Below are 111,004 nucleotides of genomic sequence, written 5' to 3'. Positions count from 1 at the left end.
GGAAGCCCTAGGCCAGGCGTTGCAGCCGGGCCTGCCCGTCCTCACCGCTGACCAGCACCGGCATCACCACCTCCGCGACAAAGACTCCCGGGCGCCGTCGATGGTGTCGAGCTGGAGCTGCTCCTTGGCCCAGAAGTCCCGAAGCTGGGCGCCCCCAGCCCAGCGAGCTGCGAGCGGTTTCACAGGCGACCACCTGTGAAACAGCGAACCCGCGCCGCAGCGACCGCGAACCTCACAGCTCGGCTGACACTCGGCGCGCGGGGTCCATCAGCCGCTCCCGACGAACCACCCGCCGATGAAGAGCTTCCTGGGCGCACCGATCCGACCCGCGATCATGTCTTCGGCAACCTGTACCTGACCGAGAAGACCGGTGGCGCCGATTTCACAGAGGACGACGACGCACGGTGACCGTGCTCGCCGCTGCCGCCGGGGTGGTGATCGACAACGCCCGGCTGTACGCCGACACCGAGCAGCGCCGGCGCTGGCACGAGGTGACCGCCGAGATCACCCAGTTGATGCCCGGCGAGTTCGATCCCGAGCAGGCGCTCCAGCTGATCGCCCAGCGATCCCGCGAACTCGCCGAAGCGCGGGTCGCGGCAGTGCTGCTCGCCGAGGGCACCGACCTGGTCATGCGCGCCGTCGACGGACCACCGGAGTTCAACCGCTTCCTCGGCCGCCAGGTCCCGGCGGACTTTCCCATCCTCGGCCGCGCGACCGCCAGGGACGAGCAGGTCGTCATCGAGGACCTGGCTCAGTTCCTGAAGGACGCCGGCGGGACGGCAGACTTCCCTGAGGCGGCGAATCTCGGCCGTACGATGATGGCGCCGCTGCCGTCCGGCAGCACCGGCACCGGCGGCCTGCTGATCGTGGCCTCGGAACAAGGAGCGAACACCCGGATCTCCGAGGGCGCCGATCTGGTCCGGATGTTCGCCGGCCAGGCCACCCTGGCGCTGGAACGCGCCCAGGCGCAGCACGACCCCGACATGCTCGCAGTGCTCGAGAACCGCGACCGGATCGCCCGGGACCTACACGACGTGGTGATCCAGCGCCTGTTCGCCACCGGTCTGCAGCTCCAGGGCATGCACCGACTGACCCGCCCGGAGCATCAGCAGCGCGGTCGACGACATGGACACCACCATCCACGACCTCCGCGCCGCGATCCTCGAACTCCAACAACCCCCCGACGCCAGCTCACTGTGCGGTGACATACAGGCCCTAGTCGCCGAATACGCCGAACCACTCGGCTGCCGCCCCCAACTGATCTGCACCGGCCCGATCGACACCGTCGTACCGGCGACCGTCCGACCACAGATCCTGGCCACCATCCGGGAGTCGCTGTCCAACATCGTCCGCCACGCCCAGGCGACCCAGACAAAAGTCGAGGTCACGGTCGGTTCCGGGCAGGTCATCGCCCGCATCTGGGACGACGGCATCGGCATCGGTTCCAGCACACGCAGCAGCGGTCTGCGCAACCTGACCGAACGGGCCCAAGCTCTCGGCGGAACGGTACGGCTCACCGACAACGAGCCCCACGGCACCGTGGTCGAGCTCACCGCACCGACCGACTGACCAACCGCCGAACGGCCTCGCGAATCGGGACTCCTGCCCGCAGCGCCACCCGCCTCCAAGTGGCCACACTGAAGTAGGAGCACCAGTGGGAGGAGCGCCCAAGTGTCCAATCTGCAACTGCCGACGGAGCACCTCGACATCCTGCTCGCGGCGGCCATCGCCGCGCCGAGCATGCACAACACACAGCCCTGGCGGTTCGAGTACAGGGTCATGTCGTTGATGTCTTCCTGGACGGTTTACGCACCTTGCCCGCCGAGGATCTCACCGGCCGGGCGATGCGGATTGCGGCCGGGGCCGCCACCTTCAACCTCCGGTGCGCGGCCGAGTCCCTCGGTTACGGCACCTGGTTCGGCCTCGCGCCGTACCCCGAAGAGCCCGACCTGCTGGCGCGCATCGTCGTTGAGCCCACCGGCGCCCGGAACGAGGAACTGCGCGCCCTCGCGGTCCAGATCCCGCACCGCCACACCGATCGTCAGCCGTCCGACGACGGACCGTTGGCCGAGGATGTCCGGGTCGCCCTGATGCATGCGGCGTACGCCGAAGGTGCCGAGCTGACCCGGCTCGGCGAGCCCGAGATCCACACCGTGCTCGAGATGGTGCTCGACACCGACCTCCGCGAGATCAGGGACTGGCATCGCCGTGCCGAACGCGCCCACTGGGTCGGCGGAGAACGCACCACCGAAGGCATCCCCAGCTCAGCCCTCGGACCACGCTCGACCAGCTACCCGGCGACAGTCCGCGACCTGGCCGCCCAGCCGCTGGATCGGATGCGCCAGGAGACGACTTTCGAGGCCCACCCGGATGTCGCCGTACTGTCCACCGTTTACGACGAGCCCGCAGACCAGGTCACCGCCGGAGTCGCACTCGAACGCGTCCTGCTCACCGCGACCCGCATGGGTGTCAGCGCGTCGTTCCTCAACCAGCCGCTCGAGTTCGAGGACCTGCGCCGCAAGGTCCAGCACCTCACCCAGCGGCCTGGACACGCCCACATGATCATCCGCTTCGGCCGCAGCCGGCCCGGGCCGCACACGGCCCGCCTGCCGGTCGCCGACTTCCTTCCCACCAAGGAGCAGTCATGACCACCACCTTGCAGCAGGAGATCGAGCGTTGGGAGGCCGATCTCGCTCACCTGGCGGAGAACAGCGCCTCGGACGACTGGATCCTCGAGGACGCGCGATGACGAGCCTCACCTTCCTCGGCGCCGCCGGTACGGTGACCGGAAGCAAGTTCCTGATCGAGCGGGACCGACAACGGATCCTGGTCGACTGCGGCCTGTTCCAGGGCGACGCCCGGTGGCGCCGGCGCAACTGGGATCCCTTCCCGGTCGATCCGGCATCGGTCTCCGCCGTCGTGCTCACCCACGCCCACCTCGACCACTGCGGCTACCTGCCCGGGCTGGTCCGGCAGGGCTTCACCGGTCCGGTGATCTGCACCCCTGGTACGGCGGAGGTCGCGTCGATCGTGCTCCGTGACGCGGCGCATCTCCAGGTGGAGGATGCACAGCACGCCCGGGCTGAGGGGTACTCGAGACACGATCCGCCGCTGCCGTTGTTCGACACCGCCGACGCCGAGCGAGCCATCCGGCTCTTCGCGCCGTCCGCCGGCCGGGTCGAAGTGCCCGGCGGCGCCACGGTCGATCTCCACCGAGCCGGCCACATCCTCGGCTCCGCGTTCGCCGTCCTCGAATTCGACAGCAGCCGCCTGCTCGTCAGCGGCGATCTCGGCCGCCAGGAGCATCCACTGCTCCTCCCACCCGAGCTTCCGCCGGCTGTCGACACCATCCTGGTCGAGGCAACGTACGGCGATCGCCGCCACCAGCCGCTCGACCACGCGCGGCTTGCCCGGCTGATCCGTGCGACGACCGCCCGCGGCGGTGTCGTCCTGATGCCCGCCTTCGCCATCGACCGGACGGCGGTACTGCTGCACGAACTCACTGGACTGGCCCGCGACGGCCTCATCCCGCGGCTCCCCGTCTACGTGAACAGCCCATGTTGGCAGCGTTGAACGTCTACCGCGCAGCCGTCTCCGCCAAGTCACCCGAGCTGCGGCCCGAGATCGTCGGCGGCCCGGATCCGTTCGATCCCGGCGACCTGCGCCTGATCCATTCGGTGGAGGAGTCCATCCGGATCAGCGATCCCGGACGACCGTCCATCGTCATCTCGGCGTCCGGCATGGCGACCGGCGGCCGAGTACTGCATCACTTGGCCAGACTGCTGCCGGGTGCGCGGAACACCGTCGTACTCCCGGGCTTCCAGGTGCCGGGAACCCGTGGCCGGGCTCTGCTCGAGGGCGCTCGCTCGGTCAAGATCCACGGCCGGTACATTCCGGTCCGCGCCAAGGTCGTCGGACTGTCCGAGTTCTCCGCCCATGCCGACGCCGACGAGCTGATCAGCTGGCTCTCCTCCATGCCTCGGACTCCTGAGGTCGTCCATATCGTTCACGGTGAGGACCACGCCCGCGCCGAGCTCGCCCGGAGGATCCAGGACGAGCTCGGCTGGACCGCGGTGATGCCGAGCCACCTCGAGCGCATCAAGCTCTGATCAGGCCTGATCGCCGCGCGTACCAGTCGGGCTCGGGCGTCGCCGGCGTGAGGCGCATCCGGACATCGACCGCGAATGCGCCGGACGGCGACGCCGTCAGGGGGTTGATGTCGAGTTCGGCCAGCTCAGGAACCATCTCCGCAAGCCAGGCGACGCGATGGATGACCTCTAGCACGGCGTCCTGGTCAGCGGCCTGCGCGCCGCGATAGCCGGCCAGCAACGGTGCGCAGCGCAGCGAGCGCACCATCTCGGCCGCGTCCAGGTCCGTGAGTGGCAGTCCTCGCCATTGACGGTCGGCCAGCAGGTCGGTGAGGATCCCGCCGCTGCCGGCCATCAGCAGCGGGCCGAACAGCCTGTCCCGCACGACCCCGATCACCAGCTCGGTTCCACTCGGCGCCATCGCCTGGACCACGACCTGCGGATCTCCGGCTGCTGCGGCGATCTCGTCGTACGCCGTGGCCAGTTGGACCGCGTTGGCCAGTCCCACGCGGACGCCGCCGATCTCGGTCTTGTGCAGTACGCCCGGAGCAGCCGTCTTCAGCGCGACCGGATAGCCGGCCGTCTCAGCCGCCCGGATCGCCTCCGAGCGACTCGACGCGGCAACGACCGGGATTGTCGGAACTCCGGCGCACTGCAGGAGCTGGCCGGCCTCCTGCGGATCCAGCCAACCGCCGTCCAGGGTGTGCGCCAGGGATCGCCGGACCATAACTCGGGCACCGGCGGCATCGACCCGAGATAGCTCCGGTACGGCGCCCTGCGGCCTCGACCGCCATTCGGCGTACTGAACGGCGTGGGCCAAGGCACGCACGGCGCTCTCCGGGAACGGGAACACGGGCAAGCGGCGGCCATCCGCCAGCACGACTTCCGGCGCGGCGTGGGTCGCACCGACACAGTTCACCACGATCGGCACATCGGCTTGGACTGCGGAGGTGGCGACCGCATGGTAGATGTCGTCCACCCGGCCGGCGCGAGTCGCGGCGTAGCAGACCAGGACGGTGTCGACCTCGGCGCTGTCGACGACGACCTTCAACGCCTGTGCCAGGCACCTCGGTGACGCGGCTGCGCCGAGGTCGACGGGATTCCCGCTTCCAACTGCACCGAGCGGTTCGAGCTCACGCTGCACGGCCTGGCTCAGCTCCGGCAACTCCAGCCCGAGCCGTCCGGCCGCATCCGCCGCGAGTACCCCGGCGCCACCCGCGTTGCCAATGACGGCGACGCGGCGGCCACGCGGCAGCGGCTCGGCCGCGAGCACCCGGGCCGTCTCCACGAGTTCCTCGACGGTGTCCATCCGCAGTACTCCGGACTGCGCGAACAGCGCGTCGACAGCAGTCTCCGGCGTCGCCACTGCGGCAGTGTGCGACACGCCTGCGCGCCGGCCGCCCGCCGAGCGACCCCCCTTCACGACCAGGATCGGCTTCGTCCGGCCGACCAGGCGGGCGAGTCCGCCGAACTTGCGGGGGTTGCCGAAGGACTCCAAGTAGAGCCCGATCACCATGGTCCGCGGGTCGCCCCACCAGTGCAGCAGCAGATCGTTGCCGCTGACATCGACTTTGTTGCCGAGGGAGACGAATTCGGAGATGCCTAGTCCGCTCCGGCCGGCTTGATCGAGGACGGCGATACCGACCGCACCCGACTGGGCCGCGATCGCCAACGATCCGGGTGTCGGTGCCACTTCGGCGAAAGTCGCGTTGAGACTGACCTCGGGCGCCGTGTTGATCAGGCCGAGACAGTTCGGCCCGATCAGCCGGATGCTGTGCCGACGCGCGATCTCGAGGATCTCCTGCTGGACCTCGCGCCCGGCGGCCCCGAGCTCCGAGAAGCCAGACGTCAGGACGACCGCGCCCGCGACACCCCGCTCGCCACACTCCGTCAACACCCCTCGCACCTGCTCGACCGGAACGGCGATCACCGCGAGATCGATCTCGTGGGGGACAGCCGAGATCGACGGATACGCCGGAAGCTCCGCGATCCGGTCCGCGTGCGGATTGACCGCGAAGACCGCGCCGGTGAAGTTGCCATTCACGATGTTCAGGAGCACCTCATGGCCGACACCGCCGGGCTTGCGACCGGCCCCAACGACCGCGACCGCCCGCGGAGCGAACACGCGGTGCAGCGAGCGGCTCTCGGCTGCACGCTCGCGGTCGGCCATCCGCTCCAGCGTCGACGGCCGGTATGCCGTGTCCAGCACCAGCTCGACGACACCACTCTCGAGCCTGCGGACCTGTTCGAAGCCGGAGTTGGCGAAGACACGCAGCATCCCGGCGTTCTCGGCGAGTGTGTCGGCGCGCAGCCGCTGGACGCCCTTCTCGCGTGCCATCGCCGCGAGCTGCTCCAGCAGCAGCGTCCCGATCCCACGGCCGTGGACCGAATCCTCGAGCAGGAAGGCCATCTCGGCTTCGCCGGCGCGCAGCGGTTCGTAACTCGCTACGCCCACCAGCTGATCGCCCTACTCGGCCACCAGCACGACGTGCCCGTCGTGCGCGGTCGCCAGATGGTGCGTGTGCTCGTCGGCCAGCCTCCTGCTCATCCCGAAGAAGCGAAGGTAGATCGACCGGTCGGACACCCGTTGGTTCATCGCGTCCAACGCCTGCTCGTCCTCCTCCCGGAGCGGACGGATCCGCACGACCGACCCATCCGAGGCGAGGACATCCCAGCCCGCGCCGGGCCGTCCCTCTGCCTGCTCGATCGCCGTCATGACGTATCCTCTCGACACCCCACCAGCCCATCGCAACCGGCCGTACGGCAGACAGAGCCGTTGGCACCGCACCCTGGGGACCTTCGCCTCTGCGAGCGAGACGGTCCACCCGGCATCGTGACCGTGACAACACCCGCCCGGAGGAGATCGGCATGGCGGAGAAGAGAGTGGTCATAGGTATCGACGGCGCGCCCGACTGCGAGAACGCGATCCGCTGGGGAGCCGCCGAGGCGGCCGCGCGGGGTGTCGGGCTGCATCTGGTCCACGCCTTCGTCTGGGCCGAGTTCAAGGTGCCGCTCGGGGCGAGCGACGTCGCACCGGGACTGTGGGCGTATGCCGACGGGATCGTCGCTGATGCTCTCGAGCTGGCGCGGAAGTTCGAGCCCGGCCTGCCAGTGACAGCGAGCCGGGCCGATGGTTTTCCCGCCGCTGTCCTGCTCGCGGAGTCCCGGTGCGCCGAGCTGATCGTGCTCGGCAGCCGGGTTTCCGGCCGGCTCGTCGGTCTCCTCGTCAGCTCCACCGGCATGGAGCTCGCCACCCATGCTCACTGCCCGGTAGTCGTCGTACGACCCGGCGTGGACCTGGCCGTCGGCAGCCGGGTGGTGATCGGGTACGACGGCTCGCCGGCCGCGGACGCTGCGATCGACTTCGGGCTCGGGTACGCGCGACGGCACGGGCTCGTCGCCCGGATCGTTACGGTCCTGGCTGAGGACGAGGACGACGACCACGACCTCACGGCCGCGCTCCGGGCCCACCAGGACGCGCGAGCCGCTGAGTTCATCGAGGTGACCGGTCACCCTGCCGAGCTGCTGCTCGAGTGGTCTGCCGACGCCCAGCTCCTGGTCGTCGGGTCGCGTGGCCGGGGCGGCTTCTCCGGGCTCCTCCTCGGCTCGGTGAGCCAGACGGTGCTGCACCAGGCGCCCTGCCCGGTCGCCGTCATTCCACGCTCGGCGGTCGAAGTCCCTGATGCCCACTGACCAAGGTCGTTCGGCGCTGCCCGCGATCGGGTTATGACTGGTGTGCTGGAACTGACCAGAAGGGGTCACGATGTCCAGGAAGTTACTGGTTGCCTATGCCAGCAAGATGGGCGCGACCGCCGACATCGCTGGACCGATCGGCGACGAGCTCCGTACGCACGGGCACGACGTCGCCGAGTCAAGACCGTCGAGCCGTAGGACGCTGTCGTGCTAGGCAGTGCGATCTACGGCCGCCTCGCGGCTGGCGACCTGTCCGTCGTCGGAGCCCTGCACCGTCACGAGGACTGACTGCCGGCCTGGCGGCGTTCAGTACGTCGTAATCACGATACCGAGACGGCGACGCTCCCGGAGCAGGCTCAGTCGAGCAGTACGTCGGCGATCGGGCGGCGCGGCGTCAGCGGGACGGGCGGACCGTAGCCGACGCGGATGATGGCCTGCGGGCGCCGCCACGGGCCGAGTGGATCGTTGACGAGCCACCGCAGCGCGTCGTGCTCGATCGCCTGGTTCAGCAGGGAGGTCGACAATCCCCGGGCGGTCGCCTCGAGGAGAACTCGCTCCAGCGCCTGCCCGGCCCGAAGCCAGTGGGGCCGACTGTCGTGACGGGTCGAGAGCACGGCCAATTGCGGCTTCGGCTCGAAGCTCGCGAGCTCCCGGTTCTCGTCCGTGGGAGTGGCGGCCAGGTCCCGGACCGGCGACGTACCCCGGGGGCCCCGCGGCCCCAGCGCACTGCGCGGAACGCCGTCACCGACCCGGACGCCCCCGACCCAGCGACGCCGCTCGGCGGTCCGGTCCGGGTCCTCGTCGTCGAGAGCGCCCGCATCGTCGCTTGCCAGCTGCAACCATTCGCGCCGAGTCGCCGCGGTCGGCCACTCGAGCTCGGCCCCTTCCAGCCGGGCGGTCAGCACCAGCAACTCACGGACGTCCACCGGGACCCGGCGGCCGGAATACGGCTGCCGGTTGGTCCTGCGCAGGGCCAGGTACGGCGCCAGCAGCCGCAACTGTTCGGCCTCCGGGCCAGGCGTCAGCAACTCGACCTCGGCGACGAGCCCAGGACGAGCACGATCGAGCACGTACCTGATGTCGGTGCCGTGGCCGTGCCGGGCGGCGGCGACCCGGAGGTTGAACGCCGCGGCGCCGAGAGACAGGTACAGCATCCGCCGATCGGGATCCTCGGCCGGCAGCTCGCGCGCCGGGTCGCGGTGCACCTCGACCACCCGGTCGCGGAAGCGGAACTTCCAGGGCTGGGTGTTGTGGACCGAGGGCGCCGCGACGGCCGCCCGGAGCAGTTCGTCGCGAACGCCGGCCGGCAGGAATGTCGTCATCGCGTTCCTCGGCTCTGGAGTCGGTGCATCATCGGCGGGCCTGGTTCATCCGCCCCTCCCGGCCGCTGTGCCGAGGCGCCGGTTCGGACGCCCGCCGAAGTACGGCGAGGGACACGGTCGTGGTCTGCTGGATCCGGACAGTCAGCTCAGGGTCTGCGCCGGGCCGGCAGCCCGTATCCCTCACGAGTCCATTCGATCGCCCGCGTGGCAGGGCTCCCAGGGCCGAAAGGCCCCGGCCGGACAGGGTGTCCGACCGACACGAAGGCCGTTCGCCCCAGCACGGTGCTGTCATCCGGCACTCCTCGGCTCCGCGGCGACGGGGTTCCCTGGAAACACACCGCCCATCGAGGGAAAGGTGACGGTCATGTCCGCAGACGCTCGCCCGACGATCGTGGTCGGGATCGACGGATCACGCGACGGCCTCCTCGCCCTGGACTGGGCCGTCGACCTGGCCATGCGGCGAAGCTGGGGAATCCGCGCCGTACATGTCGCCGACGACGACCAACCGGCCCATCCCCTCGGTGCCACTCCGGACATCGACGACGGCGCCGAGGTCCTCGAGGATGCCGCCGACGAACTTGCCGAACTCGGCTTCACCGACGCGACCCTCGAGGTCCGGAACGGTCATCCCGCCGAGGTGCTGCTGGACGTCGCCCGGTCCGCCGCCCTGCTGGTGATCGGCCGGCGTGGGCGTGGTGGATTCGCCGAGCTGAGTCTCGGTTCGATCTCACAGGTCTGTACGGCGCTCTCCCGGACATCCCTGGTCGTCGTACCGGACAACTGGACGCACGACGAGGGCGACCTCGGCGTGGTCGTCGTCGGAGTCGACGGTTCGCAGGCGTGTCAGGCCGCGCTGGGGTTCGCGTTCGAGGTCGCGGCCGAACGGCGGGCGGAGCTGACTATCGTCCACGTGCCACGAGTGCCCGAGGACTCCCCGCCCCCAAGTGTCTGGGTCGACCCCGACAATGCTCCCTGGCGGCAGGACGCCCGCGCACTGGTCACTCACGCGCTCGCCGGTTGGCCGGACAAGTACGCCGACGTGGTGTTCCGCACCCACTACCAGCCGGGTCACCCCGTCCAGGTGCTGGCACAGTACTCCAAAGCCGTCGACCTGGTCGTCGTCGGCGGTGTCGGCCGCTCGGAATTCACCCCGCTGCGGCTCGGATCGGTGTCCCGCGGCCTGCTCCACCACACTCACTGTCCGGTGGCGATCATCCACACCGAGGCGACAATCGGACCCGGCCGGCCGGCCTGACGACCACACCCGCGGTGACCGCGGAGACCGGCGGACTTCACCGACGGCGCCGTCACCGTGACCGGCCCCGCCGACCCGCACGAACGCAAGCTCGCCGAGGTGCTGACCGGCACTGTCCGCGGTGTCGTCGCCGTCCGCATCCGCTGACCGCACCGGACGGACGGGGAGCCGCCCGACCGGCGTGACCGTGACGCGGGTCCGCGGTCGGGACCTTCGACTCTGGGCCGGTCGGCGCCGCCTCGCGAGAGTCGGATCATGAGACCGCTGCATGCATCCCCCGGGACGCCGCTGCGAGTGTCCGCGCGGCCGGGGAATCGCCGTACCCCGGTGATGATCGAGGCACTTGCCTATCTGGGCGGTGCGGTGGTGCTGGTCGGCGCGCAGTACTGGCCGGACCTCGGCACCGGCACGCGGCTGCTCGTCGTGGCAGCGACCACGGTGGTTCTGCTTGCCGCCGGCTTCGAGGTTCCGGCACGGGCCGGCACCGTCACCCGGCGCCTGCGGGCGATTCTGTGGTTGCTCTCGACGGCCGCAGCCTCGACCTTCTGGGCCCTGCTGGCGGCCGGCGCCAATCTCGTGGTCAGCGGTCTCGACGAGATCGCAGTCCCCACCGAACAGGTGACCGTGCGATGACCGACCTTCTTCAACTGCCGCTGAGCCACGGCCTGACCGACGTGGAGGCCGCCAGGAAACTCGTCGAGCACGGCCCCAACACCACCCCGTCTCCCAAGCCTCCGTCGGCGCTCTTCCGGGTCGCGGCACAACTGCGGGACCCGATGATCCTGCTGTTGCTGGCCGCTGCCGTCCTCACCGCGACGCTGCACGACCTCACCGACCTCGCGGTGATCCTGATCGTCATCGTGCTCAACACCACGGTCGGCGTGCTCCAGGAACTCCGGGCCGAACACGCACTGGCCGCACTGGACCGTTTGGCCGCACCGCACGCGACAGTACTGCGTTCCGGCCGGGCGACGGTCATCGGCGCAGCGGATGTCGTTCCCGGCGACCTGGTTCTGCTCGAAGCCGGCGACATCGTCCCGGCGGACCTCGAACTGACCGCAGCGGTCCGCCTGCAGACCGACGAGTCCGCGCTCACCGGTGAATCCCTGCCAGTCGAGAAAGACCCGGGCCACCAGGTGTTCGCCGGCACCGTGGTGACGCGCGGCCGCGCGTCCGGCGTGGCGTCACGGACCGGCGTGGACAGCGCCCTGGGCAAGATCGCCGGCCTGCTCTCCAACCAGCGACCCCGCCCCACCCCGCTGCAACTCCGCCTCAGATCACTCAGCCGCATCCTCAGCCTGGCCGCACTGCTGCTGTCCGGTGTCGTCGCGGTGGCCGGCCTGCTCCGCGGGCTCCCGGTCGCCGACATGATCGTGACCGCGGTGAGCCTGACCGTGGCCGCCGTACCCGAGTCCCTGCCCGCGGTCGTCACCCTCGCGCTCGCCATCGGCGCTCACCGGATGGCCCGGCGCTCGGCCGTCGTACGCCGGCTGCCGGCCGTCGAGACCCTCGGCTCTGTCACTGTCGTCGCGGCGGACAAGACCGGCACCCTGACCGAAGGCGTGATGCTGGCCGAGCGCCTGTGGACCGAGCACGGCGAGTTCATTGCCAGCGGCAACGGTTACGACCCGGCCGGCGGCCTGGACCCACTCGGTGACGCCGAACCACCCACGCGGCTGCTCCGGGACACCGTGCTGTGCAACGACGCGGAGCTGCGGCCGCCCGGCCCGGACCAGCCGGTCTGGCTGCCGCTGGGTGACCCTACCGAGGCGGCCCTGCTCACGCTGGCCCGTCGCGGCGGGACCGATCCCGAACCGCTGCGGGCGGCCCACCCGAGGATCGCCGAACTGCCCTTCGACAGCATCCGCAAGCGGATGACCACCTTCCACCGGATCCCCGGCGACGACGGCACCCTGGTCGTGGGCAAGGGTGCGCCCGAGGTGATCCTCGATCCGGCGGTCACGTCGTCCGGCGACATCGCAACGGCCCGGGCGATCGCGGCCGAGCTCGCGGCCGACGGGTACCGGGTACTGGCGGTTGCCGATCGAGTCCTGCCACCGGGTGCGCGCCGTACCGAGGACGGTCTGCAGCTCGTCGGCCTGGTGGCCCTCACCGATCCGGTCCGGCACAACGCCGCCGAGGTGACAACCGCCCTCGGTCGAGCCGGCGTCGACCTGGTCCTGATCACCGGCGACGCACCCGGCACAGCACGTGCGGTGGCCGAACGCGTCGGCCTGCACACGGATCGCGTCCTCACCGGAGCCGACATCGACGACGGCGCCGACCCGTCCGAGGGCCGGGTTTTCGCCCGGATCCGGCCCGAGCAGAAGCTCGACATCGTGCGCGCCTGGCAGCAGGCCGGACACGTGGTCGCGATGACCGGTGACGGCGTCAACGACGCCCCGGCGTTGCGGCGCGCCGACATCGGCGTCGCGATGGGCAAGGACGGTACCGAGGTGGCCCGGCAGGCCGCCGATCTGATCCTCACCGACGACGACCTCGGCACGGTGGTGGCCGCGATCGAGGAGGGCCGCCGGATCTACACAAACGTGCGGACGTTCCTGCGCTACGCACTCAGCGGCGGCCTGGCCGAAATCCTCGTGATGCTGATCGGCCCCCTGCTCGGACTCGCCACGCCACTGCTGCCCGCACAGATCCTCTGGATCAACATGCTCACCCACGGCCTGCCCGGCGTCGCGATCGGCGCCGAACCCGCCGACCCGCAAGCGATGCAGCGCCGGCCGCGATCCCCGGACGAGCAGGTCCTCGGTGCGGGCCTTTGGCAACGAATCGCCTGGACCGGCACACTCATCGCCGCCGTCACCCTCGCCGCGGCACTCTGGGCCCGCTCCATCGGAGCTCCTTGGCAGACGATGACGTACGTCGTACTCGGCCTGGCCCAACTCGGCGTCGCCATCGCCCTGCGCCGACCACGTCCCCGTGGTGAACGCCGGCTCCGCTTCCTCGACGTCGCTGTCGCGGGAGCCCTGGTGTCACAGGTCGGCCCACTGTTCATTCCACCCCTGCGCGAGCTGCTCGGCCTGCATGCGCTGTCGGCTGCCGAACTCGTCGTGGCCGCCGCCTTCGCGATCCTCCCTGGCCTGGTCGTCGCCGCCCGGCGCGTCTGGAAGGCACGGAAGGAGCAGCCATGATCGAGACAGCGGCCGCGGACATCCGCCGCCCGGATCCGGCGGCCTGGCGGGCGATGGAACACCGCGAACCCTTCACCGCGGTCACCACCCTGGTAACGCGTTGACGGAAGGAGTACGGCGATGAGCGATTGGCAGGCGGATGTCCTGCGACGCTATGCGGATCGATTCGGTCGTGACCTCGGCGCAATCCGATCCCGGTTGCTGACCGGTGACAAGACGCCGCCCACGCAGATCGCGACGGACAACGGCCTGCCGGCTGCCGCGGGCAGCGGGCCGGCCGCCTTCGTTGCCGACTTCACCGCGCCCCATGGGGCGCGGCATGTCCGCGTCTGCGGTGCCGCCGCCTGTACGGGCTCCGGCCGGGCCGTGCTGCCGGTCCGCATCACCGGCGAACTCGTCCCCGGGCAGGTGTTCTCCGGGTTCCACTTCCCCACCGCGGGCGTCAACGAACTCACCTCACCCCTCGGTGACGAGGTGACCGGATGCCCCGAGTACAAGGTGACCGCCGTACGGCTGAGAGCTCTCCCCCGTCCGACCACCAACTGAGAGCGAAAGGAGACACGACATGGCGGCCACGCAGAAGGATGTTCCCATCCAGCTGACGCTTCGGGGTCCCGTACCACCCGGCCCGGTCCGGACCAAGCACCGCCGAGCCGGTGGCCCAGTCGTCACGCGTAAGACCTACGCCCTCGAGCCGAACCCTCCTGAGCGATCGGCAGGTCCGATCGACTTTCGCCCTTTGGCCGACGGCGAACTGGTTGCTCGACGCGGCCGCCCTGTGGGTGTTGCTGGCCGCCTACGGACATGCGATGAACCCGGTCGCTCTGCTGCTCGCCTACTGCATCGCCTGCCTGCTGGCGATCCTGCCGTTCACGCCGGGCGGCCTCGGCGTCGTTGAGGGGGTCCTGATCCCCAGCCTGCTCGAATTCGGCGTCCCGGCCAGTGTCGCCGTACTGGGAGTCGTGTCCTGGCGACTGCTGCAGTTCTGGGCACCGATCCCGATCGCCGGAATCTGCTACCTGTCCCTGCCGACACCGGGTTGGCGCAACCGCCTCCCATCCCGGATCTCCCGCCCTCGGTAACTGCCGCGCGAGTCTGGCCGTCCCGAGTTTTCCGGGACCTTCGCCCCTGCAGACCACCACGGAACCGGCGCACCGTGAAGATGACACCGAGGAGGCGGCGATGACACGCAGACCGGTGACACCGGAGATCGGCTCGGCCACCTCCGGCCGCGCCGTACAGTCCGCCCTGGCATCGAATCTGGCGGACTACGCCGACTCCCGACGGAACTTCTCCTGGGCCGCCGCGCAACAACTCCTCAGCGGTCTGCCGGACGGCGACGGGCTGAACATCGCCTACGAGGCCGTCGATCGGCACATCGCGACCGGCCGGGGCGGCCACGTCGCGATCCGGTCGATCGGACGGTCCGGTACTCGCGAACTGACCTACCGGGAACTGAGCCTGCTCAGCAACCGCTTCGCGAACCTGTTGCGGTCACTGGGCGTTGGCCCGCGGGCCCGCGTGTTCACACTGCTCGGCCGGCAACCCGAGCTCTACGTCACCGCGCTGGGCTGCTGGAAGAACACCAGCGTGCTGTCACCGCTGTTCGCCGCGTTCGGCCCGCAGCCGATCCTCAATCGCCTGCTGCTCGGTGACGGCGAGGTGCTGGTGACCACGACCTCTCTGTACCGGCGCAAGATCGCGCCGCAACGTGACCAACTCCCTGGGCTGCGTCACATCCTGTTGATCGACGCACCGGACGAACCACAGGCGGGCACCATCGACCTCCGGAGCGCGCTGGCCGATCAGCCAGACGACTGGACGATCCCGCCCACCAGCCCCGAAGCAATGGCGCTGCTGCACTTCACCAGCGGAACGACCGGCACGCCCAAGGGCGCGATCCACGTCCACGAGGCCGTAGTCGCCCACCACATCACGTCCGCGTTCGCCCTGGACCTGCGGTCCGACGACGTGTTCTGGTGTACGGCGGACCCGGGCTGGGTGACCGGGACGTCGTACGGGATCATCGCGCCGCTCACCCATGGCGTCACCCTGCTGGCCGATGACGGTGACTTCGACGCCGCCCGCTGGTACCAGGTGCTGGCGGACAACCGCGTGACCGTTTGGTACACGGCACCCACGGCGCTGCGGATGCTGATGCGGGCGGGAGCCGATATGGCCGCGCGCTACGATCTGTCGGCTCTGCGGCACATCGCCAGTGTCGGCGAGCCGCTCAATCCCGAGGTCGTGCTGTGGGCGCAGGAGGCGTACGGGCTGCCGGTCCATGACAACTGGTGGCAGACCGAGACCGGCGCGATCATGATCAGCAACTACCCGTCGATGCCGATCCGGCCGGGTTCGATGGGGCGCCCGATGCCGGGCATCGAGGCCGGGGTCCTGCGCTGCGGCGAGGACGGCCGCGCCGCGGTGACCGACGGTCAGGTCGACGTCCTCGGTACCGACCAGGTCGGCGAACTGGCGCTACGGCCCGGCTGGCCGTCGATGTTCCGCGGCTACCTGCACGACGAGGCCCGGTACCACGCCGCGTTCGCCGGCGGGTGGTACCTGACCGGTGACCTCGCCCGGATCGATGCCGACGGCTACTTCTGGTTCGTCGGGCGGGCCGACGACGTGATCAAGTCGTCCGGCCATCTGGTCGGCCCGTTCGAGGTCGAGAGCGCGATGCTCGAGCACCCAGCGGTCACCGAAGCCGGCGTGATCGGCGTCCCCGACCCGGTCGCGGGCGAGATCGTGAAGGCGTTCGTCACGCTGCGGCCCGGCTACCAGCCCGACGAGGCCTTGCGCGGTGAGCTGATCGCCTTCGGCCGCCGCCGGCTCGGTGCCGTCGCCCCCCGCGAGGTCGCCTTCGATCAGAACCTGCCGCACACGAGTAGCGGCAAAGTCATGCGTCGCTTGCTCAAGGCCCGTGAGCTGGGCCTGCCGGAAGGCGACCTGTCCACCCTGGAGCGGCCACGATGAAGTCGTCCAAGACCAGCGCCGAAACCCCCTCGGCCAAGCACCACACCGATCTGCTGCGCCAGATGCTCCGGATCCGGCGGTTCGAAGACGTGTGCGCCGAGCTCTACAGCACCACGAGAATCCGCGGCTTCTTGCATCTGTACGTCGGCGAGGAAGCCGTCGCGGTCGGGTGTGTCACCTGCCTGACGCCGACCGACTCGCTCGTCACCACCTACCGCGAACACGGCCACGCACTGGCCCGCGGTATCCCGATGGAGTCGGTGCTGGCGGAGATGTTCGGCCGCACCACCGGCTGCAGCCACGGGCGCGGCGGCTCGATGCACCTGTTCGACAGCAAGCGGCGATTCTACGGCGGCAACGCGATCGTCGGCGGCGGTCTGCCGCTCGCGACCGGGGTCGCACTCGCCGCTCGGTTCCGGGGCGAGGCGACTGTGACCGCGTGCTTCTTCGGCGATGGCGCCGTCGCCGAAGGCGAGTTCCACGAGTGCATGAACCTCGCGGCGCTGTGGAAGCTCCCGGTCCTGTTCTGCTGCGAGAACAACCTCTACGCCATGGGTACGGCGCTCGCCCGGGCCCAGGCCCAGACCGACCTGGCGCTGCGCGCGTCGTCGTACGGGATGCCGTCCTGGGCGGTCGACGGGATGGACGTGCTCGCGGTCGAGGAAGCGACCCAGCGGGCGATCGAGACGATCCGGGGACACGGTGGCCCGTGCTTCCTGGAGTTGCGCACCTACCGCTTCCGGGCGCACTCGATGTACGACTCCGATCGCTACCGGGACAAGGCCGAGATCGCCGGCTGGAAGGAACGCGACCCGATCGAGCTGCTGACCCGGCGGATGCTGGCCGACGGCGAGCTGACCAAGGACGCTCTGAAGGCCTTGCACCGCGAGGTCGACGACGGGATCCAGCGCGCGGTGGCCGGCGCCGAAGCCGGGCCACTGGAGCCGGTCGAGGACCTGACCCGATTCGTCTACGCGGAGCAATCATGACCACCACCAGCCCCGCCGTCACGACCACGACGTACCGCGACGCGCTCCGGGACGCGATCCGCGACGCATTGCGGCGCGACGAGCGGGTGTTCCTGATGGGCGAGGACGTCGGCGCCTACGGCGGCTGCTTCGGCGTCAGCCTGGGCCTGCTCGAAGAGTTCGGTCCGGACCGGATCCGGGACACACCGCTGTCGGAGTCTGCCTTCGTCGGTGCCGGGATCGGCGCGGCCGTCGCCGGGATGCGCCCGATCGTCGAGATCATGACGGTCAACTTCAGCCTGCTCGCCCTCGACCAGATCCTGAACAACGCCGCAACCCTGCGGCACATGTCCGGCGGGCAACTCGGCGTTCCGCTGGTGATCCGGATGACCACCGGAGCCGGCCGGCAACTGGCTGCCCAGCACTCGCACAGCCTCGAAGGCTGGTTTGCGCACATCCCGGGATTGCGCGTGATCGCCCCGGCGACACTCGAGGACGCCCGTGGCATGCTCTGGACCGCGCTGCTCGACCCCGACCCCGTGCTGCTCTTCGAGCACGGCGCGCTCTACAACATGTCCGGTGAGCTGTCGGTGAGCGCAGGCCCGGTCGACATCGACCGCGCCGTCATCCGCAGGCCCGGCACGGACGCGACGCTGGTGACGTACGGCGGAAGCCTCGGCAAGAGCTTGGACGCGGCCGAACAACTCGCGGCGGAAGGCATCTCGACCGAGGTGATCGACCTGCGTACGCTGCGACCGCTCGACGACGCGACCTTCATCGGATCGGTCCGGCGGACCCATCGCGCCGTGGTCGTGGACGAAGGCTGGCGCAGCGGCAGTCTGTCGGCCGAGGTGAGCGCGCGGATCACCGAGCAGGCGTTCGAGGATCTCGATGCCCCGGTCGAGCGGGTCTGCAGCGCCGAGGTGCCGATGCCCTACGCCAAACACCTGGAGGAGGCCGCGCTGCCACAACCGGCCGGCATCGTCGCGGCGGTGCGGAAGGTGGTGGGTGGCCGTGGCTGAGTTCCGGATGCCCTCGCTGGGTGCGGACCTGGACGAAGGCACCGTGATCGAATGGCTGGTGAAGCCGGGCGACACGGTCCACAAGGGTGATCCGGTCGCGGTCGTGGACACCGCGAAGGCCGCCATCGAGGTGGAGACCTTCGCCGGCGGCACGATCGAGGAGATCCTGGTCCCGGTCGGTGAGCGCGTCGAGGTCGGTACGCCGCTGGCCACCATCAACGGTGGTGAGCCGTCCTCGTTCCGCCCGACGGAACCAGAACCGATCGAGGCACAACGCGAATCGGTCCGAGAGCCCGAGCCAACGCCTGACCGAGCTGCACCCGAACCACCCACGCCGCCACGGCCCGAACCCGCCGCGCCACGGCCGCCGCTCGTCCAGGCGGACGGCGAGCGGGTCAAGGCCTCGCCGTACGCGCGCAAGCTGGCCCGTGCTCTCGGGCTGGATCTCAAGGCCGTGCCCGCCACCGGTCAGCATGGCCTGATCACGTCCGGCGACGTCCGCCGCTTCGCCGACCGGCTTGGCACCGAACTTGAACCAGCCGTAGCACCGCACACCGTCGTACCGCCCGTCACCACGGCACCCGCGGCGCCACGGCACGTCGTACAGCAGGCCGGCCAGCGGGAGGCGATCGCGCGGCTGATGACGCGATCGAAGCAGGAGATCCCGCACTACTACCTGACCGCCACGGTCGACCTCGGCGCCGCACTCGACTGGCTGACCGAGCAGAACCGGTCGCTGCCGGTCGCCGACCGGCTGGTCCCGGCCGCTCTGTTGCTTAAGGCAACAGCATTGTCGGCACAGCGGCATCCGGAGCTGAACGGCTATTGGACCGGCGGCGCGTTCCAGCCGGCCGCTCAGGTGCATCTCGGTGTCGCCATCTCCTTGCGCGGCGGCGGCCTGGTGGCACCGGCCATCCATGACGCCGCCACCCTGCCGGTCCGGGAACTCATGACGCGGCTGCGCGATCTGGTCTCCCGGGCCCGCTCCGGGCGGCTTCGCCGTACCGAACTGACGGACGCGACGATCACCGTCACCAACCTCGGTGACCAGGGCGTGGAGAGCGTGTACGGGGTGATCTATCCGCCGCAGGTCGCGCTGGTCGGCACCGGCCGGGTGGTGCAGCGTCCGTGGGCCGTGGACGGCCTGCTCGGCGTCCGGCCGTGCGTGACACTCACGCTGGCCGCCGATCACCGTGCGACCGACGGCTTCACCGGCGGCCGTTTCCTCGCCACCATCGACCGCCTGCTGCAGACACCGGAGGAGCTATGACACTGACCCTGCAGGACGCCCGCACGCTGGTCGGCAATTCGCTGTTGCGCATCGTTCCCGATGCCGACCTGGACACACTGCCCGACGACGCGCCGTTCCGCGACGAGCTCGAGCTGGACTCGCTGGACTTCCTCAGCTTCGTCGAGCTGCTCACCACCGGCTCCGGCCGGCGGATCGACGAGGACGACTATCCCCGGCTGCGGACCATGGCCGACTGTGTGACCTTCCTCAGCAGCTGACCCAGTCAGGCCCTCGGAGTGGTGACTTTCGGCCCTGCTTCGCGCCGGGCGCCGGAGCTGGAATAGAAGTGGGCGAGGGAAGCCATGCGAAAGGGTACGGAGAAGCGGCCTACAGCCGTGCACCGTACATCTCGGCCCGCTGCCGGAGCGGCGGTGGGCTTCCCTCGCTCCACAGCGCGGAGACTCGGGAGGCGGAGCGATGACGAACACAGGCCCTGACAGCCCTCCGGGCGGTGAGCCGGAACCGCTGCGCCGGGCAACCCGGCGGATGCGGATCGCCATCGCGGTCGCGGCGGTCACCAGCATCGCGTTGATTTCCGTCCTGACCGTCGTGCTTCTGCGTGACTCGGGATCGGAGCCGGGCAGCGCTCCGCGACCATCGGCGAGCGCGACACCGACGCCATCGGTCAATACGCCACCGACGCCGTCCGCCACCACACCGACGACACCCTCGACGCCCAGTCCGACCACTACGGTCCGCCCGTTCGCCTACCAGGCACTCTGGCCGTTCAGTTCGGCGTCCGACGCGGCCGCGTGGCAACAGAACTACCGCAGCGGCGGACAGCAACCCTGGCACCTCGATCCGGAGCAAACGGCATTGTCGTTCACGACCGGGTACCTCGGCTTCACCGAGGTCAACCGGGTCGTATCTCGTTCGGTCAGCCGTGACGAAGCGCGGATCGGCGTCGGCTACCAGGCCGAAGGCCGACTCGGCCACGCCGCGACACTGCACCTGGCCCGGATCGGTCAGGGACCGGACGCGCCGTGGGAGGTCGTCGGCAGCATCGACACCACCCTCACTCTGGACCGCCCTCGGTACGGCGCGACGGTCACCTCACCAATGACGGTGGGTGGGCGGATCACCGGTGTGGACGAATCCATCCGCGTCGACGTGCGGCAACTGTCTTCTGAGCAGCCGATCGGCACGTTCTGCTGCCTCCCCGCCGGAGGTGAACGGCAACCGTGGTCGGCCCGCGTCGGCTTCACCGGCGCGACCGGTTCCGCCTTGACTGTGGTCGCCTCGACCGGCGGCCACCTGCAAGGCGTCGAAAGCTTCGCGATCACCGGAGTACGTCCGGCACCGGCCAACTGACAGCCCCGGCCGACTGACCGCAGGTTTGCAGCCCGGGTTCTCGACGGGCAGATTCGCTATAGTTGCTTCAGGCAACGTTGACCTCTTGTGAGGATCTACCTAACGTGCGTATCTCGATCCGGTCGTCGTCCACAACCCGGCTCGGCTGTGGACAACCTCTTGTTTACCCCTGAAAGTGGTCGTCACCGCGATCCGCGGCCAGGACAACGCCAAGCTGCCGGGCTCGTAGTACTGCCTGGGCCGCCCTGGCTCAGCGAGACTCCGCGCATGTGCCTCGATGTTGGAACGCTCGTAGCGTGCGCCCAGCGCCCGAGCCAGCCCCACTGCCGATCTGGGCAACCAGCCCGACAACACCCGCAACTGCCGCAACTCCGCCGCCGCGACCAGCCGTTCCGCCGCCGGCAAGGATGTGCCCGGCGCCGAGGCCTTCGCGTACGCCGTACCAGCGAGCAGACCGAGCGCATCCGGCAGGCTGGGCGCGAGCGCGATCCGCCGGGCCGCACCGGCCCCGAGACGCCGGCGCGCCATCGCCTTCGCGCGTACCGTAGCGGCCACCCAGCCTCCACCCATCACACCGCTCCGGCTCGGCCGGTGCCGTCACGAACCCGGTCCAGGATCAGGGCGACCAGCTCGTCCATCCGCTGCCGGCCGCGCTGGGTCAGCAGTTCGGCCTCGGCTCACGCGGCGGTCCGGGTGCGCTCGGCCACGGCCTCCCCACCGACCGTGATCCTGGCCGCCGCCTCCGCGCGCTCGGCCGGTCCGCGGGCGGCAGCGGAGGCAACCAGGCCGGCCGCCTCGCGTTGCGCCGTACCGATCAGCTCGGCGGCCTCGTCCTCGGCACGCGTCCGGATCTCGCGGCACTCTGCGATCACACCGTCCAGGGCGTCGAAGACCGCGACCAGTTCGACGGGCACACCGCAGTGGCGGTCCTCGGGGACGCCGACCGGACCGGCACCTCCCGGAGCCCCGACCGGACGGAAGCGACGCAACCGGTCCAGCATCAGGCTCATCGCACTCCCTGTTCGGTTGTCACGGGTCCGGGGCATCTCACGCCGGGACTATCAGCATCCTGGCCGCGCGGCGCCGGCCCTCCCAAGGGCCCAAGGTCCCGACCACGCCGGACAAGGGACCTCCGGCCGGGCGAAGGCCTTTCGGTCCCAGCCCGCGGGAACTTGGCCCCTGCCGCCGCGCCCGGGGCAGGTGTCAGCTGAGGGTAGGCGCACCGCCGAACGGCCGGCAGCCACGCAGCGGGAGGAGCACGACCATGAAAGCGGCACCTGGCGACTGGTTGATGATCGAAGGCACCCATCTCGACGAGCCGAAACGTCACGGTCTGATCCTGGAGGTCCACGGCCCCGAAGGCTCGCCGCCGTACCTCGTCCGCTGGGACGACACAGAGACCGAGACGCTGGTCATCCCGAGCACGGGCGCCCACATCTTGACCGCCGAACAGATGAGGCAGGCCCACGGCTCCTGAACGGCGGACCAGCACGTGGAGAAACAGCGAGGTTCTCGAGTGGAGGCACCGCAGGTGAGCGCGAACGAGCAGCTGGACAGCGGTGGAGATCTGTCCCGGCGGGTGCGCAGACGCCGCAGCGTCCTGGGGCTGACCCGCGAGGAGGTGGCCGCTCGGGCCCGAATGGACTCCGGATATCTGGCCCGGGTCGAGCATGCGCCCGCCGCCCTGACCACGGGTACGCTGATCCGCCTCGCCGACGCCCTCGACACCACCGTCGACGACCTTCTCGGCGCGATCCCCGAACACCCCCCGGGTCACGGTCAGGCCACCCTGCACCCCGTCCTGGGGGAGCTGAGCGAGCCGGAATGCCTGCGGCTGATCGAGCCCGGTGGCATCGGCCGGGTCGCCTTCGAGTTGGCCGGCCGACTGACCGTCGTAGCGGTGAACTTCGTCGTGCACAACGGCGCCATCGTGTTCCGGACCGCAGCGACGACAGCGATCGGCCAGTACGGCCAGGGACCGGTCGCCTTCGAGGTGGACCGCTTCAACGAGGGCATGCGCCAAGGCTGGAGCGTCCTGATCTCCGGCACCGCGCGGCACGCCGACTCCGAGCGGACCGCGCTGCTCAGTACGACGGTCGACCCCTGGGCCGGTGGTGAGCGCGAGGTCTACGTCGTGATCACCCCGACCTGCATCACCGGTCGCCAGGTCCGTGCCGGGCACAATGCGAGGACGGGAGGAAGTCGCCCATGATCACCACGGTCGTCGCCGGGTACGACGGGTCTCCAGCCAGCGAGACCGCGGTTTGGTGGGCCGCCGCCGAGGCCGACCGCCGGTCGGCGAGCCTGCGCCTGACCTACGCCCTGCCGTTGCCGTTCTTCAGCAGCCCACTGGGGATCCCCTCGGTTCCGCCACCCACCGACATGTTGCGGGTCACGGCCGAACACCTGCTGGCCGAAGCCGCCCAGCAGATCCGGGAGACCTTCCCGCGCCTGCTGGTCGACACCGTCGTCACCTTTGGCGGCGCCGCACCAGCTCTGTTGCAGGAGGCAACCACTGCCGAGCTGCTCGTCGTCGGCTCACGCGGCCTCGGCGAGTTCCGGGACCTGGCGATGGGATCGGTGTCGGCCCACGTGGCGACGCACGCGCCGTGTCCGGTCGTCGTCGTACCGCCGCACTGGCAGTCCGGCCAGGCCGGCGGGATCGTCGTCGGAGTCGACGGCTCCAAGTGCTCACTCCAAGCGATCGAGTTCGCCTTCGAGCAGGCCGAGTCCAGGCAGACAACGCTCACGGCGGTGATGGCCTGGCATGACCCGATCAGCACCGGACCGAACGACCCGCTACCTCTCGTCTACGACCGCGACACCCTCGAACAGGAGAGCGCGGCACTGCTGGCCGAGTCGATGGCCGGCCACCGGGACAAATACCTGGACGTCCCCGTGGACGAGAAACTCGTCCACGGCACCGCCCACCACGCGCTGCTCGCCGCCGGTCGGTCCGCCGAACTGCTCGTCGTCGGATCCCGAGGCCGCGGCGCGTTCCGCGGTCTGCTGCTCGGCTCGACCAGCCGGGCGCTCGCGCACAACCCGCCCTGCCCTGTCGCGGTTGTGCGCTGACTCGGGAGGAACGATGACCGCGATAACCCACTCCCCCCGACCGACACCGAGGTGGTCTGGCGAGCGATCCACTGGGGATTCACAGATCTGTTCGGAGGCGGGGTCCTCGTCCACGCAGCCTGGCGCTGTGGAGCCCGGACTCGTACCGCCCGGTCGCCGGGCGCCGGCGTTCGCCGTACCGGCGACGATCCACGCGTTCCGCAGCAGGCGCTGACCGAGCGAGAGTCCCGGCTGGTTCGGGACTGTCGGCTCTGCTGACCGCACGCCGGTTGCGGTGTGCTCGAAGTGACCGAAGAAGGGAGCAGAACAATGCGCACAGCTCTGATCGAGGCCCGGGTCCTGGCTGAACAACCCACCGTGGTCCAGCGCGGGACGATGACCGCCACGCACATGGCCGCGTGGTTCCCCAAGGCGTACGGCGAAGTCGCCGAGTTCCTGCGGCTCCGTGGCATCGCTCCGACCGGCTACCCCTTCGCGCGGTACCACCTGAAGCCCGGCGGCCACTTCGACGTCGAGGCGGGCTTTCCGGTGGCCGAACCGGTGAGCCCCGACGGGATCACGCAGCCATCGAGCCTCCCCGGCGGCCCGGCAGCCGTGACCGTACACGTCGGCCCGTACGACCGGCTCGGCTCCACCTACGAGGCGCTGACCGAGTGGCTCAGGTTGCGCGGCGCCACACCCGCTGGTGACCCCTGGGAGATCTATGAGGACCCGCCGGAAGGCGACGCCGCCACCTGGCGCACCGAGGTCGTCCAGCCGTATCACCCGGCACTGGACCTCTCGTAGTACAGCGGTCATCGGTCGTAGGAGGGCCTCCGTGAACACCACCCAGGCACTGACCGGCGACGAGGTGGGCATCCTGCTTGCCGCCGCGGTCGACGCTCCGTCGATGGACAACACACAGCCCTGGCGATTCGAGGTCGCCGGGCCGGTGATCGACGTCAAGCTCGACGAAGACCTGGTCCTGCCCGCCGCCGACCCGGCCAGCCGCGCAGTCCGGATCGGTCTGGGCGCAGCGGCGTTCAACCTCCGGGTTGCCGCCGCCATGCTCGGGCACGAATCGACGTTCGCCGTCACGCCCGACCGAGCCGAACCGGATGTGGTCGCCCGGATCTTCCTGACCGATCGCAGCAGCCCCATAACCGAGCTGTCCTGCCTGTACGGCGAGATCTCGCGCCGGCACACCTATCGCGGCCCGATGCTCGACCACGCCATCCCGCCGATGGTGATCAGCGCGCTGACCGGTGCCGCCGAGGTCGAGGGCGCCGAACTGCATTGGCTGGACGACGATGCCACCCGGAAGCTCGGACAGCTCCTGCACCAGGCCGACGACCTCGACCTGCACGACGAGGACCGCCTGCGGGAGCGCAGCCGGTGGGTCGGCTGCGAGCGGCCGCACGACGGCGTACCGGACACGGCGCTCGGGCCGATGCCGACCGGACCGGCCATGATCCGCGATCTGGCAGCCGGGTTCGGCCCACCAGACCGGGATTCCGCGGTCTTCGGACCGCAGCCTCGGATCGCCGTGCTCAGCACGGAGATCGAGGATGAACGTGCCTGGGTTCGCGCCGGTCTGGCGCTGCAGCGTGTGTTGCTGACAGCAACTTCCTCGGTACTGGCCGCCTCCTTCCTCAACCAGGCCCTGGAGCACCCGGGCCTGCGGGCACAGGTCCGGGACCTGATCGGCAGACGGAGCTGGCCGCAGATGATCCTCCGGATCGGATATCCGGCCCAGGCCGAGGCACGCACCGGCCGCCGGCCGTGGCGGGACTCCGTCGACCGGATCGGCGTCGAGCCATGAACGATTGTAAGCAGAAGCAGAAACCGCGCGGCAAAGACCGTGCGCCGGCGCGTGCGTGATCAGCGGTCCAGTTGGTGCTCGCGCAGGCGGGCGCGGGCTTCGTCGAAATCCTCGCGGGTGATCTCCCCCGCGGCGAAGCGACGTTCGAGAATGTCCAGCGGCGACGGCAGGCTGGTGGGCCTCGGACGCGACTGGTGGATCAGCCGGACCCCAGCCCAGAATGCTCCGCCGGCAACAAGCGCCCACAGTGTCACCACGAGGAGGATCCAGCCCACCCCGTCACCTGTCGAATGCATCATCGCTACTCCTCAGCGCCTCAGGTCGCCGTCGTGGATCCAGTGAGCAGCCGGCCGAGCTCGTCGCCCCAACGACGGGCACGCTCGATCTCGACCTCGCGGATCGGACAAGTCGACTCGTCCACGAAAAAGCTCGCCGACGTCCGCAGCCGGAAGCCCATCCCCCGCAGCCGCTTCGCGGCCGACCGTGCGGCCGAACCCGGCAACCGGCGAACCTTGGCGATGCGTGTGTCGAAGGTCGCCGCCTCGAGGGGCGTCCGGCGTCCGGCACTGGACTTCGTGTCGGTCGCCAGCGCTTTGAGCCATTCGCGGATCCCGACCTCGATCGGCATCACCACATCGTGCTGCTTTCGCGCCTCCTGCCGGCTGGACAGCCGGCTCATCGAGAACGCGTGGGTCGGGCCGCCGACGACCAGCAACCGCACGTCGGCGGGGATGACAGTCGGGGCTCGGTGGGCCGGCACGATCTCGGTCGGGACACTCTGCCGCAGCCCGTCGCGGATCGCCCGCGCGAGCCGCTCGGTGTTTCCGAACATCGACTCGTACACGACGAGCGCACGAACAGTCTCGGACATGATCAAACCCTCCGATCAGCATCAGTACCTCGGGACGATCAATTCGCCGCGCCGGGCGTCACGCGGCTTCTGCACCTTCTGCTGCACCGCCGCGGTCAAGTGATGCGGCACGATCGCGACCGGGCACGCCATCGCGGCCGCCGAACGACGCGCCACCGGATCGATCGGCAATGGACCAACATGCGAACCGACGACGACCAACCCGACCTCGCCACTTTCGTGCACCAGCGCGGCGGCCGCCTCGCGGCTGCTCAGGAACCGCGTCACCTGCACGTCCGGGAACCGGCTCGTCCACGGAGCGAGCGTCTCCGACAGCAGATGATCCGCCCGGCTGATCCACGAGTGGTCCGGATCCTCGTCGTTCCAGGCGTGCTCCGCGGGCAAACCCGCGTGCACGACCACCAGCTCGGCCTCCCGGCCGGCCGCCGTGCCGAAGGCGAACTCCAGTGCCTCCGACGACAGCGCCGTACCATCGATGCCGACGGCAATCTTGCGGTCGACCAGCGACGGCTTCCACGACGCGGGGACGACGACCACCGGGCAACCGGCGCGACTCGCCAGGGTCAGATCGGTCTGCGTGTTCACCAGCCGCTGCGGATCACGACTGCGCGACCGGCCGACCACCAGCATCCGCGCCTTCCGGGCCGCGTGCGCGAGGACCCGCATCCGCGAGCCCTCACCGGCGACCGCGGCCAGCTCGATCGGATACCCGTCCCGATACCGCACATGCGCCACAGCCGCCCGCAATGCGTCATCCGCGAGCTCCGTCGGCGCCTTCGGCGAATAGCCGGGCATCATCGGCGAGAACGAACCGTGCACCGAGTACGGCGCCACGAGTACCAGCTCGGCCCCACACCGGAGAGCCTCGGCGGACGCGTAGTCGACAACCCGCAGATTCTCCGCACGTCCATCAACCTCGACCACAACCGGCCCGGTCCGCGTCCAGGTACTCATCTGTCCCACCTCTCTGTTACTTCTACTTCGAGCCTGCTGCGACCTCCGCGGCTTCGGCAGGGCCACGCAGGTCCCCTGCACTCGCCGGATGGACCCGGGTGCGGAGGACCTTCGACCAACTGGCCCACCTCGTCACCGCTCGCGCGGCGGCGGTACGACGGCCAGCGGGCAGGTCGCGTGATGAAGAACGCCCCGGGCGACGGATCCGAGCAGGAACGACGTCATCCTGGTGTGGTGGTGAGTCCTGATCACCAGGAACTGCGCGTCGGCCTGCTCGGCAGCAGTGACGATGCCGTCGACCGGATGCCCACGCCGCACGTCGATCTGGATGGTCAGTCCCGGGTTCTTCGCCCGGCACTCGGCGGCGACGTTCTCGAAATGCCGCTCGGCGTTCTCGGCCCATTCGGTGGCCACGTTCGCGGAGTTCATCGCGTCCCAGCTGTACATGGCCGGCAGGTCCCACCCATGGACCAGGTGGATGGGCAGGTTGCGTTCAGCGGCCTCGATGCCGGCAAACTCGATCACCGCGGCGTTGTCGTTGGCATCGTCGAGGGCCACCAGGACGGGCCCGGCGTGGTCCGCCGGTCTCCAATGCTCGGGCACGATCACCACCGGCACGGTCGTCTGGCTCGCGACAGCCTCCGAGGTGGAGCCGATGAGCAATCGCTTGAACGTCGCCATCCCGCGACGGCCGACGACCAGAATCCGGCTCTCGGCAGCCACATCGACCAGTCTGCCTGGGCCGGTGGCCCGACCACGAGGTCAGCCTCGTGGTCGAGCGTGCCCGAGCTTTCGTCCAGGTACTTCTGAACCTCGTTGACCAGTTGCATCGACGCGTCGTCGACAGCGTTCCGCTTCCAGCCGGGCGTAGGCCGGACCTTGTCCTCCAGGACATGCACCACGTGGAGGGGCTCGTGCCGGAGCAGCGACTCCTGCAGGGCGCGCTCCAGGGCACCGATGTCACCCCAGGAGCCGTCGACTCCCACGTGGATGACCGGCTTGACAGTCATGGTGCTCACTGCAGCCAGGGGTACTTACGGACGAAGTCGAGACTGCTCCACCACTTGCCGAGGCCCCACACGTTGCCGGCTGCGACCAGCGCGAGGACGACCAAGGTGATGGCGCCGAGGATGTGTTCGTCGATCACCGGGTTGGTCTCCGGCGGCAGATTCGCCGACCACATCAGCAGGTACAGCAGCGCGCCGCTGACGGCCGCGATCCGCATCCCGATCCCCGACATCAGCGCCAGACCGATGCCGGCCAGGCCAATCATGAACAGCGGAGTGACCCACCAGTCACCAACCAGCGACTGGTAGAAGTCGGCCATCGGGCCGCTGGTGCCCTTGCCCAGGAACCCGGCGGTCGGGTCGCCACCGTCGATCCAGCCCTTGCCGGACGGGGTGGCGTAGCCGAGACCGAACAACTTGTCGACGAAGGCCCACAAGAACGTGAACCCGAACGCGATCCGCAGTACGGCGAGCGCACGCCCGGCGGCAGTAGTGATGATCTGGTGCCGATCGCCATCGGGCTCCATCGCGGGAGCCGGGAACTGGTGCCGGCGCGGTGTCGTGGTCATGGCTTCTTCCTTCCAATCGATTCCGACACCTTGATCCTGCGATCTCCGGCGTCCGCCGGTCAGAGCCCTTCTCACCTCACCACCACGAGCCGAACGGCCTGTCAGCTCGGGACTGTTGCCGCTGGGTGCCGCCCGGCCCCGGGCGGACGCTGAGAACGGAGGAAGGTCCCAGGCCGAGGAGGTGCCGATGCTGACCGACCAGCTGTCGACCGAGGCACTCGGCGTCCTGCTCCACGCAGCAGGCGCAGTGTCCGGCGTCGTGGACACCCCGCCTTGCCGGTTCGAGGTGAACGGGCACCTGATCGACGTCTACATCGACGGTGCACATCTCCTGCCGGCGAACGATCCGACCGCCCGAACACGGCGGATCGCGACCGGCGGAGCGATCTTCAACCTGCGCTGCGCCGCAGCCTCGCTGAGCTTCGACAGCTGGGTCAGCATCTGCCCGTACCCGTACGATCCCGACCTCGCCGCACGGATCGTCGTCGAACCCACGGGCCTGCCCGATCAGGAGCTACGGCGGTTGTACGGCGCGATCCTGTCGCGTCACCTGCCCAGGCCTCCTGGCTTTCCCGACCGGACGGTCCGGACCGCCCTGACCCGGGCAGCCGAGATCGAGACCGCGAAGCTGACCTGGCTTCCCCGCTCGCTCGCTGACCTGGCCACGCTGTCCACCGATCGCGACGAGCCCGCCGACCAGGTTGTGCTGGGCATCGCCCGCCAACGCGTCCTACTCACGTCACTCGCGCACGACGTGCAGGCGATGTGCCTCCACCAGACTTTGATGCGCTTCGGCCGCGAGCCTGGCGAGGCGGCGAGGACGGATGACAGATGAACGCCGTACTGACCCAGGCCGTCTACGAGACGCATCCGGCCATCGCCGTACTCAGCACGCCGGAAGAGGACACCGCCGCCTGGATGCGAGCGGGCCCGGCGCTGCAGCGGGTCCTGCCGGTGGCCACGTCGTACGACCTGGCCGCGTCGTTCCTCAACCGGGTGCTCGAGCGCACCGCTCCGCGTTACCGGGTCCGCGACCTGATCGGTGGCCACTCCTGGCCGCAGATGGTGATCCGGATCGGCTACCCCGCGCAGTCGGCCGGCCGCACGTCCCGCCGGGACTGGCGCCATTCCTTCGATCAGTGCTTCTGAGCACACAGGAGGCTCATCATGTCGACGCAACCCAGTCCGATCGTGGTCGGATACGACGGCTCACCAGGCAGCCAGAACGCACTGCACTGGGCCACCGCCGAAGCCGTCCGGCAGCTGGCTCCGCTCCGCATCGTCGAAGCGTTCGAGCTCATCACCTTGATGCGCCCCTCACCAGGACACGTCGTATCGCTCGAAGACTTGCGGACCACCCGGCAGAAAATGCTCGACGCGGTTGCCGAGAGCGTCCGCTTGCACCACCCCGGACTGCAGGTCGAAACGAGCCTGGTGGGCGGAGCTGCCGTTGCGGCAGTGCTCGAAGAGGCCGAGCACGCCCGGCTCGTCGTCCTCGGATCACGTGGTCTCGGTGGGTGGAGCGGGCTCATAGTCGGATCCGTCGCCGTCCAGGTGACCACCAACACGCACTGCCCGGTGGTCGTGATCCCGAACGACCCACGGCCGCACGCTCATGAAGGTCCTACGGTCGTCGTCGGTGTCGATGGATCCAAAGCGTCGGCGAAGGCGATCGACTTCGCGTTCGACCAGGCCGAGGAGCTGCATGCCCGGGTCGTCGCGATCCACGCTTGGAGCTCGCCGTTCCTCACCTACGCCGATGGCGCGTCGATGCTCCAGTTCGACGAGCACAAGATCCAGGAAGAGGCGCGGCTGCTCGTCGCCGAGTCCGTCGCCGGCGCGGCCGCGGACCACCCCGACGTGCAGTGGACGACAGAGCTGGTCAGCGGTTCCGCGGCCCAGACTCTTGTCCGCCGCTCGGAGTCCGCCGATCTGATGGTCGTCGGCTCCCGCGGCCGCGGCGGCTTCACCGGCCTCCTCCTCGGCTCGGTCAGCCAAAGCGTCCTGCACCACGCGCAGTGCCCCGTCGCCATCGTGCGCTGATCTGCTGTAGGAGCAACCGTGCTGCACACAAGGGCACTCACCGAACAACCAACCGCTATCCGGCCTACCACCTAGGTGCCCGATCAGCTGGCCGACTGGGTCCCGTCGGCATGCGCGGTGGTCGCCGAGCACCTGCGACACCGCGGCATTGCTCGCGACGGATCACCGCGGTCTCAGCGGGGATGACGAGCCCGAGAAATGTCGAGGCCTCGAGCGCGGGCAAGAGCACAACTGCCGCGATCACCAGCCGCGGCGGCAGTACGGCGAGCCAGTCGAAGATCGCGCTCATGGCCGCCTCACCCCCGCTGGGTGTGCCATACGGCGCCTGCGGGCCAGGCGCCAGCTCATCCGCACCCCAGACGAGGACGGGGAAGGCGAGCAGCGCGAGCAGTTCGTGCCGCTGAAGGCGAGATCACCCGCGTCCAGGAGGTTGCCTGAGACATCGGTCAGGTCGGCCGAGCGGATCACCGGCACCGCCTCGCCGGTCAGCGTCGAGTTGTCGATCTCGACCGTACCCGCCACCAGTCGGACGTCGGCCGAGATCCGATTGCCCTCGGCAATGACAACAACATCGCCGGGCATCGGGGTGCGCTCCGCTACGCTCGTGGCGACCCCGTCGCGGACAACCGTCGTCTGCTTCGGTAGGTAGGCGGCCAGCGCCTCGATCGCGCGCTCGGCCTGGCGTTCCTGCACGAACGCCAGGCCGGCGTTGAGCAGGATCACAACCACGATCGCCACCGCGAGGAGGCCGGTACCACCGACGGCCGCGAGAACGCCGGCGAGCCACAGCAACAGAGCCAACGGGTGGGTGAGCTGCCGGACCAGCTCACCCATCCAGCCATTCCCCCGTCGCCGGGTCAGTTCGTTCGGCCCGTACACCTCCAACCGGCGCCGTGCCTCCTGATCCGTCAGGCCATTCGGCGTTGTTCGCAGATCGCGAAACAGCCGATCGGTGGGCTCCTGGGGATCGCTCGTCCTCAGATCCTTGGCACGGACTTCGGTCGCTGTCACCGGGCTGTTTCCTAGTAGAACGGCCCGGCCGTGCCGGCTGCGGGCGCGGTGTCGTCGAATGCCCAGGTCAGCTCGTTGCGCACGCCGGCGACACCGGCGACACCGGCGACGAGCTCATCATCGCTCCCCGTGCCGGCGGACGATCGCGACGGGCGAGTCCGCGTGGTGCAGGAGGCTCTGACTGACCGAGCCCAGCAGCAGGCCGGCGACACCGCCTCGACCGCGGGAACCGACGACGACCAGGGACGCGCTCTCCGACAGGATCACCAGCCGGGCACTTGGTCGGCCTTCGATCACCGACGCGCGCACCCGCACGGCCGGATACTTCTCCCGGTATGCCTGGAGGCTGTCGGCCAGCCAGCCCTTGAGCAGCTCGTGGGTGCTCTCGATCGAGGCGACGTGCTGCTCATGAGGATGCCAGCAGTGCACGACCGTCAGCGGCAGACCGGTCCGGTCGGCCTCGTCGAAGGCGAACCGCACAGCCTCGTCCGACTCCGCCGAACCGTCGGTGCCCACGATCACCGGTCCAGTCCGACGCTCACCGCGGACCACGACCACCGGGCACGGGGCCTTCGCCGCGACCGATGTCGCCACCGAGCCCAGCATGGCCGCCGACACCCTGGTCCGGGACCGGGTACCCAGGACGACCATCTCGGCCCCCGCCGCCTCGATGAGGATCGCGTTGGCCGGATCCGACTGCGCCAGCCACCCGGACCCGCCGTCGTACCCGAGCCGCTCCCGCGCGTACCGCACCGCGGCGTCGAGCTCGGCCTCGAACCTGTCGAGCGGCATCGGCGGGGGAACGTAACCCTCGACACCCAGCCCCGGCCAGCGACCGAGCTCGTCCAGGTAAGCCCGGACGACCCGGACAGCCGAACCCCGCCCCTCCGCCGCCTCGACCGCCCAGCGCAAGGCAAGCCGGCTCTCCGGCGTCGCGTCGATACCGACCAGGATGTACTTCTTCATCGTTCTGGTTCCCTTCACTGACTCGGGTGCTGGACGAGGATCTCCTTCAGCCCGTCGACGAAGCCCAGCGATTCGTCGTAGCCGCGCTGCCAGATGTTCCGGCCGAAGATCAGCCCCAGGCCGCCGGCATCCATCGCGTGCTCGGCCTTGCGGTACATCGCGTCATCGCCGGCCCTCGATCCGCCGGACACGAGCACGAGCGTGCGGTTCGCGGACCGCACTACACCGTCGATCGCCTGCTGCGGGGTGAAGATCTCCTCGTACGGCGGTTTCACATTGTCCCGTTTGTCCGGGTGCGGGAAGTTCACCTTCACCACGTCGGCACCGAGCTCACTGGCGACCCGGGCCGCGTAGTCGACCGCGTAGAACGAGTCCTTGCCGCCCTTCGCCTCGATCGCCGCGCCGCGCGGGTAGGCCCACACGATCAATGGCATCCCGAACCGCTCGGCATCGGCCCGGATCTGCCGGTACTGCGCGAAATCCGTCTCCTGCGCGGGCGATCCGACGTACAGGGTGTAGCCGACCGCGTCGGCACCGAGCCGCACCGCGTCCTCGACACTCGCGTGCACCGGGGACAGCGCGGCCGCGTCCGTCGGGATGTCGGTCTTGCCGTTCAGCTTCAGGATCAGCGGGATCTCACCGGCGTAGTCCCAGAAGAACTTCTCCGCCAGCCCGATCTGGAGCGCGATCCCGTTGAACTCGCCGGCGATCGCCAGCTTCACGATGTACGCCGGGTCCGACGCCTGCGGGTTCGCGAAGAAGTCTCGCGGCCCGTGCTCGAATCCTTGGTCGTACGGCAGGAACAACGCTGTTCCGTTCCGCAACCCGTGATCGAACAGGATCCGCCGCAGCCGCGTCTTCTTGCCGGCATTCAACCCGAGCTCACCCAACGGTGGTCGAGTCTGCATGATGGTCACCTCCCGATCGAGCCTCCCCGGGCCTTCTGGCCCCCGGCTCACTTCCAATCTCGCGCGGTCCGCACCGCCACGGCAGAGCCGTCGGACCCGATCCGCCAGGACCTACGACGACCTCAATCGGCCGCGCGTTCTTGTCAGCTCGGGTAGCCCACCGACACCAACGTCTCGTCCCCATGCACCGACCGCGATACGACCAGAATCCGCAGCGGCGCCGGAGCCGGCCATGACGACGATGTCGTCGGCATGCAACTCCAGAACAAGGTCGGCGAGCAGGCCGGCAGCGACCAGAACGATCACACCACCGAGATCTGCGAGTGCCTCGATCACCAGCGAGGTACGTTCGCGCGTCTCTGCGGCAGCATGAGCCGGGGCCGAGCCCGCAGGAGTTTCCGGTGTCTCGGCCAGACCGAGGTCCGCACGCATCCGCGCGGCCTGTGAGGGCCTGATCAGCCCCTCTCACATACCCAGCGGTCGATCAGCACCGGTAGCTCCGTTCGGTGCTCAGCCGAAGATCGCGTCATACCTCACTCTCGATCCGTACGCGCAAGCCGGACAGGGCCGACGTCACCTCCGCGCGGACCCGACGGCGGAGCGTCGACAGCCTCACCCCGTAGCAGGGGCACAACGCCCCCAATTAGGGGTCCAACGGACCTGCACCACAGCGCTCACGGCGTGCCAGGCTGCGGATATGGCCGGTGCGGAGAAGCGCTCCGTGCCGAGACATGGGGGAACGATGCTCATCTCAGCTCCGACCGCGATGCCGACCAGATCGATCGCGCCACTCAGCGTCGTGATAATGGGCAGCTTGCCGACAGACGTCACGGAGGCCGTGAACGAGCATCTCGTTCCGATCCTCGGCTCATGGGCCGTACACAGCCGGGTGCGGCTGACCCGGCTGAGCCGGCCGGGGCTTACCCGGCCGATTGTCGCGCAACTCGACGTACGACTGACTCGGCATCGAGTCCGGGCCCAGGTCGCCGCTACCACGACATCCGAGGTCGTCAGCGCGTTGGCGACACGCACCATCGAACAACTGACCTGATCCCAAGGGCACTGGCACAGCGCTTGCAGGACCGCGTCACCACCTCGCCGCCACCGTCGCCACCGGAGTTGCTCCCGCCGTCCGCTCGCCGGCTGGCGCGTCAGAAGACCGCCCAGTTGACGGCGATGAAGGTAGCTGAAGCCATCTCCACACTCGAGGCGATGGACCAGCGGTTCCACTTGTTCCAGGAGAGATACAGCCGCCAGGACAGCGTCGTGATCCGTACCGGGCCGGGCGTTACCAGATCCTTCAGCCGACACCGAACCCGATCGGTATCGACGTCGCGTCCCCGCCCATTGCCCTGGCTGCGGCCGATCGGCTGACCGTCGCAGAGGCGACAACGCGGCTGGACCTCACCGGCGCACCGTTCGAGATCTTCGCCGACAAGGACACTGGCCGCGCTTGCTCGCTCTACGCGAGGTACGACGGCCACTACGGACTTCTCACCTGCTCTCCGGTCAGAGGTGGTCACGGATCATGGTGATGGCTCCGCTAGGGCATTCGGTGGCGTAGAGGCTGCAGCCCTTGCAGAAGTCCAGGTCGATCTCGTAGCCCTTGCCGGGGCGCCCCGGTCGCGGACGCGCCGATCGCGACGGACATCGCGGCGAACTCCGACTCCACGTTAACGAATTCGCACGGAGACAGTTCACCGGAGGCGACCAGCACGCTGAGCGCCTCGACGATGTGTGTCTGCGGGGAGATCGGATACGCACAGATCACCTCCGGCCAGCAGCGGGCGACCGCCTCCGCGACACCGCGGACCTTCAATCTGCGTGAGCATGCGACGCCTCCTCGAGTTGCCGCCGGGCCAGGTCGTACGCGTCGCGTACGGCCGCGATGTTGCCAGCGGCAACTGGACCGGAGAACCGCGCCCCGATCGCCGCGGTGACCGATTCGAGCCGGAACTGCCCGCTGAGCGCGGCGAAAGCGCCCAGCAACACGGCGCCCGGCAATGGACGGCCCAGGTGCGTCAACGCCAACTCGGTCGCTGGGATCGTCATCACCCGCTCCGGACGGAGCCGCTGAACATACGAGTCCAGGCCGAGCTCGGCCAGTGATCGGGAGGTGTTGACGAGCAGGTAGCCGTCAGTCCGCAGTCGGTCCGCCGCGGATTCGCCAGCAGAGCCGAGGGTCCCGACCAGGAGAGGTGTAGGTGATGCTGGCGTGGTCGAGGTGTCCGTGGAATGCCCGCGCCGGACCGAACCTGATGCTGTACATCGACTCGCCCGCGAACCCTCGGGTGGCGTCAGTTCCCCAGCCAGTGCGGCCGAAGACGTAGCCGGCCGAGTAGATCCCGACGCGCCACGGCGGCGCCGTACCCTTCGTCCCCAGGGAGCCGGCGTACTCCATCGGCGTACCCGGCACGGGTACGTCGCCTGGAGCTCGGAGTCACCGAGTTGGTGCAGTTTGCCGAGCGAGTTCGTCGCCAGGGTCAGCCACTTGGCCAGCAACGCTCGCCGGGTCGCGATCGTCGTACCGGGATCGACACCGCAGTTCTACACGGTCATGGCCCGGCCCCAGAGCGAGCAGTTGAACGCCGCGAACCCGGCTGTTCGTTCGTCGACCCCTGCGCATCGATCGACGTGGTGATGCCTTGGCCCAACCGCTTCTGAGCGTGAAACCACCTGTACCAACTGGCGTTCTTGTACGGATTCGCGGCCCAGTTGATGTTGCCGCCGCCATTCCCGACCTGGTACGGCGCATACGGCCCCCATGTAAAGAAGACGTCACGGTACAGATTCGCCAACGGATCCTGGGCGTCGAGGCCGCTGAACCCGAGACACGCGTAGAGGCCAGGCGCCGAGACAAGCGCCTGGCTCGGCCTGATGTCCGTCGCCGCAGGCGCGGTCGCCGGCACGACCATGCCCGCACCGGGTACGAATTGCGCCTCGTCCGGCCCGGCCGGCGCTGGCACGATCGTGATGCCTGGTGTCGCCGCGGGCGTTCGATTCACTCCGGTCGCCGCTCCCGCCCCAGCACCAGAACGGCGATTCCCACGGCCAACGCAGCCGTCCTCCTGAATTTCATCAGCCTGTCCGCTCCCCCACACCGCCGTCGGACGCCGGCGGTGATTTCGATGGTCGGGTGGACCGCGATCGCTCCCCAGAGACGAAGGTCCCGATCCCGGTGGGACCTGTCCGGGCAGGCTCTCAGCTGTGAAGGCGGGTGTGTTCGTGGGTCAGCTGTTCGATGTCCGACGCAGCCGCGTGCAGCAACTCGTGCGCCAGCGCGGACAGCGCCCGCGCCGCTGCGAGCTCGTCGCCGATCTCGGCGATGTCGGAGTCCTTCGGGTTCCGGCGCGCAGTGCCCCGGCCGACCAGGTGCGTCTCGTCGTTCGTGTGCAGCCGGGCCTCCGCGTGGGTGGTCCGCTCGTCCTCGTGCTCGTCGATGAAGATCTCGACGCTCCACTGCCTGCTCGCGATCATCGTCTCGCCCTTCCACTCGGAAATCCGGCGTCGCGGCCATCGTCGGCTTCGGGGCGGCTGCGGACCAGGGCCGTTCGATCCCCTCGACGCGGGAACTTCTGCCCTGCCGCGCGCTCGCGCGCCGGCGTGTGCTGGAACTGAGAGAAGGGAGCCGGCCATGAGTGACCTCGACAAGAGCCGTACGCAGCACGACGCACAGCGCACTGTGGCCAGCCGGCGGCGCACCGGGTCGTCCCGCTCCGAGCAGGCCATCCTGCGCCACCTTGGCGTCGAGCTCTACAAGGAGAGCCACAGGAGGAACAACACATCCGGCCAACCGGATGCAGAAGACGCGACCGACGCATCCCCTGATCGGTGACCTTCGACCATGCTCCGGGACGAGGGCCGACAGTGCACTGGAGGTAGGCGAGAGAAAGCCAGGCGAGGGTACGCAGCGACGGACCCCTCCCCGCGAATTGTATTCGACCGTGCCGCCCGGCCTGGTGGCGGCAGGCTTCTCTCGCCGCTGACCGTTCGGCCCACCAGCGGTCGTCGCCGTTCAGCCTGTTCGCCTGTTGAATCGGGCAGCGCGATCCACCAGGGCGGCTGGCGCCCCGAAGAGGTCCGCTTCCTCCGCGACCACCAGCGGCCCCTGCGTAACCGTCAGGTCTGGCTCTTCCACAGCGGCCCGATCGGCCCCAGCAAGGACGAGGATCAACCCGTCCCGCCCGACGTCGCCCGCCTGGCCGCCCAGCTCGAGGCCGCACCCGTGAAGACCTTCGCCGGCGAGCTCCAGCCCGACGCGATCCCCGAACGCGTCGCCCGCCGAGGCGACCTCGACCAGCTGACCGGCGACTCCAGAGACTGGCCCGCGATCCGCTCCTGGTCCGGCGAAATCGCCATTGCCCTCAAGACGGCGTGATTCAGACAGGACGATCCGCACCCACTCAAGTGCCTCGGCGGTCCGGTCATGCTGGTCACATCATCCGATATGGCGCGCCGCCGGCCGACCGCCGTACCGGGCTGAGAGTCTTCGGACTGGTCGACCTGGACCGGTGGCCCTGCTCACGCAACGCCCAGGCGCAAATTCGAAGCAGAGCGGCCCTGTCGGGCCGGCTGGCTCGAGGAGGGACATGATCTCGTCGTGGATCGTCCTGGCCGTACTCGCCCCGCTGCTGTTGCCCTGCACCAGGATTGTCACGCACTAGCCCTGTTTGCGGTCGACGAGCACGTCGAGGTCGAGGCGACCTAGAGGATCTACCAGCAGGTGGTCGCCGCCTACCGCGAACCCGACCAGAAGAAGGGACACAAGCTAATGCCGCAACTGATCGAGTCGGTCAGCCACGGCGCCCCCGGCCGCGCTGGCCGAAGTGATTACTCTCGGCCGCGCGCTGAACAAGCGCGCCGCCGACGTCCTGGCCTACTTCGACCGGCCCGGCACGTCCACCGGCCAACCGAAGCCATCAACGGACGACTCGAACACCTCCGCGGCTCCGCCCTCGGCTTCCGCAACCTCACCAACTACATCGCCAGATCACTGCTGGAACCGGCGGATACAGACGACGGCTACACCCTCGATTGCGATGAGCCACTTATTCCCGGTTTGTCGTATTCGGTGGCGCAGTGAGCGCGGCGTCTGATCTCCAATGGAGTGCCGCCGGCGCCACGACGGTGAATCTGTGTCACAGATCGACGATCAGAGACGGCGTGATCAGCTGATGAGCGTGCGATCACCGACTGGGTGGCCATCGAGCTGGGCGTGGGCTGACGGGCCTGAGCTGAGGGTCGTAGCCGTCCTCGTGCAGCGGGTCGCTCGCCATCTCCCAGCCGAAGGCATAGCCCTGCACGTGTTCCTGGTCCGTGGCTTTCGGGCTGTACTCGTTTTCCACCCACCAGTCCCTGACGGCGTCGTCCTTGCCGTGCCGAAACCGTGCGGTGCGGATCGACGAGCGGGCCCTCGGTGGGCGGTAGGTCAGTCACGGTGGCTCCTGGTTCTCCTCTCGCTGTCAGATGACCGCAGCTCCAGGGTGCGTCCGCGCCATTCGGGTCAACCAGAGCCGAAGGTCCTTGCGGACTTCCATGTATAGGCGCTATTGGCGCCGCAAGTCGGGAGGCGGCGGGTGCCCGAGCCGTCGGTCGTTCTGGGGTGGTCGCCGTCGCTGTCAGAACCCCCAGGCGATCAGGTGCCAGGACGCGAGCTGGGCCGCGAGGGTGGTCAAGGCGAACGCGAGGGCCGCGTCGCGCGGTCGGATCCGCGCGGTCCACCAGTGCCGGAGGGCGCCGGCTGCCAGGAGCACGGCAAGGCCCACGGCCAGGAGCGTCACCGCCAGCGGGAGGTGGAACGCGAGGCGCACCGGCAGCGGGACCTCCTGCCAACCGAGGAACCCCACATCCACCAGCCCGGGCATCGCCCGGATCACGGCCACGGTCACGAGCGCGGCAAGAGCTCCGGCGGCGGCGACCGTGGTGGTGAGGCGGCGCCAGGTACGGCCGCCGGGCGGCGGCGCACCGACCGTCGACGACCGGCCAGCTCCGCGGCGACGGCGTAACGTCTCGACGCGCCCCGGCCACGAGCCACCCGGCCGCCACGACCACCACGACGGCGAGCAGCGCCCACTGCCAAGCGAGCGGACCATCCGTGACCGGATTGAGGTCCACTCCGCGCCACCGCTGCGACGGTCCGCACAGATCGAGGGTTTCTCCATTGCCCGCCAGGAACAGGCCAGGCTGGAACTCAGTCAACCGATACCGCACCAGGGTTCCGTCCTCGGCGGCGTCGAAGTACGGCACGCCGGACTCGACGTAGAACCGCGACGGCGGGTAGTCAGGGTTCATCGCGCCCATCTGCCCGGTGCGATACAGCTCGTGGTACCCGGCCCAGCGGGCGGACTGCTCGCTGGACGTCGGCATCGCGACGGCCGCGATCCGGGCGGCCAGGTCCGGCGGTGGGAGGTAGTGGCTGTCGGGCTCCACGACATCGGACTGGGTCGGCAAGCCGAGCATGCGGTCGTGGTACCGGCCGCCCGGCTCGGTGACAAATCACGGAGGATTCCGAGGGCCAGGGACATCTGCAGATCGTGGTTGTCCGAGTTGGTGAGCACGGCGATACCGAGCTGCAGCTGCGGGAGCCACCACAGGTCGGACAGGAAGCCATCCCCGCCGCCGTTGTGGTTGAACAGGTCGGGGTCCCGGCCAGCCAGCCAGTGCATGCGCGCGACACCGAGCGCATAGCCCGCTGGCGCGCCTGCGTGCGGTGCCGGGACGGTGCGCATCTCCTGCATCAACGCCGCATCAAGCACGGTGCGACCGTCGACGGTGCCGTCGCCCAGCTGGAACTCGAGGAACTTGGCGAGGTCAGTAGCAGTCGCCCACAGCCCGCCGGCCGCCATCATCGGGCAGTCCACGCGCGGCCGCACCAGGTCGCCGGTGTGACCCACGGCCCGGCCTGCCGTGGCGTGCACCCGGGCCCGGTCGAAGGTGCTGTGGTCCATGCCCAACGGCGCCAGCAGCGAGTCGCGCATCACGACCGGGAAGGGCTTGTTCGAGACCTGCTCGAGGATGTAGCCGGCCAGATCGATCCCCAGGTTCGAGTAGGCGTAGCCGGTGCCGACAGGGAACCGAAGCCAGGTGTCGGAGATGCTCCGCACGTGCGCGTCGAAGTCGCCCGGCCCTGGCTCGTAGCTGTTGCCGAGCGGCGCTTCGTGGGTGAAGCCCGCGGTGTGACTGAGCAGCATCCGCAGGGTGATCTTCCGCTCCGGGTGCGACTCGAACGCGCTGTGCACCGTGAAGTCCGGGAGGTAGGTCGTGATCGGCACGTCCAGGTCGAGGAGTCCGGACTGCACGGCCCGCATCACGGCCGTGGCGGTGCAGGCCTTCGACATCGACTGGACACTGAAGATGGTGTCGACGGTGACCGGCGTACCCCCGTCGCTGTCCAGGGAGCCGAACCCCTGCTGCCACACCACCCCGTCGCCGTCGACCAACGCCAGGGCAAGTCCGGGAATCTGTTTCTGGGCCATCAGCTCGGGGATCCTGGTCTGATAGCTCGCGATCACCGCGGCGACGCCGTCGCTCTGGGCGGTCGGCGCCGCGACCGTGGGCGTGCCGCCAGATACCGTCGTCAGGAGCACCACGACCACGGCAGCAACCGCTGCACGAACCGCTCTGCGCGTGGCCATGGCCACCTCCGGACCAGCTGAGGCCGCCCACGGAGGGGCGGAGATCCCACACCGAGGGGCGCCCGCTGACCACCACGCTCGCACCCCGATCGGCGCATCACCAGAGCCCTTTGGCCTCGCCCCGACATGCCAACGGGCCACCCTTCCGGGCACCCTGTGATGAGGCTCGCGGAAACGAAGCACTCCGGTCCATCCTCCTGATCCGGCCCGCGGCGGACGTTCTGGCATGTCTACCCACTCGGCGCGGAACGAGAGAGTCGTGAGGGTTTTCGTCGCCGCGCATCGTGTTGATGGACCCTCCAGGCCGGGCACTTCGCCTCTGTCTAGGGCGAGGGCGCCAACCGACGATGGAATGAGACGGACCAGAAGGGAGGCACCGTCATGCAGTGGGATTTGGGACTTCAGGGACTAGCTGTGCTCGGTGCCATGTCGCTCGGCTTTGGTGTAATCGCCGGGTTGGTCGTAGGCAAGGGTGTGGCATACCGGCTGTTGGCGACCGCGATCACGACCGTCGCCTGCTTCGGCGTCGGGTTGGTCACCAGCGAGGTGCTGTTCGGCTGGGCTACCGAGGAGGAATTGCAGCCGAACATCGACGGGTTGTCACGCGACGAGGTGCTCCTATCCGGCGTGCTCACCACCGGCGTGGTCGTGCTAGTGATGCGGTATCTCGCGCACCGGGCGGGCGACCAGAAATCGCCCCGCGACTGGCATCTGATCGGCCGGCATGGACGCCCGACCGGCCACGCGTGAGTCAGGGGGCTGGGATGCCACGGTCGGTCATCGCAACGTCTGCGCCACCGGGCACGGCGCCGATCCGCAAGCTGATCGTGCGTGTCACGATCGGCTCCTTTTCCCTCGCTGCCCTCCTGGGCATCATCGCGCTGCTGCGCGGCGGGGAGTTCGGCCAGACCCAGTTCCGCGTGCTGCTGACCACGCTGCTCGTCGGAGTAGTCAGCATCGCCGTGCTGTGCTACCTCGCCACCGCCGGCCGGCCGTCTCAACCGGTGGGGGTGGCAGGCGGGGTCATCGTGCTGGTCCCCCTGGTCACCGCTCTCCTGATGATCTGGGGCGACGTGGAGCACGGCCCGTCCGAGGGAATCCGCAAGACCTTCGGGATAGGCACTGCCGTCGCGGCCACACTCGCCCAGGCCAGCCTCCTGCTGACCCTCGGCGAGCGGGCACGACCAGGGGTGCGCCGCATCCTCGACGGCACGCTCGCCCTCGCCGCTGTCCTCGCCGCCATGACCAGCGCACTCATTGCGGGGTTCACCCCGGCCGAGGGCGGCTACTACCACCGGATCCTCGGGGTCGTGGCCATCCTCGACGTGCTGGGCACCGTGGTCGTGGCGGCCCTCATGAAGTTCGGCAGTGGGGATCTCGAGCGCGCCCGCGCCGACGTCCGCCTCCCCAAAGACCTGGCCGAGAGCGTGGCTGAGCTCGCCACGAAGTCGGGTCAGAGCAGCGACGAGGTCGTCGCCGCCGCAGTCCGGCTCTACCTCCGGGATGCTCGATAGGTCGCCTCAAAGGTGGTCCCGGCGGGAACAGTACGCCAAGGGAACGCACTGGACTCGGCTGATCCGGGCAGTTGGAGCGACGTGCGTCAGCGCACCCGCGCCTCGGACTGTCGCGGTGATCAAGCCGGCTTCCGTCATGTCGATCGTTCCAGCAGAGATGCGTAGCGACTGAGAGGTGCAGCAGTGTGGATCCCGACAGCGCCTGCTGCGCTCCGCGACGCTTCACCACCGTGCCCGCCGAGGTCATGGACACCGTGACCGCCGACAAGACCCACCGCGGACACGCGAGCATCGAACAAGTCAACGCCGACCTGAAGCACTCAGCCCTCGCGCACCTGCCGTCCGGGGTATTCACCGCGAACGCCGCCTGGCTCGTGCTTGCGGTGATCGCGTTCAACCTCACCCGCGCCGCCGCCACCCTCACCGCCCGGCGAACTAGCCAAGGCCACCACCGGCACGATCCGACGCAAACTCATCAACAACGCCACCCGGCTTGCATCGTCTGCCCGCCGGATCACCTCCACCTCCCCGCCGGCTGGCCCTGGCAACGCCAGTGGACCGCACTGTTCGACAGCGTCTGCGGGCCACCCGCCACCACGTCCTGACCACCACGCCGAACCCCGGCCCAACCCAACAACCACCAGTGGAACACCCCCGCAGCGAGGCGGAACCACTCACCACGCCCCGCACAGCCCAGCACCAGGCCGATCCAGAATCAACGATTCAGCTCAAGCCGATCGGTGGATCGAGGTTAAGTAGTTCCCAGCGTTCGTCACTCATGGACTCGAAGATCGCAGCGTCGTCGTACTCGACCGGCAGCAGTTCTGGATCGAGATCATCAGGGCCCGACCCTAGGGGCTCTGACAGACTCACGAGCGTCAGTAGCCAGTCTCTGGCAGCGGCCATCAGCTCGCGATCTTCCGTCCACATGCCCATCTCGACGCTTGAGCGAGAGCTTTGGTGAAGTTGGCGGATCCGATCCACAGCTTCTCAGGGACGAAGAACAGCTGATCGACCACATCTCCCGAGGGATGCTCATCGGTCCAGCCCATACGCCCCAGCAGCATGATCTTCGCGTGCACGATCGGGACCAGCCGGTTGCCGACTCTGCGGAAGCCGATCTCACGCACTCCACCAATGTCGACCTTGTCGACCCAAGAGGATGAACCTGGCCCGACAACCAGGGGCCGTCCGTTATGGCGTGGGGCCAGTTCAGCCAGCTCGGAATAGGCAGCCTGCGCCAGTCCACTCTCTTCCGCCAGCTTGGTGAGCATCTCCAGGCCGGGCCTTGTGTACTTGCCTTGCGGTTGCTTGGTGACCACCACACAAACGTTCGCCATGCGGCCGAGCACATCAAGGAGCTCCGGGTCATCCATCCACATGGCGCACCCAAGTACGCCGGGGCGCCAAGCCGGGCCTTTCGCCCGGAATCCGCCCGTGCCGGTACGTGATCGCCGGTACCCGATAGCCTCTAGGCCATTCGGCAGATGGCCAGGGTTGACTGTGTCCCCGGCGGACGTCGCGTCGGGGACACAGTGGCGGCAACCTGCTGGTCGCGCTGCTGCTCGGAACGTCCCCAGGCTCCCGCGTGCCGCACACACCGAATTGTGCCCCATCCTCCCAAAGGGCACTCGGGGTCGAGCCAGTCCCCCATCGATGCCCTCTGGATCAGGTGCGTTGGACGTAGGGCCTTGCGATGCCACCGGTTGCCGATGACAGCTGTTGCGTGGTTGTCAGGGCCGGTTCGGCCGCTGTCGAACTGGCCTACGCGCTTGCACGCGCCGACGTTCGGGTGACTTACTCGAGGCCCGGGGCAACTTTCCGGCGACCGTCCCGTCGCGATTCCACGGCGCGTGCGGTGCTCGACAATCTGGATCAACTCGGTCCGGCCGGCGAACCGCCGGCCGACGGCCTCCACGCGAGGGCCCTCCGCCTTCGAGACTCGGCAGCCCCACGCATCACCTTTCCACAAGTTTGCGCCGATGGTCGCGTCCGAAGCGGCAGTTCGGACGGAAGACAGGTCAAGAAGGCCCGATCCCCTAGGAGGGTTTCCATGTCTGTCCGTCGAGTCACAGTCCTGGCCGCGGCCGGCCTGTTGGCTGCCGGCCTGCCCGCGGCTGTCGCAGCCTCTGCGCAGGCCAAGCCGACTGCCACTGCGACCGTGTCGGTGTTGCATGCGGTGCCCGGTCCGACCGTCGACGTCTACGCCAATGGCAAGGCGCTACTGACCAACTTCAAGCCCGGGACGCTCACCGACCCGGTCAAGCTGCCTGAGGGTACGTACGACCTGAAGGTGACCGCGGCCGGCGCCGGAGCGAACGGCGCTGCGGTCATTCAAGCGAACGACGTCAAGGTCCCGGGTGGCGCCAACATCACGGTCGTCGCGCACCTGAGTGCCGCGGGCAAGCCGGTGCTGACGCCGTATGTCAACGACGTCTCGAAGCTCAGCGCCGGCCAGGCCCGGCTCACTGTTCGGCATGACGCCGCGGCTCCCGCGGTCGACCTCCGCGCCGGCGGCAAGCCCGTCTTCAAGTCCCTGACCAACCCCAACGAGGCGAAGGCCGATCTGCCGGCCGGCACTGTGTCGGCCGACGTTGTACTCGCAGGAACGTCGACGGTCGCGATCGGCCCGGCGGACGTGAACCTGAAGGAGGGCACGAATACGATCGTGTACGCGTGGGGCAGCGCGTCCGGCAAGACCCTCAAGCTGGCCGTGCAGACGATATCCGGCCTCCACGGCAACCCGTCCGGCATCCCGGGCGGAACCGGCGGTCAGGCTGCCGCGCAAAGCGGAGCGGACACCCCGCTGTGGCTGATCGGCGTCCTCGGGGTGACGGCGCTCGGCGTGGTGGGCTTCGGAACGGCAGCCGTCCGGAGGCGTGCCCGGTCGTGATCCGGATCCGCGGTGCGGCCGTCCCCGTGATGGCCGCACTCACCGTCCAGGTCCTGCTCTACGGCTGCGGGCAGGACACCACCTCAGACGAGCGGACGGAGGCCGCGGGACGAACGGTGGCGACCCCCACTACGGCCCCGTCCAGCCGTCCGTCCGCTCCCAACACCTCCCAACCCGGCACGGAGATCCACACCCGGGCGGCTGATCTACCCACCGCGACGCACGGTCCACAGCCGAACAGACTGCAGATCGACGCCGCGGACCTCGACATCCCCGTGCTCGCCGTGGGTGTCGCCACCGACGGCCAGATGGCGTTGCCGCCCAACCCGGCAACGATCGGCTGGTACCAGTTCGGGCCCGGTCCCAACGACGACCAGGGCTCCGTCGTACTCGGTGGTCACGTAGACAGCAAGGAGTTCGGCGCCGGGCCGCTGGTGCGGTTGCGAAAAGTGCGTGCCGGCGATCAGGTGACCCTGCGCTCTACCGACGGCTCGGTCGCGAAGTACCGGGTGCGAACAGTCGAAGACATCCCCAAGTCGGGCCTTGTCCTCGGAGAGGTGTTCGACCGCGACGGCGCCCGGCAACTGCGGATCGTCACCTGTGGCGGGCCGTATGACCACAACGGCGGCGGCTACCGTGACAACCTCGTCGTCACTGCGCTACCGGCGTGATGACCGGATGGCGCTCGACCGGGGGTGAGTGCAACCACCATGGGACCTCCGACTCTTCGATGGAAGGCGGTGACGAACGGTAGCGTGATGTCGTTGCGCAGAAGGCCTGAGCCTCCACAGCCCGCTCGCACTATGGACGGCCGTGGCGATGAATTCGCTAGAGTGCGGGCCGTGCCCAGTGTCGAGGCCGGCTTACCGTCGCCGGCCGATATCGCGAAAGGCTTCGCGGAAGGCCGCGAGGAGAGCCTCGCGGATGCCTTCCGGCACTGGTCCGGCCTCGTCTTCACCCTTGCCTTGAGGTCGCTGGGAGATCGGGCTGACGCCGAGGACGTGACTCAGCAAGTGTTCGTCTCCGCCTGGCGGGGGCGAGCAACCTTCGACCCCGCCACCGGTGAGCTCGGCGCTTGGCTGACCGGGATCACCCGGCACCGGATCGTCGATCGACTCGCGGCCCGTAGCCGCGATCACCGCAACGCCGAAGCGGCCGCCGGGCTCGCACAGCCCGCCACGGCGCCCGAACAGGTCGACGACGACGTCGTCGACCGGGTCCTGCTCGCTGATGAACTCGCCAAACTCGACGACCCTCGGCGAACCATTCTCCGGCTCGCCTTCTACGAAGACCGGACGTATCCGCAGATCGCGGAACAGCTGGCCCTGCCGCTGGGCACGGTGAAGAGCCACGTACGGCGCGGTCTGCTGCAACTGCGGGATCGACTCGGGGAGGTGAACGGTGACGATGCATCTCGATGACGAACTGCTGGCCCAGTGGGCGCTCGACGACGCCGCCCCCGACGCGGCCGCGTCCGATCACCTCCAGCGCTGCCAGCAGTGCCGCGACAGCCTGGCCGAACTGCGGGCGATCGCCGGGGCGAGAGGACAGTTGCCTCGCCTGGAGCTCCCACCACCTGACGTGTGGCAACGCGTTGGCGACGAGCTCGGTCTCGGAACCCGCCAGACGAGCACCGAGCAACCTTCGGCGCCAGCGGACCACGATTCGCGGCCGCCGCGCGAGACCGTCACACCAGTGCAGCCGAAGGGGCGCTTCCCTGGCCTCGCCCTGGCCGCAAGCATCGCGGCAGTCCTCGGCATAGGCGCCGGCGTGATCGGCACCCAGTTGGTCACCTCGAACGACGACACTCCCCCGCCACCGGCCGCGGTCGTCCAGCTCGAGCCGCTCGCCGGCAAGTCCGGCGACGGCACCGCCGACCTGATCCGGGCCGCCGCCGGCAGCCAGCTGAAGGTCACCGCCGATGGCCTGACCGCCAACCAGGGATTCTACGAAGTTTGGCTGATCAACGTGGACGGCAAGCGCATGGTCTCCCTCGGCGTCCTCGACCCGAAGGCAGGCGGAACGTTCCAGATCCCCGCCGATGTCACCGCGCAGGGCTACCGGATCATCGACATCTCCCTCGAACCCGACGACGGCAACCCCGAACACTCCCACGACAGCATCATCCGCGGAACTCTGCCGAGCTGAGCGTCGGTACGGCGGGTCAGCGGTCCTCCGAGGCCAACTGCTCCCGGTAGGAGCGGAACGATTCAATCGTGGCCGCCAGGTAGCGCTTCACGATTTCGAGTTCCTCCGGCGTGAAGCTCGAGGTGGCCGCGTCGTGGTGCAGACCCAGCGGCCTGAAGAAGCGGCCGGCGAGTTCGAGGCCGGATTGGTCGTAGTGGACGATGACCCGCCGCCGATCCGCGGTGTCTCGCTCCCGGCGCACGTGGCCGTCACGCTCGAGCCTGTCGATCAGGGTGGTCACGGCTCCGGTAGTGAGTCCGAGCTCGGCGGCGAGCCGGCCGGCCGTCATCGGCTGATCGTCACCGGCCACCAGGATTCTGATCAGTGCCTCGACATCGGTGCCGTTCACTCCCTGCCGTTGAGCAAAGACATGCCCGATCCGTTGGCCCTCCGCGACCAGGAGCTGGACCAGACGGACGAGTTCGCCCCGGTCTCGTGTCGGCCGCTCAGGCTTGCGCTCGCTCACTCCACCTCCTAATGTCTTGATTATCAAGATACTTGTTCATCGAAACTTACGGCTGCTGCTGAGGAGTCACTGTGCCAGGTTCAGGCTGGTTCCTTCGGACCCGGCTCGTCGCCTTCATCTTCGTCCTCATCGGGTTGGCCCTCGCGGCGGCCGCACTGCTGGCTCCGGCCGCGAAGCAGGCTGAGCCTCGGTCGTCCACCGGCCTGTCGACGTCCGCGGAGTCGGCGCAGGTCGAAGCGCTCCGCAAGCAGTTCCCCGGCGCGGACCAGCCGTCCGCGCTGATCGTCTTCAGCCGATCCGGCGAGACGGCCTTGAGCCCCGCGGATCAAGCCGCCGCCCGGGACGCAGCCGCGGCGGTCGGCGTCAACGCTCCGGTGCAGTTCTCCGAGAACGGCACAGTGGGGCTGGCGATCTTGACACTGCCCGCCGGCGACGATGAACAAACCGCGCGTACGGTTGACACGCTGCGCGAGGACCTCAAAGACCTACCCGCTGGACTCCAGGCATCCGTGACCGGCCCGGCCGCGTTCACCACCGACCTGACCCGCGTATTCGACGGCGCGGACACCCGGCTCATCGTGGTCACGGCGTGCGTGGTCGCCGTACTGCTGCTGCTCACCTACCGCAGCCCAGGCTTGGTGTTGATCCCGCTGGTCGTGGTGGGACTGACCGAACAGGTCACCACGAGCGTGTCCGAGCAGGTCTTGTCGCGCCTCGGTATCCCGGGAGGCGGCGCCGTGTCGGGCATCGTCAGCGTGCTGGTGTTCGGCGCAGCCACCGACTACGCGCTCCTCCTCATCGCGCGCTATCGCGAGACACTGCGCTCCGAGACCGAGCCCCTGATGGCCATGCGGATCGCCGTACGACGCGTGGCCGAGCCGATACTGGCCAGCGGCGGAACGGTCGTCGGCGCGCTGTCCCTCTTGCTGCTGGCCAGCACCGAGACGCTGCGCGGCATCGGCATCGGCTGCATCATCGGGATCATGCTCGCCGTCGTGTCGGGACTCGTCATCCTTCCCGCAGCCGTGGTCCTGTTCGGGCGCCGCATCTTCTGGCCGTTCGTACCACGAGTAGGCGACGCCCCTACCGAGGGCAAGATCTGGGGCCGCCTCGGCGCCCTGGTCGCTCGCCGGCCGGCGATCGTGCTGACGATCGCTACCCTACTGCTGGCCGGCCTGGCAGTTGGAACCTTCGGAGTCCGAACAGGGCTGGCTCAGAATGAGCAGTTCCGGGTGGAACCCGAAGCCGTCCGCGGCGCGAAGATCCTCGCCGAAGCCTTTCCGGCCGGCGCCACGGAACCCGTGCTAGTGATCGGCCCTGCACAGGACTCGGCCGCGATCGCCAAGATCATCAAGGGCGTCGACGGAGTCGCCGAGGTCAGGCCCGGCCACGGCGATGGCCAGCTGGCCGAGTACGACGTCATCCTGTCCGCAGAGCCTGGTAGCGAGGCCTCGTTCACCGTTGTCCGGGAGCTGCGGCAGAGCCTCGATCAGGTCGGCGAGCAGGTGCTCGTCGGAGGCGGCCCCGCCGAAAGCCTCGACGTCCAGGAAGCAGACCAGCGTGACCGCCTGCTGATCATGCCGCTCATCCTTCTCCTCGTCGGCGCCGTACTCGTCGCCGTCCTCCGCTCCCTGCTGGCGCCCGCGCTGCTGCTGCTGACCGTGATCGCGTCCTTCTTCGCCAGTTTCGGGGCGAGCTGGCTCGTGTTCGACCACGTGCTCGGATTCCCGGCACTCGACGGCTCGGTGATCCTGCTGGCATTCCTGTTCCTGGTGGCGCTCGGAGTCGACTACAACATCTTCCTCAGCACCCGTGCCCTGGAGGAGGCGCGCACTGCGGGAACAAGGAAGGGCATGGCCACGGCCTTGCGGGTCACCGGCGGCGTGATCACCAGCGCCGGCCTGCTCCTCGCGGCTGTCTTCGCGGTCCTGGGTGTGCTTCCGCTGATCACCCTCACCCAGGTCGGGATCATCGTGTGTGTCGGAGTGCTCCTCGACACCTTACTGATCCGTACCGTCATCGTGCCCGCCCTGGCGTTCCTGCTCGGCGAACGGTTCTGGTGGCCGGCAGCACCAGGACGCAGATCAGCCGAATCCGAGCGCATTGCCGTGCATCCGGTAGCGGCCGCGCACCGGAAGTAGAGAGTGACAGCGGCCGCGAACGGTGCGACCGATCCCCGCTCGAGAGGATGGTTCCGATGCGCACGATCTCAGGACGACTGACCCATCGGCTGACCGCGGCAGCGGTCGCTCTGGGAATGCTGGTCACCAGCGCGGTCGCGACGACAACCCAGGCGAGCGCCCACTCGCACTTGGGAAGCCGCAGCCTGTCCAGCGTCCTCGCCGCCGACGGCGACACATTCGATCGCAACTGGAACGACTACGACGTACTGACGCAGGCCGTCGGAGCGGTTCTCGCGGCCAAACCGAACAGCCCGGTGAAGGTTCTTGCTGACGGCAACGTCCCGTTGACCGCCTTCCTGCCGAGTGACCGGGCCCTCCGGATCCTGGCCAAGGATCTGACCGGCAAGTGGTACCGCTCGGAGAGCGCGCTCTTCAGCGGCCTCGCCAGTCTCCTCGGCGTGGACACGATCGAGGCAGTCCTGCTGTACCACGTCATCCCGGGCGTCACCCTCGACAGCCGGACCGCACTGAGGTCCGATGGCGCGAAGCTCACCACTGCCCTGCCGGCCGGAACGATCACGGTGGACGTCTTGAGCAAGCGGTGCCGCTTGATCCGCCTGATCGATGCCGACCGCAACGATGCGAACCCTCTGCTCAACCGGCGGGCACTCGACATCAACAAGGGCAACAAGCAGATCGCCCACGGCATCTGGCTCGTTCTGCGGCCGCTGGACATCTGACCCCGCCCCGGCCCCGCAAACGGGGACGCAGTTGCCTGGACCGAGTCCCCCCAATCCGGGCAACTGCGTTGCGGGCACCAATGCCAGCCGCACCGACCATATGTGGCTCGCCGGTGGTGACCTACCTGACCGGACTGGTATTGCCGCGCCTCATCGAGCGGCCTGATCACGTGCGTCGATCACCTTGAGCAGAGAGTTCAGGGACGTGACCGCAACTGCCAGCTAGTTCGGCCGTGCACATGATGATCGATGCGCCCGGGTTCGACTGCAGCAGCAAGCGTTAGCGTGGGGCGGGAGTCTCCGCACGGCCCGATCTTGCGGACAGCTGACCGGATGCCCCGCGACCGCGTTTCGGACGGCGCGCTGGCGCCGTGGCGCAAGTGAGTCTGGCGGCGCGCCAGTGGCGCGAGCAGATCCTGGAATAGGTAGACAACCGTGAGCACCCTGCTATGTGTCAACGACGGGTGAAAACGAACCCCTTTGCGCCCGATTGAAAGTGGACCCCTTGCTGGTTGTCATGGTCAGTCCTCGGTCGGGGTGGGGATTCGGCCGAGGTCGTGGTTCTTGAGTCGGTAGGAGTCGCCTTTGAGGGCGATCACGTCGGCGTGGTGGACGAGGCGGTCGATCATGCCGAGGCGTACCGCAAGTTCCACGCCGGCGAAGAGGACGTCTGGATGCCCTTGGGTCAGCTCGGGGAACGCACCGAGGTCTTGGCAGAGCAGTGGGCGGACCTGGCGAGCGCCTTCAGCGGGTAACCTCACGACCGCGTCCGCGCGGATCGCCGCAGATGCGTGCGTCTTCTTGGTATCTGCGGCGACTGCCGGCAGCTTCACAGCGCCAGTCTCATGACTGGCCGGGTGGCGTAGGTTCGTCCGATCTCGGTGAATCCCGCAACCAAGAACATCGCCATGGTCCCGGTGAAAAGGGCAGCTCCTCCTACGCGCGCGGCCTTCAAGGCGGCCACGTCGACCGGATGACCTTCGACAGCGGTCGCCCCGTGCACGCGGGCGAACTCGACAGCGGCCTGGAGCAGCGCCGATCCCACACCTGCACGCCTGTAGTGACTGTCGACGGCGAAGCAAGTCACCCACCAAACTTCGGGATCGTCTGTGAGCACTTTTGCCAACGCGCGGTTAGCAGCCACTCGGGGAAAGTCAGAACGTGGCCCGACCCTGGTCCATCCGACAGGTTGATCCTCGACATAGGCCACAAGCCCCGCCGGTACGGCGGCACGGGCGACTTCCTGCCGCAGCGCATCGCGGTTGTCACGCTGCGGTCGCGACGGGGCTGATTCCTCGGCGGCCGAGTGGAAGAAGAGGCGACACCAGCACCAGGAAGGATCCTCACCACGCCGGCCGAACACGCTGACCAGGTCGCTCCACCGATCCGCGGTCACCGGACGGACCTGCACCGACATGGACCCACCCTACGGATGAGGTCAGATGATGAGGAAGATCGTTGCGATCGATGCCTGCGTATGCCCGCACTGTTATGTGCTCGATGGGCCCGGAGCATACTGGCCGTAGGCGGTGCTCGCGTGCCGAAGGCCGGCAGCCTGGCACCTTGTGAGGCATGCGATGGCGACTGGTTTGGTTGGGCGACCGAGGTCACAACAGCTCGCGCTGGCAATCGACACTCTCCGCCGGGTACAGCGCTCACAGTTGAAGTCGTCTAAGGGCAAGTCGGTCATCGACGAGGTCTACGTCGATCCTCTGCCGAACGACGGCGCGCTTCGCAAGGTGCTGCTGCCGAACCCGACCCTGATCTTGGGACGGCGAGGCACCGGGAAGTCGACCCTCATCGAACGGGCGCAGTCGGTCCTCTCCCAAGACCGGCGAAGCCTCAGCGCGTACGTCGATGTGCGCGGCCTTTACCTGCAGACCGAAGTCACGCAGGAGCAGCTGGCAGCGGTCGCCGCGAGCAACCCAGGAGTGCCAGAGAGGGTCCTCGCCCGGGTGGAGCGCGACCGGTCCTTCATCGTCCATCTGCTGCGCAGCCTGCTCGACGATCTGCGACCGGACTTCCGCCGTCGAGCCTTGTTCCGCGGCCTGGAGGCGATGCTGGCCAAGGCCGAGGCGGAGGGCCGAGAGATCGACGTCAACGCGGCGACTGCGGTGGAGAAGAGCTGGACGAAGGGCGAGCGCCGCAAGCTGGGAGGGGGAGTCGGCGGGAAGGTCAACCCGCTGAGCCTGACCGTCGAAGGAGAGCTCAGTCGCGACCGCGAGTGGCAGGAACGGTATACGGACCTGGTGATCAAGGGCTTGGACCACCAGAAATACGTCCGAGAGCTCGGTGAGCTGCTGCGCGCGTCCAAGGTGGATCACCTGTATGTGTTCCTCGATGACTTCTCCGAGGTACCAGCAGGCGCGATGCGCACGCTTGTCGACACCGTGATCGCGCCGTTGAACAACTCGTCCGACTCTCCGATTCGGTTCAAGATCGCGGCGTACCCCTATCAGATCTATCTCGGTGCCATCGACCCCACCAAGATCGACGTGGTCGAGCTCGACATCGACCGCTTGTACTCCGGCCCACGGGGGGTCGCCTCGGTTGAGGCCGGCGGAGCCAACTTCATCTCGCGCCTCGTCTCGCAACGCCTGGCCGTCTACAGCCCGCGGGGCTCGATCGACACGTACTTCGACGGCGCGAAGAGTCGCACGTTCTGGCGTTCGCTGTTCCTGGCCTCTTCGGGGAACCCGCGAATACTCGGCGGCCTGCTCGACCAGGCTTACGAGCGGGACACCCTCCAGGGCCGCCGGATCAACGTCCTGACGATCGAGCAGGCCTCAGCCGACTACTTCAGACAACGCATCTGGGAGGGACTGGAACGACGAGCCCACTACCTCCAGGTCGCGCACGATGAACGCCGGACCATCGATCAGATCCTGGACCTCGTTGAGCGGCTCATCAGCGCCTCCAGGAACCTGTCCACCCCCGACGCCTCGGACCGCACCGGCCAACCACGGCCGGCGAGCCACTTCTGCATCGACGAGGCCAAGACAGGCGACCTGGCTTCGCTGGAGCTGAACTTCCTGGTCTCCAGGATCGCCTCGACCACCCGCCCTCGGGATGGCCGCCGCCAGGCGGTCTACGCCTACAACTTCGGGCTGTGCCGCGACCGGCAGATCGTCTACTCCAGTCAGAGCGACCACGACCAGCCGTACTACCTGAGTCCGCCATTCGACTTCACGCATCTCCTCAGCGACGGCGACGGGAAGGCGGCGTCGGTCTACCGCTGCCCGGAGTGCAACGCGGAGTTTCCGGTCTCGGAGAAGGCGCTGCTGGAGGCGTACGAGTACCTGTGCAGGCAGTGCAAGGAGGGAACGTGTCAACTGCAGAGCAAGAGCAGGCTGACTCGACGGCGTACTCGTCGCGACCCGAAGGTCCAGTTCTCCGAATTGGATCTCTCGGTGCTCGAGGAGCTCCGGTTCTCCCATCGCCCGCTGCGGCCCAAGGAGATCGGCGACGCCCTCGGCGTGAGCTACCAGCTCATCACGCGCCGCTCCGCTCAGCTGTGCGCCCGTGGTTATGTCGACTATGCCAGCGGCCGGCCCGTCACCATCAGTGAGAAGGGACGGAATGACCTCTTCGGCAAAGCCGGTTGAGTGACCCGTTGGCCTGCCACCGCACGCAACGAAAGAGCCAACTCCTGCGGCACCAAGATGGTCGCCCTGCGAGCGTAGCGCTAATGACCTGCGGCACGCTTCGCTCTTCCCCCGTCCTCCTAATGAGTGGGTAACAAGTCCCGGGCGGCTGTTGACGTCTTCCCGTCCCTTGGCCGCTCAGGCCTCCTATCAGGCCGACGCTACTAAAGCCCGGGACCTGTTCGCAGCACTAAACCGGTTCGGCGCGTCGGTCTTGTTGGCGGGCCGCCGGCCGGGAGTGTCGGTCGTGGTTCGAGCCCGCCCGCACGGTCGCTACCTCGTTCACCGGGAGCCTTCGAGCTCTGATGCACAGACCGGGGCCGTGGGGGTTCTACATCGGCTATAGCGGAAACGCCGCCGCGGCACGAGACCTGGTCCAACTGATCGTCAATGCCCACGTGGCAGATGACGCCTACGGCCCCGAACACCCCGACGCCCTGACCGCCCGCGCCAACCTCGCCGTCTGGACCGGGAAGGCCGGGACCGCCGCCGCTGCCCGCGACTAGTAGATCGTCGCAGCTAATTGTTTGGGTATAGGTGGCGGAGTTTGGTGCGTGCGTCGTGGGTGGTGAATTGCCAGTCGACCTGACGCTGGGTGGTGTTGGTGGCTTGCTGCCAGGCGGCGAGTTCGGTGTTCAGGAGGGTGAGGTCGGCGAGCCGGCGGTCCAGGCATTGGCGGGTGAGCGCGGACAGTTCGATCTCGGCGATGTTGAGCCAGGAGCCGTGTTTCGGGGTGTGGTGGATCTCGAGGCGCTGCGCCAACGCGAACGCCTTGGCCGGATCGAACGCCTCATAGAGCGATCCGATGGTGTGGGTGTTGAGGTTGTCCATCACCAGCACCACCTTCTCGGCGTCGGGGTAGTCGAGGGTGAGTAGCCGTTCGGTCTGGTGGGCCCAGTCGGTCCTGGTCCGCTGTGGCTGGGCGTCGACGCGCCGCCAGCCGGCCAGCGGCTCGACCCAGCAGAAGATCGAGCAGGTGCCGCGGCGGACGTACTCGCTGTCTTCCTTCAGGTCCTGTCCCGGTGCGGCGGGGATCGGGTCGCGGGCGTGACCCAGCAGCTGGTAGGGCTTCTCGTCCATGCACACCACCGGACGCGCCGGGTCGAAGCGGCGGGCGTAGACCGCGAGAACGTCTTCCATCGCGGCAGCGAACGGCGCGTTCGCCGTGGGTGGGATGGTCCAGCACTTCTTCAGATGAGGACGCAGCCTCGTTTTTTTAACACCCGCCCGATCGTGGAGTGATCCAGGTCCGGAATGTCCTCGACCAGCGCGACATGCCTTTCCAGCAACCGCAGCGACCACCGGGCATAGCCCTGCGGTGGCTGCGAGCACGCCAGCGCGATCAGCCTCGCCTCGACCTCGCCGGTCACCGGCGAGGGCACCGGCGGATGCTCACGCTGCTTGCGCGAGATCGTGGCGTCCACATCCCCGCCGGTCTCGGCGAACCGCTTGGCGACCAGCCGCAGCATCTCGGCCGAGACACCGACCCGGGCCGCGAGCACCTCCTGGGTATCGACCTCGCCCACCGAGGTATCCAGCGCGAGCAGCACCCGCGCCCGCCTGATCACCGCGGCCGGATGCACACCCGTCGTGGTCACCCGAACCAGCCAGTCACGATCCGCCTCGGTCAACACCACCGGACGCTTCATCAGCGAAGGCACGACAACAGTCCTGTCTGGCAGAGGGGAAGGAAGATCTGCCGGACCCAAACCTCCCAACCAGACCCCCCAGGACTAAGCAGCGACACGCTACTAGTTTGCCCTGAGGACACCTTTGGCAGCCCGCGGCCAGGTACGTGGGAGTCTGACCTCCTACTTTCGTCGCCAAGGCCTCTCCTTCTTTGAGCCTCCGGGTTTCCTGAGGCTCAGAAGCGGGTGTCTAGGGGCTGCCCGCGCACCTTCAGCGCAGGGTGCACTCGTGTGCCGGCCGGGGACTCGGCTGACGGGGCGGCGACAGCGTCGGTCGCCTTCGGCCAGGTCCACGCGTAGTAGGCGACACCTGCCAGCAGAGCGGCCTCGGCCACGCTGCCGAGGATGTAGTAGTTCCACTCGCCGATGGCGCCGCCTGCGATCGTGATGGCGTAGAGGACCGCCAGGACGATGTTCGCGATCCGCGTGACCCTCACTGGCAGAGTGAGGCTGAGGAACACCATCAGGCTGGGAATCAGGATGTAGATGGTCATGCCCAGCAAGAAACCTTGTCCGATGGTGAAGGCGAACATCTTGCCGGACTCGATGTCGGCACGCACGTCGCGTCGGAACAGACTGAACAAGTCCACGTACACAAAGACAAACAACGTGGATGCCCACAGTGCGGCGATCTTGATCCGTGGGTTGATCCAGTAGTCCTGGTAGTCGGTCGTGGCGGACATGATGACCTCCTAGCTGCTCGGGTCCGCGTCACCCGATGCCGGACACGGGCTATCCGCTTCCAGCTCAAGCCTTCTCTGTCGTTCCACGATCAGACAGAGGCGTAAGTCCCACCGTGGAACTGCCGTTCTTCCCCGGTCGGATGTCCAACGAGGAGAGGCCTGACTGCCAACTTTGCTGTCTCCGGGGCAAGACGGGATAACCAGTGGCCCGGCGGCCGGGCGGCACCGGTGGTTGACGTCCGCTCAATCAGCCGCAACCCGGGCGCTCTCTCGATCCGGCCGAGCGTGGTCGCGGACCCCGAAGACGACCAGGTATCCGACCATCCAGAGTTCACCGATGGTCGCAGGGACGGTCAGCAACCCGGCCACGAGATCGGCATTCGGGAACGCGTAGCTGACGAAGGTGTTGAGCACGTAGCCCACACCGCCCGCCATCAGGACCTGGCCCAACAACTTCGGCAGCCACCGCGAGCGCACCACGAGCCAGCCCATCGGGATCAGCCACAGACCGAAGAACAGGCCCGCTACTCCCCAGAGATGACCGCTGATGACGTACAGCAGCTGAACGGTGGCAGCCGCACCGCCGGACACGGCCAACGACCGGTCATCAGCGACGTCCAGGGCCGTGGCGAGCATCGCCGCGCTGCCCAGGATCGCCACCGCGTTGACCATCCCGAACACCGCGACCAACCCTGCGGCGAACATGTCGACGCTGCGGAACAGGCGGTAGAACCACACGGCCGCAAGGGCCTGGGTCAGCACGATGCCCAGCTCGAGCAAGATGCCAAGACGCGCCATCGACGTGTGTTCGACCAGGTTGGACAACGTGCCGCGGGGGTCATCGGCGACGTAGAGCCTGCCGCGGACAAGCATGAACCCGAGAACGCCGGTGACGGCCAGTCCGAGGTACAGCAGCCCGGTCGTGCGGGCGGTTCGGGTCAAGCCGGCGCCGATCACCTCGGGGGCCGATCCGGGCCCGGTGTGCGTCTCGGTCATCGGAAACTCCTCTCACGGGACACGGAGCAGGGTCAGAACTTGCCCAGTGCGATCTCCGAGAGCAGCAGGGCAACGGGAAGCAGGCCGAGAGCGGTGGCCAGCACGACCATCCATGACCGCTCGTGGTGACGGACGATCGCGACCAGGCCGGAGACGAAAGCCGCGACCGCGCACACCCAGATGCCCAGGCCCCACACGAGCTGGGCTCCGCTGTCGGTGTAGCTGTCGGCTGGTTCGACAATGCCGAACGCGAAGGAGAGCACGAGCAGGACGATGCCAGCGACGGAGAATCCTGCGAACATCATCGCCCGCCGGCCGACGCGGGATTCCGGCCACCCCCGCAGGTCGTGACGGATGCTCAGATGCTTGGTCATATTTCGAGTCTCGTCCTGGGGTGGCCCGGCCCCTAGGGTCCAAAGCCCTCCGGGGTCAAGTCCCTACACCCGAGCGGTCCTGGGCCACTTGGACGACAAGGCTTCCAGGCCGGCAACGCGCCCCCATCAGCCAAGTGCCTCGGTGTCCGTTCGCTCTGAGCTTGAGCCACCAGATCGCCTCAACCAGCTCATCAATCTCGACCCATCGATCCACAGGCCGCATACTCCCGGCTGGCCGGGGTCAGTCCTCCAGCTCGTTTGCGGCTGGTGACAGGGTTCTTACCGACACCCCCACTAGCCGGCCAGCGCGGCAACGCCTGCGAGGTACTGCAGAGGCAACTCACCGCGTGTTCGGATCTCGATCGGATCGGCGTGTGGAACCAGACGCAGCCAGGAGACGAGCCGGTGCAGACCGGCCAACTCCGAATCGCGGCGGACGCTCTGGCATGTCTACTCACTCGGCGCGGAACCAGACAGCCGTGAGGGTTTTCGTCGCCGTCCATCGTGTTGATGGAACCTCCTGGCCGGGCACTTCGCCTCTGTCTAGGGCGACGGCGCCGACCGACGATGGAATGAGACGGACCCGCGGACGAGGTGACCTGACCGGTCTGCTCTTGGGCTCTGTCAGCCAAGCCGTCCTGCACCACACCGCCCGCCCCGTCGCGATCATCCCGCACGACCGACGGCACCGCGCGACCGACGAGTCCCGATAGGAACGCTCACGGCGACGCGAAACGAAAGGATGCACGCATGAACAGATCAGCCGCCAACATCCTCTGCCACGGCCGCCGTTGCGGAACCGGCGCCATGATCTCCCAGACCGACGTCGTCGTCCAGGGCATCCGGAGCCTGATCGTCGAAGGCAAACTCCGGCCGGGCGACCGGCTGCCGGTGGAGAAGGACCTCGCCGGAGCCCTCGTGTCCAGGAACCCTTTGCGGGAAGGGGTTCGCGCCCTGTCGGTGATGGGGGTCCTGGAAACCAGGCAAGGTGCCGGAACATATGTCACCGCACTCGACTCTCGTTGCTGCTGGTACCGATGGGGTTCGTCGTGGATCTGCACGACCGCGGTGGCGCGCACCATCTGCACGCCTTACGACGGATGCTCGAGACCGAGACGGCTGCGCTGGCCGCCAAGTCGATCGGTCCGGACGACCTGACCGCGGCGGACCAGCTGCTGGGGCGGATCGAGGCCGAACTCGCAAGAGATGAGCCTGACCACGACGCGATCATCGACGACGACATCGCCTTCCTCCAGATCGTCGCCAGGGCCTCCGGCAACCCCGTGCTCGCGGCTTTGATCGAGGCACTCGGCGGCCGGACCATCCGCGACCGGCTATGGCGCTCGATCCGCCAGCACGGTGCCGACGAGGCCACTCACGCCGAGCACCGCTCTATCCTCGCCGCCCTCGCCGACCACGACCCGACCGTGCGCGAACCCGGATGGTCGCTCACCTCTTCGCCGTCGAGGACTACCTCCAGCAACGACCACCCGTTGGAACCCATCCCGGATCTCTGAGGACTGCCCGGAGCCGGTGACAGGGCCGAAGGTCCTTTCGGGCTCTCCGGTCGCCCCGATGCGGCAGGTCCCGTCGGCTCTGCCGTCGGACCGGCTCGGCGAGAAAGCTGTGAAGCAACTAGATATCACTTCCGGCTCGGGGAGGTCACCATGGCGGATCAGTTACGTGCACTCGTCGTCTACGAGTCGATGTTCGGCAACACCGAACAGGTCGCCCGGGCGATCGGGGCGGGGCTGCGCGAAACCATGGCCGTGGTCCTGTGCGCGGTTGACGACGCGCCCGCTCACGTGCCCGCCGACGTCGACCTGCTGGTTGTCGGTGGGCCGACGCACGCGTTCGGAATGAGTCGACCGACGACCCGCAGCGACGCAGCCGGCCACGGCCGGCTCATCATGTCGCCGGAGGCCGGGATCAGGGAATGGCTCGATCAGCTACCCGACGTGCAAGGCCTGTGCGCGGCCGCCACCTTCGACACCCGAATGACCAAGGTGCGCTGGATGCCGGGATCGGCCGCGCACGGCGCCGCCAAACTGCTCCACGAACGCGGCTACCCGCTGCTGCTGAAGCCCACGAGCTTCTGCGTCGTCGACACCTTCGGCCCGCTGATGGACGACCAACTCCTGCGAGCACACGAGTGGGGCAGCGACCTCGCCAAGGAACTGCTCGCCGGCACACGTCCGGGCATGACCCAGGCGTCCGGCCAACTCGATGCCCGTGACAACGGCTTGCCGACCGCGTCGAGTGCGCGCCCATCCTGATTGCGCGGCGCCTGGGTGGCTTCGCCGTCCGGGCCACAGTGCGCCGCCACGCGACTGGCGTGGCTCGCACCGGCTTCTTCAGCGCATGCCATCCAGCCTGGGACTTTCGCCTCATGACAGTCGCGTCGGCGGACGTAGGCTGGAAACGGTCGTACGGGAGGCATGGGTATGGACGACTTAGCCGAACGCCCCTGGGCAAAGAGCTATGCGCCGGGCGTGCCCCTCGATATCGAGGTCCCCGGTCAATCCTTGCCGGATCTTCTCGAGGAATCCGTCCGCCGCTTCGGCCCGCTGGTGGCGCTCGACTTCTTCGGCGCCACCACCACCTATTCGCAGCTGGGCGCGAAGGTCGCGAAGGCCGCGGAGGCACTGCGGCGGCTTGGCGTTCGCTCCGGGGACCGTGTCGCACTCATCCTGCCCAACTGCCCTCAGCACGTGGTGGCCTTCTACGCGGTACTGCGGCTCGGCGCCGTGGTAGTCGAACACAATCCCCTCTACACACGTGAGGAGTTGTCCTTCCAACTCGCCGACCACCGCCCCCGCGTCATCGTCGCCTGGGACAAGGTGGCCACCCTGGCGCAGGAGATCGGCAGCGGCCTCGGGGTGGCATCGGTGCTGTCGGTAAACCTGCCGTCGGAGCTTCCGGCCGCCAAACGGCTGGCCCTTCGCTTCCCTGTCGCGAAGGCGAAGAAGACCCGGGAGGCGATGACGGCGGCTGCGCCCGGGGTGCCGGCTTGGGAGCGCCTCGTGAGGCGCAGCCCGCCGCTCGCGATCGACCACCCTCGCCCGCTCCCCACTGATACCGCCCTGCTGCAGTACACAGGCGGCACCACCGGCAGGCCGAAGGCGGCGATACTCACCCATCGCAACCTGCGCGCCAATGCCGCGCAGGGCCGAGCCTGGATGCCGGGGCTGATGGACGGAGAAGAGGTCATCTACGCGGTTCTGCCGCTCTTCCATGCCTACGGCCTGACGCTGTGCCTCAGCTTCGCGATCAGCATCGGTGCGACGCTGGTGCTGCTGCCGCGTTTCGATCTGGAAATGGTGCTGGACGCCATCCGCCGACGTCCACCGACCTTCCTGCCCGCCGTACCGCCCATCTACGAGCGAGTCGCAAAGGCCGCCCAGGAGCGAGGGATCAACTTGCGGAAGGTGCGCTACGCCATCTCGGGAGCCATGCCGCTGCCGCCCAGCACAGCGGAACTCTGGGAGTCGGTCACCGGCGGAATCCTCGCGGAGGGTTACGGGATGACCGAGACCTCTCCGGTCGCGCTCGGCAACCCGGTCGGGCCGGCACGGCGGGTCGGGGCGATCGGGGTCCCCTTCCCGTCCACCGAGGTGCTGGTCGTGGACCAGGAGGACGACACCCGGGTGCTGCCGCACGGTGAGGCAGGTGAGCTGCTGCTACGCGGTCCACAGGTCTTCAGCGGCTACTGGGAGCGGCCCGAGGAGACCGCGCAGGTCGTCCTGCCCGGCGGATGGATCCGCACGGGCGACGTCGTCGTGATGGACGACGACGGGTTCTTCACGATTGTGGACCGCATCAAGGAACTCATCATCACCGGCGGCTTCAACGTCTACTCCTCGGAGGTGGAGGACGCGCTCCGGGAGACACCGGGAATCGCAGACGTCGCAGTCGTAGGGCTGCCGTCACTCGACAGTGGCGAAGAAGTAGTCGCGGCAGTCATGCTCGAGCCCGACGGCACCTGCGACCAGGAGGCCATTCGTGCCGCCTGCAAGGAGCGGATCGCGGCCTACAAGGTCCCACGGAGGGTGTTCGTGGTCGACGACCTCCCGCGTTCCTTCATCGGCAAGGTGCTCCGCCGCGAGGTTCGTACCCAGCTACAGGCCATGCTCGACTCAGACCGCAACTGACAGCTGCCGCGGAGACGCCATCGGCACGTGACCCACCTGTCATTTTACACGGAATTTTCTGTAGTAAAATCGAAGCAGATCAGACTGGGAGGCTGAGGACCATGTGCGAGCACTGCGGATGCCGGGAGGTGGAGCCCCTCGCCGAGCTGATGGATGAGCATTTCGTCCTGCTCGACGTGGCCGGGCAGGTTCGGCGGGGGCTCAAAGCCGGTGATGCACCAGCCGCGGTTGAGGCGCTGGCGTGGCTGGAGCAGCTTCTCGGGCAGCATGTCGCGCGTGAGGAGCGTGGGGTCTTCGCAGCGATGAAGGAGCAGGGCGACTTCGCGTACGCGGTCGACGAGCTCGAGCAGGAGCACGTGAGTTTCGATCAACGGTTGTCCAGCCTGGCTCCGGCTGCGGCGGGTTTCGCCGACGAGGTGCTCGCCCTGCTCGCCGAGCTTCGGGAGCACATCGACAAGGAGAATCTGGGGATCTTCCCGGTCGCGGTGGTGTCCCTGGACGGCACCGGGTGGGAGACGGTCAGCCGCGCGCACGCGGAGCAGCCGAGTTTCCTGACGACCTCCGCCACCTGAGTCACCGCTCGGCCGACGCGCATCGCTGGTCCAGTGGAGGTTCCGTGGCAGACTCCGACGGTTGGCTGACGGATTCGGTGCACGCGTCCGCCGAGCGGTCGAGGGGCTCACACCAGGCGACTTCGCGCTGGTGATGGCCTCTGGGATCAACTCGGTCGGGCTGCGCCTGGAGGGTTTCCAGCTTCTGTCGCGGGTGTTGCTGGGCGTGTGTGGAGCCGCGTTCACCGGGTTGCTGCTGCTCACCGGATGGCGGTTCGCCGCGTTTCGCGCCGCGGTGGTCGAGGATTTCCTGGACCCGCGCCGGGCGTTCGGCTTCTTCACCTTCGTCGCGGGTACAAATGTGCTCGCGGTTCGGCTCGGTATGGCGCGGTTCGACGCCGCGACGGCGGTTCTGCTGGCCCTCGCCGGGCTCGCCTGGCTCGTGCTGGGGTACGTCGTACCCTGGACCGCCGTACTCGGCCGGCAGGAGCGACCCGTGGTGGCGAACGCCAACGGCACATGGTTCATCTGGGTCGTGGCCAGCCAGTCTGTCGCAGTTGCAGCGGCCACTGTCGAGCCGGTGTTCGACTCGGTACGCCGGGAGCTGGCGGTACTCGCGGTCACGTCGTGGTCCGTGGGCGTGTTCTTGTACGGCGCGGCCGGATTGCTCGTGTCGCTGCGACTGATGCTCTACGCGTTCGGGCATGAGGAGTTGACTCCGCCGTCCTGGGTCTCGATGGGTGCGCTCGCGATCACCGTCCTCGCGGGTGCGCGGATCGTGGAGATGGCCGACGCGCCCATGGTGACTGCTACGCGCGGGCTGATCGCTGGGCTCGCGGTTGTCTTCTGGGCGTTCGCGACCTGGTTGATCCCGGTGCTGGTCGCGGCGGGATGGTGGCGCCATGTCCGGCGCCAGGTGCCGCTCCGGTACCACGCGACACTGTGGAGCATCGTGTTCCCGCTGGGCATGTACGCGGTGGCGGGCATTTACCTGGGCCGCGCCGATCACCTGCCGGTGGTAGAGGCGGTGGGCCGCATCGAGCTGCGGGTGGCCCTCGCGGCGTGGGCGCTGGTCTTGGTGGCCATGATCCGGCACATCGCACGGACAGTTCTGCGCTCCAGCGTCTCCTGACCATCTGACTCATCGGCTGACGTGGAAGACCCCATGTGCTCCGCGCTCGGCATCGACCATCACGTGTGAGACGAACGGGTAGTCGCCGGGCTCCGGGAAGGCCAGCTCGACGAACCCGCCCTGCCCAGCCTGCAGACCGAGGCTCTGCGCGCCGCCCTGGTCGCCACGGAGCAGGTATGCGCCTTCGGAGTACACGGTGTCGAACTGCGCACCCACTATGTGGAACGACGACGCCCGGTTCGGGCCGGCGTCGAGCACCCATACCCGGACCCGCTCTCCCGGTCGCGCGGCCAGTGGCCTGTGGTCGTACTGGTTCGCGTAGCCGTTGAACACGACGGCGTCGGGACGCTCGAACTGCACCTTCGTGACATCGACGAGGCCTCCCTGGTCGCCGAGGTAGAGCTCGGACTGGACGACCACGTAGCTCCGGGCGACCGCCGGCAGGTTCGGCGGCTCGATGATTACCGCGCCGAAGAGTCCGTTGGCGATGTGGGCCGACATGGGCATCGTCGAGCAGTGGTACAGCCACACCCCAGCACGCGTCGCGTGGAACCGGTAGATCAGGGAGTCGCCTGGGGCGATCGTGCGCATCGGGCCTTGCGGCGACAAGGCACCGGCGTGGAAGTCGATCGAGTGCCCGATCGACCCGCGGTTGACCAGGGTGATCTCGAAACTGTCGCCGACCCGGCCGTGCAACACCGGTCCCGGCATCGTGCCGTCGTACGTCCATAGCCGCTGAGTGACCCCGGGAGCCACCTCGCGGACCACGTCCCGGACGACCAGCGTGCGCCGGTGAACTCGCGCGGAGTCCAGGGGCTGCAACGCGGCGTCGATGGCCTCGAAGCCGGGCGCCGGTGTCGCCATGAAGTCGAGCTTCTCCGCCGCGTCGGAGCCGTCGGTCTGCTTGCTCGTTTCAGGCTGGCCAGTGGGGCCGTGGGCATCGACGCCGTGCCCGGGCTGACCGGCGCCTGCCGTCGGCGTCGTACTGTCCGTGTCGATGTGGAACACCATGCCCATCTGCCGGTGACCGATCACCGAGCACCAGCCGTCGACGTTGCGCCCCACGACTCCGACCTCCAGCCGCGCCGACTGACCCGGCGACAGTCGGCCGGTGCGGGCCCCGTTGTCGAGGACGAGGTCGTGCACGTCCTCGTCGTCGGCGTTGGTGAGGACGATGACGAGCCGGTCACCGGAGGGAACGGTGACGGTCGAGGGCTGGAACCGCATATCGCGCGCCGAAACGTCCACCGTGGTGGTGTGCCCCGTGGCTGGAATCCCGGCGGCCGCAGACGGTGCCGAACCTGCCCCGAGGGCACTAGGATCGACGGCGACCCCAGCGGCCACCGCAACCGCCACGACGGCCAGACCGGTCACGGCGAGTCCTGCCACCCGCCTAGGCGTACGTCGCTGCTCGGAGCTACGTGACGGCCGGTCCCCCCGCGCCAGACTGATCGCCGCGCTCGCCTTCGCGGATCGTGAGGCGCGAAGGGCCAGCACCAGCAAGGGCAACCACGATGCCAGGCTGCACAAGACCACAATCGAAGTCAGCACCCGCACGGCGCTGGGCACCGGGAGTGCGCACACGAGCAGGCCCGCGTTCGTGACCGTGATGCGCAATGGACTGCCATAATCGAGTACGGCGTTGGCGGCCCGGACCGCGGTTGGGCCTCCGCCGAGCGCCACCGGAACCAGGTACGAGAGCGCGCCGAGCAGCACCTGGGCACCGAAGCCAGCCGCGAGGAACGGGGTCAGCCACTCGAAGACCCGGCCGGCTGCGGCCCACGAGCCGGCGGTCCCGATCCCGGCCGCCAGGACGACCAGCACGCTTACCAACCAGCAAATCCCGGCAAGAACCGAGTAGGCCGGAAACGACCTCGGCGGATTCCGGCGGAGCGTACTCAGGAATCCCCGGCCCAGTTGTGCCAGTCCGACGACGTAGGCGAGCAAGCCAACGGCGGTAAGGGGCCGCGAACCCGCGGCAGCACACCCTGCGGCGATGAGCACCGCTGCGATCAGCACCGGGAGGGCCTGTCGCGCCTGCTTCTCGGCACCTTCGGCGATCCTGGTGCGAAGCATGGTAGGCCACAAGGTCACCAGAGTGCCCGCGACGGTGAGACCGACCCAGCCGAGCAGGTTGACAGCCGCGTGCGCGACCACCACACGCGTGTGCCACGGATCTGGAAGATCGCGCGCCAGCAGGGATCCCAGGGCGGCGCCGACCGGCAGGAAGCATGCTGCGGCCACGTAGAAGCGCACGGTTGCGCCGAACCGCGCCGCGAGCGTCGTCCTGATCAGGCGGGCGAGCACCCAGCCGTGCCAAAGGACCGCTGTTGCGACGGCAGCGGCGCCTGCCACGGTGATCGGCCAGGTGCTCGAAACCACGCCGGTCACCACGGCGAGAACTCCACCGTTGAGCAGGATCAGCCGGCGAGCCTGGCCGGCCCGGTCGGTGACCGGCGTGTGCAGCAGTGCGTCGGCGAAATACCGGCTCCACACCAGGATCGCGTGACTGATCGCACCGAGCAGGAGCAGGTGGATCATCAACCACCGCGGAGCGGGCACGAACGGATGGAGAAGCGCAACGACGATGGTGCCGATCAACCAGAACAGCACTGGCAGGTCCCGAAGCGGCCAGAAGCCGCGAGCAGTCGTCGTACTCATTGCGCAACCCCGACGTTCACGCCGACCTGGGAAGCGTCGATCGCCGCGCAGTCCCGCCGGAGGTGTGGGGTGAGCGCGCTCATCTGGACCGTGTCTTCAGGTGAAGCCTGCAGGCGCCGGGTTCGGCGAACGGCCGCAACTCCGTGCCCTCCGGGACCGCGCCGTACTCCTCGAGAGCCCCTTGCGCGAGCCCGAGATGCACCCCGCAGACCACATCGGGATACTGATGAGCCGCCTCGAGCAGCGGGCAGCGGGTGAGCCGTACGACGGTACTGCGAGCATCCGCGCGGGGCCCGAATCCGATCTCGTCGAACAAGGAGACCACCTCGCGCCGCGCCGCCGCCGGACTCGAAGCGGGCTCGGCACCGCGGGCACGAGCGAGCTGGTGACCCCACTCCACTCCAGCGGTGACCGCATCCTCATGTGGGGAGGCACTGGTCCGATGGATCGTGGCGGCGAGGGCAGCGGCAAGGCCGGCGTACTCCGGAGCCGCGGCGGCATCGCTACCCGTGGCCTCATAGAGCCAGGCGGGCCGCCCGCGACCGGCAGGTGCCGCCTGATGCCGGTGAGCGAAGCCGTCGCGCACCAGAGCCTCGAGGTGTTCGCGAACCGTGTTGGCATGCAGGCCGGTCGCGGTGACCAACGCCATGAGAGTGGTCGCCTCGGTCTGCGCCCGCAGGGTCTCCAACAGAGCAGCCCGCGACTTGGACAGCGGGGCGCGGGCGCGGCCCGTGCTGGGGGTCGGCCCGTAGCCAGGCCGCTGCGCGTTCGCGGGGTGATTATTTTCCACGGAGTAGAGTGTAATAAAATTCAGATGAGGCCGCCACCGGCCCGATCCGAAGGAGACACGATGTCTGAACTCGTCATCGCCTCGAGCGAAGCCGACGCCAAGGCCGCCGATGCGGTCCGGCAGCATCACGCCGAGCTGGCGGGCGCGTTGAGCCTGCGCACCGAGGAGTTGGTCGCGGCCGCTGCCCGACACGACACGCCTGCGGCTGAGCTGGCGCGCCGGGACTTGGTTGATTGGTGTGATCGCGAGCTGATCCCGCATGCCCGGGCCGAGGAGCAGTCGATGTACCCGGCCGCACAGGGGACCGTCGAGGGGCGCCTGCTGGTGGAGGCGATGCTCGGCGAGCACGAGGTCATTGCCCGGTTGGTGCGCGGTGTCGCCGACGCCGCCGACCTGGTGCGAGCCGCACCGTCGGCCACGGCGCTGCACACGGTCTTCGACTCGCACCTGGCGAAGGAGAACGACTTGGTGCTGCCACTGCTCGCGGCAACCCCTGGCATATCGGTCGCCGAGCTGCTCGGCGGTCTCCACGAGCTCCTCGGACATGCCGAACACCCGGCACCGGACGTGGGCGCCGGCTGCAGTGGCCACGGCTGTGCGTGCGGTGGGGCGGACGATCAGGGTTATCCGGAGTTGGACGCGCGCTCCATCCCCCATTCGATCCGGCACGCGACGATATTCGGAGCGATGGAGTCAGTGCGTCCGGGCGGTGGTCTGGTGCTGGTGGCGCCACACGACCCGCTTCCGCTGCTGGAGCAAGTGAGCCGGCGTTGGCCGGGGGCATTCACGGTGCAGTACTTGGAGCGCGGGCCGGAGACGTGGCGGCTGAGCTTTCTGCGGAACGTTGACAAAGGTGTAGTCCATGACGAATCCGGAGCGTGACCGACCGGACGCTTCGATATGCGCGGCGCACGATAGGGCGGCCACCGGGCCGACGGCAGCGGTGAGAAGCTGGCGAAGGCGGTGATGGCGGTTGGAAGGAGGCCGAGGAGTAGCCAGGGTGAGAGGGTCGGGCGGACGGGTCTTTGGCGGCGGATCACAGGTCGTTCCCGGCGTAGGAGAGGTTGAAGCTCTTGTTGGTGAGCGGGAAGTCGGGGACGATCGTGTCCGAGAGAGCGACCGGGAGGGCCGGCCAGTTGAAGAACGACGGGTCGGCGATCTTCAGCCTGGACACGGTGCTGTCGGGCCCGAACTCGATCCGATGGACGATGGTGCCGCGCCACCCTTCGACCAGACCGACGCCGGACGTGCGGCCGGCAGCGAGCCAGGTCGGTTTGGCTGTCTCCGCGCTCAGCGGCGGCCGGGTGGCCAGAAGTCGAGTGATCAGGGCGACGGAGTTGTGGATCTCATCGACCCGCGTGAGGAGCCGGGACAGGACATCGCCGGCCGTGTGGACAGCCGCCGCGACCTCGGCGGTCAGAGGTGTGAACGGGTGATCGCGGCGGGCGTCGTGGTCACTGCCGCTGGCCCGGGCGACGTACCCGAGCGCACCGATGTCGCGGGCCTGGTCGAGCGTCAGTACGGCGGTGCCGGCCATCCGATCGAGTACGACGCTGTTGCCGAGGGCGATGTCGACGACCTGCTGGACGTCCGCGGCGATCGCGCTGAGCACACCCGGTTCGGGAAGGGCGTGGACGTGGGCGGCGCCGGGCGTGATCGCACCGCGGAGGAGGCGGTGACCGCTCACGTGTTTGTTCAGTCGAAGCAGCTGTTCGCGGATCCTCTGCGCGTGGGCGTTGGCGATCCCGTAGCCGACGTCATTGCACAAGGCACCGATGTCGGTGACGTGGTTGTAGAGACGTTCGAGCTCCAGCAGGATCGCTCGCAGTACCTGCGCCTGCGTTGACACCGGCCAGTCCCGCGCCTCCTCGACCGCGAGGCAGAAGGCGAGCGTGTGCCCGACCGTCGTGTCGCCGGACACCCGTTCGGCCAGCGGCAGGGCGTCGGCGATGATCTTGCCTTCGGCAAGTTTCTCGATGCCCTTGTGGACGAACCACAGTCTGGCCTTGAGCTTCAGGATGGTCTCGCCGACGACCGAGAACCGGAAGTGTCCGGGCTCGATCAGCCCGGCGTGGATCGGCCCGACCGGAATCTCGTAGACCCCGGTTCCGGCGACAGTGAGGAACGGGTACGGCTCATCGGTATCGCCGAAGTTCCGCGGTGGCCCCGCGTCGCGACGCATCGGGTACCAGTCGTCCGGCCAGTGCTGGTGCAGGACCAGCCGGCGTGGCAGCGGATGATCCGCCACCTCGATGCCGAAGAGGTCGTGCGCCTCGCGTTCGAACCTTCCGGCCGGGAAGGACAGTGCTGCCAGGCTGGGGATCTGCGGTGCGGATCGGCTCGTGGTCAGGACCAGCTCGACGCGACGGTCCGGCTGAGCGGCGACGAAGAGGTAGACCACGCGGAAGGCATCCGGGTCGTCGTGGCCGGCGATCAGGGCGAGTCGATAGCCGTCGTCGAGCAGCGCCCTCGCCCGGTCCGCCAGGGTCGCGCCGGTGACGGCCGTCTGACGGCGGTTCGGGTAGGTTCTCGGATCAGGGCTCATCGGGTCCCCACGATCAGGCCGGCGGTGCGCAGCAGCGGGCCGAGTGGCCAGTCGGCGATGCCAAGCACACCGAGAATCAGGAGCCCCGCGACCAGCGGTGTCGCGGTGGACGTTCGGAGCGCGGCGCTCGGTGTTCCGGTCGATTCGGCGCTGAACAGGATGCCCGCAGCCTTGGCGGTGACGGCTACGAAGACGCCGAGCAGAAGCACCAGTACGGCGGCGGCCGCCCAGCCCAACCCGGCGCCGATGCCGGCGCGGAGCAGGCCCAGCTCGCTCACGAAAAGGCTGAACGGCGGAAACCCGAGCAACGCAGCCAACCCGGCCGCGAACACTCCGGCCAGGACCGGTGCCCGGAGGAACAGCCCGCGGACCCGGTCGATCCGGGTGGTTCCCTCACGGGCAAGGATCTCCCCCGCGCCGCAGAACAACACTGCCTTGCCGAGACCGTGCCCGACAATGTGGAGCAGCGCCGCCGCGATCGCCAGCGGCGTACCGATCGCGATCCCGATCGCAGCCAGGGCCATGTGCTCGATACTCGAGTACGCGAGGAGCCTCTTGTAGTCCCGCTGGGCCAGGATCAGCCCGGTTGCCAGCAGCAGCGAGCCGAGGGCGACGGCGAGCAACAGGCCGCGGACGAACCCCGGGTCGACGCTCTCGACGGCGATCACCCGGTATCGGGCCAGGGCGTAGATCGCGACCGGGAGCAGCACTCCGGACATCAACGCGGATACTGGAGCCGGGGCCTGGCTGTGTGCGTCGGGCAACCAGCTGTGCAGGGGCACAAGACCCGCCTTCGTGCCGAAACCCAGCACCAGCAGAGCGAACGCGAGCCGCATGACGCCCGGGTCGAGTTCACCGGCGTGCGCGGCGAGCTCGGTCCAATCGAGGGTCCCGTGGCCCGCGATCCCGGCCTGCTTGGCGGCGTAGTTGACGAACACGGTCCCCAGGTAAGCCAGCGCGATGCCGACCGAGCAGATGATCACGTACTTCCACGTCGCCTCGACCGACTTCCTCGACCGGCGATGGCCGACCAGGAAGGCGGTGACGATCGTGGTGGCCTCGACGGCGGCCCACAGCAGCCCGAGGTTGTTCGCCAGGACCGCAAGCACCATCGCGGCAAGGAACAGTGGCACGAGTACGCCGTACCGCCGGGCGCCCGGCGCATCGGTGTGCCCCGCACGGAGCTCCTCCTCCACGTATCCGAGACCGGACCACGCGGCGATGACGCCGACGGCGCCGATGACGATGAGCATCAGTCCGGACAGCGCATCGATCCGCAGCCAGTTGCCAGCAGCAACGACACCGGCGTCCGCGGTCCAGGCCGCCGTACCGGCGCCGACGGCGAGAATCACCGCGGCCGCCGAGATCGTCGCGATGGCGGCCGAACGCCGCCAGCCCATCAGGACCGTGGCTCCGGCCGCGGCTACCGGCGCGACGATCGGCGCCGCGAGCAGCAGTCCGGCGGCAGCACCTGTGAGATCGCCGGTCATCGGTTCTCCTCGTTCATCAGTCGTGCAGCTCCCGGAGTTCATCGATGTCGGTCCCGCCGAAGGTGACCCGCAGCCGGGCGGTCAGGACCTGCAGCACGAGTACGACGAGGAGCACGTCGAGCGAGACCGCGAGTTCGACGATGCCGGGCACACCACCGGTGAGCAGGAACGCCGTGGTCGCGATGCCGTTGTCGAGCAGCAGGAATCCGACGATCTGCGACAGCGCGCGCCGTCGGGTCACCAGAACGAAGAACCCGAGGAGCACCATCGCCAGTCCCACCGGCACGGCCTGGGTCTCCGCCGAAGGTGCGAGCCGCACGATCGGGCGGCTCGCGGCATACGCCAGCAAGGTCAGCAGGGCGGCCGCAACGATCGACGCGGTCACGTTGATCAACGGCTCGGTCTCCCGCGCCTCACCGCTGTCTCGCAGCACCCGGCGAAGAATCCCTGGTACTACGACCGCTTTCAGGGCCAGGACGCCGAGCCCGACCACCACCAGTTCGAGGCTGTCCAGCCGAACGGCGAGGATCTCTGCCAGCAGGCCGAGCAGAATCCCCTGCACGACCAGAAGACGCACGATCGCCGACAGTTCACGTCGCCACAACACCATGACCGACGACAAGAGCAAGCCGCCGCAGATCAGATAGAGCCACTGAGTCATCACGATCACGCCAGGAAGAAGGAGGACGAGACGGCCAGGACACCGAAGAGGAACGAACCTGCGAGCAACTCAGGGACCCGGAACAGCCGCAACTTGGCCATGAACACCTCGCCGGTCGCCAGAACCACTCCCAGCACCGCGACCTTCACAGTGAACGCGGCGACACCGATCAGCAACGCCACTGGCGAGCCACTCGTGGCAACACCCCACGGCAGGAACAGGTTCGCCCACAACCCCAGCAACAGCGTCAGCCGCAGCGCCGAGGCGAACTCGACCATGGCGAGGTCGCGGCCGGAGTACTCGAGCACCATCGCCTCGTGAATCATCGTCAGTTCCAGGTGCGTCGACGGATTGTCGACCGGCAGCCGACCGGCCTCCGCCACCACCACGACCGCCAGCGCGACGGCGGCGAGCAAGGTCGCCGGGGACAGCACGCCGGCCGGCGACTGTTGTCCGAGTTCCACGATCGAGGACAGATTGGTCGATCCGACCCGCGCGGACAAGGCGAAGCCGGCGAGCAGGATTGTCGGTTCGGCCAGTGCTGCCACCGTGATCTCACGGCTGGCGCCCATCCCGCCGAATGCCGTACCGGTGTCGAGACCGGCGAGGGCCAGCGCGACCGTACCGAGCAGGAGCAATGCGACCACCGCGAAGAGATCCGCGACGCCGGCCAACGGAGAGCCCGTGGCGACGAACGGCGCCACCGCCGCGATCACCAGGGTCGTCGCCGCCAGAACGGCCGGTGCGGCGGCGAACACCCAACTCGATCCGGCCGGCGAGATCGGTTCCTTGCGGAACTGCTTGCGCAGATCCCGCCACGGCTGCCCGGCACCGGCACCCGCCCGTCCCTCGAGCCGCGCCCGGACCTGCCGCATGAGGCCGACCAGGTACGGCGCCACGACGATCAGCAGGACGAGTTGGACCACAACCCCGACCGTTCTCATGTGGTCAGGCCCACCACGACGAGAACGGCGATCAGGCCGGCCAGCCCGAGTGCGAGATACCGGTGCACGCTGCCGTTCTGCAGCCGGCTCAGGACACTGCCTACCTTCGTCCCGGCGGCCACGATCGGTGGATACAGCGACGCTTCGAGCCGATCGTCGACTCGTTGGCGGTATTGAACGCTTTCGATCAGGTACTGCGACTCCGCGTGGTGCGTGACGTCGACGTCGTACTCCGGTCGCAGTACGTCGTCGAAGACCCGGGTCAACGGCTCGGCGAACGACGTCGCCGTGTACTCCATCCGTGGGTCCAGTCGGGTGCCGCCGCAGCCCCACACCAGCGACCGACGCCGAGGCAAGCCGCGCTGGATCGCCACGACGACCAGCAGTGCCGCCAGCACGAGTCCGGCCAGGATCAGCAGGGGCGACATCCTCCCCTCGACACCCGCCAGACGCAGTGTCACGCCACCTCGCACCGGCGGACCGTCGTGAACCGTGGGCAGTGTCGCGAGGACCTTGGTCAGCGTCGGCCCGATCGACGCCGGAGCGATCGCCAGCGCCGCACAAACGGCGGCGGCGAGAAGCATCGCCGCACGCATGATCGTCGGCGATTCCTCCGCGGCTGCCGCCGGCTCCGATCGTGGGCGAGCCAGGAAGCCCACCCCGAACGCCTTCACGAACGTCGCCACGCCCAGGCCCGCGGTCAGTGCGACGACCGCGACTGCCAGCGGCATCGCGACCGCCACGACGGTGTCCGCGCCAGGCAGACCGTGGATCAGTCCCTGCAGCAACATCCACTCCGAGACGAACCCGTTGCCCGGCGGGAGCGCGGCCGCCGAGAGTGCCCCCACGGCGAACAGGGCGGTCGTTGCCGGCATCCGCGACACCAGTCCACCAAGACCGTCCAGATCCCGTACGCCGGTCGACCGCAGCACCGATCCCGCGCCGAGGAAGAGCAACGTCTTGAAGCCGGCATGGTTCAGCGCGTGCAGCAGTGCAGCCGCAATCAGCAGGCTTGCCAATGTGCGGTTGCCGACGGCCGCGAACATCCCACCCGCGCCGATGCCGATCAGGATCAGACCCATGTTCTCGGTCGTCGAATAGCCGAGGAGCCGCTTCAGATCCACCGCGACACTGGCCTGCAGTACGCCGTACACCGCGGACAATCCACCCAGGATCAGGACCACCAGCCACCACCAGCGGGGGCCACCACCAAGGAGATCGAAACCAACCCGCAGGATGCCGTACAAGCCGAGCGTCACCATCGCCGCCGACATCAACGCCGACACCTGACTCGGCGCCTCCGGATGGGCTCGTGGCAACCACACGTGCAGCGGCACCACACCGGCCTTCGAACTGAATCCCACCAGGACCAGCATGAAGATCACCGATCGGGTCGTGGCCGGCATCTGCGCCGCTCGGAGCGCATCGAACGACTCACCGCCGGCTTTCGAGGCGAAGAGCACCAGACCGAGCAGGATCGCAACCAGACCGGCGTGCGTCATCGCGCCGTACCAGATACCCGCGTCACGCACCGCCGGTCGCAGCCTGTGCTCGGCGAACACGAGCGCCAGCGAGGTCAAGGCCATCAGTTCCCACAGCACCAGGAACGTCGTCACGTTCCCGGCTGCCGGAACCAGGATCATCGCCGCCACGAACAGCGGCAACAAGGCCTGCGCCGTCCGCGAGCCCGCGCCGGTGTCCCCCGCATGATCCGTGTAGCCGATGCTGTACAGCCCGGCGACGACAGCAACACCACCGATCAGGACACAGAACACGCCGGACAGCGCATCCACAGAGACCACTGCCTCACTCAGCGGAAGCAGCTGCGGCATCGTCGCCGTGTAGGTGGCACCATTGATCGCGAGTACGCCGGCCAGCACACCAAGAGCCCCAGTGGCGGCTGTGGACAGACCGGCTACGACGGCCCGCGGGCGCGGACCGGTGACAACTGCGCCCAGCGCTCCCAGCCCGGCGACCACCAGCACGCCGAGCAGCGCCCAACCAATCGTCATCTCCCGGTCAGATCCCGCAGCGCCTCGATGATCTTCGGCGGCTCCGGCGGGCATCCCCGCACGACCACGTCGACAGGAATCACGTCCCCGACCGCGCCCTCGACCCCGTAGCCACCGGCGAACACACCACAGTTGTCAGCACAGTCGCCGACCGCGACGACTCGTTTCGGTGCGGGCGTCGCGTCGTACGCCTTCCGCAGCGGCTCGGCCATGTTCCGGGTCACCGGCCCGGTCACCAGCAACACGTCCGCGTGCCGCGGCGAAGCGACCAAACGCGCGCCGTACCGGTCGGCGTCGTACACCGGTCCGAACGCCGAGCCGATCTCCACCTCACACCCATTGCACGACCCCGCGTCCACGTGCCGCACCTGCACGGAGCCACGCAGTACGGCGTCGCCGTCGCCCGACCGCTCCGGCGCCGGCTCCGCCACCCGGCCGGTCTCGCGGATCTTCCGCAGCAGCGCCCTCACCGCGCCGCCCGGCGCGCTCGGTACCGACCCGACGCGAGCGCATCAGCGCGAAGACCGTCCAGCAACTCCGCTTGCTCAGCGAGCACCGAGGTCAGGATCACTCGCGCGACGGCGAGCAACTCCGCCACGTGCGGGCTCGTCGGCGAGTAGTAGACCTGCGAGCCCTCCTTGCGCGTCGTGACGAGGCCGGCCCGGCGAAGGACTGCCAACTGCTGCGAAAGATTCGAGGCCTCCAGCGAAAGCTCGGGCAGCAGTTCGCCAACCGCCATCTCCCGCTCGCTCAACAGCTCGAGCACCCGGATCCGGGCGGGATGCCCCAGCGTCTTGAAGAACTCCGCCTTCAACTGGTGCAGCGGTGTCGTCATGCATCCGCCCTCCGTACCTACACATCATGCGCAATGCATGCGATCATGAATTGAAGAATTCTGCAACTCTTGTGTACGGTGAGGACACTGCTGACGGCCGGACGGGAGACCATGGACGCGTTCACCGAGGAACTGCGACAGCGGATCGTCGCCGCCCGGAAACAGCTCCGGACCGGCCAGGACACCGGGGACCTCGACGCCGAGCGCGTCTACGCCGGCGAACTCGACAGCCTCCTTCGGCTCGCTCTGGAGAACGGCGTGACCGTCCCGGCAGACCTGTCCGGAGAAGAAGTCTGACCACTCGAGTCCGGCCCAGCGGACGATGGAGAGAGCGACCGCCTTTGCTCTACGAAGTGACCTACACGTCCGGCGAGCCCGACGCGTCCACCCGCACCGTGACGGACGCCGCCGGAGTCACCGAACTCGTCCGCCAAGCCGCGGCCACCGGCACCCGGGTCCACGTCCGCCCGTTGTCCGACGAAGACCCGTACCGAGCGACCTCAGAGTGAGCCGGCCAGCCAGGACCACGCGACCTCGACCTTCTTCTCCAGCCTGACCCGGACCGCCTCCGCCACTACCTGCTCGAGCCCCTTTCCCACACCGGAAGCGACCCGGTGACGTGCAGCTCGAAGGCCTGGGTCGTCCCCGTCCTTCGGGAGCGATCCGTGTTCTACCGGTAAGCCTCACCGGCGCACCCGCCACCTCGCCGTCGACCTCTGCCTCGCGCGCCCCGTCGACGTCCGGCCGGTGCCAGATCTTGTTCTGCGCCAAGACCAACGACTGACCGACGAGCCTTCGTGCGACGACCGGCACATCGACGGGCTGCGTTCTGCCAATGGACCCGAACAGCACGGTCGTCACCGGAGTCCCCCACGACGACGTCGTACGACCGCGCCCGCAGCCGCTCGAACACCTGCTCCTGGAAGGTGACGTCGGTGATCATCGCGAACACCTCTTCCGGAGAGGCGTCGTACGACGTGACGAGAGTCAGATCCATGATTCATCCTTATACCGACCGTGACCACTGGGCACGAATCCGCATCACTTGCTCGTCAGATCCGACGTCAACGGATCCGTAGCGGCCCGTCAGGTGATCCACAGCTTCTGCAACTGTTCAACTGTGCAGTCAATGATAGGTTTTCAGCTGTGGAACGTCGGCGTCCGCGAGTTGACGTCCTGTGGTCGAGTCGGAGGTGCATTGGGTGAGCAGGCCTCTGTATCAAGTGAAGGCCGAGTTCTTCAAGACGCTCGGACACCCCGCGCGCATCCGGGTGCTCGAATTACTGAGCGAGCGGGATCACTCGGTTGCAGAGATGCTGTCCGACGTCGGCATCGAGGCGACCAGCCTGTCCCAGCAGTTGGCCGTGCTGCGCCGATCCGGATTGGTCGCGACCCGCAAGCAGGGCTCGACAGTGATCTACTCACTGACGAGCCCCGAAGTCACCGAGCTGCTCAGAGTCGCCCGCACGATCCTCACCGGAATGCTGTCGGGCCAGGTCGAGCTGCTGGAGGATCTCCAGGAGCCACTGGCCGCACCGCAGCCAGATCGTTGATCTGTGCAACAATTCGCCTAACCGGATGCCGGTGCGACCTCGGCGCCCTGAGCGAAGCCTGAGCGCCCACGGGCAGGAAGTCCTTACGCCGAATACCACCTGCCAGTTGGAAAGGTCGGATGCCATCCGGGGCTACCGTTCCGGCGACTTCACCGGCAAGCGAACGCCCTCGAACCCGGGAGGAAGGCCGACATAGTGCTCGTCGACGGCGCCATCCATGCCGGCACCCGGGCATGCAGTATGCGCCAGCCTTGACCCCGCCAACAACGCCGGGCCAACAGAGCAACTGGCGTCCCTGCTCGGACGCAATCGATCACCTCTTCGCGGATCCGCATGACCTCGTGTCCGTCATGCGCCGGACCTCGGGACCGCCGCGATCCCGACTTGCTGCACTGCGTGAGTCAGGCTAGGGCGAGGAAGAGCTTCTCCATCTTGGTCACGTCGACATCACTGTCCTCATCGGTTAGGCAGTGCTGCAGGCCGGTGGCGACGATGGCGTAGCCGGCGCGTGACAGCGCCTTGTTCACGGCGGCGAGCTGGGTGAGGACGGCCTCGCAGTCCGACCCTTCCTCCATCATCCGGATCACGCTGCCGAGATGCCCGTGGGCCCGTTTCATCCGCGTGACGATCGGCTTGATCTCAGTCGGTTCGAGGTCCATCAGAGCCCTTCTTCCAGGTCCGTCGCCGCCAGAGGCCGCGGTCAGGCGTTCGCGCATCCCAGCGCGTACGCGACATCGGTCTCCCGTGGTCGCACCGTCAGCTTACATCCCCCCGGGGGGATGTGCTAACGTCGAGGAGCATCCCCCCGGGGGGATCCTGATCCGAATCCGGGTAGCCCCGGGCAGGAAGGATTCCTGATGCGAGAGATCGACACGCCACACCGGCACCTGCCCGGCGCCGGCCTGGCCGTCCGGACTATCGACACCCCGTCCCTCGGTGACCGCAGCTATCTCGTGCACGACGGCGAGGTGGCGTTCGTCGTCGACCCGCAGCGCGATATCGACCGCATCCTGGAGATGATCCGGGACGACGGTGTTCGGCTGACGCACGTCTTCGAGACCCACATCCACAACGACTACGTCACCGGTGGCCGCGCGCTGGCCCGGGCCACCGGAGCGACGTACCTGATCAACGCCGACGACAACGTCTCCTTCGACCGCACCCCGATCCACGACGGCGAGATGGTCGAGATCGGCGATCGGATGCGGGTGCGCGCGATCCACACGCCGGGGCACACCTTCACCCACCTGTCGTATGCAGTGACCGACGTCGACGAGCCGATCGCGGTCTTCACCGGCGGATCACTCCTGTACGGCGCGACCGGGCGGCCCGACCTGCTGGGTCCGGACCACACCGATGTTCTGGTACGCCACCAGCACGCCTCGGCGCACAAGCTCGCCGGCACACTGCCCGACGAAACAGAGGTCTACCCCACTCACGGGTTCGGCTCCTTCTGCTCCGCCACCCAGTCGGAGGCGACCGCATCCACAATCGGGCAGGAGAAGCGTGCGAATCCGGTGCTGACCCAGGACGAGGAGCACTACGTTCGCGAGTTGCTCGACGGACTGGGCGCCTGGCCGGCGTACTACGTGCACATGGCCCCCGCCAACGCAGCGGGGCCAAGCGCGCCCGATCTGTCCCTGCCTGAGAAGGCGGACGCGGCGGAACTGCGTCGGCGCATCGAGGCCGGCGAATGGGTGGTCGATCTGCGCACCCGAACGGCCTTCGCGGCCGGCCACGCGCGCGGCACGCTGAACTTCGGTCTGGACGGCGCGTTCTCGACCTACCTCGGCTGGCTGATCGCGTGGGGAACGCCCCTGACGTTGCTCGGAGAGACCGTGGCGCAGGTCGCCGAGGCGCAGCGTGAGCTCGTGCGCATCGGAATCGACCGGCCGGCGGCCCACGCGATCGGTGGACCGGAGCAGTGGAGCACCGATGCGCCCGTGTCGTTCCCGACCGCCACCTTCGCCGACCTCGAGCAGGTCCGTCACCATCGTGAGGTCGTGATTCTGGACGTCCGCCGCGCAGAAGAGTACGACTCCGCATGGATCCGGGACGCGATCAACATCCCGATCCACGAGCTACCGCAGCGGATCGCAGAGGTTCCGCCCGGCGAGGTGTGGGTGCACTGCGCCGCCGGCTACCGGGCCTCGACCGCCGCGTCGTTCCTGGATGCCTCCGGACGTTCGCTCGTCGCGGTCGACGACCAGTTCGAGAACGCGGTGAAGGTCGGGCTCGACGTGGTCGGACCGGAGGCGTAACCGACCAGTGACGATCGTCCTCGCTGTCGTCGCAGGGGCGCTCATTGGCCTCAGCCTGGGCGCGCTCGGTGGCGGCGGCTCGATCCTCGCGGTGCCGGTGCTGGTCTACCTGCTCGACCAGTCCGCAGTGCAGGCGACTACCGGTTCGCTGGTCGTAGTCGGCGTGACGTCGATCCTCGGTGCCGTGACCGCCTGCCGAGCGGGCAACGTCCTGGTCGGTCGTGGCATCGCCTTCGGTGCCGTGGCGATCGGCGGCGCCGTACTCGGCAGCAAGGCCTCCACACAGGTCCCACCAGGGGTGCTGATGGCCTCCTTCGCGCTACTCATGCTCGTCGTCGGCGGCATCATGACCTGGCGTCAGCTGCGCCATTCCCGCCGTACCGCGCACCGGATCGCCAACCGACCGACGCTCGACGACCCGATCGTCACCTTCACCCCCACTTTCGCCTGTGCCTGTCCGCGCGCGCTGAAAATGCTCATCACCGCCACGGTGGTCGGTCTGCTGACGGGCTTCCTGGGCGTCGGCGGAGGTTTCCTCGTCGTACCGGCCCTGCTGCTCGCCCTCGGCCTCCCGATCCAGTACGCGGCCGGGACCTCCCTGGTCGTCATCACCATCACCAGTGCCGCAGCCCTGGCCGTCCGTGCCGGGTCCGGCGCTGGTCCCGATTGGGGCGTCGTACTGATGCTCACCGCGGTCTCGGCCGGGGCGGCAGTCGTCGGCGCTCGCTTTGCCAACTGGGTCGACGGCGTTCGCCGTCGGCAGCCTTCACCGTGCTCGTACTCGGCGTCGCGGTCTACACCGCGACCCGGGTACTCCCCGCCCTACTCTGACACCCTCGTCGACCCCAAGGCCCCGTACCTACCGACCCCTCTACGAAGGAGAACAACCATGTGCCGACCCGCTACCTGCAAGACGTGCGCGAAGACCACCTGGGCAGGATGCGGCCAACACATCGCCCAGGTCAAAGCGATGGTCCCCGACGGCCAGTGGTGCCCCGGCCACCCCAAGGCGGAGCGCCAAGGCGGCAGCTGGCTCGACAAACTGCTCGGACGCTAATGAACGTCGGGCAACCTGACGCGCGCCGTACCCGACAGCCTGACCCGCGCGCAGCCGTCCGGCGGATGGGACCCGCTCTCATGTCGTTGGTCTGTGCCGGGCCTCAGTGACATCTGGCGCCCAGATCAGGCCACTCGATTCTCCTGACGCGCGCACCTCGACCGGTAGACCAGAGCACGAGATCCCGGCGCCGACCCTGGAATCGCACGGCTTCGAATTCATGCACGCGGCAGCGACCAAGGTCGACCCGGTGGCGAAGAAGGTCGCCATCGACGACGCCCGGGAACTCGGCTACGACTGCCTGTTCATCGCCACCGGATTGGCCGCCGCAATCGATGCTCCTGGCAGACATCGACCCCGTAGGAATCCCCAAGACCGAGGCGTCCTCGTCGCCCGGGCCGCGGATCGCCGGCTCGGGCTGGCCGGGTTCCGCACCGGGGGCGCCGCTCGGCGCCCGGCTCGCCGTGATCGGGGTCGCGGTGCTGCTGGTCACCGCGGCATCCCTTGCCGTGACCGCGATGGTGTTCGGCGCCAAGCAATGGCCCATCTCCGCCGCAGGAAATCTGCTTCTTGCCGCCACGTACGCGCTGATCGGCGTCTGCCTGGGCCCGATCTTCGGACGAGTCAGCGGGTCTTCATCGCGTTCCTGCTGCCGTTCCTGGACATCGGCATCGCCCAGAGTCCGATGCTCCGCGCCGCACCACCAAGCTGGGCCCTCGCCCTGCCCGGCTACGGCGCCGACCGGGTATTGCTCGACGGCGGGCTCACCACCACCTTCGACCAAACCGGCCCACTCATGCTCGCACTCGCCTGGCTGGCAGCACTCGTAGCGGTCACCGCGCTGGTCTTCCGGCCCGTACATGGCATCACGGGCGTGAGGCCGCGGGGTCAAGACCCAGCAGTGCCCGTGGACCGGTGATCAGCCATCCTGCGACAGGGCTCCACGTCGGGCGGTGCGGTCCACTGGCGCAGAGCACCGCGGCTGGGTCACTGCGAATGCACGTCCTGGCCGGCTAGGTGGGCTTTCGCCTGGGTATAGGCGTCGGCGTCGATCTCGCCGGCCGCGAATCGCCGGTCCAGGATCTCCTGCGGCGTCTCCCGCCGTGGTTGATCGGATCCCGGATTGGCAGGCCGCTGAATGACCTTGAATACGGCCCACACGATCACTGCGGTGACCGCGATCCACACCAGCGGCATCACAATCATCATCCAGCCCCAGCCCCAGCCCGAGCCCCAGTCGCCGTACATCCTGATCGTCTCCCAACAGTTGGCATCTCTGTCTTTACCGTCTGCCGTGCTGCCGGGGGCAGCCAGAGGCTTAGGTCTCGCGCTGGACGGGACCTGCGGCAGTCCGCGGCGCCCGGTCGGCCAGCGCGGAGAGTGTTCGATATCGCCGAACAAGCCCAGCCATTGAAGCCAGGTCACGGTCGGGATATCGGCGCCATATCTGCCCCGCCGACTCTGCGGCCACGATCCGGGGAATCGGGGACGTTGGGCTCCCGCGGATCGGGACCATCGGCAAGACCAACAGACGCGAACTGGCCATAGCGTCTAGGTGATGGTTGCCCGACGCCGGAGCCTGCAGGTAGGTCATTCGGCGTATGGCGGTTGGCGATGACGGGCGGTGTCACGATGGGCTGGATGTGGGTGTGGCCCCTGCTCACCGTGGCGGGTCTGCTGATTCTGGGCTATGTCGCGGTTCGGCTGGTCCAGAGGGCCTGGTCTTGGCTGCGTTGGCGAGGCGGACACGTGACAGGTGATTGAGCCGACGTCCACATCTGCCTCGTCCTCCTGAATAGCGCTCTCGGCGGAGGTCCCGTGAGCGAGTCGAATCGGAACGCTCGGTGCGCTTGTACTGCTGCGACACGAGCCGTGGGCCTGACTGGGAGGCATACCCACCTCGGCTCACTCGACCACGCGCAGTGCCGCGGGAATGTCCATCCGGCGCTCGCGTCGGACGGACAGCATGGGCGCGAGTGCTACCACCGAGATGCCTACTGCGAGCGTCACCAGGACAGTTCTGGCGGACAGGGTGGGTTCGACGAGCAACTCGGGTGTCACCTGATCAAATCCGGAGACGATGTAGCGCAACCCGGCGTACCCGCCGGCCAAACCGACCAACGTACCGAGCAGTCCGATCACGGCGTTCTCGGCGACCGCCATGCCCATCACGACTCGTGGTGGGAGGCCGAACGCGAACATCGTGGCGTGTTCGCGGGTTCGTTCGTCGGCACTGATACCGGCTGTATTGAACGCGATCAGCAACGCCAGCAGCACGGTGGCAACCTCGATGACACGGAGGATGCCGGTGAACTGTGCAAGCGCGTTGTCGAGGACTTCGGCGAAGCCACCTGCTGCTTCGATCGCTGCGACGCCCTGAAGCCGGAACAGGCTGCTTCTGAGACGATCGGTGTCCCCGGACGGAACGACGACGACCTGGTTGGCAGTGCCGGCCAGCCCGAACAGTTCGGCTCCACCGACGTCGAGATAGGCGAAGGTTCGCCAGGGGTCCGGGTGGTTTGCACGAACCGGAACCCGACTGGTGATCAGGCGGAAGCCGTCCGCCGATCTCACGGGGTGCCGTAGACCGATTGTGTCACCCGGCGCCACGCCTAGGTCGTCCGCTGCCTTCTTCGACAGCACGACGCCGTTCTTGGGGCCGTTGTCGTGGAGCAGCGTCGGAGCCCAGATCTTGTTGCCGAGGTCGGCCACTCGGACCACGATGTCGATCGCGGTCCCGTTGCCGGTCAGCGTTGCCGGGACAGCCAACTGCCGATCCGACGCCGCCACTCCGGGTGCGTCGCTGACTGCGCGGATCGTTTCGGAGTCCAGTGGATAGTACGTGTCAAGGGTGACCACAAGCCGTCCGGGACTGCTGTGTCCGACCTCTGCCTTGTTCGCGTCTCCGGCGGCGGAGAAGGTGTCCAGGAGCCCGAGCACCGCGACGAGCGAAGTCATCGCGGCCGCGATGCCGAGCACCGTGAACGCAGTCCGCCGTGGCGCGCGCAGAATGTTGCGCAGCGACATCGACAGGTAAGCGTGTCCGGGCAGGCGTGCCCGCGAAAGCAGCGACAACAGGCGGCCTCCTGGCCGCGCAGCCCCGTAGGCGCCGGTCCGGATGGCATCGACCGGATCCATCCGGACCGCCCGGATGATCGGGAGGACAGTGGCCAGGACCGGGATGAGCAGCCCGAGTACGGCGGCCTGCAGGAATCGACCGGCCTGGAACGGTGTGACCCAGATCGGCAGGGGCAGCAGATCAGCCATGACGTCGCCCATCGCCATACCCACCAGCCAGCCGACGCCGATCCCCGCCACCACACCAACCACGGCGATCTGTACACCGACCAGCATCGGCCGGACAGCGAGCCTGCGCGCCGGTACGCCCAGCGCCATTCCGATGCCGATCTCCCGGCGCTGCGCCTCGATCATCCGGTTGACCAGGTTGAAGGTCGCGAACGCCGCACCGAACAGGATCAGGAAGGCGAAGACGTTCCAGGTGGTCTGGTCGTTGCGAGCGTCCTCGTACAGCGCTCGGTGGACCGGGTCCTCGGCCTGGGTGGTGACGGTTCCGCCGAAGGGCGTGACCGACGCGGCGAGTTCCCGTCGTACTGCATCCTCGTCCGACCCCGGTCGCAGGCGCACAACCAGATCGTTCACCTGGCCCACATGTCCCGTCGCCTGCTGTGCCGCGGTCCGCGGCATGAACACGACGGCGTACCCCGTCTCGCCGAGCACCATTCCGCTGCGCCCGATCACCTGGAAGTACTCCGGCGTGTAGCCGGTCCCGACGTACTCCACCGGCATCCCCGCGCTGAGCAGCAGACGACCTTGCGCGGGAAGATGATGCGCCGCTGCGAATTTGGCCTCCAGTACGGCGACCGCCGCATGGTCATCGCTCTGGCGGAGGCTGCGACCAGTGTCGACGTACAAGGCATTGACCTGCGCTTGGCCGGTCGGCATGCCCACGACCTCGCCGGGCACGAGCAGGTGGGCGGCACCGGCCGGGACGTCGACGAGGGTGGGCGCGACAAGTCGTTCGACCGCCGCGGCAACCGCCGGGGCATCCCGGAGACCGGACACCGCCCGCAACAGTGAGCCCTCAGCGGTGAACCCTCCTTCCGGCAGCTGCACGCGCAGGTCGTGCATCCGCAGACTGGCGTAGCTGCGATCGTTGGATTGGATCCGCCAGGCACTCGTCCCACCGAGGCCGGCGTACACACCGGTCCCCACGGCGATCACCAGGGCCAGCGCGGTCACCAGGAGCCAGCGCCGCCGCAGGTCGCGCCATGACCAGGTGATCCAGAGCCGAAGGGAGCCCGCGCGCATGATCGTCACCAGTGCAGGTCGTCTGTGCGGCTCTTCCCGCCGCTCGGTAGGCCGTCGCTGACGATGCGGCCGCTGGACAGTTCGATGACCCGGTCCGCCACCCGTGACAACTCGCGGTTGTGGGTGACGACGAGAACAGTCTTGCCTGCTTCGGCCTGCTGTTGCAGCAGTTCCAGAATCTGTACGCCGGTGCGGAAGTCGAGCTCCCCGGTCGGTTCATCGGCCAGGAGGATCGGGTTGTCGGTGGCCAGTGCCCGGGCGATCGCGACGCGCTGCTGTTCTCCGCCGGACAGTTGATGCGGGAAGTGACGCATTCGATCAGCGAGGCCGACGCGGGCGAGCCCGGCCCGGGCGACCTCAGCGGCTGACGGTCGTCCGGCGACGTCGGCCCCGAACTGGACGTTCTCCAAGGCGGTCAGTCCGGGGAACAAGTTGAAGGTCTGGAAGATGAAACTCACGGTGTGACGCCGGACAGCGAACTGCTCACCTCGCGACGACCTGGTCACGTCCCGGCCATTGAGCGCGACTCTGCCCTCGGTCGGCGTGTCGAGCAATCCGATCATGTTGAGCAGCGTCGTCTTGCCACTCCCCGATGGGCCGAGGACGACGACGAACGCCGTCTCGTCGACATGAAGGTTCACGCCGGTCAGCGCGGTCACGGTCGTGTCCCCGACGGTGTACCGCTTGACCACATCGTCCAGGTCGATCCGTGTCCCCACCGAGAGATCCGGCGACGACTGCCGCAAATGCAAGCTGATGCCCTGGTCCACTCCGTCAGCATCGCAACCCGGCCTCGCGACGATCAGGGCCGAAAGTCCTCCAGCCCGGGGCCCAACCGGCACAGACGTCGGATGCGTCGCGCTACCCGCGCCGTACAGGCCTGCCGCCACGCCGGTCGTCGGCGGCGATGCCGGACGTCTCGTGCCGACGGGCTCGCCGCGAGACCCACCGCATCACCACCACGACTATGACCGTGGTCAGCACGCTCGACAGGAGTACCTCGTCACGCGACAGCCCGCCGATGTTCGGCTGAAGATCCTCCTCGGTCGCCCAACCGAACCACACCTCACTCGCGAGCAGTCCGGCACCGAAGCACGCCACAGCCGTGATCGCGGTCGCCCACCCACGATGTGAAAACCCTCCGCCCACGAGCAATCCGGCGACGATACCGAAGCCGAGCGACATGGCGGCGAGCACGGCCAACCCCTGAATTCCCAGATCCCACTGCATGACAGAGCCTCCTTCCGTGCACACCCCGTCTCATTTCGATGCTCGCCAGGCGGTGCGCGGTGCAACAGGGCCTGAATACCCGACGCGGCGGACCACCGATCCCGTCGAGGACCTTGGGTTCCGGCCCAGAGCGGCGCTCTTCGCACGAGTGCATCGCGTGACGCTGCGTCCGCTGCCGACGTGCCATGTCCGAAACCGCACCGGTCGCGTCACGTTACGGCGAAGCAGATGACCAAGAACGATTCACGCGGAATGCCTCATCGGCCCCGCGACGCCAGAACTGCCGATGGCCTCCACACGCACTGGCTGCTGCGGAGGTGGGAGCACATCGTCAAGCGGGCCGAAGCCGGCTTCGACGAAACCGCGACCGGCCGTCCCCAATGTGACGGCACCGAGGGTCTCGACGCACGTGACGAGCTTGAATCACTGATGCGCCGAGGCGGCAGACGAGCCGAGCGCATCTCGGCCCAGGTGAAGGCGCTGGATGAGCGCTTCCTACGAGCAACTTCTCCGCAGCCGTTCCCGCCCGTCGACGGCAACTGGTGGCGCTATCGCAATCTGGATTGACTAAGTCGGGTACCCGGCAGATGACCTTGCTCCTGAACATCCGATCATCGACATCATATCGATTCGCTATCTGCGGCAATTGCGGTCACTTGAGGCACATGGCGGCCAGAGATTTGGTGTTCGAGGCAGGGGATCGACTGCGCACCTGGGGTCGGTTCGTGGCCGGTCCGGACGGTGATTGGCTGGACCTGGCCCGCACCCATGCTCTCATCTCCAAACCGCCGGGCTGGAAGTCGGATCGGTCGATCCGGCTGATCGGGGCCGACGCCGAGGCCGTCCCCACCGACTTCGCACCGAACCGAGCCCCCGGCTACGTCTCGCTGGTCGGGACATGGCGCGACGAGAGCATCCAGGTCGAGGCACAGTCGCCGCAGATCCCTCTCGGGAGCCGTTTGCGAATTGGACGGACCACCGTGCCCGCCGCCACCCGGCGGCTGGCGGCACGACGCAGTGGTCTGGGACCTGGATTTCGGCGACCTGGAATCGTCCGGCGCCATCGTCCACCCGGTGATCTTCCATCCCTCCGCAGACCAGGAAGTCCTCGTCGTCGCCACCACCGACGTCGACGCGGTGACCCGGCAGTTGTACCCGCACCTGCCAAATCAGCTCTGCGTCGTGCCCAGCCGCTTCACAAGCGCTCAACTCGACGAGGTCCGCGACGTCCTGCGGGCCTACTGGCGGCAGTGGCGCCTGGAATCCTCCGGCACCAGCGCGGACGCGCAAGCTCAGCCATACATCACGGCCCAACTGTTCCGGGTCACCGCCGAGATGGCCGAATGGGCCGACACGCTGCCTCAGGGACTGCTCCGCCTCCACCCAGCGCTCGCCCCCGCCTGACAACCCGGTCCGGCACCCGGAACGATATGCGCCCTGAGTGCATCGAGCAGCCGCGGACCATCATCGGCATGGCCGTGCTTCACTCTCGGCGGCATGTGAGTGCGCTCCATCCCAGCCGACTGCTGACCTTGGCCCCTACCTCACCCCCCGGTGGTGCGCGACCGTCAGAGTGATGAAGGAGGTCACCATGTTCGCTCGTCTTCTTCGAACCGTCGCGGTCACGTTGGTGGCACTGTTCGGTATCGCCGTCGGGCTGTTCATTGCGGGTGAGACGTTCATCGATCCCGGCGGGTGGGAAGCCGTGGTTCTCACCGCTGCATGGGCCGTGCCCTTGGTCGCTCTCAGCGTCATGGCGCTGGTGTGGCCCCGCCCGAGTTCGACGGTGCTCCCCCTCGTGCTAGCCGTGGTGGCCGGGTGGGTGATGGTGGACAGTCTCGCCCACGTCATTGACCGCAACACCTGGGGCCCGGTCGGTAGCATCTCGATGTTCGCGGTAATGGTCCCTTGCGGACTGCTCGGGGCCCACCGGGCGGCTGAAGCTGGGTGGCTTCTGCTGGCCGGTGCCGCCGCGCAGTTCGTGGCAACCGTGGCGAGCATGGACCGTGCTGGCGGACAGAGTCTGTGGTCTGCCTTCGGCGGTTCGACAGGGGTAATGGTCCTGCCGTTCCTGGTGCTGGCGGCGCTGTTCTTGGCGGTCGCCGCAGCCGAGCGGTGGACCGGCCACGCCCACGGCGGCACGCCGAGTGAATCGGCCCGGGTCTGATGGAGGCGCTCTCATCCATGGAGGACGAGAGTTATGGCGGCACCCAGGAAGTACCCCGACGAGTTGCGTGCGCTGGCAGGCATCCCAGGTGTCGCAGGGGCGAAGCCGTTTGCAGCGGCCCAACGAGCAGGTCCAATGCCTCTGGGGAGCAGATCCAATGCCTTCTGGCCGTTCGCGCGGGCACCGGCCAGCCTTGATTCAGAGGCGATGACGATGAACGAGTTCGGTCAGAGGTTGTTGGCTCGGGTCGAGGGTGTGGATGCCCTCCGGTGGAGCGCCCTAGCGGTCACGCTTGGGTTCGTTGGCCTGGTGACCCTGTTCGTCGGCGGGTCCGCGGTGACCGATCCGGGAGGATGGGCGGGGATCGGGGGCACGGCCGTCTTGGTGCTGGCCATGCTCGGATTGTCCCTGCTGGCCTTGTATCGCCCCGGGGCTGCGTTGGTGGTGCTGGCTGTCGCGGCGTGCGCTCCTTTGGCTTTTGGCGTGTGGTCGCTCGTGGACTACGGCGCGGCTCACGATTGGGAGGACGGTCATGGCCCGCTGTCGCTGGTGCTTGTCGTGGTCATTTGTGCACCGGCTGGCGTGGCGGGTCTGTTCCGTCCGCGTGCGGCCGGTTACTTGATTCTCACGGTGAGTGTGGTGCCCCTTCTGCTGGCGGCGGTGGGCGCTGCCTCCCACTTCTACGAGCCGTTGTTGGTGGGGCTGCTGCTTGCGCCCCTAGTGGCCTCGGGCGTCTTGTTCCTGTTGTCGGATCGGCAGCACGGCCAACCGCATCCTTCGGCTCCCTTGCCCAGGAAGCCTGTGCTGCGCTGACCCTGGTGGGCACCCGCTCATCGGCAGATCCGTGCGTTGGCCGGCGTCCCGCGTGGTCGACGAGCAAGCGCTCCGACTGACCGGCAACACCGCCGAGCGGGTCCTGCTAGAACAACGCCTGGCCTGAGAGCCAGCAGAAAGGTCACACCCATGGCCGACGCTGACGCGGGGATTGCCACCCAGATACGAAACGTCGAGCGTGACTACGGCAAGCCCATGTCCGACTGGGTCGAGATCGTCAACTCCAACGGGCTGACCAAGCACACCGAGATCGTCTCCATGCTCAAGTCCGAGCACGGCATGCGCCACGGGGCAGCGCATCGCACCGCCCTCGTTGCACGCAACGCCCTCCAACCTCCGGCCACCAACGCCACCGAGGCAGTCGATCTTCTCTACTCAGGCAAGCGATCGGCGTTGCGCCCGCTTCACGACCGGTTGGTCGACGAGGTCAACAGGCTCGGTGACGACATCGAGCTGGCCCCCAGAAAGGGCTACATCAGTATCCGCAGCCGCAAGCAGTTCGCGATGATCCAACCGTCGACGACGAACCTCTCAGGGTCGTCGGCGAACTCCGCGATCACCGCCGCCTGCATCACGTCCAGGTCGTACTGATCGACCGCTGCGCTGGGCGTCCCTGCCGGCGGCGGGTGAAGGCGGCCGTGACCAGCTTACGCAGCCGGGTGTGGTCCGGAGGGTTGGCGCCGAGCATGTGCCGCTCGGTGCGGTTCATCAGCTCGTCCTCGACCGTGTCCCGGTGCGGACCGTCCATCGGCGACCGCACCACGTCCGGATGGGCGAGCAGCTCGCGCGTCTCGGCGTACCCGGCGACCAGCCAGACCGGAACCCCGGTGAACAGCATCAGGTGCCGCAACGGCCCGTCGGCCGCCATGTCCGTGAACCCTGATGCCGAGCGATCCCGCTGGTCTCGATGAATGACTGCGTCACGCCGGGCAGCCTACGTTCGGGACGGCCCAACCTTCAGCTGCTCGGCCAGTTCGGACCGGGAGTGGATGCCGAGCTTCGAGTAGACCTTGCGGAGGTGGTACTCGACGGTCTTGGGACTGAGGAACAGCCTGGCGGCGGCCTCCCGGATGCTCTGCCCGTCGGCGAGCAGCACCGCGATCTGCCGCTCCTGTGGGGTCAGTTCGTCCGCAGTGCTCGGCACTCTGCGCCGTGCGGTCTCCCCCGTCGCTTTCAGCTCCGCCGCGGCCTGGTCGGCCCAGCCGGCCGCGCCCAACGCATCAAAGGCTTCCACCGCCTGCCGTAAGTGCGTGCGCGCATCGACTCGCTGCCGTGCGCGCCGCAACCACGCGCCGTACGCGAGCCGGGTCCGAGCCAGTTCGAAAACATCGAGCGTCTGGGCATGCCAACCTAGTGCCCGCTCGAAATGCTCCGCGCTGTCCCCGACCACACCGAGTGCCCTGGCCGACCGTGCAAGCGACCACGGCTGTCCCTTCGCCTCCGCCAGTACGACGTACTCCCGCGCAACCCGCTCCGCGTCCTCGGGCCGACCGAAACGCAAATACACCTCGGCCAGCTCCGGCGCCGGCGAGAGATCCGGGTCCTTGATGCCATACGCGGCCAGTACGTCGACCAGCCGCTCGTACTGCGGTAGCGCCCGCGCCGGATCACCGCGGCCCAACTCCAGGTCGCCGAGCGCGAACAACGACCACACCGTACCCAGATGGATCTCCCGATCGGCGCAGATCCGCAGACACTCGGCAGCGAGGGTCCGGCACTCGACGCGCCCTTGATGCGACGACACCCAGGCAAGCCCGGCCAGGTTCATCGCCAGCTCCGTCGTCTGGCCGGTCTCGCGCGACAGCCGGATCCCCTCGTCGTACGACGCCGCCGCGTCGGCCCACCGGTCGGTCGTCGCATCGTCGCGCGCCAGCACGAACAGCAGCCCGGGCAGCGTGCCGAGGGCGACCTGCTCGCGGCGTTCCAGCATCACCTGCTGCAGCAGCGCACGGCCAGCACCGCTCTCCCGGAGGAACAGCGCGGCGAGCACCATCCAGACTTGCCGGCGCCGATCCCGGTCCAGTTCGTCCGACGGCGCCAAGGCGACGGCCGCGCGGATCTGACTCGTCCCGCCGTCGCCGGCGAGGATCTTGGCGACACCACTGGCCAGCATGCCGATGATGCGCGGTCCGGGCCGAACGACGGCGGGGAGCAGGCCGTCGATGTCGTGGGCCAGGGCCAGTCCGGGCGCCGTGTCGCACAGCCGGTAGCAGGCTCCGACCGCGTCCGCGAGCAGCCCGGTGGCCACCGCCGGGTCCGCGCAGTCCGCCGCGGCCGCGACCAGGAGGTCGCGAGCCCGGCGCGGCGATCCACACTTGACCTCGATGTCGCCGCGGATCTCCAGCGCACCGATCCGGACCGCCAAAGGCGGCTGCAGCGCCAGTGCATCGTCGAGCAGGGCGCCTGCTCGCTCTGCCAGTCCGGCGGACCAGGCCGCGTCGCCTGCCGCGACCAGTCTGAGTGCGCGATCTTGCGGTCCTTGGGTCAGGCGCGCCGCACGCTCGTAGCCGGTCGCTGCGACCGCGTGCGCGCCACGATCAGCCGCATGCTCAGCCGCGACCACCAGTCCGGCCGCCACCTCGTCGTCCGCACCCAGCGCGGCTTCGGCCAGATGCCAGGCGCGTCTGTCCTTGTCCTGCGCAGCTCCAGCCAAGGCCCGGTGCACAGCACGACGCTCTGCCGGATCGGCACTCGTGTAGATCGCGGACCGGACCAGGGGATGCCGGAACTGGACCTCTCCATCGCGGATGGCCACCAGCCCTGCCGCTTCGGCCTCCTCCAGCGCGACGACCTCAGCACCGAGCTCTTCGCACGCTCTGGCCACCGCTCCGAGCCCACAGTCATCGAGTGCTGCAACCAACACCGCGGTACGCGCGTCCGGACTCAGCCTGTTCACCCTTGCGGTAAAGGCTTCTGCGAGCAACGCGGAGACGGGAAGCGGCACACCCGGCGCCAGGCGGTGCAACCGGTCCGGATCGTCCGCGAGCTCCAGCAGCGCCAGCGGGTTGCCCGCGACCGCGTGGTGCAGCTGTTCGACCAGGTCACTCGGCAACTTCCTGACGATCTGCCGCGCGGCCTCCAACGGAATCCCATCGAGCTGCAGCACCGGGAGGTCCGCCTCGGCGAGCGGATGCGATTCGTCCGCCCGCGCGGCGATCAGCAGCACGATCGGGTCCGCCACCAAGCGCCTGGCCGCGAACAGCAAGGCCTCCGCGGACGGACGATCCAGGAGGTGTGCGTCGTCGACGATCATTGCGAGCGGCGCCTCCTCGGCGTATCGGCAGATCAGGCTGAGGGTCGCCGCGCCGACGGCGAACCGATCCGCCGGAGACCTGAGGGCGCCGACGTCCGGCACCAGCGCCAGCGCGGCGGCCAGCGCCGCCTGTTGCGGGCCAGGGATGCTGTCGAGACTGGACAGTGCGGGGCGCAAGAGCTGGAGGAGGGCTCCGAAGGGCAGTTCGCGTTCGGCCTCAGTGCCGCGGGCTCGCAGGACACGCAGTCCACCGGACATGACGACGGCTTCGTCCAGGAGCGCGGTTTTGCCGATACCTGCTTCGCCGGTGACGAGCAGTACCCCGGCGGCCCCGACCCGCGCCCCCGCGACCAACTGCTCGATCACCCGGCGCTCGGCCTCACGCCCGATGAGCATGTCTCGCAGTCTGCACCAGGTGCCCCACCTGATGCGATGGCCGCGCAGCCCCACCTACGTTCGCCGTACAACCCAAGGAGGAGTAAGCAAATGACTGTTGCAATCGACGGCGACAAACTGATGGGTTTCGTCTTCAAGGCAGTGGACGAGGTGGGGGCCACACTGAACGCGGCCCTGGTCGTGATGGGCGACCGGCTCGGCTACTACCAGGCCCTCGCCGACCTGGGCCCGCTCACACCGGGCGAACTGGCCGAAAGTACCAGCACGGATGAGCACTACACCCGCGAATGGCTGAAGGCTCAGGCCGCCGGCGGCTTCGTCGAGTACGACGCGGGCACCGGCCGCTTCACGCTGCCGCCGGAACAGACCGTGGCAATGACCGATCCGAACAGTCCCGCGTACCTGCCGGGCTTCTTCCAGATCGCACTGGGCACGGTGCAACACACCACGCAGACGATCGAGGCCGCCCGCAGCGGCGCCGGGATCGGCTGGCACGAACACACCTCCGACGTCCATGTCGGCTGCGAGCGGTTCTTCCGGCCGTCGTACAACGCGAACCTGCTGACCAGTTGGCTGCCCGCACTCGACGGGGTGGTGGCGAAACTGGAGCGCGGTACGACGGTGGCCGACATCGGCTGTGGGCACGGCGCGTCCACGATCCTGATGGCCGAGGCGTTCCCCCGGTCCAGCTTTGCCGGCTCGGACTATCACCAGGAATCGATCGAGACGGCTCGGCTGCGGGCTGCGGAGGCAGGCCTTGGCGAGCGGGTGACCTTCGAGATCGCGCCGGCCAACGATTTCAGCGGGTCCGGCTACGACCTGGTGACGACCTTCGACGCCCTGCACGACATGGGCGATCCGGTCGGCGCGGCCCGGCATGTGCGGGAGTCGCTGGCATCCGACGGCACCTGGATGCTGGTCGAGCCGATGGCCGGCGACCGCGTCGAGGACAACCTCAATCCGGTCGGCCGCGCGTACTACGGCTTCTCCACGCTGCTCTGTACACCGGCATCCCTGTCGCAACCGGTCGGCCTGGCACTGGGTACGCAAGCTGGTCCGGCCCGCATCCAGGACGTCACTACGGCCGCGGGGTTCACCAGGTTCCGTACGGTCGCGCAGACGCCGTTCAACCTGGTGTTCGAAGTCCGCCCTTGACAGAACAGTTCACCATTTGGTGACGTATTGCGGGTACTGACGACGACGTTCGGTGCGCTCGCGGACCCGACCCGGCTGGCGATCGTGAGCCGACTGAGCCGGGGCGACGCGACCATGGGCGAGCTCGCCGAGCCGCACCGGATCACCCTGCCGGCGATGACCGGCTCCACTCCCGCGGCGCCGGCCGCGGCATCGCTCAGCCGGCCCCCGCAGCTGGCTGACGTCACTCCCTGATCGGAAGCCCCTCCACGAAACTTGTCGACGCGCGAGCGCCCGGGCAACCCGCCCGGGCGCTCGCTTATTTCGCCGACAACTTTCCCTCCGGAGCTTGCGCGGAGCCTCTAGGAGCCTGCTGAACAAGACTTGATGGCGGGGGGCTTCAGAGGTGCTTGTGGTGTCGTCGCGGATCGGGGTGGTGTTGGTGTCGGCCTCGGCTGCGGGTTTGTGGGTTGTTTCGGTGGTCGGTCGGGGCGGCGACGGGGTGCTGTGAGGGTTGTGCCCGGGTCGTTGCGGTGCCGGTTGGGGTTCATGCCACGGCCCAGGTCCGTTCGGTTCTGGTGAGGCCGAGGTTGAGCAGGCGGCGTAGGTTCAGGGCAGCGGTGCGGATCTGCAGCCAGGCGTGGTTCTTGTCGACGCCGCGGTAGCGGACCTTGCGGTTCCCGCCGGCGACCAGCCACGCGATGGACCGTTCGACCATGGGCCGGTGTTGTCGGTAGTCGGCTTGCCAGGCTGGGTCTTTCGCGCGTTGCCGGTGCTCGCGCTGCAGCGCGTCGTGCTCATGCAGGGTCAGGTGTCGGCCGGACTTCGCGGTCGTGCACTGCGCGCAGCGGGCAGCCGCGGCAGGCCACCCCGAAGGTGACACCCCGGGAGCGGTTGATCTTGCGAGTGACACCTGCCGGGCAGGTCGCCGTCCCGGCGCTCTCGTCGACGTTGAAGTCGTCGATGTCGAACCCGCCCGGGACGGCCGGCTTGGTCGGCCAGGGCTTCACCAGCGGGGTGTGGTTGGCATCGGTGATCGCTTTCAGCGCCTCGCCGGTGCCGTAGGCACTGTCACCCAAGACATCGATCGGGGTGTCGTGGGTGAGGGACGGGTCGGCGTCCAGAAGCCGGATCCCCGCCGCGCCATCGGCCGCGTTCGGTCCTGCGGCCTTGGTGAGCTCACTGGCGGTGACGATCCCGGTTGCGGGCTCAATGGCAAGGTGCGCTTTGAAGCCGTCCTGGCGGCGGTGCACGGTCTTGTGGGAATGCCGGGCGTCGGGGTCGACGACGCTGATCACTCGGTCCTTGGCAACCTTGCGGGCGATCTGCCAGCGCCCGTCGGTGCCGTCGCTGCCCTGAGCCGGTTCGACATCCTGACCCGCGATCAGCGCCAGCAGCGCAACCGTCTCGTTCTGCTCCGCGGTCAACTCGAATGTCGTGACCCGCTCCAGCAGCGCCAGCGCGTCCCGGACGAGCGCGTCGACCAGCACCGCGCGGGCTTCGCCGTCGTCCCAGGCGATCTGAGGCTTCCCTGGGTCGTCGTAGTCATGCGCGGTGCACCGCTCGGCGACGACCTTTGCGGCGCCGGGGACCTCGCGGCGGACCTTGCGGATGATCGCGACCAGTTGCGTCACGGTGTCCTGCGTCGCGACCGCATCATCCAAGATCGTGGAGTCCAACGCCCGCCGGTTCTTTCCCTTCAACACCCCGGTCTCGGTGACAACCTGCAAGACCGCATCGGCGATACGGTGCGGGCTGTCCGAGGCCGCGAGGCGCTTGCGCCAGTACGTCAACGTCGACGGGTCGAACCCGGCATGCCCGATCGGCAACCCCGTCGCGACCTTCCACCGCAGATCCGTCCGCAACGCCGCCAACGCCTCCCGGTCACTCAGACCATGCAAGGCCTGCAACACCAGCACCGAGGCGACGATGTCGACCGGGATCGACGGCCGGCCACGACCAGACGGAAACAGATCCTCAAACAACCCCGTTGGGAACAGCACCCGGCGCTGATCGGCCAACAGGCGAAACACCGACCCCGCCTCGACCAAATGCCCCGCAACCAACTCGGCGTCAAGAAGTTCACGCTCATCCAACCGACGACCCTGCATACCCACATCGTTTCGGACCCAGCACAACAGACCCAGATCGACACACCTTTATTCAGCAGGTTCCTAGGCGGTCCGGCTTAACGGCAGCTGCCGGCAGGCACACAACGCCTGCCGTCACCCAATCGGTCACCACGCTCGTGAGCCGCAGATGCCCACACGAACCGAACTCACCCAGCTCGCGCTCGACGCAAAGCACGACGGCGCGACACACGTCTTCGTAGCCCGCAGCCGACGCAACCACGCCCACCACTACGCCGTACCGGTGTACCCCGGCCAGGACCCGCGCGACGTCATCCGCACCAGCCGCGACCCGCTCACGTACTGCCTCGCGCTGCAGCACCAGAACCTGCCGCTGCGCGACCAGCTCACCGAGCACCGGCCTTGGCATCCCGAACCCGAACCAGGGGTCTCGGTTGAGGATCTGGCCCGCCTCGCGCCGCCGGACCCGGCCGATCGCCGCAACGGCGTACCCGCCGCTATCGTCCCAACCATGCTCGCCCGACTTCGTCACGGCGGCCCCCTGCCCCCGGCGCGACCCGCTTCGCGCCATTCTTCACACGGTACAGAACAACGCCGGAAGTGCGAGAAGATGCGAAGGATGACGTCAAGGAGGGAGCGCAATCATGCCCGATTCCGCCAGCTCTGGACGGGGACCGTTACCGGACGGAGTGGTCACCAAGGTGGCCGCCGGAACTGTGGCGGAGGTGACCACGAGATTCCGCCAGATCCTCGACGCCAAGGGGGTAACGGTGTTCGCTGTCATCGACCAGGCGGCCGCGGCTCGCGCGGCCGGTCTCAACCTGCGTGACACGGTCCTGGTGATCTTCGGCAACCCAGCCGCCGGAACGCCGGTGATGGCAGCCGCTCCGCTGGCCGCACTGGACCTGCCCCTGAAGCTGCTCATCTGGGACGACACGGCGACGACACGGATCGCCTACTACTCCCCCGAGAGCATCACCGAACGACACCGACTCCACCCCGAAACCGCCGCAGCCCTAAGTGTGATCCACCCACTCACCGACACCCTCACCGCACCGTGACAGACACGCTCGCCACTCCAGCCCGGCAGGCACCTCCCGACCTCCACGGACTTAGTTCATCCCGGACCGTGGTGGGCCGACCAGGGCGAGGTCCGCTGCATATGCGGCCTCGAGGAACTGGAAGTACACCGACAGCGCGGCCGCTCGCCCGGACCTCGTCGACGGTCGGGCGTCGCGCAGCACCTTGCCGAAGTATGCGTCGGCATCGGCAGGCTGCATCTCCCACAACGGACGACCGAACCAGTCGCGGATCAGCTCCAGGTGGTTGGAGTCGTTTCGGATCGTGCTGTCCACCAGCCCAGCCGATGCCCGCGCCAACACGAACCCGGCCAGCACGTCGGCCTCGAAATCGGCCAGGTCCTCATCGGTCACCGGCACCCGGTGCTCGCGCAGATCCCGCACCGCAACCAGAGCCAACCCACGCCTCCTCGACTTCACCCGGAATGAAGAATCATCAGCAGATCAGACATCTGCTCGGCAGGAATGATGGCAGTTCGTACATGGGCTCCGGCGCTGGACACGCCGAGAACAGCCAGGTCCAAGCAGGAAAAGAGGCCGACAGCCAGCTCCAGCGACTCAGGAACTCGTCGACTGTTGGTTTACCCGGGTTTGTCAGGGCTTTGTCAGGGCAGCAGACGCGATCAGTGGCACCTGTGGCGGCGCTGATCAGCCAGTGGCCGGGGTGATGTCCGCGAAAGGAGGCCGATGGCTGGCAGGGGTGAGATGTACGGATGCGGTTCCTGACTGTTGATCTCCGCTGGACCGATCGGTGGATCTGGCGGGCGTCGGTCGGGTGGCCGAGCCGTTCACGTGACCGGCAACGTCGAAGCCGGTCACGGTCGGCGTGGCTGTTGAGACGTCGCCGCGGGGTCGGGCAGTGCGCGGAGTGAGGGATGACTCGCCGGACTCCTGCTGGTGCGGGGATGGCGCCCGGGGAAGCAGGGTCGATCCGCATCGCCGCATCACACGATTGGTTCTGCATCGTGGTCGCGGGGAGTGTTAGCGGGAAGGCCGCGGGCGGGCCGGTCGGCGATGCCCCTCAACCCCGCGAACAGCCCGCCCTTCGTGCCGGAGGGAGCGCGGGCGCTGAGGCTGCACCCTGGCCGCCGCCCCTCACGGTGACCGTTCCCTCACTGTGGTTAACCGTGCCCGACGCGGAACAATCCCAACCCTGGTCGTTCGATAATCGGCCTCCGCGGCGTTCAAGGAACAGGCCTGCGGGTACGGGTGAGGGTGGCGGCAGACTTGTAAGGCTGCCACCGGCAGCGATTCCCGGCCCCGACCCCTCCCCAACACGGGGCTAGGAACCGCACGTGCGGTTCTTCAGTTCGCCTCGGGGCCGGTCACGCCCCGAGCGTAGTGATGAGGGAGGTGGCAGGCGTGAGTCTGACGATCAGCAGTGTGGCGCGCGCCGGCCGAGTGGTGTTCACGTTGGCCGGGACGGCCACCGAGGCAACCCTGGAAGAATTGCGGGACCTGGCGGACGAGTTCCAGAGCGCCGGCCACCGAGACCTTGTGGTTGATCTGAACCAGGTCGACTTCATCGACTGCGGCGCGATCGGCGTACTGGTCCGCTCCCAGACCCGTGCCCGCCGGGCGGGCGGGTCCCTGGTGGTGGTCTGTGCCCTGCTCAACATGCTGAGGCTGTTCGACCTGACCGGCCTGACACGCGCCTTCGAGATCCACCCCGACCTCGAGGATGCTTTCCGCGGCGTCAAACCAACCGCCGAGTGACACCAGCCACGGCCCTGAACAAAAGTGAAGCCTCGCCGATCGGGGGGAATCGACGAGGCATCCGGGACTGCTGCTGCCTGCTACATCGTCCCCACACCATCCTTCCTCACTACAGACTGCCGCACGAACACCTGCGACGAACCTTGACCAGCCTCGATCCGATCCCCGGCCGCCGCTTGGCGACCTACCCGCGCACGACCCGATAGGAGTTCGGTGCGCGACCAAAGGCCCGTCATGGCGGTACTCAGGGAACGATGTGCAGACGAGTTCGGACATCTGTGCAGTCGACTTCGAACATCGACAGCTGATGCGGTTGTCGGCGACGCTCGAAAATGAGGCCATAGCGACGGATCGGCCTCAAATTCGAGCGTTGCCGACGGCGGTGGTGGTTGCGCGTCCAGAGGCGTGCCCCCGGCCGCTGCGAACGATGGCGACACGGTCAGTTAACTGCACTAACGGCCCTACCGAGTTGGTTGCGCGGGAGGGCCTTCGTGATGATCTGCGACGTGGTTACTGGGGAGCTTCGTTCGTACGGTGAGGTGATGGAGGGCCGTGTCGCCCTTCCTCGGGTGGTGCTGTTGTAGTTGACGGGCTGGAGTCGTTGCCGTGGCTGCTGGTCGATGCGGCCGGCCGCGAGGTCGAGGCGGTGAGCCGGTATCTGCGGGATCTCGCGCTGGGTGATGCCAGCCCGGCGACGGGGGCAGCTACGCGCATGATCTGCCGCGATGGTTCCAGCTGTTGTGGTTGGCCGATGTCGGGCGGGAGCAGGCGACGGAGGCTGAGGCGGACGCGATGGTGGGCTACCCGATGCCCACCCCAACCCGAAGATGCTGCGACGCCTCGACGAGCTCGAGACTGATCTACTCCAGCGCCGGCATCACGCGAGAACCCAAGGCTGGAAGGGCCAAGTCGAGGGTATCGACCTCACCCTCACCTTCTTCCGCGGTAAACGGACCCAATCCCGCCGCGCAGTCAACCTCGGCATGCTCACCATCCCGACCCCATGACCTCACGCACAACAGGCACGCCACCTGGCTCCTAGCAGCAGCTCGAACCTCTCCCGCGACACTCACGATATCTGTGGTGATGGGATTAGACATTCGCCCGCGAGGTGTGTAATGTTCCTCGTGTTGACAGAGTGGAACAGCGAAGCTGACGTGGACAGCTAACGTTCTGTCCAAGAGTGTGATTGTGCAGTAGGTACGACGGCGGACTCCGCCGGGCCGATCGGTGAAGGGGCTCGGGTTTCACGCCAGGATCCGGTCAGAGTCGCTGGAGCCAGTGGTCGGAAAGGGTTCCAGGCTTGACGGATGGGAGTAGCTGTTGCAGTTCGCAGTTGTAGTCAGCGGTTGAAGTCGCAGTTCCGTACCAGCAGTAGCTGTTTGTAGTTGAGGTAGCAGTAGGTAGTTGTTGTTCGAGAGAGAAGGGAAGGGATTACACCGTCGGATCGCCCGCCAGTGCCAGTACTTCGCCGGGCGGGTGCCGTAGTTCCATCGGATGGGAAGGTGGTCTTCGGTTACGCATTCAGCGATCCCCGCAGTGACAGCCTTCACGTGGCGTGCTGCGGACATGCAAGGTCGGCCTCACGGCCGGTAGATGGTGACAATCCACAACCCCTGGGCCCCGGTGCTTCGGCACCGGGGCCCTTCGGCATGGAGGTTCGATGACCCCAGACCTGCACACGGAGACCGCGATGAGTTCAACCCCGCCGACCGGGCCGGCCAGTTTCGACGATGAGGACTACCCCGCCTACACGATGGGCCGGGCAGCAGAGATGCTAGGCACCACGCCGGGATTCCTGCGGAGCCTGGACGAGGCGAAACTCATCACCCCGCAACGCTCCGAGGGCGGCCACCGCCGCTACTCCCGCTACCAGCTGCGCCTGGCAGCTCGAGCCCGTGAGCTCGTTGATCAGGGCACCGCCCTCGAGGCCGCCTGCCGGATCATCATCTTGGAAGACCAGCTCGCCGAAGCTCTGCGTATCAATGAACAGCGGCGGGAACAGGACTAGCCACCGACGACACGGGGATCCGCTGGGGCTCCACCGCCCCACGACGAGGCTCTGCGGAACCCAGACCGCCCTCGCCCAGGGAGTGAGTCCGCACGATGGACCTCGACCACGACAAGACGATCGCCATCGCCGAAGGCATCCTGATCGAACGGCACCGCGTCACCCCAGCCGAAGCCGCCCAGATGCTGGCCGACGTCGCCCGCGCCGACAGTTTGTCACTGATCGAGGCCGCTGAATGGCTGATCATCACCCGCACCTGGTGACCTAGGCCGGCGACTCCGCCCAGCCGTGGTCCGCGGCGGTACTCCCCGTTGCCCTGGCGCCGGGTCTGGTCAGCACCCCTTGGTGCAGAGAAGGAGCTGGCTGTCGATCCAGTTCATCGGCACCCGAGCACCGCGGTGTATGTCATCGCCATGATCGCGTGGGGTGCGGTAGCGGGTCGGCTCGCTGCGCCCGCGCGTCGCGGATGCGATGGCGTGGCAGGTGTGGCGCCTGCGCCCGCCGAATGCGCGGGAGTCACAGCAGGTCGGTCCGGCTTGGTTCGGAGCGTGCGCCGCGGCCGGCGTCGACCCGAACAGGTACCGCGTAGGGATCCACGAAGGACCGGAGCCGTTCGGAGCTGCTGGAGACCTTCAAGATCGACGAGTCCCTGGCGGATGAGGAGAAGGCCCGGACTACAACGTCGCGCCGACCAAGACCACCCCGACCGTGCTGTCCAGGCCACCACGCGGTGCGGACAGGGCCGCCGAGCCGGTTCGGCGGCTGCGGAACCTGAAATGGGGGCATCGAAGGCGATCGAGGCTGGGAACGACAAACCCGCAGCTTCAGAGAGTGGCCTCTGATGCGATGAAGGAGCGGGGCCTCCGCTCCTCGTGGGTTCCCGGCGGATGCTGGGGTTGCTCGCGTTTCACGACGAGGGAGGCCCCTTGATGGAAGGCTACGCGGGACGGCAGTTTGTGGGTATGGATCTGCATCGTCGCCGGTCGGTGCTGGTGCGGATGACGGCCGAGGGTGAGGTGCTCGAGCGGGTCCGGATCGTCAACGATGTCGATTCGTTGGCGGCGGTGATCGCCCGGGCCGGGGATGGCCCGGAGGTGGTGCTGGAGGCCACCTATGGCTGGTATTGGGCGGTGGATGCGCTGCGGGAGCAGGGTGCGAGGGTGCACTTGGCGCATCCGCTGGGGGTGAAGGCGTTTGAGTACCGGCGGGTGAAGAACGACGAGCGGGACGCCGCCGACCTGGCCGACCTGCTGCGGATGGGCCGGCTGCCCGAAGCGTGGATCGCGCCGCCGGCGACCCGGGAACTGCGCGAGCTGGTCCGGCACCGCCAGAAGCTGGTCGGGCTGCGTTCGCACTGCAAGGCCGAGATTCATGCGGTGCTGGCCAAGTGCGGGGTGCCGGTGCGGATGAGTGACCTGTTCGGCGTCGACGGCACCGCGCTATTGGACCGACTGGAGCTGGCGGCTCCGTATGCGGCCAGGATCGGGTCGCTGCGCCGGATCATGGACGGGCTGGACTTCGAGATCGACCACACGGCGGGCATGGTGCGGGGCCGGCTCGCGCTGCATCCCGGCTATCTCGCGGTGCAGCAGATCCCCGGGATCGGCCCCACCCTGGCCGCGGTGCTGGTCGCCGAGATCGGCGACATCACCCGGTTCACCCGGCCGCAGCAGCTGACCTGCTGGGCCGGACTGACACCGACCCACCACGAGTCTGACGCCCATGTCCATCGCGGCCGGATCACCAAGCAGGGCTCGCGGCTGGTCCGGTGGGCGGTGGTGGAGTCGGTCCAGATCCTGCCCCGCACCACCGTGGTCGGGCAGTTCCGCGACCAGGTCGCTGCCCGCCGTGGCCACAACATCGGTGTCGTCGCGGCCGCCCTCCGCCAGCTGGAATACGCCTTCTATGCCCTGCGCGACCACCACGTGCGCGCCTTGAACAAGCAGCCGGACAAACACGCGAGCGCGGCATGAGCCGCGCTTTGCCAAACTGGCCGGTCGCGAGTCGTCCAGGTCAAGACCCCCAACCATGGCGTGGTCGCGCCTCTGATTGACTCCGACCGACCAGCACCACTGCGAACCCCATCATGCCGCCTACCGCGCGGCGAAGGGATGACAGCAGCCCACACCGCGTCTGCCACTCACCGGGACACCCGGCCATGACGAGCGCCCAGCCAATACCCCTACAACCCCCAGGGAGCACCGCAAGCTCTGTCTCCGCTGCCCATAGCGTGCGCCGAACGGCGCCATCGTCAAGGCCCTCCGGCCGCTCCGCGGTCGGGCTACGCCCGAGCCTTGACCCCGACGCCTCATGTCGGCGCGCCCAGACCATCAGCGAACAAGCAGAACAACGGTCACAAACACCTCTTGACCGTCCCCGCTCCTTCAGGGATGACCTGGGGTTTTGGGTGGAGCCGCCTGTCGGAGTCGAACCGACGACCTTCTCATTACGAGGAGGAAGGTCACCGTCACATCTGCCGTCTTCAGGCGTGATTCGTTGCAAGGAACCTGTCTCGGGTGCCAGTATTCTTCATCCGTATCGGGCAGTTCGCTCCACGAATGGCTCCACGCCGCCGCTACAACTCCCCCGTCCGCTGGCCCACTCCGACCCGCGATCGGGGGCGGTCTGCACCGACGCCGGCGTCAACCCCGACCACTAGCGCGTCTGGGCGCACGAGGGACCGGAGGCGACCGCGCCAGCCACCGACGGCTCAACAGTCGCACTGACGAGGTGGTGGTGATCGGGATCGGCGTGGTGCTCGCCGTACTCTTGCTGTCGACAGTGACGGGCTACACGCTGAGCCTGCGCTCGCCCGGTGCGGATCGTGCGACGATGACGAGCCTTCAAGAGATCGAACTGCAGCGGATGAAGGCGGTGGTCGACGCGGATCTGCCGTTCCTGGCGCGGGTGTACGCCGAGGACTGCACGTTGGTGCCGCCGGCGGGGGATCGGCTCGCGCGGAAGGACTTTCTCGATGCGGTCGCGGACGGCTCGCTCGACTTCCGCTCGTACGAGCTAGTGTCCTGCTTCTGAAATTCGTCATATAAGTCTAGGGTGGCGGTGTGCCTAGGACTGGTCGGCCGAAGGCCGAGTTGGTGTTGAGTGTTGATGAGCGTGCGCAGTTGGAGCGTTGGGCGCGGCGGGCGAAGTCGTCGCAGGTGCTGGCGTTGCGGTCGCGGATCGTTCTTGCCTGTGCCGAGCCGGGGTCTGTGAGCAAGCAGGTCGCGGCGAGGTTGGGGTGTTCGGAGGCGACGGTCGGGAAGTGGCGGCGCCGGTTCCTGCGGGAGCGTCTGGATGGGCTGGTCGATGAGGATCGGCCGGGCCGGCCGTCGTCGGTGAGTCTGGATCAGGTCGAGGACGTGATTGTGGCGACGCTGGAGTCGAAGCCGGCCGATGCCACGCATTGGTCGCAGTCGTCGATGGCGAAGCGGACTGGCCTGTCGCGGTCGACGATCGGGCGGATCTGGCGCGATTTCGGTCTGAAGCCGCACCGCGTCGACGGGTTCAAGGTGTCCACCGATCCTTTGTTCGTGGAGCGGGTCGTCGATGTCGTCGGGCTTTACCACAATCCGCCGGAACGGGCGGTGGTGTTGTGTGTGGACGAGAAGTCGCAGATCCAGGCGCTGGACCGGTCGCAGCCGGTACTGCCGATGATGCCGGGCATGCCGCAGCGGCGCACACACGACTACCGGCGCAACGGGATCACCTCGCTGTTCGCGGCGTTCAACGTTGCCGACGGCACCGTGATCACCGAACTGCATCGCCAGCATCGTGCGACCGAGTTCAAGAAGTTCCTGGCCACGATCGACAAGACCGTGCCCGAGGGCCTGGACGTCTACATCGTGGCCGACAACTACGGCACCCACAAAACCCCGGCAATCAAAGCCTGGCTGGCCAAACACCCCCGCTTCCACATGCACTTCACCCCGACCGGCTCGTCGTGGCTCAACCAGGTCGAACGCTGGTTCGCCCACCTCACCGATCAGAAGATCCGCCGCGGAACCCACAAGAGCGTCCAGGCACTGGAAGCCGACATCCGCGCCTGGGTGAAATCCTGGAACGACGACCCGAAACCGTTCGTCTGGAAGAAGACCGCCGACGAAATCCTGGACTCCCTCAGCCGCTACCTCCAGCGCGTCACAGGACAAACCGCCGACAATCAACTTATGCAACGAACTTCAGAAGCAGGACACTAGTCGGGGCCATCGAGGTACGGCTGGATGGCGGCACCGCGGTCCTCTGGTATCGCTCTGGCATCGACGTCGAGTCGAGCGACCTCGGGCGGCTCGAGCACGAATCGTGGCAGATCTTGGTCTACGAGAAGGGGAACGGGCGCTGGCAACTCGTCCGCGAACTCATCGTCGATGGGCACACCGAAGGCCTTGCCGCCGCGCGGAGGCGAGGTGTGCGGCTCGGCCGGCCACCGGCGATGACCCCGGAGCAGGTCCAGTCCGCCCGCACCCTGCTCACCCAGGCCGACAACAGCGTGTCCTCGATCGCCAAGCTGCTCGGGGTGAGCCGGTCGACGATCTACAAGTACGTCCCGGAGCTCACCAGACAGCAGACGCTCCCGAGCGAGGCCGAACACCAGCCTGAGGCCGCGATCGTCGAGGCACCGCAGCCGACCCGGCCTGCGAGTGAGCCTGCACCGACTGGGCGAGGGCCAGCATGTCCGACCTGCGGCTACCGGCCTGCCGCCTCTCGCGAGCTCGAGCTGCACCGCGATGGTCTCGCCACCATCTGGCTGACCCTCGACCCCGATGATCCCGGGCGGGTCATCGAGCCGCGGCACTACGAGCGGTGCCAGCCGCGCCGGGCGCGCATCGTCATGTGCGGGCTGTTCGACACCACCGTCATGCTCGGCGACGACCTGGCCGTTCGCGAACCCCCTCCTCCCCTCCCTCAGCCGGCCGCGCAGTGGCTCACCACGAACGCCTGGAACCAGCACGGCGACGACTGGTACTGCGGCGAGCACACCAGGGCCAGGTAGTGAGCGAGCCGTACGGGACCCACGGCGCGCCGGCCTCGGTGGCGGCTAGCTCGACGCCATGGAGTGTCTCGAGGGCTTCGATGTGGCGAAGGCGCAGCCGCTGTCGCCGCGCGACGACGCTCAAGACGCCTTCTTGTTGCATCGCCGATAGGTCTCGTGCGCTCCGTGCAGCTGCAGGTTCGTTGGGCATTGCCTCGGCGTAGTGGCGGACGCACGATGGGTGGATTGGGGATCGGGTGGGGGTACCCGGATGAACCTTTGCGCTGTGGGGTATCGAGGAATGCCGCCCGCGCTGCCACCGCCCGGTAGCTGCCTCGATTCCGAGGTCAGCCTGCGCCCGGCCGCTGTTGAGAGCGAAGTCGTCGGCGTTCGAGCCGACTGTCTGACATCCGATACCCACCGCTGGCGCGGTGCGCCAGCCGAGGAGACAGGAGTCACCTCGTGACAACGTCTAAGCGACCCACCTGGAGGCGGCAGAAACGTCTTGTCATCGGCCTCGCCGGCCTTGCCTTCATTTCACTGAGCGCGGCGACCACCGCCACGGCGACGGGGCCGCCGGCGCCGACTGCCGCGCCATACACGGTCAAGACCCTGACGACCGTCTCGGGGCCGAGTCCGTTCACGGCGGGCTGCCCCGGCGCCTTCCATGACGAGCTGAAGATCACCGGCCTCGTGGTCGAGCCGGCGATCGCGGTGAACCCGAGGAACCCACGCAACATCATCGCCACCTGGAAGCAGGACATCGTCCCGATTTACAACGCCCGCGACGATCTCGTGGCTTCCTCGTTCGACGGCGGCAAGACGTGGCACCGCACTACCATCCCGGGGCTCACGCGCTGCACCGGCGGGACCGCCGACACCGCAAGCGACCCGTGGGTCTCCTTCGGCGGCGACGGCACGGCGTACTTCGGCGGACAGTCCGGACTCGTGTCCACCGACCCTGACGAGGTCGCGATCGCCGCTAGCCACTCGAACAACGGCGGACGCCGATGGGCTCCACCGGCCACGGTTGCACCCCAGCTCGCGGGTAACGAGCAGCCGGCGATCACCGGCAGCCCCACCAGATCGGGCCATGCCTACATGACGTGGTCCAACTTCCGCCTGGAGGTGGAGCCGCCGTGGACGAACACCGTCTCGTTCTCGCGGACTCGCGACCGCGGCGTGACCTGGTTGCCGCCCGTCCTCGTGGACCAGGCCGGCCCGTTCGCGATCGACCAAGCGCCGCGAATCCAGGTCCTGCCGGATGGAACCCTGCTCGCGATCTTCGCCCGCGGCGACGGCGAGACCCAACTGGCATCCATCCAAGCCGCGCGCTCACTCGACGAGGGCCGTACCTGGCTGCCGGCCGTCGAGGCCGGGTCCAAACCGCTCCCGGCAGATGAGTTTCGTGACCCCGAGACGGGCGACATCCTCCCGCAGCCGGGCTACCCCAGTTCGGCGGTTGGGCCGGACGGCACCGTCTACGTCGCCTACGAGAACAGCACCTCCCCAACCTCCGGCGGGATCGGAATCGTGAAGTCCAGCGATGGTGGCATCACCTGGACCACGATCACGCTGCCCGGCGTCAGCGCCTTCGCGTTCGAGCCCGCGATCGCTGTCGGCAAGCACGGCACGGTCGGGGTCATCTGGTACGACCTGCGCAACGACCAAGTCGGCGATGCAGAGACAACAGCTGACCTGTGGTTCTCATCTTCCAGGGACGGCGGCGCGACCTGGCAGCAGATTCACGTGGCCGGGCCGACCGACCTCCGTACCGCGGCGCCTGGCGAGCAGAACAGGTTCGGCGAATACCAAGGCCTGGCAGGACTCAGGACCGGCTTCGCCGCCATCTTCGGCCTGGCAAGCCCACAAGCGAAGAACGGACCAACTGACATCTTCTTCGCACACATCGCCCCGGGCAGATGAGACGCGTCTCGTGCTCGGGTACTCCGCAACGTGGCAGGCGACGCCGCTGATCGATTGGTGATCGGCTCGCCTGAACAACACTGGGTGGTATCCCGCGCGGCCCGCCATGCTTGAGCCTGGCGGGCACAGGCGGAATGCCCCGCTCGCGAGCGCGGCACGAAACGGGCGGCGCCTCTTCCACATAGCCAAGCCCCAGCGGAACGCCCGAAGCTCCCGCACTGGGATCAGAGCACTCGGCGGCATCGCGCAGCCGGTTCTTCACCGCTGTCGCCTCGGGCATCGGAGTGAAGAACCACGGTTTAGGAAACGCGTGCGCCACCGCAGGTCGCGGCCGATGAGTTCCTTCATGATCTCGCCCGAGATGCCTACCGTGACCGGCAGGAACGCGCCTACGCTGTCGCCGTTGCCCCGGCCCCCGGCGACACCCTCCTGCTCGCCGGAGAGGCCGCGGTGTCCGGCCGCCTTCGTGCTCGGACTAGCCTGATCGAGTGGACGAAGAGACGACCCGGCAGCAGTTGCGGAGCATCGTGGACGCTCTGCAGAAGGCTGAGGGTCGGCTACGCGGGGCCGACATTGACAACCTGACCTACCGGAGCGTGTTCTACGCACTCGGGACAGCCCGGAAGCTGTTGCGGGACCTGGACCCCGAGCAAGCCGCGGACTAGGTGCAGCAGTGCCTAGAACGACGACATGCGCCAGATCTCGTCCTGGGTGGTGATCCCCGCTGTGCCGACGTGATCGACCCCGAGCTGGCGGTAGATCTTCTGGATCAACTACCCAGCTGGTACAGGTTCGACAGGTCGCAGACGAGCGCTCAGCCCTCAGAGGGGAGCGGCTCCAGCAGCTCAGGGCCGTTGTTCTTCACGTTGTTCACGGCCTTCGAGACGGCGTACATGTCGAGACTGCCGTCGACCGGCGGCGCCATCAGACCGCGGAGCTGGTCGACGTCGTGGTTACGGGGAATCGAGCCACTCGGCCCACCCATCAGGGCCTGATCGCCATCGGCATCCGGTCGTGGATCCGGCCCACGCTGTCGGTCGCCGTGGTCGTGACGATCGTGTACGTGGGGATGACCCGGTTCGGGTCGTCGTCGGGGAAGCGACTTGTCGTACCAGACCTCGTACAGCCCTGCCAGCGCCAGCGTCGTCGATCCGTCGGACGGCCTGATCGCGAAGGGCTGCTTGAGCTTCTTACCCGACTTGCCGATCTCATCGGTTTCGAGCCACTCGTAGAAGGCGTCGACCGGGATCAGCGCGCGCTGGGACTTGAAGGCGCGGCGGTACGCCGGCTTCTGATGGACGGTCTCCGCGCGGGCGTTGATCATCCTCGCGCCATCCTTGATCTCCTTGGCGAACACCGGCAGCAAGCCCCACCGGAACGCCCGGAGCTCGCGCACCGGATCCGCAGCCTGGCCGGCGTCGTCAGGGATGCGGGCGATCACCACCGGGTTGTCCTTGGTCGGGGTGACGTTGAAGTCCTGGCCCCGCAGTTCGTCGGCGTTGCTCTCGTCGACGACGAACCGCTCGAGCAGATCGGCGCGGCTGGCCACCGAGGCGTATCGACCACACATGCCTGCCAGCCTGCCACGCGCCACGGACACAGCAGCGATGCCGACGGAATCACTCCCCAGGCCGCGGGTGCGAGGGCTGGCGCCGAGTGGCGGCGCGCTAGGCAGGACACCACCCCACGTCCCGGCGGGTAGGTGGCTCAGGAATCGAGCTGGTCGAGATCGTCGGGAGCGAGGTCGGGTCGCAAGCGGATGAACCGCATCGAGTGGCGGACCTGGCCGGCCTGGGTGGCGGCATCGGCCGCGACTTCGGCGACGACGAGCGGCTCGACCTTGGTCAACGGCTTCTTGGAGTCCTTCCCGCCCCATCGCTGTGACGTGATCTCGTCCGGCCATGGATGGCCCGGCTTCGCTGGGGTCAGCACCGCGCCGAGCTCGGCCGACTGAGCCGGGCTGAGTGGAACAGTGCGGCCGACGATGACCAGATCGTCG

General features: G+C 68.2%; 123 protein-coding genes and 7 pseudogenes (2 of these 130 only partly in view). 75 read left to right on the top strand and 55 right to left on the bottom strand.

Annotated elements, in window-relative coordinates; translation table 11 throughout:
- Nucleotide 1, bottom strand: a 1-nt sliver of a protein-coding gene (locus tag OG558_RS23635; RefSeq protein ID WP_405072207.1) for a TetR family transcriptional regulator C-terminal domain-containing protein. Its footprint begins 308 nt before the window's first position; just 1 of its 309 coding nucleotides falls inside the window; the start codon is cut by the window's left edge — 1 of its three bases falls inside, at nt 1; its stop codon lies off the left edge, out of view.
- A gap of 194 nt (nt 2-195) precedes the next feature.
- Here OG558_RS23635 and OG558_RS23630 point away from each other — a divergent pair, with 194 nt between their 5' ends.
- The 6 genes from OG558_RS23630 (at nt 196) to OG558_RS23605 (ending at nt 4,109) form a co-directional block, all read left to right on the top strand.
- Entirely contained in the window at nt 196-408 is a 213-nt protein-coding gene (locus OG558_RS23630; RefSeq protein ID WP_405064925.1) for a hypothetical protein, read from the top strand.
- Nucleotides 405-1,205, top strand: a complete 801-nt coding sequence (locus OG558_RS23625) for a histidine kinase (RefSeq protein WP_405064924.1) — start codon at nt 405-407, stop codon at nt 1,203-1,205. The genes OG558_RS23630 and OG558_RS23625 overlap by 4 nt, the downstream gene beginning before the upstream one ends.
- Nucleotides 1,126-1,569, top strand: a complete 444-nt coding sequence (locus tag OG558_RS23620; RefSeq protein ID WP_405064923.1) for a sensor histidine kinase — start codon at nt 1,126-1,128, stop codon at nt 1,567-1,569. Before OG558_RS23625 ends, OG558_RS23620 begins: the two co-directional genes overlap by 80 nt.
- Nucleotides 1,570-1,757: 188 nt before the next feature.
- A complete protein-coding gene (locus tag OG558_RS23615) occupies nt 1,758-2,648 on the top strand; it encodes an Acg family FMN-binding oxidoreductase (RefSeq protein WP_405072206.1) in 891 nt (296 codons plus the stop codon).
- A gap of 97 nt (nt 2,649-2,745) precedes the next feature.
- Nucleotides 2,746-3,573 carry an MBL fold metallo-hydrolase gene (locus OG558_RS23610; RefSeq protein WP_405064922.1) on the top strand — a complete coding sequence of 276 codons (828 nt, stop codon included), beginning with the start codon at nt 2,746-2,748 and terminating at the stop codon, nt 3,571-3,573.
- Nucleotides 3,558-4,109 (top strand): MBL fold metallo-hydrolase RNA specificity domain-containing protein, encoded by a 552-nt coding sequence (locus OG558_RS23605; RefSeq protein WP_405064921.1) that lies wholly within the window; start codon nt 3,558-3,560, stop codon nt 4,107-4,109. The genes OG558_RS23610 and OG558_RS23605 overlap by 16 nt, the downstream gene beginning before the upstream one ends.
- On the opposite strand, the gene OG558_RS23600 is transcribed toward OG558_RS23605, so the two are convergent.
- Nucleotides 4,099-6,543: a GNAT family N-acetyltransferase gene (locus OG558_RS23600; RefSeq protein WP_405064920.1), complete on the bottom strand. Its 2,445-nt coding sequence runs from the start codon at nt 6,541-6,543 to the stop codon at nt 4,099-4,101. The genes OG558_RS23605 and OG558_RS23600 overlap by 11 nt on opposite strands.
- Nucleotides 6,544-6,555: 12 nt before the next feature.
- Nucleotides 6,556-6,804, bottom strand: a complete 249-nt coding sequence (locus OG558_RS23595; protein WP_405064919.1) for a hypothetical protein — start codon at nt 6,802-6,804, stop codon at nt 6,556-6,558.
- 152 nt (nt 6,805-6,956) lie between these two features.
- Between OG558_RS23595 and OG558_RS23590 the strand changes: the two genes are divergently transcribed.
- Both OG558_RS23590 and OG558_RS23585 read left to right on the top strand, forming a co-directional pair.
- Nucleotides 6,957-7,781, top strand: a complete 825-nt coding sequence (locus OG558_RS23590; RefSeq protein ID WP_405064918.1) for a universal stress protein — start codon at nt 6,957-6,959, stop codon at nt 7,779-7,781.
- 70 nt (nt 7,782-7,851) lie between these two features.
- The gene (locus OG558_RS23585; RefSeq protein ID WP_405064917.1) at nt 7,852-7,995 is read left to right on the top strand and encodes a hypothetical protein; all 144 of its coding nucleotides are present in this window, start codon (nt 7,852-7,854) and stop codon (nt 7,993-7,995) included.
- A gap of 142 nt (nt 7,996-8,137) precedes the next feature.
- Here OG558_RS23585 and OG558_RS23580 read toward each other — a convergent pair whose 3' ends face one another.
- Nucleotides 8,138-9,103: an Acg family FMN-binding oxidoreductase gene (locus tag OG558_RS23580; RefSeq protein WP_405064916.1), complete on the bottom strand. Its 966-nt coding sequence runs from the start codon at nt 9,101-9,103 to the stop codon at nt 8,138-8,140.
- Between the two features lie 364 nt (nt 9,104-9,467).
- Here OG558_RS23580 and OG558_RS23575 point away from each other — a divergent pair, with 364 nt between their 5' ends.
- From OG558_RS23575 to OG558_RS23525, 11 genes are all read left to right on the top strand, one after another.
- A complete protein-coding gene (locus OG558_RS23575) occupies nt 9,468-10,358 on the top strand; it encodes a universal stress protein (RefSeq protein WP_405064915.1) in 891 nt (296 codons plus the stop codon).
- 255 nt (nt 10,359-10,613) lie between these two features.
- Nucleotides 10,614-10,991 (top strand): hypothetical protein, encoded by a 378-nt coding sequence (locus OG558_RS23570; protein ID WP_405064914.1) that lies wholly within the window; start codon nt 10,614-10,616, stop codon nt 10,989-10,991.
- The gene (locus OG558_RS23565; RefSeq protein ID WP_405064913.1) at nt 10,988-13,510 is read left to right on the top strand and encodes a cation-translocating P-type ATPase; all 2,523 of its coding nucleotides are present in this window, start codon (nt 10,988-10,990) and stop codon (nt 13,508-13,510) included. Before OG558_RS23570 ends, OG558_RS23565 begins: the two co-directional genes overlap by 4 nt.
- A gap of 120 nt (nt 13,511-13,630) precedes the next feature.
- Nucleotides 13,631-14,056, top strand: coding sequence for a molybdopterin dinucleotide binding domain-containing protein (locus OG558_RS23560; protein WP_405064911.1), 426 nt, complete (start codon nt 13,631-13,633; stop codon nt 14,054-14,056).
- Nucleotides 14,057-14,166: 110 nt separating this feature from the next.
- A complete protein-coding gene (locus OG558_RS23555) occupies nt 14,167-14,592 on the top strand; it encodes a YbhN family protein (RefSeq protein ID WP_405064910.1) in 426 nt (141 codons plus the stop codon).
- A 100-nt stretch (nt 14,593-14,692) separates the two neighbouring features.
- Nucleotides 14,693-16,489, top strand: coding sequence for an acetate--CoA ligase (gene acsA / locus OG558_RS23550; protein ID WP_405064909.1), 1,797 nt, complete (start codon nt 14,693-14,695; stop codon nt 16,487-16,489).
- Nucleotides 16,486-17,478, top strand: coding sequence for a pyruvate dehydrogenase (acetyl-transferring) E1 component subunit alpha (pdhA, locus tag OG558_RS23545; RefSeq protein ID WP_405064908.1), 993 nt, complete (start codon nt 16,486-16,488; stop codon nt 17,476-17,478). The genes acsA and pdhA overlap by 4 nt, the downstream gene beginning before the upstream one ends.
- Nucleotides 17,475-18,479, top strand: a complete 1,005-nt coding sequence (locus tag OG558_RS23540) for an alpha-ketoacid dehydrogenase subunit beta (RefSeq protein ID WP_405064907.1) — start codon at nt 17,475-17,477, stop codon at nt 18,477-18,479. Before pdhA ends, OG558_RS23540 begins: the two co-directional genes overlap by 4 nt.
- Nucleotides 18,472-19,749, top strand: coding sequence for a dihydrolipoamide acetyltransferase family protein (locus OG558_RS23535; protein ID WP_405064906.1), 1,278 nt, complete (start codon nt 18,472-18,474; stop codon nt 19,747-19,749). Before OG558_RS23540 ends, OG558_RS23535 begins: the two co-directional genes overlap by 8 nt.
- Nucleotides 19,746-19,988 (top strand): hypothetical protein, encoded by a 243-nt coding sequence (locus OG558_RS23530; RefSeq protein WP_405064905.1) that lies wholly within the window; start codon nt 19,746-19,748, stop codon nt 19,986-19,988. The genes OG558_RS23535 and OG558_RS23530 overlap by 4 nt, the downstream gene beginning before the upstream one ends.
- 199 nt (nt 19,989-20,187) lie before the next feature.
- Complete coding sequence (locus tag OG558_RS23525; protein ID WP_405064903.1) at nt 20,188-21,081, top strand: hypothetical protein; 894 nt, start codon at nt 20,188-20,190, stop codon at nt 21,079-21,081.
- 99 nt (nt 21,082-21,180) lie between these two features.
- Here the strand turns inward: OG558_RS23525 and OG558_RS23520 are convergent, their stop codons facing one another.
- Both OG558_RS23520 and OG558_RS23515 read right to left on the bottom strand, forming a co-directional pair.
- Nucleotides 21,181-21,636, bottom strand: coding sequence for a hypothetical protein (locus OG558_RS23520; RefSeq protein ID WP_405064902.1), 456 nt, complete (start codon nt 21,634-21,636; stop codon nt 21,181-21,183).
- Between the two features lie 122 nt (nt 21,637-21,758).
- Entirely contained in the window at nt 21,759-22,091 is a 333-nt protein-coding gene (locus OG558_RS23515) for a hypothetical protein (RefSeq protein WP_405064901.1), read from the bottom strand.
- 254 nt (nt 22,092-22,345) lie between these two features.
- Between OG558_RS23515 and OG558_RS23510 the strand changes: the two genes are divergently transcribed.
- The 5 genes from OG558_RS23510 to OG558_RS23490 all read left to right on the top strand — a co-directional run bounded on the left by OG558_RS23510 (nt 22,346) and on the right by OG558_RS23490 (nt 25,957).
- On the top strand, nt 22,346-22,558 hold the full coding sequence (locus OG558_RS23510; protein ID WP_405064900.1) for a DUF1918 domain-containing protein: 213 nt from the start codon (nt 22,346-22,348) through the stop codon (nt 22,556-22,558).
- Nucleotides 22,559-22,597: 39 nt separating this feature from the next.
- Complete coding sequence (locus OG558_RS23505) at nt 22,598-23,293, top strand: helix-turn-helix domain-containing protein (RefSeq protein WP_405064899.1); 696 nt, start codon at nt 22,598-22,600, stop codon at nt 23,291-23,293.
- Nucleotides 23,290-24,156, top strand: coding sequence for a universal stress protein (locus OG558_RS23500; protein ID WP_405064898.1), 867 nt, complete (start codon nt 23,290-23,292; stop codon nt 24,154-24,156). Before OG558_RS23505 ends, OG558_RS23500 begins: the two co-directional genes overlap by 4 nt.
- 309 nt (nt 24,157-24,465) lie before the next feature.
- Nucleotides 24,466-24,942: a GyrI-like domain-containing protein gene (locus tag OG558_RS23495; protein WP_405064896.1), complete on the top strand. Its 477-nt coding sequence runs from the start codon at nt 24,466-24,468 to the stop codon at nt 24,940-24,942.
- 31 nt (nt 24,943-24,973) lie between these two features.
- Nucleotides 24,974-25,957 (top strand): Acg family FMN-binding oxidoreductase, encoded by a 984-nt coding sequence (locus tag OG558_RS23490; protein ID WP_405064894.1) that lies wholly within the window; start codon nt 24,974-24,976, stop codon nt 25,955-25,957.
- A gap of 59 nt (nt 25,958-26,016) precedes the next feature.
- Here OG558_RS23490 and OG558_RS23485 read toward each other — a convergent pair whose 3' ends face one another.
- The 6 genes from OG558_RS23485 to OG558_RS23460 form a co-directional block, all read right to left on the bottom strand.
- The gene (locus OG558_RS23485; protein WP_405064893.1) at nt 26,017-26,256 is read right to left on the bottom strand and encodes an SHOCT domain-containing protein; all 240 of its coding nucleotides are present in this window, start codon (nt 26,254-26,256) and stop codon (nt 26,017-26,019) included.
- Nucleotides 26,257-26,273: 17 nt separating this feature from the next.
- Nucleotides 26,274-26,828, bottom strand: a complete 555-nt coding sequence (locus tag OG558_RS23480) for a flavodoxin family protein (RefSeq protein WP_405064892.1) — start codon at nt 26,826-26,828, stop codon at nt 26,274-26,276.
- Between the two features lie 21 nt (nt 26,829-26,849).
- Nucleotides 26,850-27,782, bottom strand: coding sequence for a universal stress protein (locus tag OG558_RS23475; protein WP_405064891.1), 933 nt, complete (start codon nt 27,780-27,782; stop codon nt 26,850-26,852).
- Between the two features lie 132 nt (nt 27,783-27,914).
- Nucleotides 27,915-28,505: a universal stress protein gene (locus OG558_RS23470; protein ID WP_405064890.1), complete on the bottom strand. Its 591-nt coding sequence runs from the start codon at nt 28,503-28,505 to the stop codon at nt 27,915-27,917.
- A complete protein-coding gene (locus tag OG558_RS23465) occupies nt 28,388-28,792 on the bottom strand; it encodes a universal stress protein (RefSeq protein WP_405064889.1) in 405 nt (134 codons plus the stop codon). The genes OG558_RS23470 and OG558_RS23465 overlap by 118 nt, the downstream gene beginning before the upstream one ends.
- Nucleotides 28,793-28,797: 5 nt before the next feature.
- On the bottom strand, nt 28,798-29,358 hold the full coding sequence (locus OG558_RS23460; RefSeq protein WP_405064888.1) for a hypothetical protein: 561 nt from the start codon (nt 29,356-29,358) through the stop codon (nt 28,798-28,800).
- Between the two features lie 187 nt (nt 29,359-29,545).
- Between OG558_RS23460 and OG558_RS23455 the strand changes: the two genes are divergently transcribed.
- The 3 genes from OG558_RS23455 to OG558_RS23445 are packed head-to-tail and all read left to right on the top strand — an operon-like array spanning nt 29,546 to nt 31,401.
- Nucleotides 29,546-30,193 carry a hypothetical protein gene (locus OG558_RS23455; RefSeq protein WP_405064887.1) on the top strand — a complete coding sequence of 216 codons (648 nt, stop codon included), beginning with the start codon at nt 29,546-29,548 and terminating at the stop codon, nt 30,191-30,193.
- Complete coding sequence (locus OG558_RS23450; protein WP_405064886.1) at nt 30,190-30,507, top strand: hypothetical protein; 318 nt, start codon at nt 30,190-30,192, stop codon at nt 30,505-30,507. The genes OG558_RS23455 and OG558_RS23450 overlap by 4 nt, the downstream gene beginning before the upstream one ends.
- Nucleotides 30,508-30,525: 18 nt before the next feature.
- Nucleotides 30,526-31,401: a universal stress protein gene (locus tag OG558_RS23445; RefSeq protein ID WP_405064885.1), complete on the top strand. Its 876-nt coding sequence runs from the start codon at nt 30,526-30,528 to the stop codon at nt 31,399-31,401.
- Nucleotides 31,402-31,686: 285 nt separating this feature from the next.
- Here the strand turns inward: OG558_RS23445 and OG558_RS23440 are convergent, their stop codons facing one another.
- From OG558_RS23440 to OG558_RS23430, 3 genes are all read right to left on the bottom strand, one after another.
- Nucleotides 31,687-32,412, bottom strand: coding sequence for a cation-transporting P-type ATPase (locus tag OG558_RS23440; protein WP_405064884.1), 726 nt, complete (start codon nt 32,410-32,412; stop codon nt 31,687-31,689).
- Between the two features lie 117 nt (nt 32,413-32,529).
- Complete coding sequence (locus tag OG558_RS23435; RefSeq protein ID WP_405064883.1) at nt 32,530-33,378, bottom strand: universal stress protein; 849 nt, start codon at nt 33,376-33,378, stop codon at nt 32,530-32,532.
- A gap of 14 nt (nt 33,379-33,392) precedes the next feature.
- Nucleotides 33,393-34,286 (bottom strand): class I fructose-bisphosphate aldolase, encoded by an 894-nt coding sequence (locus OG558_RS23430; protein WP_405064882.1) that lies wholly within the window; start codon nt 34,284-34,286, stop codon nt 33,393-33,395.
- Between the two features lie 252 nt (nt 34,287-34,538).
- On the opposite strand from OG558_RS23430, the gene OG558_RS23425 reads away from it, so the two are divergent.
- The 4 genes from OG558_RS23425 (at nt 34,539) to OG558_RS23410 (ending at nt 35,821) form a co-directional block, all read left to right on the top strand.
- Complete coding sequence (locus tag OG558_RS23425; RefSeq protein WP_405064881.1) at nt 34,539-34,733, top strand: hypothetical protein; 195 nt, start codon at nt 34,539-34,541, stop codon at nt 34,731-34,733.
- A 367-nt stretch (nt 34,734-35,100) separates the two neighbouring features.
- Nucleotides 35,101-35,337, top strand: a complete 237-nt coding sequence (locus OG558_RS23420) for a hypothetical protein (protein WP_405064880.1) — start codon at nt 35,101-35,103, stop codon at nt 35,335-35,337.
- A gap of 23 nt (nt 35,338-35,360) precedes the next feature.
- A complete protein-coding gene (locus OG558_RS23415) occupies nt 35,361-35,660 on the top strand; it encodes a sigma 54 modulation/S30EA ribosomal C-terminal domain-containing protein (RefSeq protein ID WP_405064879.1) in 300 nt (99 codons plus the stop codon).
- Nucleotides 35,582-35,821, top strand: coding sequence for a sigma 54 modulation/S30EA ribosomal C-terminal domain-containing protein (locus OG558_RS23410; protein WP_405072205.1), 240 nt, complete (start codon nt 35,582-35,584; stop codon nt 35,819-35,821). Before OG558_RS23415 ends, OG558_RS23410 begins: the two co-directional genes overlap by 79 nt.
- Before the next feature lie 8 nt (nt 35,822-35,829).
- Here OG558_RS23410 and OG558_RS23405 read toward each other — a convergent pair whose 3' ends face one another.
- The 5 genes from OG558_RS23405 to OG558_RS23385 form a co-directional block, all read right to left on the bottom strand.
- Entirely contained in the window at nt 35,830-36,057 is a 228-nt protein-coding gene (locus OG558_RS23405) for a hypothetical protein (RefSeq protein ID WP_405072204.1), read from the bottom strand.
- A 44-nt stretch (nt 36,058-36,101) separates the two neighbouring features.
- Nucleotides 36,102-36,479, bottom strand: coding sequence for a 2-oxoacid:acceptor oxidoreductase family protein (locus tag OG558_RS23400; protein WP_405072203.1), 378 nt, complete (start codon nt 36,477-36,479; stop codon nt 36,102-36,104).
- Nucleotides 36,424-36,687 carry a hypothetical protein gene (locus OG558_RS23395; protein ID WP_405072299.1) on the bottom strand — a complete coding sequence of 88 codons (264 nt, stop codon included), beginning with the start codon at nt 36,685-36,687 and terminating at the stop codon, nt 36,424-36,426. Before OG558_RS23395 ends, OG558_RS23400 begins: the two co-directional genes overlap by 56 nt.
- A gap of 154 nt (nt 36,688-36,841) precedes the next feature.
- A complete protein-coding gene (locus tag OG558_RS23390) occupies nt 36,842-37,291 on the bottom strand; it encodes a hypothetical protein (RefSeq protein WP_405064878.1) in 450 nt (149 codons plus the stop codon).
- A 196-nt stretch (nt 37,292-37,487) separates the two neighbouring features.
- Nucleotides 37,488-37,763, bottom strand: a complete 276-nt coding sequence (locus tag OG558_RS23385) for a dsRBD fold-containing protein (protein ID WP_405064877.1) — start codon at nt 37,761-37,763, stop codon at nt 37,488-37,490.
- Nucleotides 37,764-37,920: 157 nt separating this feature from the next.
- On the opposite strand from OG558_RS23385, the gene OG558_RS23380 reads away from it, so the two are divergent.
- The 3 genes and pseudogenes from OG558_RS23380 to OG558_RS23370 all read left to right on the top strand — a co-directional run.
- A complete protein-coding gene (locus OG558_RS23380; protein ID WP_405064876.1) occupies nt 37,921-38,121 on the top strand; it encodes a hypothetical protein in 201 nt (66 codons plus the stop codon).
- Nucleotides 38,122-38,511: 390 nt separating this feature from the next.
- On the top strand, nt 38,512-38,664 hold the full coding sequence (locus OG558_RS23375; protein ID WP_405064875.1) for a hypothetical protein: 153 nt from the start codon (nt 38,512-38,514) through the stop codon (nt 38,662-38,664).
- A 285-nt stretch (nt 38,665-38,949) separates the two neighbouring features.
- A pseudogene (locus OG558_RS23370) lies at nt 38,950-39,329 on the top strand (transposase); the annotation flags it as partial.
- A 575-nt stretch (nt 39,330-39,904) separates the two neighbouring features.
- Here the strand turns inward: OG558_RS23370 and OG558_RS23365 are convergent.
- Together OG558_RS23365 and OG558_RS23360 are read right to left on the bottom strand one after the other, a co-directional pair.
- Nucleotides 39,905-40,378 carry a hypothetical protein gene (locus tag OG558_RS23365; protein ID WP_405064874.1) on the bottom strand — a complete coding sequence of 158 codons (474 nt, stop codon included), beginning with the start codon at nt 40,376-40,378 and terminating at the stop codon, nt 39,905-39,907.
- A 195-nt stretch (nt 40,379-40,573) separates the two neighbouring features.
- The gene (locus OG558_RS23360; RefSeq protein WP_405064873.1) at nt 40,574-41,920 is read right to left on the bottom strand and encodes a serine hydrolase domain-containing protein; all 1,347 of its coding nucleotides are present in this window, start codon (nt 41,918-41,920) and stop codon (nt 40,574-40,576) included.
- Nucleotides 41,921-42,334: 414 nt separating this feature from the next.
- Here OG558_RS23360 and OG558_RS23355 point away from each other — a divergent pair, with 414 nt between their 5' ends.
- The 3 genes and pseudogenes from OG558_RS23355 to OG558_RS23345 all read left to right on the top strand — a co-directional run.
- Nucleotides 42,335-42,670, top strand: a complete 336-nt coding sequence (locus tag OG558_RS23355) for a hypothetical protein (protein WP_405064872.1) — start codon at nt 42,335-42,337, stop codon at nt 42,668-42,670.
- A gap of 14 nt (nt 42,671-42,684) precedes the next feature.
- Nucleotides 42,685-43,434, top strand: a complete 750-nt coding sequence (locus OG558_RS23350; protein ID WP_405064871.1) for a ribbon-helix-helix domain-containing protein — start codon at nt 42,685-42,687, stop codon at nt 43,432-43,434.
- A 221-nt stretch (nt 43,435-43,655) separates the two neighbouring features.
- Nucleotides 43,656-44,039: pseudogene (locus OG558_RS23345) on the top strand (transposase); the annotation flags it as partial.
- A gap of 300 nt (nt 44,040-44,339) precedes the next feature.
- On the opposite strand, the gene OG558_RS23340 reads toward OG558_RS23345, so the two are convergent.
- Complete coding sequence (locus OG558_RS23340) at nt 44,340-44,810, bottom strand: hypothetical protein (RefSeq protein ID WP_405064869.1); 471 nt, start codon at nt 44,808-44,810, stop codon at nt 44,340-44,342.
- 677 nt (nt 44,811-45,487) lie between these two features.
- Between OG558_RS23340 and OG558_RS23335 the strand changes: the two genes are divergently transcribed.
- From OG558_RS23335 to OG558_RS23320, 4 genes are all read left to right on the top strand, one after another.
- Nucleotides 45,488-46,327, top strand: a complete 840-nt coding sequence (locus OG558_RS23335; RefSeq protein WP_405064868.1) for a DUF4397 domain-containing protein — start codon at nt 45,488-45,490, stop codon at nt 46,325-46,327.
- Nucleotides 46,324-46,998 (top strand): class F sortase, encoded by a 675-nt coding sequence (locus OG558_RS23330; RefSeq protein WP_405064867.1) that lies wholly within the window; start codon nt 46,324-46,326, stop codon nt 46,996-46,998. Before OG558_RS23335 ends, OG558_RS23330 begins: the two co-directional genes overlap by 4 nt.
- A 171-nt stretch (nt 46,999-47,169) precedes the next feature.
- Nucleotides 47,170-47,748 carry an RNA polymerase sigma factor gene (locus OG558_RS23325; RefSeq protein WP_405064866.1) on the top strand — a complete coding sequence of 193 codons (579 nt, stop codon included), beginning with the start codon at nt 47,170-47,172 and terminating at the stop codon, nt 47,746-47,748.
- Entirely contained in the window at nt 47,735-48,475 is a 741-nt protein-coding gene (locus OG558_RS23320; RefSeq protein WP_405072202.1) for an anti-sigma factor, read from the top strand. Before OG558_RS23325 ends, OG558_RS23320 begins: the two co-directional genes overlap by 14 nt.
- Nucleotides 48,476-48,491: 16 nt before the next feature.
- Here the strand turns inward: OG558_RS23320 and OG558_RS23315 are convergent, their stop codons facing one another.
- Complete coding sequence (locus OG558_RS23315; protein ID WP_405064865.1) at nt 48,492-48,980, bottom strand: MarR family winged helix-turn-helix transcriptional regulator; 489 nt, start codon at nt 48,978-48,980, stop codon at nt 48,492-48,494.
- Nucleotides 48,981-49,051: 71 nt separating this feature from the next.
- On the opposite strand from OG558_RS23315, the gene OG558_RS23310 reads away from it, so the two are divergent.
- Both OG558_RS23310 and OG558_RS23305 read left to right on the top strand, forming a co-directional pair.
- Nucleotides 49,052-51,121, top strand: coding sequence for an MMPL family transporter (locus OG558_RS23310; RefSeq protein ID WP_405064864.1), 2,070 nt, complete (start codon nt 49,052-49,054; stop codon nt 51,119-51,121).
- A 56-nt stretch (nt 51,122-51,177) separates the two neighbouring features.
- Nucleotides 51,178-51,843 (top strand): hypothetical protein, encoded by a 666-nt coding sequence (locus OG558_RS23305; RefSeq protein ID WP_405064863.1) that lies wholly within the window; start codon nt 51,178-51,180, stop codon nt 51,841-51,843.
- Between the two features lie 521 nt (nt 51,844-52,364).
- Here the strand turns inward: OG558_RS23305 and OG558_RS23300 are convergent.
- Complete coding sequence (locus OG558_RS23300; RefSeq protein ID WP_405064862.1) at nt 52,365-52,676, bottom strand: ATP-binding protein; 312 nt, start codon at nt 52,674-52,676, stop codon at nt 52,365-52,367.
- On the bottom strand, nt 52,673-53,260 hold the full coding sequence (locus OG558_RS23295; protein WP_405064861.1) for a GNAT family N-acetyltransferase: 588 nt from the start codon (nt 53,258-53,260) through the stop codon (nt 52,673-52,675). Before OG558_RS23295 ends, OG558_RS23300 begins: the two co-directional genes overlap by 4 nt.
- 244 nt (nt 53,261-53,504) lie before the next feature.
- On the opposite strand from OG558_RS23295, the gene OG558_RS23290 reads away from it, so the two are divergent.
- Both OG558_RS23290 and OG558_RS23285 read left to right on the top strand, forming a co-directional pair.
- The gene (locus OG558_RS23290; RefSeq protein ID WP_405064860.1) at nt 53,505-55,448 is read left to right on the top strand and encodes a hypothetical protein; all 1,944 of its coding nucleotides are present in this window, start codon (nt 53,505-53,507) and stop codon (nt 55,446-55,448) included.
- A 344-nt stretch (nt 55,449-55,792) separates the two neighbouring features.
- Nucleotides 55,793-55,993, top strand: coding sequence for a hypothetical protein (locus OG558_RS23285; protein WP_405064859.1), 201 nt, complete (start codon nt 55,793-55,795; stop codon nt 55,991-55,993).
- 13 nt (nt 55,994-56,006) lie between these two features.
- Here the strand turns inward: OG558_RS23285 and OG558_RS23280 are convergent, their stop codons facing one another.
- The 5 genes from OG558_RS23280 to OG558_RS23260 form a co-directional block, all read right to left on the bottom strand.
- Nucleotides 56,007-56,789, bottom strand: coding sequence for an IS630 family transposase (locus OG558_RS23280; protein WP_405064858.1), 783 nt, complete (start codon nt 56,787-56,789; stop codon nt 56,007-56,009).
- Nucleotides 56,678-57,136, bottom strand: a complete 459-nt coding sequence (locus OG558_RS23275; protein WP_405064857.1) for a helix-turn-helix domain-containing protein — start codon at nt 57,134-57,136, stop codon at nt 56,678-56,680. The genes OG558_RS23280 and OG558_RS23275 overlap by 112 nt, the downstream gene beginning before the upstream one ends.
- A gap of 215 nt (nt 57,137-57,351) precedes the next feature.
- Complete coding sequence (locus OG558_RS23270) at nt 57,352-57,858, bottom strand: DUF6326 family protein (protein ID WP_405064855.1); 507 nt, start codon at nt 57,856-57,858, stop codon at nt 57,352-57,354.
- A 243-nt stretch (nt 57,859-58,101) separates the two neighbouring features.
- Nucleotides 58,102-58,854 (bottom strand): DUF4386 domain-containing protein, encoded by a 753-nt coding sequence (locus OG558_RS23265; protein ID WP_405064854.1) that lies wholly within the window; start codon nt 58,852-58,854, stop codon nt 58,102-58,104.
- 32 nt (nt 58,855-58,886) lie between these two features.
- Nucleotides 58,887-59,228 (bottom strand): hypothetical protein, encoded by a 342-nt coding sequence (locus OG558_RS23260; protein WP_405064853.1) that lies wholly within the window; start codon nt 59,226-59,228, stop codon nt 58,887-58,889.
- A 446-nt stretch (nt 59,229-59,674) separates the two neighbouring features.
- On the opposite strand from OG558_RS23260, the gene OG558_RS23255 reads away from it, so the two are divergent.
- The 7 genes and pseudogenes from OG558_RS23255 to OG558_RS23225 all read left to right on the top strand — a co-directional run bounded on the left by OG558_RS23255 (nt 59,675) and on the right by OG558_RS23225 (nt 65,062).
- Nucleotides 59,675-59,941, top strand: coding sequence for a universal stress protein (locus tag OG558_RS23255; protein ID WP_405064852.1), 267 nt, complete (start codon nt 59,675-59,677; stop codon nt 59,939-59,941).
- Between the two features lie 37 nt (nt 59,942-59,978).
- Nucleotides 59,979-60,221: pseudogene (locus tag OG558_RS23250) on the top strand (FadR/GntR family transcriptional regulator); the annotation flags it as partial.
- 44 nt (nt 60,222-60,265) lie between these two features.
- A complete protein-coding gene (locus OG558_RS23245) occupies nt 60,266-60,745 on the top strand; it encodes a FadR/GntR family transcriptional regulator (RefSeq protein WP_405064851.1) in 480 nt (159 codons plus the stop codon).
- A gap of 150 nt (nt 60,746-60,895) precedes the next feature.
- Nucleotides 60,896-61,504: a flavodoxin family protein gene (locus OG558_RS23240; protein WP_405064850.1), complete on the top strand. Its 609-nt coding sequence runs from the start codon at nt 60,896-60,898 to the stop codon at nt 61,502-61,504.
- A gap of 168 nt (nt 61,505-61,672) precedes the next feature.
- A complete protein-coding gene (locus OG558_RS23235) occupies nt 61,673-63,379 on the top strand; it encodes a long-chain-fatty-acid--CoA ligase (RefSeq protein WP_405064849.1) in 1,707 nt (568 codons plus the stop codon).
- Nucleotides 63,380-63,480: 101 nt separating this feature from the next.
- A complete protein-coding gene (locus tag OG558_RS23230; protein ID WP_405064848.1) occupies nt 63,481-63,951 on the top strand; it encodes a hemerythrin domain-containing protein in 471 nt (156 codons plus the stop codon).
- Between the two features lie 61 nt (nt 63,952-64,012).
- Nucleotides 64,013-65,062, top strand: coding sequence for a tellurite resistance/C4-dicarboxylate transporter family protein (locus tag OG558_RS23225; RefSeq protein ID WP_405064847.1), 1,050 nt, complete (start codon nt 64,013-64,015; stop codon nt 65,060-65,062).
- Between the two features lie 9 nt (nt 65,063-65,071).
- On the opposite strand, the gene OG558_RS23220 is transcribed toward OG558_RS23225, so the two are convergent.
- A complete protein-coding gene (locus tag OG558_RS23220; protein WP_405064845.1) occupies nt 65,072-67,723 on the bottom strand; it encodes a multicopper oxidase domain-containing protein in 2,652 nt (883 codons plus the stop codon).
- Between the two features lie 79 nt (nt 67,724-67,802).
- Entirely contained in the window at nt 67,803-68,513 is a 711-nt protein-coding gene (locus OG558_RS23215) for a helix-turn-helix transcriptional regulator (RefSeq protein ID WP_405064843.1), read from the bottom strand.
- A gap of 60 nt (nt 68,514-68,573) precedes the next feature.
- Here OG558_RS23215 and OG558_RS23210 point away from each other — a divergent pair, with 60 nt between their 5' ends.
- The gene (locus OG558_RS23210) at nt 68,574-69,395 is read left to right on the top strand and encodes a DUF2249 domain-containing protein (RefSeq protein ID WP_405064842.1); all 822 of its coding nucleotides are present in this window, start codon (nt 68,574-68,576) and stop codon (nt 69,393-69,395) included.
- A 154-nt stretch (nt 69,396-69,549) separates the two neighbouring features.
- Here OG558_RS23210 and OG558_RS23205 read toward each other — a convergent pair whose 3' ends face one another.
- The 7 genes from OG558_RS23205 to OG558_RS23175 are packed head-to-tail and all read right to left on the bottom strand — an operon-like array spanning nt 69,550 to nt 77,000.
- Nucleotides 69,550-71,058, bottom strand: a complete 1,509-nt coding sequence (locus OG558_RS23205) for an NADH-quinone oxidoreductase subunit C (RefSeq protein WP_405064841.1) — start codon at nt 71,056-71,058, stop codon at nt 69,550-69,552.
- The gene (locus tag OG558_RS23200) at nt 71,055-72,548 is read right to left on the bottom strand and encodes a proton-conducting transporter membrane subunit (protein WP_405064840.1); all 1,494 of its coding nucleotides are present in this window, start codon (nt 72,546-72,548) and stop codon (nt 71,055-71,057) included. Before OG558_RS23200 ends, OG558_RS23205 begins: the two co-directional genes overlap by 4 nt.
- Nucleotides 72,549-72,564: 16 nt before the next feature.
- Nucleotides 72,565-73,209 carry a hypothetical protein gene (locus OG558_RS23195; RefSeq protein WP_405064839.1) on the bottom strand — a complete coding sequence of 215 codons (645 nt, stop codon included), beginning with the start codon at nt 73,207-73,209 and terminating at the stop codon, nt 72,565-72,567.
- A gap of 5 nt (nt 73,210-73,214) precedes the next feature.
- Complete coding sequence (locus OG558_RS23190) at nt 73,215-74,153, bottom strand: respiratory chain complex I subunit 1 family protein (protein WP_405064838.1); 939 nt, start codon at nt 74,151-74,153, stop codon at nt 73,215-73,217.
- Complete coding sequence (locus OG558_RS23185; protein ID WP_405064837.1) at nt 74,150-76,165, bottom strand: proton-conducting transporter membrane subunit; 2,016 nt, start codon at nt 76,163-76,165, stop codon at nt 74,150-74,152. The genes OG558_RS23190 and OG558_RS23185 overlap by 4 nt, the downstream gene beginning before the upstream one ends.
- Nucleotides 76,162-76,635: an NADH-quinone oxidoreductase subunit B family protein gene (locus OG558_RS23180; protein ID WP_405064836.1), complete on the bottom strand. Its 474-nt coding sequence runs from the start codon at nt 76,633-76,635 to the stop codon at nt 76,162-76,164. The genes OG558_RS23185 and OG558_RS23180 overlap by 4 nt, the downstream gene beginning before the upstream one ends.
- Entirely contained in the window at nt 76,632-77,000 is a 369-nt protein-coding gene (locus OG558_RS23175; protein ID WP_405064835.1) for an ArsR/SmtB family transcription factor, read from the bottom strand. The genes OG558_RS23180 and OG558_RS23175 overlap by 4 nt, the downstream gene beginning before the upstream one ends.
- A 78-nt stretch (nt 77,001-77,078) precedes the next feature.
- On the opposite strand from OG558_RS23175, the gene OG558_RS23170 reads away from it, so the two are divergent.
- Entirely contained in the window at nt 77,079-77,297 is a 219-nt protein-coding gene (locus OG558_RS23170) for a hypothetical protein (RefSeq protein ID WP_405064834.1), read from the top strand.
- Between the two features lie 56 nt (nt 77,298-77,353).
- Nucleotides 77,354-77,509 (top strand): hypothetical protein, encoded by a 156-nt coding sequence (locus OG558_RS23165; RefSeq protein WP_405072298.1) that lies wholly within the window; start codon nt 77,354-77,356, stop codon nt 77,507-77,509.
- Between the two features lie 196 nt (nt 77,510-77,705).
- On the opposite strand, the pseudogene OG558_RS23160 reads toward OG558_RS23165, so the two are convergent.
- Nucleotides 77,706-77,813 (bottom strand): annotated as a pseudogene (locus OG558_RS23160) (DUF2505 domain-containing protein); the annotation flags it as partial.
- A 389-nt stretch (nt 77,814-78,202) separates the two neighbouring features.
- Between OG558_RS23160 and OG558_RS23155 the strand changes: the two are divergent.
- Nucleotides 78,203-78,553 carry an ArsR/SmtB family transcription factor gene (locus tag OG558_RS23155; RefSeq protein WP_405064833.1) on the top strand — a complete coding sequence of 117 codons (351 nt, stop codon included), beginning with the start codon at nt 78,203-78,205 and terminating at the stop codon, nt 78,551-78,553.
- 401 nt (nt 78,554-78,954) lie between these two features.
- On the opposite strand, the gene OG558_RS23150 is transcribed toward OG558_RS23155, so the two are convergent.
- On the bottom strand, nt 78,955-79,212 hold the full coding sequence (locus OG558_RS23150; protein ID WP_405064832.1) for a metal-sensitive transcriptional regulator: 258 nt from the start codon (nt 79,210-79,212) through the stop codon (nt 78,955-78,957).
- 198 nt (nt 79,213-79,410) lie between these two features.
- Between OG558_RS23150 and OG558_RS23145 the strand changes: the two genes are divergently transcribed.
- Together OG558_RS23145 and OG558_RS23140 are read left to right on the top strand one after the other, a co-directional pair.
- Complete coding sequence (locus tag OG558_RS23145; RefSeq protein WP_405064831.1) at nt 79,411-80,814, top strand: rhodanese-like domain-containing protein; 1,404 nt, start codon at nt 79,411-79,413, stop codon at nt 80,812-80,814.
- Between the two features lie 7 nt (nt 80,815-80,821).
- Nucleotides 80,822-81,502 (top strand): annotated as a pseudogene (locus OG558_RS23140) (TSUP family transporter); the annotation flags it as partial.
- A gap of 472 nt (nt 81,503-81,974) precedes the next feature.
- On the opposite strand, the gene OG558_RS23135 reads toward OG558_RS23140, so the two are convergent.
- The 5 genes from OG558_RS23135 to OG558_RS23115 form a co-directional block, all read right to left on the bottom strand.
- A complete protein-coding gene (locus tag OG558_RS23135; RefSeq protein ID WP_405064830.1) occupies nt 81,975-82,733 on the bottom strand; it encodes a hypothetical protein in 759 nt (252 codons plus the stop codon).
- 125 nt (nt 82,734-82,858) lie between these two features.
- Nucleotides 82,859-83,119 carry an SHOCT domain-containing protein gene (locus tag OG558_RS23130; RefSeq protein ID WP_405064829.1) on the bottom strand — a complete coding sequence of 87 codons (261 nt, stop codon included), beginning with the start codon at nt 83,117-83,119 and terminating at the stop codon, nt 82,859-82,861.
- A 657-nt stretch (nt 83,120-83,776) separates the two neighbouring features.
- Nucleotides 83,777-86,200, bottom strand: coding sequence for an ABC transporter permease (locus OG558_RS23125; RefSeq protein ID WP_405064828.1), 2,424 nt, complete (start codon nt 86,198-86,200; stop codon nt 83,777-83,779).
- Between the two features lie 5 nt (nt 86,201-86,205).
- On the bottom strand, nt 86,206-86,970 hold the full coding sequence (locus OG558_RS23120) for an ABC transporter ATP-binding protein (RefSeq protein WP_405064827.1): 765 nt from the start codon (nt 86,968-86,970) through the stop codon (nt 86,206-86,208).
- A gap of 91 nt (nt 86,971-87,061) precedes the next feature.
- Nucleotides 87,062-87,430 (bottom strand): hypothetical protein, encoded by a 369-nt coding sequence (locus OG558_RS23115; RefSeq protein ID WP_405064826.1) that lies wholly within the window; start codon nt 87,428-87,430, stop codon nt 87,062-87,064.
- Nucleotides 87,431-87,658: 228 nt separating this feature from the next.
- Here OG558_RS23115 and OG558_RS23110 point away from each other — a divergent pair, with 228 nt between their 5' ends.
- The 5 genes from OG558_RS23110 to OG558_RS23090 all read left to right on the top strand — a co-directional run bounded on the left by OG558_RS23110 (nt 87,659) and on the right by OG558_RS23090 (nt 91,022).
- Nucleotides 87,659-87,997, top strand: coding sequence for a hypothetical protein (locus OG558_RS23110; protein ID WP_405064825.1), 339 nt, complete (start codon nt 87,659-87,661; stop codon nt 87,995-87,997).
- A 399-nt stretch (nt 87,998-88,396) separates the two neighbouring features.
- Nucleotides 88,397-88,834 carry a hypothetical protein gene (locus OG558_RS23105; RefSeq protein WP_405064824.1) on the top strand — a complete coding sequence of 146 codons (438 nt, stop codon included), beginning with the start codon at nt 88,397-88,399 and terminating at the stop codon, nt 88,832-88,834.
- A 187-nt stretch (nt 88,835-89,021) separates the two neighbouring features.
- A complete protein-coding gene (locus OG558_RS23100; protein ID WP_405064823.1) occupies nt 89,022-89,597 on the top strand; it encodes a hypothetical protein in 576 nt (191 codons plus the stop codon).
- Nucleotides 89,598-89,804: 207 nt separating this feature from the next.
- On the top strand, nt 89,805-90,410 hold the full coding sequence (locus OG558_RS23095; protein ID WP_405064822.1) for a hypothetical protein: 606 nt from the start codon (nt 89,805-89,807) through the stop codon (nt 90,408-90,410).
- 150 nt (nt 90,411-90,560) lie between these two features.
- The gene (locus OG558_RS23090) at nt 90,561-91,022 is read left to right on the top strand and encodes a DUF4287 domain-containing protein (protein ID WP_405064821.1); all 462 of its coding nucleotides are present in this window, start codon (nt 90,561-90,563) and stop codon (nt 91,020-91,022) included.
- Here OG558_RS23090 and OG558_RS23085 read toward each other — a convergent pair.
- Together OG558_RS23085 and OG558_RS23080 are read right to left on the bottom strand one after the other, a co-directional pair.
- Nucleotides 91,003-91,299 carry a hypothetical protein gene (locus OG558_RS23085; protein WP_405064820.1) on the bottom strand — a complete coding sequence of 99 codons (297 nt, stop codon included), beginning with the start codon at nt 91,297-91,299 and terminating at the stop codon, nt 91,003-91,005. The two genes, OG558_RS23090 and OG558_RS23085, sit on opposite strands and share 20 nt — an antisense overlap.
- Nucleotides 91,300-91,365: 66 nt before the next feature.
- Entirely contained in the window at nt 91,366-94,080 is a 2,715-nt protein-coding gene (locus OG558_RS23080) for an AAA family ATPase (protein WP_405064819.1), read from the bottom strand.
- A gap of 90 nt (nt 94,081-94,170) precedes the next feature.
- On the opposite strand from OG558_RS23080, the gene OG558_RS23075 reads away from it, so the two are divergent.
- Together OG558_RS23075 and OG558_RS23070 are read left to right on the top strand one after the other, a co-directional pair.
- Nucleotides 94,171-95,235, top strand: a complete 1,065-nt coding sequence (locus OG558_RS23075; protein WP_405064818.1) for a class I SAM-dependent methyltransferase — start codon at nt 94,171-94,173, stop codon at nt 95,233-95,235.
- A gap of 27 nt (nt 95,236-95,262) precedes the next feature.
- Nucleotides 95,263-95,469: a hypothetical protein gene (locus tag OG558_RS23070; protein WP_405064817.1), complete on the top strand. Its 207-nt coding sequence runs from the start codon at nt 95,263-95,265 to the stop codon at nt 95,467-95,469.
- Nucleotides 95,470-95,761: 292 nt separating this feature from the next.
- Here OG558_RS23070 and OG558_RS23065 read toward each other — a convergent pair.
- Nucleotides 95,762-97,325: pseudogene (locus tag OG558_RS23065) on the bottom strand (IS1182 family transposase).
- 52 nt (nt 97,326-97,377) lie between these two features.
- Complete coding sequence (locus tag OG558_RS23060; protein ID WP_405064816.1) at nt 97,378-97,836, bottom strand: hypothetical protein; 459 nt, start codon at nt 97,834-97,836, stop codon at nt 97,378-97,380.
- Nucleotides 97,837-97,948: 112 nt separating this feature from the next.
- Between OG558_RS23060 and OG558_RS23055 the strand changes: the two genes are divergently transcribed.
- Complete coding sequence (locus OG558_RS23055; protein WP_405064815.1) at nt 97,949-98,365, top strand: DUF302 domain-containing protein; 417 nt, start codon at nt 97,949-97,951, stop codon at nt 98,363-98,365.
- 51 nt (nt 98,366-98,416) lie between these two features.
- On the opposite strand, the gene OG558_RS23050 is transcribed toward OG558_RS23055, so the two are convergent.
- Nucleotides 98,417-98,782 carry a hypothetical protein gene (locus tag OG558_RS23050; RefSeq protein ID WP_405064814.1) on the bottom strand — a complete coding sequence of 122 codons (366 nt, stop codon included), beginning with the start codon at nt 98,780-98,782 and terminating at the stop codon, nt 98,417-98,419.
- 963 nt (nt 98,783-99,745) lie between these two features.
- Here OG558_RS23050 and OG558_RS23045 point away from each other — a divergent pair.
- The 9 genes from OG558_RS23045 (at nt 99,746) to OG558_RS23005 (ending at nt 109,670) form a co-directional block, all read left to right on the top strand.
- Nucleotides 99,746-100,099: an STAS domain-containing protein gene (locus tag OG558_RS23045; RefSeq protein ID WP_405064813.1), complete on the top strand. Its 354-nt coding sequence runs from the start codon at nt 99,746-99,748 to the stop codon at nt 100,097-100,099.
- A gap of 1,693 nt (nt 100,100-101,792) precedes the next feature.
- Nucleotides 101,793-102,110 carry a MerR family transcriptional regulator gene (locus tag OG558_RS23040; RefSeq protein WP_405064812.1) on the top strand — a complete coding sequence of 106 codons (318 nt, stop codon included), beginning with the start codon at nt 101,793-101,795 and terminating at the stop codon, nt 102,108-102,110.
- Nucleotides 102,111-102,205: 95 nt separating this feature from the next.
- Nucleotides 102,206-102,373, top strand: a complete 168-nt coding sequence (locus OG558_RS23035; RefSeq protein ID WP_405064811.1) for an ANTAR domain-containing protein — start codon at nt 102,206-102,208, stop codon at nt 102,371-102,373.
- Nucleotides 102,374-103,072: 699 nt separating this feature from the next.
- A complete protein-coding gene (locus OG558_RS23030; protein ID WP_405064810.1) occupies nt 103,073-104,083 on the top strand; it encodes an IS110 family transposase in 1,011 nt (336 codons plus the stop codon).
- A gap of 763 nt (nt 104,084-104,846) precedes the next feature.
- Nucleotides 104,847-105,143 (top strand): nuclear transport factor 2 family protein, encoded by a 297-nt coding sequence (locus OG558_RS23025; RefSeq protein WP_405064809.1) that lies wholly within the window; start codon nt 104,847-104,849, stop codon nt 105,141-105,143.
- A gap of 29 nt (nt 105,144-105,172) precedes the next feature.
- Nucleotides 105,173-106,306, top strand: a complete 1,134-nt coding sequence (locus tag OG558_RS23020; RefSeq protein WP_405064808.1) for an IS630 family transposase — start codon at nt 105,173-105,175, stop codon at nt 106,304-106,306.
- A 113-nt stretch (nt 106,307-106,419) separates the two neighbouring features.
- Nucleotides 106,420-107,100, top strand: coding sequence for a helix-turn-helix domain-containing protein (locus tag OG558_RS23015; protein WP_405064807.1), 681 nt, complete (start codon nt 106,420-106,422; stop codon nt 107,098-107,100).
- 441 nt (nt 107,101-107,541) lie between these two features.
- Nucleotides 107,542-109,005, top strand: coding sequence for a hypothetical protein (locus OG558_RS23010; protein WP_405064805.1), 1,464 nt, complete (start codon nt 107,542-107,544; stop codon nt 109,003-109,005).
- Between the two features lie 488 nt (nt 109,006-109,493).
- Entirely contained in the window at nt 109,494-109,670 is a 177-nt protein-coding gene (locus tag OG558_RS23005; protein ID WP_405064804.1) for a hypothetical protein, read from the top strand.
- Between the two features lie 319 nt (nt 109,671-109,989).
- On the opposite strand, the gene OG558_RS23000 is transcribed toward OG558_RS23005, so the two are convergent.
- From OG558_RS23000 to OG558_RS22990, 3 genes and pseudogenes are all read right to left on the bottom strand, one after another.
- On the bottom strand, nt 109,990-110,217 hold the full coding sequence (locus tag OG558_RS23000) for an SOS response-associated peptidase family protein (RefSeq protein ID WP_405072201.1): 228 nt from the start codon (nt 110,215-110,217) through the stop codon (nt 109,990-109,992).
- A pseudogene (locus OG558_RS22995) lies at nt 110,123-110,575 on the bottom strand (SOS response-associated peptidase); the annotation flags it as partial. The gene OG558_RS23000 and the pseudogene OG558_RS22995, both read right to left, overlap by 95 nt.
- Nucleotides 110,576-110,712: 137 nt before the next feature.
- On the bottom strand, nt 110,713-111,004 hold the 3' portion of the coding sequence (locus OG558_RS22990) for a hypothetical protein (protein ID WP_405064802.1). The gene runs 164 nt beyond the window's last position; the window shows 292 of its 456 coding nt (coding positions 165-456); its start codon lies beyond the right edge, outside the window — the gene reads right to left on this strand; the stop codon is at nt 110,713-110,715.

This window comes from Kribbella sp. NBC_01510 (genome assembly GCF_045040325.1).
Lineage (GTDB): Bacteria > Actinomycetota > Actinomycetes > Propionibacteriales > Kribbellaceae > Kribbella.
Note: the sequence above shows the minus strand (reverse complement) of the source record. Positions and strands in the feature narration are given on the sequence as shown.

Bases quoted from the DNA above. Each gene is read 5' to 3' on its own strand.
- OG558_RS23620 (WP_405064923.1), top strand. From the start codon at position 1,126: ATGGACACCACCATCCACGACCTCCGCGCCGCGATCCTCGAACTCCAA.
- OG558_RS23610 (WP_405064922.1), top strand. From the start codon at position 2,746: ATGACGAGCCTCACCTTCCTCGGCGCCGCCGGTACGGTGACCGGAAGC.
- OG558_RS23605 (WP_405064921.1), top strand. From the start codon at position 3,558: ATGTTGGCAGCGTTGAACGTCTACCGCGCAGCCGTCTCCGCCAAGTCA.
- OG558_RS23595 (WP_405064919.1), bottom strand. From the start codon at position 6,804: ATGACGGCGATCGAGCAGGCAGAGGGACGGCCCGGCGCGGGCTGGGAT.
- OG558_RS23590 (WP_405064918.1), top strand. From the start codon at position 6,957: ATGGCGGAGAAGAGAGTGGTCATAGGTATCGACGGCGCGCCCGACTGC.
- OG558_RS23585 (WP_405064917.1), top strand. From the start codon at position 7,852: ATGTCCAGGAAGTTACTGGTTGCCTATGCCAGCAAGATGGGCGCGACC.
- OG558_RS23580 (WP_405064916.1), bottom strand. From the start codon at position 9,103: ATGACGACATTCCTGCCGGCCGGCGTTCGCGACGAACTGCTCCGGGCG.
- OG558_RS23575 (WP_405064915.1), top strand. From the start codon at position 9,468: ATGTCCGCAGACGCTCGCCCGACGATCGTGGTCGGGATCGACGGATCA.
- OG558_RS23570 (WP_405064914.1), top strand. From the start codon at position 10,614: ATGAGACCGCTGCATGCATCCCCCGGGACGCCGCTGCGAGTGTCCGCG.
- OG558_RS23565 (WP_405064913.1), top strand. From the start codon at position 10,988: ATGACCGACCTTCTTCAACTGCCGCTGAGCCACGGCCTGACCGACGTG.
- OG558_RS23560 (WP_405064911.1), top strand. From the start codon at position 13,631: ATGAGCGATTGGCAGGCGGATGTCCTGCGACGCTATGCGGATCGATTC.
- acsA (WP_405064909.1), top strand. From the start codon at position 14,693: ATGACACGCAGACCGGTGACACCGGAGATCGGCTCGGCCACCTCCGGC.
- pdhA (WP_405064908.1), top strand. From the start codon at position 16,486: ATGAAGTCGTCCAAGACCAGCGCCGAAACCCCCTCGGCCAAGCACCAC.
- OG558_RS23540 (WP_405064907.1), top strand. From the start codon at position 17,475: ATGACCACCACCAGCCCCGCCGTCACGACCACGACGTACCGCGACGCG.
- OG558_RS23530 (WP_405064905.1), top strand. From the start codon at position 19,746: ATGACACTGACCCTGCAGGACGCCCGCACGCTGGTCGGCAATTCGCTG.
- OG558_RS23525 (WP_405064903.1), top strand. From the start codon at position 20,188: ATGACGAACACAGGCCCTGACAGCCCTCCGGGCGGTGAGCCGGAACCG.
- OG558_RS23515 (WP_405064901.1), bottom strand. From the start codon at position 22,091: ATGAGCCTGATGCTGGACCGGTTGCGTCGCTTCCGTCCGGTCGGGGCT.
- OG558_RS23510 (WP_405064900.1), top strand. From the start codon at position 22,346: ATGAAAGCGGCACCTGGCGACTGGTTGATGATCGAAGGCACCCATCTC.
- OG558_RS23500 (WP_405064898.1), top strand. From the start codon at position 23,290: ATGATCACCACGGTCGTCGCCGGGTACGACGGGTCTCCAGCCAGCGAG.
- OG558_RS23495 (WP_405064896.1), top strand. From the start codon at position 24,466: ATGCGCACAGCTCTGATCGAGGCCCGGGTCCTGGCTGAACAACCCACC.
- OG558_RS23485 (WP_405064893.1), bottom strand. From the start codon at position 26,256: ATGATGCATTCGACAGGTGACGGGGTGGGCTGGATCCTCCTCGTGGTG.
- OG558_RS23480 (WP_405064892.1), bottom strand. From the start codon at position 26,828: ATGTCCGAGACTGTTCGTGCGCTCGTCGTGTACGAGTCGATGTTCGGA.
- OG558_RS23475 (WP_405064891.1), bottom strand. From the start codon at position 27,782: ATGAGTACCTGGACGCGGACCGGGCCGGTTGTGGTCGAGGTTGATGGA.
- OG558_RS23465 (WP_405064889.1), bottom strand. From the start codon at position 28,792: ATGACTGTCAAGCCGGTCATCCACGTGGGAGTCGACGGCTCCTGGGGT.
- OG558_RS23460 (WP_405064888.1), bottom strand. From the start codon at position 29,358: ATGACCACGACACCGCGCCGGCACCAGTTCCCGGCTCCCGCGATGGAG.
- OG558_RS23455 (WP_405064887.1), top strand. From the start codon at position 29,546: ATGCTGACCGACCAGCTGTCGACCGAGGCACTCGGCGTCCTGCTCCAC.
- OG558_RS23450 (WP_405064886.1), top strand. From the start codon at position 30,190: ATGAACGCCGTACTGACCCAGGCCGTCTACGAGACGCATCCGGCCATC.
- OG558_RS23445 (WP_405064885.1), top strand. From the start codon at position 30,526: ATGTCGACGCAACCCAGTCCGATCGTGGTCGGATACGACGGCTCACCA.
- OG558_RS23435 (WP_405064883.1), bottom strand. From the start codon at position 33,378: ATGAAGAAGTACATCCTGGTCGGTATCGACGCGACGCCGGAGAGCCGG.
- OG558_RS23430 (WP_405064882.1), bottom strand. From the start codon at position 34,286: ATGCAGACTCGACCACCGTTGGGTGAGCTCGGGTTGAATGCCGGCAAG.
- OG558_RS23425 (WP_405064881.1), top strand. From the start codon at position 34,539: ATGCAACTCCAGAACAAGGTCGGCGAGCAGGCCGGCAGCGACCAGAAC.
- OG558_RS23395 (WP_405072299.1), bottom strand. From the start codon at position 36,687: ATGGAGTACGCCGGCTCCCTGGGGACGAAGGGTACGGCGCCGCCGTGG.
- OG558_RS23385 (WP_405064877.1), bottom strand. From the start codon at position 37,763: ATGATCGCGAGCAGGCAGTGGAGCGTCGAGATCTTCATCGACGAGCAC.
- OG558_RS23380 (WP_405064876.1), top strand. From the start codon at position 37,921: ATGAGTGACCTCGACAAGAGCCGTACGCAGCACGACGCACAGCGCACT.
- OG558_RS23365 (WP_405064874.1), bottom strand. From the start codon at position 40,378: ATGGTCCGCTCGCTTGGCAGTGGGCGCTGCTCGCCGTCGTGGTGGTCG.
- OG558_RS23360 (WP_405064873.1), bottom strand. From the start codon at position 41,920: ATGGCCACGCGCAGAGCGGTTCGTGCAGCGGTTGCTGCCGTGGTCGTG.
- OG558_RS23350 (WP_405064871.1), top strand. From the start codon at position 42,685: ATGCCACGGTCGGTCATCGCAACGTCTGCGCCACCGGGCACGGCGCCG.
- OG558_RS23340 (WP_405064869.1), bottom strand. From the start codon at position 44,810: ATGGATGACCCGGAGCTCCTTGATGTGCTCGGCCGCATGGCGAACGTT.
- OG558_RS23335 (WP_405064868.1), top strand. From the start codon at position 45,488: ATGTCTGTCCGTCGAGTCACAGTCCTGGCCGCGGCCGGCCTGTTGGCT.
- OG558_RS23320 (WP_405072202.1), top strand. From the start codon at position 47,735: ATGCATCTCGATGACGAACTGCTGGCCCAGTGGGCGCTCGACGACGCC.
- OG558_RS23305 (WP_405064863.1), top strand. From the start codon at position 51,178: ATGCGCACGATCTCAGGACGACTGACCCATCGGCTGACCGCGGCAGCG.
- OG558_RS23295 (WP_405064861.1), bottom strand. From the start codon at position 53,260: ATGTCGGTGCAGGTCCGTCCGGTGACCGCGGATCGGTGGAGCGACCTG.
- OG558_RS23285 (WP_405064859.1), top strand. From the start codon at position 55,793: ATGCACAGACCGGGGCCGTGGGGGTTCTACATCGGCTATAGCGGAAAC.
- OG558_RS23275 (WP_405064857.1), bottom strand. From the start codon at position 57,136: ATGAAGCGTCCGGTGGTGTTGACCGAGGCGGATCGTGACTGGCTGGTT.
- OG558_RS23270 (WP_405064855.1), bottom strand. From the start codon at position 57,858: ATGTCCGCCACGACCGACTACCAGGACTACTGGATCAACCCACGGATC.
- OG558_RS23265 (WP_405064854.1), bottom strand. From the start codon at position 58,854: ATGACCGAGACGCACACCGGGCCCGGATCGGCCCCCGAGGTGATCGGC.
- OG558_RS23260 (WP_405064853.1), bottom strand. From the start codon at position 59,228: ATGACCAAGCATCTGAGCATCCGTCACGACCTGCGGGGGTGGCCGGAA.
- OG558_RS23255 (WP_405064852.1), top strand. From the start codon at position 59,675: ATGTCTACTCACTCGGCGCGGAACCAGACAGCCGTGAGGGTTTTCGTC.
- OG558_RS23245 (WP_405064851.1), top strand. From the start codon at position 60,266: ATGGGGTTCGTCGTGGATCTGCACGACCGCGGTGGCGCGCACCATCTG.
- OG558_RS23240 (WP_405064850.1), top strand. From the start codon at position 60,896: ATGGCGGATCAGTTACGTGCACTCGTCGTCTACGAGTCGATGTTCGGC.
- OG558_RS23235 (WP_405064849.1), top strand. From the start codon at position 61,673: ATGGACGACTTAGCCGAACGCCCCTGGGCAAAGAGCTATGCGCCGGGC.
- OG558_RS23230 (WP_405064848.1), top strand. From the start codon at position 63,481: ATGTGCGAGCACTGCGGATGCCGGGAGGTGGAGCCCCTCGCCGAGCTG.
- OG558_RS23220 (WP_405064845.1), bottom strand. From the start codon at position 67,723: ATGAGTACGACGACTGCTCGCGGCTTCTGGCCGCTTCGGGACCTGCCA.
- OG558_RS23210 (WP_405064842.1), top strand. From the start codon at position 68,574: ATGTCTGAACTCGTCATCGCCTCGAGCGAAGCCGACGCCAAGGCCGCC.
- OG558_RS23205 (WP_405064841.1), bottom strand. From the start codon at position 71,058: ATGAGCCCTGATCCGAGAACCTACCCGAACCGCCGTCAGACGGCCGTC.
- OG558_RS23200 (WP_405064840.1), bottom strand. From the start codon at position 72,548: ATGACCGGCGATCTCACAGGTGCTGCCGCCGGACTGCTGCTCGCGGCG.
- OG558_RS23195 (WP_405064839.1), bottom strand. From the start codon at position 73,209: ATGACTCAGTGGCTCTATCTGATCTGCGGCGGCTTGCTCTTGTCGTCG.
- OG558_RS23190 (WP_405064838.1), bottom strand. From the start codon at position 74,153: ATGAGAACGGTCGGGGTTGTGGTCCAACTCGTCCTGCTGATCGTCGTG.
- OG558_RS23185 (WP_405064837.1), bottom strand. From the start codon at position 76,165: ATGACGATTGGTTGGGCGCTGCTCGGCGTGCTGGTGGTCGCCGGGCTG.
- OG558_RS23175 (WP_405064835.1), bottom strand. From the start codon at position 77,000: ATGACGACACCGCTGCACCAGTTGAAGGCGGAGTTCTTCAAGACGCTG.
- OG558_RS23150 (WP_405064832.1), bottom strand. From the start codon at position 79,212: ATGGACCTCGAACCGACTGAGATCAAGCCGATCGTCACGCGGATGAAA.
- OG558_RS23145 (WP_405064831.1), top strand. From the start codon at position 79,411: ATGCGAGAGATCGACACGCCACACCGGCACCTGCCCGGCGCCGGCCTG.
- OG558_RS23135 (WP_405064830.1), bottom strand. From the start codon at position 82,733: ATGTACGGGCCGGAAGACCAGCGCGGTGACCGCTACGAGTGCTGCCAG.
- OG558_RS23130 (WP_405064829.1), bottom strand. From the start codon at position 83,119: ATGTACGGCGACTGGGGCTCGGGCTGGGGCTGGGGCTGGATGATGATT.
- OG558_RS23125 (WP_405064828.1), bottom strand. From the start codon at position 86,200: ATGCGCGCGGGCTCCCTTCGGCTCTGGATCACCTGGTCATGGCGCGAC.
- OG558_RS23115 (WP_405064826.1), bottom strand. From the start codon at position 87,430: ATGCAGTGGGATCTGGGAATTCAGGGGTTGGCCGTGCTCGCCGCCATG.
- OG558_RS23110 (WP_405064825.1), top strand. From the start codon at position 87,659: ATGACCAAGAACGATTCACGCGGAATGCCTCATCGGCCCCGCGACGCC.
- OG558_RS23100 (WP_405064823.1), top strand. From the start codon at position 89,022: ATGTTCGCTCGTCTTCTTCGAACCGTCGCGGTCACGTTGGTGGCACTG.
- OG558_RS23095 (WP_405064822.1), top strand. From the start codon at position 89,805: ATGACGATGAACGAGTTCGGTCAGAGGTTGTTGGCTCGGGTCGAGGGT.
- OG558_RS23090 (WP_405064821.1), top strand. From the start codon at position 90,561: ATGGCCGACGCTGACGCGGGGATTGCCACCCAGATACGAAACGTCGAG.
- OG558_RS23085 (WP_405064820.1), bottom strand. From the start codon at position 91,299: ATGGCGGCCGACGGGCCGTTGCGGCACCTGATGCTGTTCACCGGGGTT.
- OG558_RS23080 (WP_405064819.1), bottom strand. From the start codon at position 94,080: ATGCTCATCGGGCGTGAGGCCGAGCGCCGGGTGATCGAGCAGTTGGTC.
- OG558_RS23075 (WP_405064818.1), top strand. From the start codon at position 94,171: ATGACTGTTGCAATCGACGGCGACAAACTGATGGGTTTCGTCTTCAAG.
- OG558_RS23055 (WP_405064815.1), top strand. From the start codon at position 97,949: ATGCCCGATTCCGCCAGCTCTGGACGGGGACCGTTACCGGACGGAGTG.
- OG558_RS23040 (WP_405064812.1), top strand. From the start codon at position 101,793: ATGAGTTCAACCCCGCCGACCGGGCCGGCCAGTTTCGACGATGAGGAC.
- OG558_RS23035 (WP_405064811.1), top strand. From the start codon at position 102,206: ATGGACCTCGACCACGACAAGACGATCGCCATCGCCGAAGGCATCCTG.
- OG558_RS23030 (WP_405064810.1), top strand. From the start codon at position 103,073: ATGGATCTGCATCGTCGCCGGTCGGTGCTGGTGCGGATGACGGCCGAG.
- OG558_RS23000 (WP_405072201.1), bottom strand. From the start codon at position 110,217: ATGAGATCGGCAAGTCGGGTAAGAAGCTCAAGCAGCCCTTCGCGATCA.